Genomic DNA, 115,343 nt, shown 5'->3' with positions numbered 1-115,343 from the left:
CATCAGGTAGCTTCGAGGTTCCTAAGGATTTCGGATGGGTTAAATTGCGCATTAGAAACTATAATAAACCCCCGTTGATTTTACTGTAGAGCACAACGATTCTGGTAAAACGTATGTTGACGGCCAGACAATCAGAAAAAACAGTGTAACTATTTGGAGAAGTACTGATGCTATGCGTTCAGGGCGATATTCAATTCAATTCCGTGGTGGTTCAAACAAAGTGAATGTGGAAATATGGGGCGTAGCCGGTTCACTTTCTTCCGATGCCAAGTAATATCTAAATAAAACAAAGAAAGCTTCAGACCTTCATCCGGTTTGGGGCTTTCTTTGTTTGCAGCTCCACTTTGAATGTATTTTCGCTTAGCGTATGTTTTTCGCGTTTTGTTGGCGGTACCCCATGCCTATCAACTTAAGAACTTGCTTTATTCAAAAAAATTTTTAGAGTAAGTTGTTTTTGAACCAGAAAGGCATATCTTTAACTATAAAAACTATGACAAAATTTATCCGGTTTTCCTTTTTACCTACTTGCTAAATTCAGCAAGTAAAATATTTTTAAATGGATCAGGAATATCAGCTTTAAGGCTGTTCAAATTGACGGCCAATGTATGCTTGCCTCCAAGTGTGCCACCAGCAAAAGTGGTAAACCCTAGAACTTTACCCTGGTGTCCCCATATCGAGACACCGTTTGGAAGCTTAGTTTCATAGATCCCAAGACCATATCCGGTTCCTTCTCTATCTGTAGGAACTGTAGTAAGCATTTGTTTTAGTTGCTGTTCCTTCAGTAATTTGCCACTGAGTAAGTAAGAGAAGAATTTGTTTAAATCGTCAGCAGTAGAAATCATATCTCCATCCGAGCTACCTGGGTTAATATAAGTAACGTCTTTTAGCTCACTTGCTCCGTCTAGTTGGAAATAGCCACGGGCATGCTTGGTGCCTGGAATCACGCTTGAATTGCCAGGTAGGAATGTATTTGACAAATCAAGCGGTTCAATAATCCGATTTTCAACCTCTTCCGCATAGCTGTTTCCAGTTACTTTTTCAATAAGGATCCCCAGTACTACGTATCCTGTGTTTGAATAAGACCAGCCCTTTCCTGGGGCAAAGTCTGGGGGAAGAGAAACCCCCATCTTTACGAATTCTTCAGCCGTATACGATTTTTTTGTATCCATCATATCAAAGTCTTTTGACCTTGTGTAGTCAGCGATACCACTTGTATGATTCAATATCTGCCGGATAGTAATCTGGTTACCATCATATCCGTTTCCTTGAATGACACCAGGCAACCATTTTTCAATGGAGTCGTCTAGATTCAAACGGTTCTCTCCAGATAATTGAAGTAGAACTGTTGCAATGAACGTCTTCGTTACACTACCAATGCGAAAGCGAAAATCTGTTTTCATTGGTTTCTTGGTGCTCAGGTCCGCTAACCCAGCGGCATAACTCCATGTTTTTCCACCCTGAGAAGTTTTAGCAAGTATCCCAGGATATCCAAGTTGCAATGTATCCCGCATTTCCTCTTTGACGGAATTACGTTCTCTTTGAGTGCTTGTTTGTAACGGACTAGATACATTTTGAATGGACTCCGCTTTTACAGTTGAGGTTGGTGTTGTGTATAACAGAGAACTTCCAGTCATTAAAAGGATTAAACCTGTAGATGTAATTTGACAATGCTTTTTCATAAAGATATTCCTCTCCTCTATTCATATTGTATCGGTAGTTATTTGCTGTTTTATACTAGTCACACAGCTTTCATCTTAACCAAAGACAAATGGACAAGAGTGGATTTGCAATCATCTGTGCACCAATTATTTCTACAAACAACTTTCTGACCTAATAAATGATTAATCCCTCTTTTTCAGATGCATGTTAACCTCTGTAATTTCTTCTTTTCTTCCATAGAGTTTTGTTAATTAATTTGTTTTTATATAAATATATAGTATCTATTCCCCCTCTCGTTCTTCTCTACATTTTGATCATACACAATGAAAATCTCTTTTTTCTTACTCCTTCCTTACAAATTCCTTACGTTCAAAACCACTTCTATAATTCGGTGGTTTTTATTTTAAGAAAACTCAGTTCTATTAACTTGATACGCATAATCAAGGTAATTTTGTGTAAGGCGACTTCTTGTTAAATTATATTGCGCTTCTAGAATATATAACTTGAACTATTTAAAAATTGGCATGCCAAATAAACCCTGCGGGTGAAGCTTTTTTTGCTTAAGCCGCTGGGCTGTCAGACATGGTATACTGATATACGACACCCAATATATCAAAGACTGTTTTTTTCTCATATCTGTGAGATTTTCGCCCGTTACGCTGTAGGAGGTTGAACAGGCGAAGTAGAATCCTTGATATTTCTGTGGTGTCTTTTTCCATGGCTTTATGTAAAAGAGGGAAATAATCCATAATCATATACATTGATTTATATTCACTTAGCTCCCGTTTTTTCTTCACAAGAAGTAACTGCCGCATTTGAAACATCGTAGAGGAACAAAGTAAGATAGCAATTAATTGACCATACAAATGACACTCTAATCGCTCGTGCTTCACCTTTTTACAATGATGAATCTGAAAGAACGATTTCCATGTCTTGAACAAAATTTCTATTTGCCAGCGCAAGGAATACAAATCATGGACATGTCCCGTCGGGACAATATCAGTAGAGGTGTTCGTCATATATACATTTATCCCACTCAACCGTTTACTACGAGGAGAATACGTCATCCCTTTCTTTTTCTCACGAACTGCTTGATCTTGTAGGCGTTTTTGCTGTTGTTCTTCTGTAAGACGATGAACAATGACACGAGCCGGTAATTTTTCAACCATTCCAATATAGGCGTCTGGTATTTCATAGGTTTGTCCCGGTTGCAGAGTGTTCATCAGGTCCTCCATATCCAGTTGGATATACTGAGATCCCTTTTTGATTCTTCCATCTTGGAAATACTCCGGCTTCGGATTTTTCTGATACACGCGTGTATTGGATTTGATACGAGAGATATAGTATGCCTGCTTCTCTTGTATGTGTTGAAGATCTTTGAGATGAAAATAGCCTAAATCCCATATGCACAAGTCATTTGCTTCCACAGAGGGTACACAGAGAGAACCATAGGTACGATCGTGTTGTTTACCTGGTCCTGTATGAATATGAAGGAATTGTCCTGAGGTGAAAATATTTTTGATGCAGACAGCTTTTGGGTGAGAAGCTGAGTTAATATGTGCCGTAAAAACTCTACAGCAGTAGTATTAAAACGTTGATTGAGTCCTTCGGGACTCATAAGTATGCCTGTTGCTGCTTCTAAACCACTACATAACTGGGTCAAGGAAGTTTGAGCCACACTCTGACTTATCCATACACATAAAGCTGTTATATCTTGTGCTCGATATTTACTGGTTCGTTTTACAAATCCGATTTCTTTGGCTACATGCTGTAAGTGAACAGGCGATATATAGCGCTGAAGCTCTTCTGCAAACAGCTGTAATACTTGAGATACAGAACACGTCATACAAAAATGCGCCATCCTTTCCTATGATTCTACAGAAAGAATAGCGTATTTTTTCATTTTAGGGAGAATTTTATTTTGTTAACTTGATGATAATGTGCTTCTATCCCACATCGTCTCTAATTTGAAAACATTTATTCCATCTAATGATCTTTTAATAGAATAACCTAGCTGACATTTTTAAACAACTCTATTGACACTTAACACTATCATCAGTACTACACTTCGTTAAGCCACATTATTACAAATTATTGATGTAGTTGAGATGGACTGACTTTTTGAATTTGAACAAGTATATCAAACGTTTTACCTAATGATATATCAACAGTTTTTGGTATAGCAGGGCCTTCTTTAGTTATTCCAGCGAAAATTTGATGTTGTTCGTTTAACCAAGTTTTTGTCACGCCGTTCGCCTTACGTAAATCAATAAAAAATTGATCTTTTTTGACCTGTCCAAAAATGTAATTATAACTGTTTGGATCATCTGATTTTAATATTCCATATGGGCCAAATTCACCATCATTATTATAGACATTATATTGTCCTTTATAAACAGATGTTCCAATAGATACATACCGTTTTCCATAATATTCTGCTAAATGCTGCCCAGCTACTTTAGGGTATATAAATGGAATCATATTTGTTTTCGAAACGTGTCCATTATGTCCCCAAACTATGGTTTTCCCTAAATGTTCTTCAGTCCACTTCGCATTTTCATACATTGCAATATCATGTTTCAAATAAAAATCCGATGGTTTATCAGGGGATGTTCCTCCTAACATTGTAGTAAACTGTTCAATAATACGAGCATTTTGTTTTATCCATGCGAACTCTTTGGATTTTCCGTTTAGATAACTTTTATTTTGTTCTAATAAAGCACTGATTTGTTTAGCATCTGAAATATACTTTTCTTTTTCTTCTTTCGTAAGGCTCTCAAAAGTATTCATATCCTTTGTTACAGGTATAAGACCTTTTATCTTCTCTTCTACTCTAGGCACAAGATCTGATTTGTTTCTTTTTATATATTCTATTATATTATTATAAACATTCTCGTTTACTGATTGAATGTCCATCCCAATGATACGCACTTTAGATTTATGTTTTGGATTAGCATTATATTGTCGAATCCAACTAAGTAGATCTAACATTTCTTTTGTGTTAAATACTGGTGATAGATGTTGGCTTGGGTTTCCCTTACCAGTAAGAACATATCGATCAAGCTCCAAAGCTCTGTCCCATCCCTCTTCTAAAACTAAGTTGATGAATCCCTTTTCAGATACTAAATAATTAACAATGCGTTGTTTCATTGTAAAAATTTCATGAGCCCCATGCGTAGCTTCACCTAAACCTACAATTGAAGCTGAACCTACCATATTCTTAAGTGGTTTTAAATCATTAAAAGATGCAGTTGGATTAGTTGTTTTTAAAGGCTTTGCATGCATTTCTAACCATTCCGCTATTTGATTTGTATTGTAGGGAGCTGTAACAGAAACTCCTGTTTTCGAGTCTGCATAAGTACTTCCAACAAAATTAGTCAGTATTATAGCAGAAACACCAAGTGCAATAATCATTTTCTTTTTCATAAAACCCTCCTGAAATACTTACTTGTTAGTTTTTTGACATGCTCTAAGGACCCCAGTTTAAACTATTAATTCTCTTATTACTGTTAAGATAAATTTATTCTAGTTCCTAAAACCAACTTATTTCTTAATAGGTTCTTAAGAAATTCTTAATTCATTCATACCAATATAAAACCAAATAACCTTCAATCCAAAAATAAAGGGAGCAGGTTATTTGGTTATTCATTCCGTAAGCTTAATGCTCAAGTTAGTCATTTTTCACACGGTTAAACTAGATTAGATGGGGTACCGCTCAACATTTTAACGAAAATATACACTAAGCAAATTTCAGCATAAAGTAAGCCACTTTTTCTTAAAATTGTTTCTTCCCTTTCTCGGCGAAAACCAGCAATAATCCAAACAAATAATAAATGATACTTACCGTAATAACACCATAAACAACCTTATCTTCAGGAAACTTATGTATGTTTAGAAAAGTTTTCTATTTTTTTCATAATAAAAAATATAGAGTTTGAAAAGAAACCTTGTAAAATCAACTGATTATAGATATCGCTAATATAATTTTGATTATTTAGACAATGATAATCACTAGATCTGGGTGTGTTAAGCCAGTAAAAAGGAACACTTAGCCCATTGTCCCTACAATAATGAGACTTTTATAGTCAGTTGGATTTAATACTGTACTCAAAGCGGGTTGTAGCTTATCCAGTATTGTGATAATAATGATGTAATGATTGGCATAAAGCTCCTCCTAAATTATTACTATATGATAATTATACCAAAATACCCATTTTTTTGTATAATAAAATAAGTATCGGAGCACTGGTTCTGTTGCTAAATTTTCTACATGAAGCTACACTCTAGAAAACAGGATCTAGGAGAATCAGACATGAGATATTTTAAAGGAAAACAATTCAAGAAAGATATTATTTTAGTAGCTGTCGGCTACTACTGCCGTTTTTCTTTAGGTTATCGTGATGTATCTGAAATCCTGAAAGAACGTGGTATTTCAGTGCACCCAACAACCATCATGCGATGGATTCATGAATATGGCAATCCCATCTATCAAATTTGGAAAGTAGAAAATAAATCTGCACGCTTATGAAACCATTCATGCCCTATATAAACAAAGGCGAAGTCTTCAAAGAGACTCCGCCTTTTCAACGTACAATGAACTTCAACAATTACTAGCTACTTCCTAAACATTGTTCTTCATTTACCAACCTGTTTATGCTTTTTTCAAACTTTGCAACAGAACCAGTTTAACCATCATCGTGTTCATGGAACTTTAGGTTATTTAAGTCCAGTTGAGTTCAGAAAACGAGCCCTTAAAAAAGCAGTCTGAAAAAGAACCTTTATACTGTTACAGCTTGAGAAATCCATTGAGCAGTTAGTTCAGGAGATTCAACAGGAAACTGATGACCGTACTGAATACGTGTAATATCCAAGTGTTCAAACTGCTTTGGGACATGATGATCTTTGTCCAAAGCTCCCCATAGTATCTTAATTTTCCTCTTATCCCATGTCTCGGGATTTAACTGAATGGATTTTGATATAGTTAAGCAAGACATGACCGTAGCGTTAGTTTTGCGTATACGGGGGGATTTTAAATCACGGACCACAGAATGAGCGTAATTACTCAATAACTGACTGGATGTTCTGAAGCTATTGGTTTGAAGTAGCTCTTTTTCCAAACGGGCGGGCTCCATATATTTTAGAACGAAACTTGTAATACGTCGAAATCTATATTTAGGTTGGATAGGATGCAGTACTGGCTGCAATAAAATGAGTTGTTTGATCAGTGAGGGCAGCCGTTCCATCACTTGAGCCGCAATCAATCCGCCAAATGAATGCCCCACTAATATAACGGGTCTGTTCAACTCAGTGATCATAGTGGAAATGCTCTCTACATAGCCTTCTAGCACAGAAGGATTATGGTGATAAGGGGTACGCCCAAATCCAGGTAAATCTACGAACCAAGTATTTAAACTGCTTAAAAATTGTGAGAGGGGCAAAAGGGCATCGGCATTGCTGAACGTCCCATGAAGAAAAATAATAGGCGTTTCATTCCTATCTTTCTCTAGCGAAACTAAGTTAGCCCTTCTTCGTTGACTAAAATCTTTCTGCTCATTTTGATTCAGGCCTAAATGATTTAACCGATAATCCAAATCACTAATGACAAAAGGGAGCGTGGACGGAACTACGAATGAATTTCTGCCGTACCTTTGTTCTATTTCTAATTTACTGTCAACAGGGAATTCCGACTTAACAAGAAAAGTCAAGGATTCTTTAGGAATACCAAGCATCTTACCAGCACCCATTCTAAGCACAGTTTTCAATAACGGAAGCGGTATAGTTCCTAACGGCTTTGTTGTCTGCAATTCGTGTGCCATGAGTTTGATGAAAGTTCGGATCGACGGACTCTCTTGCTTAGAATCTAAAAGATGGTAGGTATTGCTTGATAACCCTTCTGTATTAGCAAGTTTTGAAATAAACGAAGCCACATGATCAATATGAACCATTGGTAACCAATAATCGTCGCCGCCTGGAACAAGCGGCATAAGATTTCGCCTTACGGCATCGACTAAGATACTAAGGCCTCCAATCTGTTCTGTTTTCCCTGAGAAGGAGTCTCCGACGACTGTACTAGGATTAACAGTAGATAAGGGAATGCTCATTTTATGAAGAGATTTTCGTATATAAGAGTCTGCTAAAAACTTCATTTTTTCATAAGGCGGTTGATTGTCCAGCAAATGATCTAGATCCAACAATGCATTTTGTTCATGATAGGGACTCATAAAGCCTGAGACATGGATAAAATGCTTTAATTCTTTTGCAGCGTGGATATCCTGTGCTAGCCGAACAAGGGATTTTGCAGGGGTGAGGAAAGACTGCTCAGCTTCACTGAGGTTCAACTCAATATTCATTGGACCTCCTGCATGAATAATTAGATCAGTTGCAAGTAATTGCTTGTAGCTGTCATCACTTAAACCTAATCGAGGCTGCGTTAGATCACCGATAACAGGAACAATGTTGTTCTGTTGATCGGGTGCCAGTTGATTGATGATGGTAAGAAGACGATTTTTTTGACGTACAAGTGCATAAATCTGATGCTGAGAAGCTAACTCAGCGATTAAATGACGTCCAATATAACCAGTTCCGCCGGTCATGAAGATATTCATAATAAAAACACTCCTTTATTATTTTATAGTACTAACTAGTACTAATATATCTAAAAATATTACTTTAGCATGGAAGCTAAAGCAGGAAATAAATTTTTGATCATATCTTGGTTGTTAGAAGCTTGAGCCAAGAAGAGAGCACCCTCAATAGAGGAGACAATCAACATAGCTGTTTGTTTAACGGGCAGCTCTTCCTTTAGTTCTTGTCGTGCAATCCCTTGGGCTAAAATCAATTCAACACCATGCAGCTGTTTTTCAAAAAAACTCTTGATTCTATCTCTAATTTCAACCGCGTCAATAGGCGTCTGTGTATACAGAGTCAGGAAAGGACAACCGCCAAGGTAGTTATTTTGTTCAATAGAATCGCTTAAAATGTGGAGTACCGCTTCTAATTTCTCCTGAACGGTGAGCTCAGTTTGAGACACAATATAATTAATTCGCTGCTCGTAATGTGCTATCAACTGATTAACAATAGCGAGCAGCAGCTCCTCCTTGCTCTTAAAATAATAATAAATGTTCGTTTTTGAAACTTTGCTACGTGCGACTATGTCGTCCATGCTTGTTGCCAGAAAACCATTAGTAAGAAACAATGTAAAAGCCGATTGCAGAGCAATATCTTTATTACTAAGTGTATTTCTTTTCATATTAGTACTATACAGTACTACAAATGGAGAGTCAAGGGAATGATTGATAAAATGCATACAAATATAAAAATCACTATGGAGGTATCAATACTTGCAAACCCTTCTCTTTATTTAGAAAGGGACTTACATCATTACTTATGTACAGCAATATGTAGCATCACTTACTGCATCTTTAGGAATATACAATTTACCGTCTTTTATTTCATATGGAATGTTATTTCTTTTTAGTTTAGTTGTGTCAATACTATTAGCAGTATCACCCCACTGTACTAACTTACCGCTATATTCTTTTTGACAAGCTACTAACATTAGGAGAATAACAAAACAGAAAAATAGATTTCTAAAACGATGTTTCTCCATAATAACCCTCCTCCCCTACGTATTTTACCATTGAGAATAAACAATTTCTGCAAAAAATGGATGTATATCGTATTCATGCTTGGTTAACATAACGTATCATTATCAGTAGTAAAACAAAAAGCTCATTCCTCCTAGGGATAGCATCAATGTCCATCAAACTAATATTTTGAAGTCCCCAAAACGAAAACTTTATCTTGCCACAATTATTTATAACAATTCAGCTCATTTTTTTCGTTTAAGAAAACAATGAATTTCTTAAGTTGATGGGCATGTGGCGGTACCCTATAATAATTTTTTTATCTGAGATATTCGGCCTTGTGACACGCCAAGCCATTCGGCATATTCGCTCTGTTTGGCTTTTGGATGTTCACGCATGAGTTCCCGTAGAATTTTAAGCAATTGTAACGTAGATCGATGGACTTTGGGTTCTTTATACTTCTTAACAGCAGGAACAGGAATGGAAGTAACACTTACGTTCCCCTTCAGGTTAAGTATACATTGCTTACATAAAAGAGAGCTTTTAAAATAGCTTAAATCCTGGATCGAGTTGCACAGCTTACAGGAAATTCCGCTATTGTATTTTCCTAAGCCCATAAAACCTGTTTCAACGTCCACATAGAATTCTAAAGGTTTGTTAGAAGATGATATATTGTAAATATACAAATATTTCATTATATAATATAAATTCGCACAATACGTGAAGGGTGGTTTTATTCATGGAAAAAATCACACCTATGATTCGCACAGAAATTGAAAAATACCTAAAACAGAACAGCATAACTCTGACCGAGTTTGCTCACATCATTGATTTAAATGTAGGTACACTTAGCAGTATCGTCACAGGCAATCGTTCTTTATCTGTTAACCAGTTAGATCGCATTACTGCCGGGATGGAATTACCACCAGACTATTTTTATGAACGTTACATTGAAGAGTGCATCATAGAATCACCATCTCTGCATTGGCGAAAAATAAGCCCATTTTTATTTCGTTGTGCGGAGCTCAGCCGGTTGGATTGCATACAGCTCGTTATGAGTCTGTTGTTAGATACTTCAATGTACATCCAGCTACTTTTTGAAATGGCTGAGGATCTGCTTCAAAAAGGGTACCGAGACGCGGCGGCCTGCCTCTATGAAAACGTGGCCGACAGTGAAAGAAAGCAGCATTCAGAACGGCTTGCTTTATGTCAGTATCGGTTGTTCAGCCTCCGGATCGGGAAAGATCAGGCTCAAAATCTTCAAACGGCTGCCAGGTTCGAACCTTTTGTTGATCGTTTAGATGAAATTGACCAACTGGATGCCTTAAAAGACTTGCAAACGTGTATAGATCATTGAGTGTGTGGGATAAGGTCTATAAATTTTCATGTCAGATGTATAAATTAGGACAAATTCAATATGACTTGGCTCATAATGCTAAGAGAGAAATGAAACCGGAAAAGAAACTTAGCAGACCTCTTTTTGTATACATAGCCTACGCTGAATTGATGTGTGCAAATGCTTGTCATGCAACTGGAGATTACGAACGGGCTTTAGAGCATATACATGGCTATACTGATCTAAGCTGGGTGAGGGAGCAAGATCCGGATACACTTCATTGGCTCGGTTTGTTCCAGCGTTGGGCCAAAATTAATGCTTACTTAAATAGGCTTATGACTGGAGATGTTAGTGTCCTATCGGATTACGTAGAACAGATATCTGGTGAAAAACATGTATTTAATGAACTTTTGAATATCATTGAGGCAGCCAACAAATACAATATTGATGTAGACCACATACTTCATCGCTTCGAGCCTAAAATTGCGTCGTATCAAGAGCCCTCTCCTATGGAGCCGTTTTTACAGCAACAGCAAGCGCGTTTTTGGTACAAACTGGCGAAATACAGCTTTAATAAGGTAGATATCCATATGGGTTCAATTGTTTAATAAACGCTTATGAAAAAGCTGTTACAATTAACCATGGACTACTTATTGCCAATTGTGTTGGCTTGTTTGAGCGTTTCAAGGCCTGTGCCACTTTTGAAATATTGACTGGGTATGACATGTGGGAAAGAACTGACCAAAAAGATGGCTTTAATTTTAGTGACAGCTAGTTGCTTACTGGTATTCGGAGTACCAGTTCAGCATCCGACTTCTGGAACATTCCAGCCGCAAGACGATGTCGGTTCAGCTTAATCAAATTATTACCCCTATAATGGCCAGCCCTTCGGCTGGTCTTTTTTATTCTTTTTTGATAAAAAACGTTCATAATATAATTGGTCATTTACTCCTAAAATGATAATAAATAGGTGGTTGGGGTAGTGAAGGTATGGACATTGATGAATTCTTAACTAAACAGATGGAAAGTGCCAGACAACGATTGCATGATCTTTACGAACAGTATGGCTTCGGACATGCATGCGTACTTGAGCAATCTATGATTTTGGACGAACTCATTAATCAGTACAATCGCATGTATCAAACCTAAGAAGTTACATCATTATGTTCAGTCAGCCCCCCAATCCCTTTTATGCAAAACTACTACTCTCCCCACATAACAATCATAATTATGCTATAAAATGCCTTAGATGATATTTACATACACTTTACTAAGTAAAAAATTGTAAATAATCTGGCATGGAATCATCAAGCCCCATACTTATTTTTCAATAGCTGGCACTCAATGAAAAACCGTTTAATAACAAGGTCCCCGGTCTACAACTTTATTTTCTTTGAACAGTTTGTCTATTTGACCAGAGCAAATTTAGAAAAAAGGCTGCCTGGATGCGACCGTCTTTATATATGTATCTTCAAAAAATACCCTCATTCATAGGACTGGCGCTGTCCTATAGCGAGGGTATTTCTTAGTGTCTTCCTGTGAGATAATCACATTTTGCAAAAGTGGAGAGTAAACTTGCAAATGGATCTCACTATACCTTGGCCGGGGAAAACCAGTTATTTCCATTATAACCAACGAACTATAATTCGCCAACTATAAATCGTGATTTTTAGACCGTGATATATTTTTAATGATTTCGGTAAGATAAAGGAAAGGAAAATAAGGAGTTCATCAGGTTTGAAATTAAAAGATGCCAGAGAAGCAGCAGGCTACACCCAGGAATCCCTTGTCTTAAAAATCAATGAACACTTGAAATGCACATTACGACATTACCAGAATGTAGAATACGGTTTGAAAACGCCGAATATAACATTAGGCTTATTGATCTGCCAGTTGTGCGGCGTGGAACCGCGCGAAGTCGAAGAGTGGAAAATAAAACCTGGCCATAATTGGTGATCATCCGTGTAAATACAGCCTGTTTGTGGTATACTTTTAAGTAAGAAGTCATAAAATAGAAAAGCCGCGATGCTGGACACATCACGGCTCGTAACAAAGGCCGGTGGGTGACCACGGCGAGAATTTCATAACACGTATGAAAAACCACCGGATAACTAGGCTCCCTAACCTATCGCCGGTGGTTTTCCTTGTCTCGGCGCGCTTGCTTCCAGGCGTTGAGTAAAGTATTTAAGCCGGTAAAAATACCGACTAACTTCAACATCACGTCTAAAAGCTTCAGGCACAATTCAAGTATGGACACGGCGACACCCCCTTTCGGGTAACTTCGCCGTATCCTTCCCACCGGTTTATTTTGTCACTGTCTATTATAGCATGGGAAAAGAAGCAAGCCTATGTCAACGTTCCAGATCAGGACCGGATTTAGTCTTCGTCTCGTTCATCTGTTTAGGTCGTCCTTCAGATGCAGCCGCTACTTCTTGGATCGGATCGGCCTATAACTTCCCATGAGAATCAGACTTATCCATAGGCGCTTGCTTTGTAACTTCCTGAAAGCGTTCTTTATTCAAATGGTCAATTTCACGAATAATATTGTTGGCCGTCTTCTGAATTTCTCCAAGGGCTTGCTTGGCCAGATTTATATCCTTGGCCCAAGTTGCTATGTACCCGGCGCTGTAAGCTTCCGTATCAATACCATAGTATTTTGTCACCATAAAGGCCGTAGCTTGAGCTTGGGCCTCCTTATGCTCTCTTGGTAGGTCTTTCAAAGGACTGTCCATTCGATGGAGCTGAGCATGCGCGTATTCATGGATTAGTGTTTTAAGCTTCATCGTCGTATTTTCTGCATCAGGGTTGAAACGGATCGCATTATTCACGCGGTCATAATATCCACGAACTTTAGGCTGATCCTTAAAGTCGTCCGCACTTTCTCTAATATCCATTTTTTGCCTATATGATTAGAAAGCGAACTGTACAATTCTGCGGCTCTATGGTTATCTTTTATATCATCGCGGATAATAGCACGGAGATTGGCCAGCTCCTTACCTTTGGTTTGGCTCACATCAAACACATTGACCGGTTTGAACCCCGTTAGCATTTCCACTTTCTCGGTCACTTCTTTCCCTTGAGCATCAAGTTGGGGCCGCTGCGTAACAGGGTCTATTTTTTGCATATCCACTTTTTTGATGATAGGTGCAAAAATTTTGATAGCTGTTTCACCTTTTTGTAAAAGTTTTCAATCAAGAAAATAAATGCAAATCAAATAAAAAGCCGCCACCCTGAAGACAGGCAGCGACTACGTAATTAGCACATGCAGGAAACACATATACATTAACCTAATATGTTTGTATATCAACACCGAGCGCTATACGCTGAAATACATACTAAACATTAAAACGGAAATGCATAACGTCTCCGTCTTGCACCACATAGTCCTTACCTTCCAAACGAAGCTGACCGCGTTCCTTCGCCCCGTTCATGGAACCGGCAGCAACCAAATCATCATAGGAAACAACCTCAGCACGAATAAATCCGCGTTCAAAATCCGAGTGGATTACACCCGCAGCGCCCGGCGCTTTGGTTCCTTTGTGAATGGTCCATGCGCGTACTTCCTGTACTCCTGCTGTAAAATAGGTGTAGAGACCCAGCAAGCGGTAAGCTGCCTTGATCAGACGATTCAGGCCGGATTCAGCCAGTCCCAGTTCCTCAAGAAACATCGCTTTGTCTTCGCCTTCCAGCTCGGCAATTTCGGCTTCTACTTTGGCGCTGATCGGCACCACTTCTGCATTTTCCGCTATCGCAAACTCACGTACCTTTTGTACGTATGGATTGCTGTCGGCTTCAGTTACACCGTCTTCACTGACATTAGCGGCATACAGCACAGGTTTCATCGTAAGCAGATGAAGGTCGCGGATAATCAGCTTTTCATCATCCGACAATTCTACGCTGCGCGCAGGTTTGTCAGCATACAGCGATTCCTTGATCCGTTCCAGCACTTCAACCTCTTGAGCGTACTGCTTGTTACCGCCCTTCATGTTTTTGCGGGAACGCTCGATACGCTTGTCCACGCTTTCGATATCCGCCAGAATCAGCTCCAGATTAATGGTCTGAATGTCGCTGATCGGGTCAATTTTGCCGTCCACATGGGTAATGTTCTCATCCTCGAAGCAACGTACGACATGTACAATCGCATCCACTTCACGAATGTGGGCCAAGAATTTATTGCCAAGCCCCTCTCCCTTGCTCGCGCCACGTACAAGCCCTGCAATATCCACAAATTCAAAAGCCGTAGGCACCGTCTTGTTCGGTACAACTAGCTCGGTAAGCTTATCCAGCCGCTCGTCCGGTACTTCAACGACCCCTACATTAGGGTCAATGGTACAAAATGGATAGTTTGCGGATTCTGCGCCCGCCTGCGTTATCGCATTAAACAGTGTCGATTTGCCCACGTTCGGCAAACCCACAATCCCCGCTTTTAAAGCCATAGTCAGAACAACTCCCGTTTATATAAAATATGCGTTATACCTTATGCCAATATACCAACCCACATTATATAGGAGAACCTATACATGCGGCAAGCGTACGGTTATGAAATTCATGTTTTTGCCGTCTCTCTATCTAGAGTTCTTTACTCATTTGGATATCCGTGATCCGATAACCCGTCTTGCGATATACATGCAGAGCCCGCTCATTATGCCCGAATACGTGCAAACCGATGCGAACCGCTCCCAGCTTGCGAGCTTCCTGTTCCAATGCCTTCATCGTCAACGTCCCCAGACCCTTTCCCTGAAATGAATCGTAGACGAGAATATCCAGCAAAAACGCCTCTTTGCCTTGCGTCTTTTCTGTAATGTTGAACCAGATATATCCCGCTTCCTCCGGATTCTGGCCAGCACTGCCTGAATATTCAATCATGTATAGGTGAGCATGGGGTGTATCCAGTCTTTGCGGCAACAAGTGAGCAAAGCTTTCCTTGGCCCGTTGCGGTGCTTCTTCCTCCGTCCAAGTGCCTGCACGAATTTTATCTTCCGCGAAATCCGCAAGCGAGCGCTGCTCAAAACGTTCGTACTGCTCCGCATTCATCGGGGTCAATCTGATAAGTCCACTCATTCGTTCGCCTTCTTTCTTAGCCTGGTTGTATTTTTAAGACTTTCAATGTCACCTGCTCCGATGCCAAACATAACCGTACGCAATTCCAGCTCCACCTGCTCCAATCGGGCTTCCAGCGCCTCGCTGGAGGCGACCGCAGAGCCGAGCAAGGAACGCCCGAAGCCTGCCATGTCAGCCCCCAAAGCGAGCGTTTTACCAGCATCAACACCGTTCCTCAATCCTCCGCTGCCGATCAGGGCTCCATGGGGCTGGGCAGCTCTGACTTCTATGATACAGTCTGCGGTGGAGTTCCCCCAATCTGCAAATGCCTCCGCCGCCGCGCGGCGTACAGGATCGGGGTTGCGGAATTTTTCGACCTGACTCCAGCTCGTCCCGCCCGCGCCAGCAACATCAATAAAAGCCGCACCCGCATTATACAGTCTCGAAGCCGTCTCGCCATCTATGCCCCAGCCTACTTCCTTGACCCCTACAGGCACTGAAAGCTGACGGCACAGTTCCTCGATACGGCCAAGCAGGCCGCTAAAATCCAGATTTCCCTCAGGCTGGAAAATTTCCTGCAATCCGTTCAAATGCAGCACCAGCATGTCCGCTCCGGCAATTTCCACAGCACGGCGGCAATCGTCCACGCCAAATCCGTAGTTCAGCTGCACCGCCCCGAGATTGGCAAAGATCGGTATGCTGGGTGCCAGACGCCGAACTGCAAAGGTGGATGCCAACTCTTCCCTTTCCACCGCAGCCCGTACCGAGCCAACGCCGAGCGCCCAGCCGCGCTTCTCGGCCGCCTCTGCCAATCGCTCATTGATTGCCCCCGTCTTGGTGCTGCCGCCTGTCATCGAGCTTATGAGCAGCGGTGTGCGCACAGGACGTGCCAAAAAAACAGTGCTCAGACGCACCTCGTCAAAATGCAGCTCAGGCAGTGCGCAATGCTTAAAGGCATACCGCTCCAGCCCGCTGGTGATGCCTTGCCCGGCCACATCCTCTTGCAAACAAAGGCGGACGTGCTCAATCTTCCGCTCACCTGTCCGCGCAGCAGGCAATAAGGAGCCGGATCTCCCGGAACCATCAGGTGACCCTTTTTGATGTTCTTCATGACTCATCCATATTCCACCTCGTCCAAGTCGCTCGTTTGTTCATTTCAGGTTTGGGAAACACAAATAAGACCGTTCCCAAACACGGTAACCGATCTGTATTACGTCTCTATATCAGCTATCAGCCTTGAAAAACCGACAAAATCAAGATATCTTCATTGTATCATGGATGGAAAAAGATATACATCACAAAAACCGATCCTATTAAAGGGGCGGCATTTCTACTCCTCTATTTGGATATGCCCCCTGTCAAAATGAAGGCCACCAGCCTTAATCAGCTCTGCATGGAGTCAGGTACAGGCTTCATGCTTTCTTGCCTGTGCCTTTGTACGTCCCTGGCCAAGCTTGAATACGAGAATACCGCCGATAATGACCAGTACTCCAATCAGCTTGCTGAAGGTGAACGGAATCTTCTCCAATCCCAGCCACCCTAACGAATCCCACAGCAAAGCGGTACCTAATTGTGCCGTCAACACAATCGAGATCGCATAGGTTGCGCCAAGCCGCTTCATGCCTTGTACCAGACAAAACACAACGCCGACACCAATCATCCCACTGAACCAGTACCACAGCTGCATATGCCGAAAAGTAAATGTATTTTTCCCTTCAAAAACAAGACTGCCGAGCAAAGAAGCCAGAAAACCTGTACCTAGCACCAAGGTTGTAGTGGCCCATGAACCTGTCCGTTCATTTACTTTGTTATTGAATATCGTTTGCAAACTGACCAAAGCACCTGCAATAACCGCCAGTACAATTCCTAACAACATAACATTCAACTCTCCCCTGATGTTCCATTGATTTATAATGATTCGTAAATATTATGGCCTGCCAGCTCGCTTAAACCCTGCCTGTCCTGAATGACAATGTATCCTTTTGACCGCTCCACCAATCCGGCCTCCATCATCTTGCGAATGACACGGTTCAGATGTCTGTAGCTGGTTCCGATCAGGTTCGCTACATCTATTAGATTGGATACCCGTAGTTCTTCATGGAAGAGGAAAGCCGATTCGTCAAAGGAAACGGACAGCAAGTAACTGGCCAATCTGACTTCCACGGGATACATGAGATTGAAGCTGGAAAAGTCCGAATCCAGACAAAACTTTCTCGTGACCACATCCAGAAGAAATTGCAGTAAAGGAGCATAGTCTCTTCCGTATTTATGCATCCATTGATGGTGAATCCCAATTACATAAATTGGAGTCACCGCCTCAACCGTGTTAATGACGTGACTACCGCGGATATATTCAACATCTCCAATAACTTCGATCGGTGTTTTGAAGCAGAGAATGAGTGTTTTACCTTCGGTCGAGCTGGTATAAATCTTGATCTTGCCCTGAACCAGGATGTACAGATGTTCAATAGCGTCCCCCTGTGCACAGAGCTTTTCCCCTTGTTCCAAGCGATGCAGTGACAAATAAGGGCGCAATGGCTCATAGAGTATCGTCTCTAGCTGATGCAGCTGCAAAAAATGATGCAATTGTTCTTGATCCTGAATTTCTCCCATTCCCAATATCACCCTCAATCCCTATGTTCTGGGTCTCCAAGGTGAATGAAGCTCCGGTCAGAGCTTCAAAATAATGACACCCGCAATCATCATACCAATCCCTATAAATTGCGGCAGCTTCATCTTTTGCTTCACCAGGCCGAACCATCCCTTGATATCTACCAGAAAGGTTAAACATAACTGCGAAATCAATAGCGCTGAAATCGTAAATGTCACTCCAATATGCTGGATCGCCGTAACTTCACTGAAAATGATAATAGCTGCAAATGCACCGCCCCAAAGATACATCGGCTTAACCTGTTTCATTTCAGCCACACGACCGTCCCGTGTCAACATCCAAACCAAGGCGGCCAAAATAAAGCCTGTGAATTGAGTAATCGCAGCCGCCTCCCATGTACCGATATCATGACTAATGCGTGTATTCGCCACCCCTTGCAGCGTAATACAGGCGCCTCCTAGAAAAGCAAACAGTATTCCTCTCATCAATCGCTATTCTCCCTGTGTAAATGATGTTTTTATATATTAAAGTATAGGGGAGACTTTCTATAAAGGACATATGTCCTCAAATATTTCATTCCGTGCCAGCATTCATTTTAATACTGTGGACTCGCTTTAATAATTAGTCAGTGCCATCATAATGCCATGTTCCGGACGATGAATAGAATGCAAGATGTAATCGAGGAATATCCGGATGATCTGAATTTGGAAAATAAGGGAGCCGCTCCAGCGGACAGCAAGCTGACCCGGCAGGGGGCGGCCTATTTTGATAAACTGTGGAAAAATTAGGGGGTGGAATACAATCAAGATTTATCGGCCTGCGAGGATCATTCAATGTCTTGGAAAGATATTGGGTGAATTTATCCTACAAAAGTGGTGAAAGCAAACGGGCGAGCGATTCCATCAAGCGTTTGAACAGGCGCTTTTTCATAAATTCCTCGCGCACGATTAGACTGGCAGATTGCAAATCCCGTTCGTAATCCCTCACCATCTGCTGTACACTATGCGTTTGAATCAACAAGGCATTTACTTCAAAATTCAGATGAAAGCTCCGCATGTCCATATTGGCTGTTCCGATGGTAGCAACTTCCCCATCAATGATGAGCAGCTTGGAGTGAAGGAAACCTTTTTCATATTCATATACCTTGGCCCCCATCTCCAGCAACGATTGGAAGTAAGAGTGGGACGCGAAAAACGGCAGCCACTTGTCCGGTTTCGCTGGAAACAGAATTCGCACATCCAGACCGGAAAGAGCAGCCATCCGCAGAGCAGTCAGGATATCTTCGTCCGGTATAAAATAAGGTGTGGCAAGCCAGACCGACTTACGGGCAGACGTAATCATGGAGAAAAACAAATTTTTGAGCACTCTCCGCTCATTATCAGGGCCGCTGGCAATGATCTGCACAGCCCCGTCTGTAATTGGCTCGATATCGGGTGACAGATATTCCTTATCCAGCACGGATTCGCCTGTCATATGAAGCCAATCCTGTAAAAAAATGAGTTGCAGCGTTCGCACAGCCTCACCCTTCACAATCATGTGCGTATCACGCCAGAAGCCGTAGGCTTTATTGCGGCTAAGGTACTCGTCCCCTACGTTCAGACCGCCAATCAATCCGATATTGCCGTCAATGACTACGATTTTACGGTGATTACGGTAGTTTACCCGGCTCGAGAAGAACAAGATCCGCGCCCCGCCGTATGCAACAACTTCTACTCCCGCATCTCTCATCTCCTTCAAAAACGTCTTCGACAACTGAATGCTGCCCACCGCATCATACATAAATCGAACCTTGATGCCTGCTTTCGCCTTTTCGATCAAAATTTTCTGAATACTTGTACCAATATCATCCGACCGGAAAATGTAATATTCCATATGGATATGATGCTGCGCCTTACGCAGTTCCTCCAGCAGCGTGGAGAAGGTTTCATCCCCATTGTTCAGAATTTTAGTTTCCGTCGCAAAATAAATCGGAGAACGAGCCAGTCTGCGAGCCAGACGCATCAACTGCTGCTGCTCATCGGTAAAGCAGATCAAATCACGTTTGACGTGCATCGCATCCTTTTCAATCCGCTCGTAAGCCTGTTGATCACGCAATGCCTTTTTGTCATACTTACGACGTTTGAATACATTTTGCCCAAACAAAAAATAAAGAGGAAGTCCAACAACCGGCAGCAAAGCCAGCAGCAAGATCCAGGACACCGTAGTGGAAGGATTGCGATTCTCCGTGAAAATAATCAGACTGATAGAGATAACCGTCAGGGTAGAAAAGATACTGATGACAGTCCCTTCATTTCTCCCGATGAAATTAAACAAACCAAAATAATAAAAAATAAACACCAAAACCGCGATCAACACGGCCAGCAAACTTCGCCTCATAGCCAACCTCACTTCCGATGGACTGCCTTTGACAGGTATTCTTCATTATATTGTACATGAGCCCCTTATTTCTTCCCACTTTTTTATAAAAGATTAATGATAAAAATGAATCTGGAAAAAACAATTGCCAAACTGGAAATATGAGGTTGATACTTATTTTTTTCCGTGCAAGAATAGACTAACAAACGTTAGGTAGGTGAAAAAAAGTGGGAATGGAAGATTTTTTTAAATCTGCTTTGAATCAATCCGCCACTCATGGATATAAAGGAGCTTCCTTGGGCAGCATTGCCGCTGGAGAATACCCTGTACGGCTTTCTGATTTGGATGGAACAGGAATATGAGAGCAGCAGCACAGCCAAGTTTATGCTGCACGTCGTTTTTTTCGCCCGTATCCTTATTTCACAAGATTGTGGAAATTGCCAATCCGTTTCTGGAAAGTATGGACCAACAATTAATCCGCCAACTGCAAAATGCACGGCATAGAGAACCCTTTGGGCACATGGAACCTATAGATGTGGCCTTATCCTTCAAGACACTATTGAACGGAGTATTGGTGGAGCTGCTTCACAGTGGAAGGAGGGGACATTTTACAATCATCATATTCAAAGGAGAACGTTCATCATGAACCGCAGTTGGATTTATGTTTTTGTAGGCGGCCTGATTGAGGTCGTATGGGTATCGGGTCTGAAGCATGCTGATTCTGTACTCACCTGGATCATAACTGTGCTGGCGATCTCAGCCAGCTTTTATTTGATTATCAAGGCTGCCAACCGTTTGCCTGTAGGCACGGTATATGCCGTATTCACCGGACTGGGCACAGGCGGGACCGTCGTTGGTGAAATGCTGATATTCGGGGAACCGTTTCAGTGGTCCAAAACGCTGTTAATCGCACTTTTGCTAGCAGGCGTCATTGGTCTGAAATTAGTAACCGACCGCGATGCTCAGGAAGGAAGTGACGCATAATGGCCTGGATTGCCTTGGTTTTGGCGGGAGGTTCGGAAGTATTCGGAGTCATCGGCATGAAGGGATTTACGGTTGGTAAGGGTTGGAAGGCCTTAATGCTGATGATCCTATCCTTTGTCCTCAGCTTCTCGCTGCTCAGCTACGCGATGAACAGCTTGCCTATGGGAACTTCCTACGCCGTATGGACAGGCATCGGAACGGTGGGCAGCACGATTACAGGCATGCTCCTGTACGGTGAGCAAAAAAGCGTATTGCGCATCCTGTTTATCGCCATGATTCTTGTCGCAGCTTTGGGACTGAAGCTGATTTCCTAAAGGAGTGACGCCTTGTGATCACCACTGTAACACTGAACGCGGCTGTAGATAAAATCTACACAGTTGCAGGCTTTGGCTTGAATGCCGTCCACCGCATCGAAGGCGGCCTGACAGTGCCGGGCGGCAAGGGAGTAAATGCCGCCCGCGTCATTCGCACGCTGGGCGCGCCTGTCCGGGCGACGGGGTTCATCGCCGGACACACCGGGCGGCTGCTCACCGACGGTTTGAGCGCGGAAGGCGTAAGCGCCGATTTCATCAAAGCCGCTCACGGGGAAACCCGTCTCGCCATCACCGTGCTCGATCCGTCTGCACACACGCAGACCGAGCTGATTGAGAGCGGCCCGACCATCGGGCCGCTGGAGCTGGATGCGCTGCGACGCAAAATTACGACCCTCGCCACAGACTCGGACTGGGTCGTATTCTCGGGCAGCCTGCCCCCCGGCTGCCCGCCAGATCTGTACGCCGAGCTGTGCATGCTGGCAAAGGCGAGCGGCGCACGGGTGGCGCTGGACGCGAGCGGCGAAGCACTGCGCTTGGGGCTGCGCGGAAAGCCCGACCTCGTGAAACCTAACGAGGTCGAGGCCGCCAGCTTTGCAGGCATCGACGCTACGCGTCCGGATGCCGCTGAAGTGGCGGCAGCGCAGCTGCTTGAGGCCGGCGCTCAGCTGGCCGTCATTTCGCTCGGCGCACGCGGGGCGCTGGCGGTAACGCGCGATGCCCGCTATCGCGTGCGCCTGCCGAACGCGGACATTGTCAGCGCGCTCGGCAGCGGTGACGCCATGGTCGCCGGGCTGGTCACCGGCGCGGCGGCGGGGCTGGAGCTCCCTGCTCTGCTACGGCAGGGAGCGGCCTGCGGTACGGCGGCGGCTTTGCACGCCATGGCCGGCAAGATTGATCTCCAGGACGTGAAACGTCTGGAGCAAGACATTACGGTGACGCTGTTGTAAGCAGCGTCACTTTATTTATGGACTAATCTAAGCTTCAACCGGGTGGGTGGCAAGATTAGTGTACTTTAATCCGGCAAACCCTCAGGATGCCATAATTGCTGATTTAGGCTGTCTTGCCTTTTCGCTATTTTTAATCGGTATTCCCTTCAACTTTAAGCGGTGTACTCGTAATCCTGGGATTTTTCCTCTAAGACTCGGATCACATACTGGTGATAAAATTGATTGCCATATAAATAGCCAGGCCTAAAATAATCAATGCCGATATTTTATTCAGCATCGTACCGAACCTTCCTTCTGAATCCATACGTCCAACGAGACGCCCAGCCATGGCCAGGCCGATAAACCATACCCACGATACTGATACGGCTGCCAAACCGAACGCCCAGCGTTCCCCGCCATCATATTGGAGCGAACTGGTTCCTATTACGCCGACGGTATCCAGTATGGCATGCGGATTCAGCAAGGATACTGAAGCGGCAAAAATCACCTGCCGTTTTGGAGGCATGGGCTGTCCTTCTCCCGCGGAGGCTGCTTTCGATCTCCAGAGGGTCCAGGCCATATACAGCAAAAACAAACAGCCCGCGGCATAAAGCACATTCGTAAGCCATAGAAACTGCTGTAAAACAAGGGATACACCCCCAACCGCAAGCGCGATCAGAATGGTGTCACAGACACCTGCGGTCATAACAGCAGGCAGTGCATTGCGAAACCGTGACTGGGACGCCCCCTGATTAAACACGAATACATTTTGTACCCCCAAAGGCAAAATCAATCCCAGTGCCAATAAAACGGCATGGATAATCGCTCCGAACATATTATGTACTCCCCCAAAATGATTATATATTTTCTCTCTTATCTTCTGATCTCTTATTTCTGTCCTTGATGTATTACCGTTCTGTGTTTTCCTGCGTGTCCGTTACGTTTTGCGTATGCTCCAATTGCTTTACGATCAGCTGATAATCCTGCGGATAGTTCATGTTGAATACGGCTTTCTTCCACATATCCAGACTCGCACCCGGCCATTCGCCCGCTATCTCGTAGCGAACGTTCAAGGAATTCAGCCAGTCAATCAGACGAAGACGGCCACTTTGCAGACATTTTTCGGCAGACGACAGGACACTTTGATGATATAGGCCCAGCAACGGATGCATACGCCCGTTCACAGAGGCGATTACCGCCTGTAATGTTGATTCCGTTAAGTGCGGTGACAAGCAATCTCCGACCCATGATGCTTGCTCCCCTTGCACTTGTTGCTTTCCTGGCTCATGGGCTGTCTCTTGCACTGCTGCCTCATTCGTTACGTGAGACAGCAAAGCACGCAATATCTCTGGCTGCACGAGAGGCATATCACAGGCCACGACAATCCCCCACTCCGTGTTGGAAGCAGAAAGCCCCGCATGGATTCCGCTCAAAGGACCTAAGCCAGGATACAGATCGGTTGTCGTTTCCAGACCAAGCCCCCTGTATTGCTCTGGATCTCGGGTCACTGCGATAACCCGTTTCGTTACCTGTCCCAGCACAGCGGCTATTCTCTCCAATACCGTAACTCCTCCAAGCCGAAGCAATGCTTTGTCCTGTCCCATTCTGCTGGAGCGTCCGCCTGCCACGATAATTCCAGTCACCTCCACCATCACCAGTCACCTCCTTTTTTCTAGGTACGTTCTATTATTAAATAGTGATAGCTCTAATAATAGCATTGTTTTATAATTTTTGAATTTAATCAGCTGCAAAAGTCTATTAATATCCAGACCCAAGTTCTACTCCAAAAAAGATCACATGCGCTTGGGGTTTAACTTCTTTAAAATCATCAACAAATAACCCTATAAGAAAATAATCCTAAATAACCCTGATTATGGATTATGTATCGGTCATTCTAAGCCTAAACTTTAGGTCCTAAGAACCTATTCATAAATGAATATTTTGTAAACTACAAAGCATTGGCTCGAATCAACAATATATAGATTAAAATTCTTTAATTCGTCTATATATTGTCCTTGAAGCATCGTAAAAACAAGCTGAAAAAATAATGAGAAATTATTGAGTACGTTTATACTATCAATGGAGCAAGATACTGCAAATAAATGTTACATAATTGTTAATTTTATTGGTTTGTTAACCCTTTCAACACATGATACATTGGAATAAAGAACCTCCCTACAGATCGGCATCGAGGCGTATTTTTCTTCGGGCTAAGAAAGGAATGGCTTGTCTTGCAAAAGAGAGAAATTCAAGAGAGTTCCCTATATTCCCTAAAGCTATATAACTTTTTTCTATATGGGGCTATGGTCATTTTCTCTAGCTTCTTCCCGTTGTATCTGCAAGATATCGGCATGGACAAGCTTGAGATCGGAAGCCTGATGGCCATTGGGCCTTTTGTATCTGTATTCGCAAACCCTTTCTGGGGATATACAAGCGACAGAAGCCGTAACCTTCGTCGTATTCTACTATGGATGATTATAGGTACATTACTGTTGCTGCAAGCTTTATTTCATGTCCATACGTATGTCATGATTTATGTGTCGATGATTGGTTTTTATTTTTTTCAAAGCCCTTTATTTGCCCAAAGCAACAGCCTCATTCTCAGCTACATTGAAGGCACGAATCGAAAATTCGGTTCATTTCGCATCTGGGGCTCCTTCGGCTGGGCTGTGACTGCGGCAGTTGCTGGCATGCTCGTTGACCAGACGGGAATATCCAGTATATCCACCATCTTTACGGTACTGCTTCTGGCTGCACTGATCTGCACCTTGGCGATCCCGCCACTGAGAAGCACTGTGGATACAGCGACTATTCATTTGCGTGGCTTTGGCAGTATTTTAATGAATGGCTACTTCATATCCTTTATTTTATTGGGTATCCTTGTATCCATCCCGAATTCGATCAACAGCGCCTTTATGTCCCTGTATATCACCGAGCTGGGCGGGTCTAAGCTGATGCTTGGCTTTGCCGTCTTCATGTCTTCGATATTCGAAATTATTGTCTTTTTGCTATTTGATCGCTTCTTGAAGAAAAAGATGACGGTAATGGTAGGCTGTCTGGCCCTCGTAAGCTTGCTGTTTGCCTTACGTTGGGAACTGATGGCTTTGGCCACAGACCCGATTCAGATCGTTTTCATTCAGGCACTTCACTGCATCACCTTCGGTGGATATTTTTATGTAGGGACCCAGTTGACTGTCCTGTTCACACCTGCAGCTTACCGTTCATCCGGGCAGGCTGTATATACATTGACCTGGAGCGGCATTTCGGGCATCGCAGCGGGCTTCGCCGGAGGCTGGCTGTACCAGAACCTCGGTGGTGAAATGATGTACAATGTAGGTGTATTCCTCGCCCTGCTTGGCACTGCGGGATTCGCCATCATGTGGTATATGCTGTACAAGAACGGCTACCAGCCTAGTCATGCGAATGAGCCTAAACAAATACAAGAAGCGCCTTAGCAACCACAACAAGCAATGCTCAAAAACAAATGAGCGTAAAATAAAGGAGTCTGCCCACGGCAGACTCCTTTATTAACTTGCTCGCACAAAGCCACCCTTATCCTACTTTCTCCAGTCCCCTATTGCTTCGGCAGCTGGAAAGAGCTTTTCAGTGATACGACACGGTTAAATACTGGCTCGCCAGGCTTGGAAAGCTTCGGATCCACACTAAAATAACCATGACGGAAAAATTGGAATTTGTCCTGTGCTTGGGCCTCTTTCATGTTCGGCTCCACGTAGCCATGAGCAATCTCCAAAGAGTTCGGATTCAATTGGTCAAGGAATGTTTTTTCCGACGCTTCCTCTTCAATAGCTTCCGGCTCCTCTGCGTTAATCAAAGGCTCATACAGACGGAACTCGGCTGGAACGGCCTGAGTAGCTTCCACCCAATGGATCGTCCCTTTTACTTTACGTCCGGTAAAGCCTGAACCACTCTTGGTTTCTACATCATAGGTGCAGTGGATTTCGGTCACACGGCCGTCCGCATCCTTAATCACATCGTTGCATTTAATAAAGTATGCATGTTTCAGACGTACTTCATTACCAGGAAACAGACGGAAGTACTTGCTCGGCGGATTCTCCATGAAATCCTCACGCTCAATGTAAATTTCACGCGAGAACGGAATTTGACGTGTGCCCAGCTCCGGATTTTCTGTGTTGTTTTCCGCCTCCAGCATTTCCACCTGTCCTTCAGGATAGTTGGTGATAATCACCTTTAAGGGATCAATGACTGCCATAGTGCGGGGTGCCTTGAGCTTCAAATCCTCACGTACAAAATGCTCCAGCACCTGTAAGTCGATTACTCCGTAGGCTTTGGAAATACCTGTCTCGTATACAAAATCGCGGATAGCCTCCGGTGTATAGCCACGACGGCGCAAACCGGAAATCGTCGGCATACGCGGGTCATCCCAGCCGTCTACATGCTTCTCATCGACCAGAAGCTTCAGCTTGCGTTTGCTGGTTACCGTTTGAGCCAGATTCAGCCGTCCGAATTCGTATTGATGCGGCACCTTCTCCATCTCACATTCAGCAACAACCCAGTCATACAGTGGCCGTTGGTCCTCAAACTCCAGCGAACAGAGCGAATGCGTTACGCCTTCAATAGCATCCTCCAGCGGATGCGCATACGAATACATCGGGTAGATACACCAAGTATCGCCAGTATTGTGATGTGGTGTGTGCGAAATGCGGTAAATAACCGGATCACGCAAATTGATGTTCGGGGAAGCCATATCGATCTTGGCGCGAAGCACCTTTTCACCGTTCTGATATTTACCTGCACACATCTCTTCAAACAGCTTGAGATTCTCTTCCACATTGCGATCACGGTAAGGGCTATTTTGTCCCGGCTCAGTCAGTGTGCCGCGAGTTTCACGGATTTGGTCCGCACTTTGATCATCTACATAGGCTTTACCCTTTTGGATCAACAGGATGGCACGTTTGTACATCTCTTCAAAATAATTAGAAGCAAAATGCTTTTCTTCCCATTCATAGCCGAGCCACTTCACGTCCTCCTGAATAGAGTTCACGTATTCCGTATCTTCCTTCGCCGGATTGGTATCATCGAAGCGCAGGTTCGTGCGTCCTCCGAATTCATCTCCCAGTGAAAAATTAATCCAGATGGCTTTGGCATGTCCAATATGCAAATATCCATTAGGTTCGGGCGGGAAGCGTGTAACAACCTCCTTCACCTTACCCGTTCTTAGGTCTTCTTCAATGACACTTTTAATAAAATTGGGGGGAGTGATCGGCTTCTCCACGCTAATCAACCTTTCTTCCGTATAATCTATGCATAACCCGTTCCCTTAAATATACCTTTTCACAACGCATAACTCAATAAAATGAAGCTCTATATGCTCTATATAGCAAAAAAAGAGGCAATTTATGAAAAAGAGTTAACATTTTCGGTAGATAAATTCGTTATAGTGTATATATCTTTTATTTTGCCCGGAAAAAGGAGACCCATCCTGTGTTCAAGTTGCTCATCGCCATCCTGCTGTCTATGCTGTTGACCTCTTCCGTCATGATGCCCGCTCATCCTTCTTCAAGCCAGCTGACCGGACCTGTGCGATCTCGTTTGTTAGCCGTCGCTCCTGAAGACTCATCCGTCCATTTTTACGCGGTGAGCCCATCGCAAGGACTATTCCATTCAGCTGTGCTGGAAATCGGTCCGCAGCGCCGCACATTCGAATGGTCGGGCTCAGCGGATATCTCCACCGTACCGCAGTTATATTACAAGGACGTAAACGGAGATGGCATCCGTGAAGCCGTCGTAATCATTACACGTGCCTCGGGAACGGGGGTCGAATTGCAGGAACTGCACATTGTGAATGCACAGACAATGGAGGAGTATGCCGTCGAGTCGGCGGCAGATGCCGTGTCCAGACGCGTACAGAGCGTCGTGGAGCTGCGTGACCGCAACCGGCAGGTGCATATTGCTATCGCGATTGACGGCGCCAACACATATACAATGGACCCCAAGACGTCAGCGTTTTACGATGATCCCGCCCATTTTACAAAGCAGCTCGATTTCCGCTCTGTCGTGATGTATGCTGCTGACCAGCCTTCTTTAGGAGCCACCGTATCCGGCAGTGTATCACCAACCGAATTTGTGGGCGATTTGAAGCTGAATTATGTATATGATCATGAGCGGTTCCGGGTGGGAGCTATAACATTTGAAGCTTCCTCCCCGTTTTGACGACTCTCGCAGAATAAGGTAGCATGGGATTACATGCTAGACTGGCTGGTTTAGCGATTTTCCGAGTGAAAGAGGGGATCAATCATGTTTACATATGCGTTGGACGAACGCACAGTCCTTCGGCCGCTCACCAAGGAGCATGTGCAGCCTTTGTTTGAGCTGGTCGAAATGTCCCGTGACCGCTTGCGTCAATGGCTTCCCTGGGTAGACTCCACCACGGAAATCAGCCATACAGAGCAGTTCGTGCAGAGCGCTCTGAAACAAGCCGCAGAGAATGGCAGCCTGACCGCCGGCATCTGGATGGATAACGAGCTTGCCGGTATTATCAGCTACCATGAGATCAATTGGACCCACCGTTCAGTCAGCATCGGATACTGGCTGGGGCACGGTTACGAAGGACAAGGGCTCATGACCAGCGCCTGTCGCGTATTTGTCGAATATGCATTGGTGGAGCTGGATTTGCACCGGGTCGAAATCCGCTCTGCAACGACGAATCGTCGCAGCCGCGGTATTCCGGAACGTCTGGGCTTTGTACTCGAAGGCATCGTACGTGAAGCGGAGTTACTGCCTGACGGCTACGTGAACCACGCCGTGTACGGTATGCTCCAAAATGAATGGAAGCAACTTCGATAACATTGCAAACAGCGCCGCCGACCTTATCAGTCAGCGGCGCTGTTTGGTTATGAGCGGACATAAAACGAATGTTGCTGTTTGCAGCCTCCAGCCTATTATATGAAATAGGCCATTAACACCTCATCCACAAATTGGCCTGCGATGTAGAACTCTTCATGCAAACGTCCTTCGATTGCGAAATCGCATTTCTCATAAAACATCAGAGCTTCCGTATTACATGATAGTACCCGCAAACTTAATTTGCGTATCCCCTCAGCGGCTGCAATGTCCTTTATGGAGTTCATAAGCGCCGTCCCAATACCTTTACGATGATAATCTGGATGTACGGCCATATTGATTTCTAGTACATGGCGATTACTAGCCAACAGTGTTGGAGGACGAAATCCAACATACCCGCAGAGTACTCCCTGTGCGATGGCAACCAGTTGGGAGCCTGGAGGCGAATTGCGCAAAAACTCCCCGCGCGACTTCCATGACAGTGAAGCGGGGGCCGTTCGTTCATTCCATACCAATTCATCCAGTGCAATCAGATCAGGAGCATCCTTCATCTCCGAATGACGTATCGTCAGGGGTTGACTTGTACTCAATTCCTTTCAATCCTTCCTGTGAAGGCTTTCCTGAAACAATATCCGTCATTTATTGTACCATAATCATGGCTCATAACTGAACTTTTATTGGGACTTAAGAACTGAAGTATCCACCTTGGGCGCCGCGGCTTCGAAAGCATCCAAATCACGCCGGGATCGGTTCAACCAACTATGCAGAATAAAAAACAAGATCGACAGCACCGCTACGTCAAATGCCAGCCAGAGCACAGGAGGTAAACCGCCGAGGTCATACAGTTTTCCCATGATATAAGGTCCCAGCACCCGTCCGGCTGCGCCAATCACCCACACAAAGTCCGATGTAAAAGGGTGCTCCAAGGCCGCCATGATCAGACAGAAATGCCGGAACAGCAGGTGCAATCAGCATTTCTCCCAGCGTCGCCAGCACCATAGCAAATATCATCCCCGTATAGTTCTGTGTACCCAGTATGACGATATAGGCCGCCATGTAAAATCCTTCGGCCCATGCCATTTGGGATGAAGCGTGCCGGGCCCACAGACGTTTTATCCAGAAAATAATCGGCTGTACAGCAAAAATAAGAATACCAGGGAGCCCAAACCAACAAAGAGATACAGCCGGGTATCACAAGAAAGCAACCGAGCCGATGCCACCCCAATGTTATTGGCGACATCAATAACATTAAACAGCTCGCCACGGCGTCAGCAAAACGAAAACCGACAAAGGCCTGAATAGCAGGCACAGATACTACATTAAAAAAGCCAATAAAGCCCATCATAATGACAAACGCAGCCCAATGACCGCTGGTAAACGCCGTAAAAGGCATACTTTATTGGCGCTTCACATTCACCACCGTTGAAAAGAAAGTAGCCCCTTGTCCCATGTCCGACAGCCGATCAGAGGTTAAAGCATTGGCACGTTGTCTGCGCTCTTTGCCTCCCCACCACAATCCTTGGCTGATCACTGTTCCGGGCAGCATCAGATCGGTAACTTTGGCCTTCAGCTCGTACATTCCCCGATCATTCCATACGGTAACCGCATCCCCGTCCGTGATATCTCTGTTCCGGGCATCCTCCGGGTGAATCTGCAGCAAAGGCTCGCGCTCCAATCGCTGGTGCTTAGGCAAATTGGCGAAGGTGGAATTGAGAAAGTTATGGTTTGGCGGCGAAATAAACATCAGTGGAAACCGCTCGCCCGCTTGCGGCCGCTGCTCTCCATCATAGCCTTCGATCAGCGGCACATACGTAGGCATCGCAGGCAGACCCATTTGCTTCATCCGTTCCGAATACAGCTCAATTTTGCCTGAAGGCGTGGTTAGCCGATCCAGATAGTTCGCTTTGGGGGTCATATCCAGCTTTACAAAAGCTGATTCTTTCAAAGCTTCCAAGGTTACACCTTTAAGATAGGGATTCGTTGGATTATCCAGCGCGCCCGCAATCATGTCCTCTTCACTTTCCATGAATGCAGCTTCATCAAAACCCATGGCCTGTCCAAGCAGGCGGAACAGCTCATAGTTGCTTTTGCTTTCACCGCGCGGAGCAATGACCGGCCTCTGTAGCTGGATATAGTGATGCCAGTAGGATTTGTACAGGTCTGTACCTTCAAAAGAAGACGCTGCAGGCAGCACGATATCCGCGTAGCGGGCCGTATCGGTAAGGAACAGGTCATGCACGACAGTGAACAGGTCCTCCCGTTCGAACCCCTGTACCACCCGTGACGAATCAGGTGCTACGACTATCGGATTGCTGCAGTATACGAACAGCGCCTTGATTGGATTTTCCTTTTGCAGCAGCACTTCTCCGATCCGGTTCATGTTAATCACCCGGGCATCCGGGTTCTGGCGCAGATCAGGACGTGCAAGATTGGCGCCATTCAATTTGGCGTAAGCACCGTTGGAGCGCGACGCGCCTCCTCCATGCTTCAGCCATTGCCCGGTGAGCGCGGGCAAGCATGTTACCGCGCGTACATTCATGCCGCCATTATCATGATGCTGCAGTCCGTTGCCAATATTGATATACGCCGCTCGCGCCTGTCCGTACATCTCGGCCAGACGAATAATATCCGCTGCAGGTACTCCAGTAATACGTGCGACCCGCTCTGGTGTGTACAGCTTCACATGCTCGCGCAATTCCTCATGACCTACCGTATAGCGTCGTAGAAATTCATCGTCCGTCAGACCTTGCTCGAACAGCACGTGCATGACTCCTAGCGCAAGCGCTGTGTCCGTCCCCGGATATAATGGAATGAACCAGTCTGCCCATTGCGCCGTCCGGTTGCGATGGACATCGATAACAATCACCTTGGCCCCTTTTTTACGCGCCTTTTCTGCCAATACGACCTGATGCATGTTGGTGCTGATGACATTTCCGCCCCATATAATAATGAGGTCCGCATCCTCCGTATCCTCCGGGCTGGTCCCCCCTTTAAAGCCCATGACAGATGCCCAGCCTTCATTCCCGGCCACACTGCAAATCGTCTGGTCCAGTTGGCTCGAGCCTAATGCATTGAAAAAACGGCGATCCATCCCATCCACACTCAAAACGCCCATATTGCCATAAAAGCTGTAGGGAAGAATGGATTCCGGGCCGTCCGTACGAATCAGCTCCTTGAAGCGGCCAGTAATGGTATCGACTGCTTCCTCCCAGCTAATTCGCTCAAACCTTCCTTCCCCTTTGGGGCCTACACGCTTCAGCGGATAGAGTACCCGTTCAGGATCATAGACTCGCTCTGTCATATTACGAACCTTGTTGCAAATGGCCCCTTTGGTAATGGGATGCTCGGGGTTGCCGGTCACCTTGACGATTTTCCCCTTCTCCTTGTGAAGCAGGAGCCCACATGTATCTGGGCAATCTAGTGGACACACAGCCGGAAAAATACCATCGGCCTGATCCGTCATCTGCTGCCCTCTTTGTAAGTCTGGTTGAAGCGTAGCCTCAGAAGGCGCGCTATTGCGATGTTGATGTTTCATCATGCAGATGCTCCTTTCCGTTACCGTTTCCAAAAATTACACCGCTCTTATCATATCTACAGCCTTGGTCCATGGCAAGAGAAGGATTTTGCTAAAACAAGCTTTCGGTCGAGAGAGTAAAAAATCTATCTTCTTTATAAGCGAAACGAATTTCGGGACAATCAACATTATTTTTTGCAGCCTGTTTTATGATGACTTGCCCTGGGTAAAAGAGAACAAGACGTTATGGAAGAGAGCACACTCATCCTCCATGCCCAATCATGGACCACTCCCAAAAAAATCCGCCATGACAGGTTTCGTTCCCTCGGACCTGTCATGGCGGATTGGCTTTGCTCGATTCTGTTAACAGTGAACGAATCAGACACGATCACTCAACGGATTGGGGGCAACCGAAGAAGCAGCTTGAGCTCCGCTCACTGAATGCGCATTGGTATGTGTCTTTTTCAAATAGGCTAACCAGTAAACACCGGCCACAAACAGGCTTCCTCCTACCAGATTTCCCAGCCATACCGGAATGAAGTTCATGATATAATCTGCCCATGAAAAATGACCTGCAAAGATAGCCGCCGGGATAAGAAACATATTAGCCACAACGTGCTGAAAGCCGATCGCAACAAAGGCCATAGTAGGGAACCAAATCCCCATGATTTTTCCACCGATGGAATCCGTGCTATACGACAACCATACTGCCAAAGCTACCAGCCAGTTACATCCAATACCAGATATAAAAGATTGCAAAAAGCTATCATGCAGCTTGTGGCCTGCCATATCTACCACCTTGTCCAGATAAGGGCCCGTTTCGGTCAGACCCAGCACATGGCCAAAGAAAAACGCTACAAACATTGCACCCGCCAAATTACTGAGCGTAATGATCGCTAAATTACGGAGCATAGCGCCGGTCTTAATCCGCCCTGCCCATCTTGCCAAAGGGACCGCCATCATGTTACCAGTCAGCAGTTCTCCGCCAGCGATCAGTACTAATACCAGTCCTACAGGGAACACAGCGGCTCCAATAAAATTAACAATGCTTCCCCATTCTTTAGGCGCACTTGCAATCACACGTATATCTAGCAAAAAACCAAGCGCAATAAATGCACCTGCCAAAAATCCCAATACCACCGCTACAGTCCACGGGTTGTTCGCTTTGGCCACTCCTGTTTCCACCGTCTTTTCGGCAATTTGCCCCGGTTTATAGCTTGCCATATGTTCCCGCTCCTTTAACTTCTTTTACTTGACTATTCTCTTTCATATTTTATTTAAAATCAGAAATTTAGTTTGTGAAAAAAATCACCTTGAAAATAATAAAAAAACAACCCTTGAATCAAGGGCTGTTTTTCGTGTATTCATAGTCACCGCGCCGCTAAGCGCTTATACTTAATTATATTCTTCCTTTTCGATGGCTCCCAAGAACCAGAGAACGCCTCCAAGACCAGTCATCGCCACAACTACAAGAAAAAGGATATAAAACAAACCCATGGTCACTTCTCCCCCTAATCCTTATGCTCTCTATATTGTACTATAAGGATTCGCTCATACGTCTCAGATTGTTGACAAACTTATGAACAATGTCACAGACAAACCGAATTATACAGTAACCAATTTTCGTTCAGATGGTGAAGGCAATGCTTGCAGCCCTGCTGCATTCAGGAAATTCCAGGGCTTGTTATAATGCGGCTGGAAGAAGAAATCAACAAAGGCCAACTGGTCAATGGTCATATGATTTTGAATGGCTACAGAGAGCGTATTAATAGATTGTGTCAAATCTACCTTCGACATAATTTGTGCGCCAACAATTCTTCTAGTCTCCCGTTCATATACAACTTTCAGCAGCACCTTTTCAGAGGTTGGCATGAATTCCGGGCGATAGCTGTCTTCTATAGTTACGACCTCTACATTCATACCTTCATCTGCTGCGGCTGCTTCGGTCAAGCCTGTTCCCGCAATATTATCTTCATAAATTTTAATGCCTGAAGTTCCTTGTGTTCCCATGTAGGCAATGGTCGGCTGCACCAGATTGCGTGCTACCAGCGTACCCATGCGGACCGCGTTTGTCGCCAGCGGGATATAAGCCGTTTTGCCTGTCGGGTTATAGTGGATTGCACAGCTGTCACCTGCTGCAAACACGTCCGGGCAACTGCTTTGCATATAATTGTCTACGATGATCGCACCATTTGGCAGCATATCCACCTGACCCTTAAGCAAATCGGTTTGAGGACGGAAGCCGATGCAGAGAATTACCAGCTCTGTTTCATATTCCCCTTTGGTGGTTACGACTTTACTCACCTTGCCATTTGTCCCCTCAAAACGGCTCACCGTTTCCCCCAGCGCCAGCCTGATGCCATGATCTCTTAGAGAATTTTCAATCCGGTCGGTAAACTCATGATCCAAATATTTATTCAATATACGATCAGCACTGTCGATCAGGGTTACATTTTTACCGTTCATTTGGAAAGCTTCGACCAGTTCGACACCAATGTATCCGGCTCCGACAACAGTGATGTTCTGTACATGCTTGGCTTTTTCAATAATTTCGTTCGAATGATTATAGTTTTTACAGAGCAAAATAGGATCAAGCTCAATGCCTTCCAGCTTCGGAATAATAGGCCAGGAGCCTGTTGTTACAATCAGTTTATCAAATGTGTCGGTAAATTCTTCACCGGTTTGGAGATTGCGTGCACGCAGCGTTTTGCCTGCTGTATCCACACTCGTTACCTCATGAAGCATTTTGGTCACTACTCCCATATCAGCCAGCTGCTGCGGGGATGAGTAGAACAATCCGTGCGGGTCCTTGACAACACCACCTACGTACAGTGCAATACCACAAGATAAAAATGAAATATTATCATTACGCTCATAAACGGTAATTTCCGCATCTGGATAACATTTTGCCGTGTTGACGATCGCTGCTGTGCCTGCGTGTGTACATCCGATAACTGCTACTTTCATGTGAAGTTCCTCCTTGGTGTGTGGGCATAATGAATAATAATTGTGAATTGTTTCACTTGGGTTGGTTGTTGTTTGTGATTTTTTTCACTTTATACACTTATTATAGTGTGATATTTTTCACATTACAATCTTTTTCTATGGTATTCACAATTCGTCCACAATTTAAAAACAAGGATATATAGAGAGCCTGTCATTAGATGAAGCACCTCTCTGCTCGATGTAGTTTGCCCTATATGACCCTGATTATACCCCTTCAAACCAGGCTTTCAAAGGAAGCTTGACCATAAGCGAGCGGAATATGAAAAGAGCAAAAAGGTCCGTTTTTCGGAGAAAAACCCCAAAAAACGGACCTTTAAACCTATATTATGGAGCTGGCAAAGCCACTATAACCACTCTTCAATGGCTGTCTTCATGGCTTCCGGTGATTCCCTAGGCTCAAATCGAGCCACAGGCACGCCCTGACGGTTCACGATGAATTTTGTGAAATTCCATTGGATCGCACCCTCTTCCTGTTCTCCGGGCTGCTGCTTTTTCAAATATTCAAACAGAGGCGCTGTATCCGGTCCATTGACATCCACTTTGGCGAATACGGGAAAATCAACTCCGTAATTCAGTTGGCAAAACTCAGCCGCTTGCTCGCTGCTGCCTGGCTCCTGACCGCCAAATTGATTACAAGGAAAGCCTAATACGACCAATCCCCGATCTTTATACTCATCATAAAGCTTTTGCAAGTCCCCGTATTGCGGGGTAAGTCCACATTTGCTGGCGGTATTCGCAATAACCAGCACCTTGCCATTGTAGGTGTCCAGAGGGACCTCCTGATTGGCTGGTGTTACGGCATGATATGAATAGACAGACATACAGCTTCCTCCTTCGTACCGTGTAGTTTAGGATTCATAACCTATTTTACCCAAAACGATACGGTCATGCCAGCATCCCTATAGGACTTGCTGTGAAGCCAAACGCTTGCTGCGCTTGGCTTCATTCCGCGCCCCCTTTAGCCTCTTGCCGCAACTTGTAATCTGGCTTCACGCCGCTCCGCAGCAGAATCGGCCGATAACTTGCCTTCTATATTCAATGCCTTCACAGTATGGTTTACTGTAGGCTGTTCTGCCAGCGCATACGGAAGACAGAGCGGCACACCTGTACGTGGATCGGTGACAATATCTGCTTCAATCCCAAACACCTCACGCAGCACATCGGTGGTCATCACTTCGGTTGGAGCTCCTACTGCCTTGGCCTTCCCTTTCTTGATCGCAATCATATGCTGAGCGTACCGGGCCGCATGATTCAAATCGTGAACAACCATAACAATCGTGCGTTCTGCCGAAGTATTCAAATACTCGAGCAAATGCAGCACTTCCAACTGATGGGCCATGTCTAAAAATGTAGTCGGCTCATCCAGAAACAGAATATCGGTATCCTGCGCAAGCGCCATTGCAATCCATGCACGCTGACGCTGACCGCCGGAAAGCTGATCAATCGGGCGGTCGTGGAACTCGCTCATTCCTGTTACCTGGATCGCCCACTCTACCATTTTGCGGTCATCAGCTTTCATGGAGCCAAAACCTTTTTGATAAGGAAAACGTCCATAGGATACCAGTTCCGTCACAGTCAATCCTTCCGGTGCAGTCGGATTTTGCGGCAAAATAGCCAACTGCTTGGCTACTTCCCGGGTGGATTGCTTATGAATGGATTTACCGTCAAGCAGAACACTACCGCCTTTAGGATTCATGATGCGAGCCATCGTCTTCAAAATAGTGGACTTGCCGGAGCCGTTTGCGCCCACCAATGCGGTAATTTTCCCTTGCGGTATTTCAACATTCAGATCTTCTACAATCAACCGATCCTCATAAGCAATATCCAGACTTGACGTTTTCAGACGAAACATTTGGAATCATCCCTTCCCTTATCCAATATATAGTCACGGGCTTAACGCACGATATTCATCAAAAATTCATCCTATTTTATATAATAAAGATATTGATAATCATTATCAAGTCTTAAATGGCACGTTCCCTTTGGCATACGATTTATATCATCAGATATGTCCTTAAAAATACAATTTTAGGGTTACATCTTTTAGCCATAGCTCAATTTACGCACAGTTTAACCTAAATACACATATCCTTTCCCCAATATGCTTACGTTTAAAGCCCGACCCATGAAAAATTTTTTTATACGGTCTGACGGATTTCAGTACCGTTCCTTAGTTGTTCTTTTTGAAAATTCTCATCATAAATCAGGAGCCGTGCTGAGATCGCAGCGGCTCATCTTTTATTCTGTCTTCCTCTGTATAGTATCAAGTGTTCTATCTAGTTTCCGGCCAACCGCATCAAGACTGTGGAGCAGACAGTCCAAATGCTTTAGCCATAAGACGTATCGATTTCATTTTGGCGCCAAAGTCGTGAATGATGCTCGCAACCATGACCTCCTGTGTATTATAGCCCTTGCATAATTGCTCAATCTGACGCTTTACTTGCTCAGGAGAACCAACGACCATCCGCTTACGATTCTCGCGGATACGCATCCGGTCATACGGCGTGTAAGGGTAGGCCAGTGCCTTTTCTACAGAAGGTGTCCCGGCGGAACGCATTCCCTGCTCTAGCAGCACCAGCGACAAATCCATGCTGGAAGCCAAGCGATTCGCCTCTTCTTCGGTATCTGCACAAATCGCAAATACGGCGACCAGTGAACGCGGCTGGTCACTATGCTGAGAAGGCTGAAAGCTCTTCTGGTACCCCTTCATGGCTCCAGTACCGCCTTCACCATTAATAAATTGCGCAAATGCAAAGCCCACGCCACGCTCGGCGGCCAGACTTGCACTATCACCGCTGGAGCCAAGCAGCCACATTTCAGGCACTGTCTCTACGAGCGGCATTGCTTGCAGCGAGCCGAAGCGATGCTCACTGCCTGTGCTGTCATGCAAATAGGCTAGCAGGTCATCCAGCTGCTCAGGGTACAGATCAACACCTCCCCGCATTTTGCCTTCCTGCAGGGCTTTGGTAGCAACCGGCATGCCTCCCGGCGCCCGCCCCAGACCCATATCAATGCGTCCCGGATACAAGCCTTCCAGTACACGGAAGTTTTCCGCTACTTTATATGCGCTGTAATGCGGCAGCATTACACCACCCGAACCCACTCGAATGGTAGAGGTACGGGCGGCCAGATGTGCAATCAGCACCTCCGGGCTGGAGCCGGCAAGATTAGAGGCAAAATGATGCTCAGATACCCAAAAGCGATGATAACCCAAGCGTTCCGCCTCAATAGCAAGCGCAGCCGTCTGTTGTAATGCTTGCGCATGTGTCATGCCTTCTGATACCGGAGATTGGTCAAGAATGCTGAGTTTTATCATAAAAGTCTGACCTTCCTGTTTTGGAATATGGGGTAGGCATAATTATAGCATGCAAAGCCACAGTTCCCCAAGAGCGAGCAAAACAGATTGTATAGCAGGAAATTCGAAGTGCTTATTTTTCGTGCAGACTTGCCTTTGCTTGATCTAATTCATAAAGATGTGAGCGTCTCTGAAAGAAGCTAAACAGATGTGTAACGATTACTTTCAAGACCGCATAGCCCGGAACCGCCAGAATGATTCCTACCACGCCAAACAAATTGCCCGCCGTCAAAATAACAAAGATGATTGTGATCGGATGCACCCGAAGCGATTTGCCCATAATTTGCGGGGAAATCAGCTTGCCTTCAATAAGCTGAACGATCGTCCATACGATAACCATCTTAAGCAGCATAACCGGAGAAGTGACTATAGCTACGATTAATGCAGGTGTAATGGCAATCACAGGCCCCAAGTAAGGAACAATACTCGTAAAGGACGCAATGACTGCAAGCGTCAAAGAGTAGTCCAGCCCAATAATTAAATAACCAATATACAGCAAAGCTCCAATACAGAAGCTGACAATAATCTGTCCGCGAATGTACGAGCTGACCTGATGGTTCATTTCGGTCATAATCCGATCTGTCTCTCTACGAAACATAGGCGGGAGCATCTTCAGGATTGTCTGTGGCAGCTTGCGTCCATCTTTTAGCAAATAGAACAAAATAAATGGAACCGTAGCAATCGCAAGCACGGTTTCCGTGACTACTCCTACAAAGCTCCCCACACCTGTCCAGGCATTATTAATAAAGGCAGATAACTTTTCAGAAGCTTTGGAGGCCAGTTCAGACGGGTTTATCTGAACCGTGTTCAGGAACTGGTTCACAAAGTCACTGCCTATTAATTTCTCAAACTGCACCTGCACTTGCTGGCTGTATACAGGCACATTCTCGATAAGGCCCTGTATTTGATCACGGATCACGGGGATTACCGATGTAATCACAACAGCAATAATTCCTATGATGAGCAAAAACAACACGATAATGGAGTAAACCCGTTTTACCTTATTGCGTTCCAATATATCAATCAGTGGATTGAACAAGTAGTACAGCACACCTGACAAAATAACAGGGAGAATAATCGTTTTGAGCAGCACGATAACGGGAGTAAATATATATGAAATTTTGGTGAGCACCAGGATATTCAAGCCGATAAGCAGCAGTACCAGCAGGAATAACACAAACTTGTTGTTCAAAAAGAACTTCTTGAATCGGTCTTTCCATGCCGGAGTTGTTTCCACATGACATTCTCCTTCTCTTTAGGTAAATAGTTGTTCTTTTCTTAATAGCTAAGATATAGCTTTGCAACAAAATATACAAGCTTATACCCGAATAACGCACAAAAGCAAACAAAGCTGTACGCCATACGTACGAACTTCATTTGCTTTGCATGGTTATGGAGTATCATTTATCGTGCTAACCGAATCTGTAGCCGCAGTTGCAGGCTTGTTTTCTTGTTCAAAAAGATTTTGGATGAATCGCTTGAGCTTGCTTTCGTCCACACTAAGCACCTGCGCTCCCCTGACCGTTTCCCCACGCACCAGCTCAATTGGCGGGATTTACTGTTTGGCTATCGTTTTTGCGTCGAAATGCCAAGCCATTTTAAAAATTTTCACATATTTTTTCTCATGGTCTGGCGGAATGTCCGAAAAGCTTATTTTTTGAATCTTTCTATGTCCATTGATCAGCGGGGGTGGTCATCCGGATACCATGGATTCAAATGGACAAGCACCTCGTACACCCTCGGTTCCTGTTTCATGACAGCCCTTTTGATCAGCCGAATAATATCGTGTCCCTGCTGAATCGTCAAGGAAGCATCCACTGAAGCACGGATATCCACGATAATATAATGGCCGTGCTCGCGGGCACGAATACGGTCAATACGCTGAACCTCGGCTACACCAAGTGCGGCCGCAGTGTAGCTTTCGATTTTCTCAGGTGCAATGGCCTTCTCCATAAGTACATCTATGGACTCACGCCCCATTTCCCATGCCAGTTTCAAAACCAGCAATGCTACCACAAAGCCTGCAATCGGGTCGCCGTAGGATAAAATCGAAATACCCCAGTGCTCCCCGATCAGCCCCAAACCGATTCCCAGCACAGCAGCCCCGGAAGCATATACATCTGCCAGGTGATCCTTGGCCGTCGCAATAAGCCCCTGACTGTTCGCCGCTCTCCCGATACGAATGGTGTAAATATACAGCCATTGCTTCCAGAGCAGGGAGATGACCGCCGCCACCAGTGCCAATATATGCTCCTGCGGTGTCGGCTTGAACAGTGCCGCAATAGAATGAAAGCCGATGAATATGCCAGCTCCGAACAAAATAACTGCCACCACGCTCGCACCAATTACCTCAGCCTTGCCGTGACCATATGGATGATCCTCATCCGGCGGCTGACTGGATATACGCATCGCTCCCAGTGCGGTAGCAGAAGCAATCACATCCCCGGCGTTATGAACACCATCAGCCACTAGCACCTTACTGTTGAACAAAAGTCCTGCAATAATTTTAATGCCGGTTAATAGGATGTTGCTAATCAGGCTGATCCATGCTGAGACCATGGCACGCTTGCCCATATCCTGCTCCTGCATCATGTATAACCCCTCCATCATTTTCTTTGACAAGATGCTCCACACGCCAAACGATAATTTTCAATGCAGCTCTGCTGCTTGCTCTATCTTATGATGCACACCCTTCAGCGGCATGAAAAAGATCATAATAGCCCCGGAAGATGAGCCTCTCCGGGGCTATTATGATAACCATAGTTGAGCATTCTAGGAGAACTGCTCCTGTTTGATCTATCTGGACCGCCCACGACGGCCGCCTTGTCCTTGGCTGCCACGCGGGCTGCTTTTGGCTTGTCCGCCGCGCCCTCCCTGGCCACTGCGTCCAGAGCCGCCACCGCTGCGGTCGTAACCACCACGGCCGCTGCTGCTTTGCCCTGCCGAGCGCCCCTGGCCTCGGCGGGCGGTACCGCCGCTGCTGCGGTCATATCCACCGCGCTCGCTGTTGCCGCGGCCGGAGCGACGCTCGCCGCCTGCACCGTCACGACGGCCCGCCTGCTCGCGGCCATGGCCGCGGCGCCCGCCGCCGGAATCGCCGCCACCAAAGGAACGGCGGTCGTTTCTGCCCGAGCGGCGTTCTCCACTTTGCCGCTCCGTCATATCGGGAGCAGGTCTGCGCTGCTCCCCAACCTCACGGCTGGTGAATGTGACACCAGCGACTTTCTGGATGTTCCGCAGTTCCTGAACATCCCTGGGCGTAGCGAGCGTCACCGCCACACCTTTTCCACCGGCACGACCGGTTCGGCCGATACGGTGGATATAGCTTTCGGCATCCTGCGGCATGTCGTAGTTAAAGACATGGGTGACGCCTTCTACATCCAGGCCGCGGGCGGCCACGTCGGTCGCTACAAGCAATTGCAGCTTCGCCTCACGGAATGCCTTCATCACCTGCTCACGTTTGTTCTGGGACAAATCTCCGTGCAGCTCGCCGCTTTCGAAGCCCATCTCCTGCAGCTCTTCGTTCAGCTTGGCCGCCCGGCGCTTTGTACGGCAGAAAATAACGGCCAAATACGGACGATCTGTATTCAGTATTTCCACCAATGCCCGTTGTTTCCCACGATCTGTTGTTTGCACAATGACCTGGCGGATTTGGCTTACTGGAACGGAAGAAGCGGATTGTACTTTGACATCTGCCGGTTCGTTCATATAGACACGAGCCAGCTTGCGAATACCGGCTGGCATCGTGGCGGAGAACAGCATCGTTTGTCTCCGGTAGGGAACCTCCTGGAGAATTGTCTCAACATCGTTCAAAAAGCCCATATGCAGCATCTGATCAGCTTCATCCAGTACCAGCATTTTGACACCGCCCAAATCCAGCGTGCCACGTCTCAGATGATCCAGCAGCCGTCCGGGTGTACCGATAATCAGCTGCGCGCCGCCTTTCAGTTTACGAAGCTGACGCTCTACATCCTGTCCTCCATATACAGCCAGCAATGACAGATTCGGCTCTATAGCAGCCAATCGTTTCGCTTCCGCTGTAATCTGAAGCGCCAGTTCACGCGTAGGTGCAATCACGAGTGCCTGCGGGTAACGCTTGTCCAAATCCAGTTTCTGCAAAATCGGCAGTAAAAACGCAAGCGTTTTACCTGTTCCCGTATGCGCCTCGGCAATCACATCCTGATCCTTCATTAACAGCGGAATGGATTCCTGCTGTACCGGGGTGGGCACTGCAATCCCTTGCTCTTTCAAGACGTCTACCCAATGCTGCTCTACGCCTAATGCTGCGAAATTTTTCAAGTGGTATTCACTTCCCTTATCTTATTCAATATGTGTCACATAAAATAGGTTCATATGCCATATGACATCTATCGTTCCATAGTTCAGAATTCCCATTTTTGTATCAGTTCCCATTCTACCCTTTTCAGGAGGGGAGCTTATCCGTTATCGTTGAATCTGTTCCTGTAACTAACATACGGTCGCAAGGTGGCTCAGCCCGTTCCATTTATGACTTTCCTAGTATACGCGAAGTTGAACAGGTTTCCAAACGATTTTAATGAACATTGTAAAAGATGAATTCCATCTCCATGTCATATATTATGGTAAGAGAGTGGGTAATCCATGACCTATGCGCCAATCTTCCAATAATTGCGGTTGGCTCGTTTCAATACGTCAGGACGTTTTATGAAAACATCGACCGGGCAAGCGTTGGTTACACCAATACACCCTCAGGAGGTTGCAGCATATGCGTATTCAAGTTCAAAGCGTTGAAAAAACAAATAACGATTATCTGATTCAATATCAAGCCGGAGGAGCACTGCCGTTCGTTCCCCATGATATTGTTCTGATTCATAGCAAACAGTATTTTATTGGCACGATTTTGAAGGTGGAATCGGAACAGGCCCTTCTACGTATCAATCCACAATATGAAAACCAACTGGCAGGCTCCATCAGGCTGGAGCTGGCTTTCTCTCCAACGGTTTCTATTCAAGGAGCGGACAGGATTGTAGAAAAACTGGGCTACTTCCCTCCCTTTCATTATGACCGAATTACGGCTGCCAATATGACGAAAGACCAGATTACACTGACGATTGAGCTATCCCCCGCTACCGTGCTAGTACCCAAATCTCCGGATCTGGAACCTTCTTCCGAGGCACCTGTCACCCCGGAAATTCCATCCAAGGATGCTCCCCGTTACACAGTAACTTTTACATTTCTGGAAACCAAAGAGCATGTATTGACTCCGGTAGAAGCAGAAAATATCATTTTACAGCTTGATTTCCGCTATGAAGAAGCAGATATGGTCGTCGATATTGATGCATTATCAGGACTATCAGGCAGCTTTCTGTGCAGAGGCATTCGTACGGAGATTACGGAACTCGATAAATAAACAGAAGCAAATGATCTACACCTACAACCCTGAAGCCAAACTCGACAAGGCATACGTTCGTTCGATCATCACCGCAGGGATGACTCGCACCACCAGTAGATCGAGCAGTGCAGTGAGGGATGACTATATCAATATCAGCAAGCTGTTCAAGGACAAGCTGGGAGTCACGGTAGAGGTAAATGTCGATGAGGACAACAAAATTGTCACCTTATCCATGACATGATCTCACAGACTTACGTTTTATGAAGCAGTTCGATAGGCTAAGAGAGTTCTAAAAAAGGCAGAGAGGAAGGGCTTAATGATGCCAGAAATACATAATTCTAAATGGGGGCCCGCTTACTTGGAAGGATGGGTGGTACCTGAAAACCCGGAGGCATGGATCGAGCAGGAATGGACAGGCAAGCTGTGTTCACAGGCCGGCCATACGAAGTTTCACATTTTTTATTATGGAGAGCTGATGGATGATCTGATCGCCGTGACTGAATTTGCACCCCAGCTCGTGATTGCGGAGAATGCAGCTACCGGCGAACGGATCGTGATTTTTGATGGAACCCGGCATGGTTACGATGCATTGTTATGTGAAACATATACAGAGGAACAGCAGAACAATCGCACTCCCTTACTGCCTTATCTGGACGAAGATGGTGAGGATACCTTCGAGGTAAGCGTGACCGCTTTTTATAATGTTGATTGGGATGACGAGTTTTCAGACGATGTGGATGAGAATGGACAACTGGAGCTGATCAGCGGCGAACGATGCGATTTTGAAGAGGCGAAGCGAAACGGCTTTGATGCGATCAGCATTACGATTACCAGTGCTAAAGGTTTAAAAACAGAGATCATTCAGGAAGAACTGGCCTGACGAAAAAAAGCTACGGCTACCAATTCTACAGTAGCCGCAGCTTTTTTATTCGGATTTGACATACAGGGCAGTTCAAAAGAAATCTCAATCTCTACACTCTTTCTCCCTTACTTCATAATAGATGATAATCATTTATTCAATTGGGCTTTATAGGTATCAGGACTATTTTTCTTCCTTAGCATAATAAAAATGTAGCCTCCTATTCCCCCTAAAATAGACGGAATTAACCACCCTAACCCAACATCATATAACGGAAGAAATTTGGCAAAAATACTATTAATTACTTTAATTTTTATTCCGGCAGCATTCAAGCCATCAAATAGACTAATGATAAAGGTTAATATCAAACTACCTTGATATACTTCTGACTTTCCTTTAAATACGGGATGTAAAAACGTTAAAAATATTAGAGAAATAGCAATAGGATATATTGCAATTAATACTGGCGTTGAAACCTTAATGAGCTGTGTTAAACCTATGTTGGCTACAAGAGTACTAAATACAGATAACATGACAGCTATTTTTTTATAAGAGATATTTGGAAACAATCCATGGAAAAAGGAAGAGCAGGAAGTAATAAGCCCCACACTTGTCGTTAAACACGCTACTGTGATCATAAAACCCAATAAAATAGAACCATAAGATCCAAAATAGTAGAATGAGACCTTAGCTAACACCTCAGCCCCATTTCCTAAAATACCCAATTTTTCAACACTAGAAGCTCCCATATAGGAAAGAGACGTGTAGATAAAAGCTAAGAGTATAACTGCAATAGTTATCGCCTTGGCACAAATGGTCATCAACTCTTTTTTTGTAGTAACTCCTCTTTCCTTAATTGCATTCACAATAATAATTCCAAAAATAAAGGCTCCAAGAGCATCCAATGTTAAATAACCCTCTTGGAAGCCTTTGAAAAAAACATGCGATGTATAACCCTCAGCAGGTTCCTGAAATTTTCCAATTGGGTGAATAAGAGCTACAACCACAAGTATTCCAATGAATGTCAATTTAATGGGCGTTAAAAACTTTCCAATTACATCAATAATTCTTGTGGGGTTAAGTGATAACAAACATGCAACTGTAAAAAAAAGGACGGTAAATACAAAAAGTGCCACAGGTTCTGCATCGTTTGAAAAAAAAGGTTTTACTCCAACTTCAAATGACACGCTGCCAGTTCTGGGGATGGCAAAAAAAGGGCCTATGGCTAGATAAAGGATCGTTGTAAAAACAATACCGAATATGGGGTGTACACGACTCGCCAAAGATTGCAAATTGCTTTTGCCCGAAAAAACAAAGGCTGTGACGGCTAGTAACGGTAAGCCAACCCCGGTAACCAAGAAACCCGCATTGGCTATCCATACATTCTTTCCGGCCATTTGACCAAGCATAGGTGGAAAGATTAGATTCCCTGCACCAAAAAATAAGGCAAATAGCATTGATCCTATAATGATAATAAAGGACGAAGAAACACTTTTCGACATAATAAATCCTCCAACCATGAAATCACATGGTTTTATTTTTATTTGTTTTTAAATCCTACTCATTATATTTCTTCTCTCTTTAATATTCAATATATTACATAACTGCGGGCCATGTAAAAATCCCCCATCTTCGTCCTCTCCTTTTGCACAACCTATTCACCTTTCTACCCTTCAGCGCATAGAAAAAGCCATTTTCAAGTGTTAAAATAGGAGTAAGATGTAAATTCTAAAAAAGAGTGAAGATGCGTCAACATCCTCACTCTTTGGCAGCAGCCGCTTTTAAGGGCGGTGGCTGCAAGTTCACGGTATATGAAATAGACCGGTTCCTACCACGGGGCGGTCTATTTCTTGGGTGTCTGAAGTAAGCTTCACCAAAAAATTGCAGCCGAGGCGCTGGATGTCATGGTGAAAAAGGATGGCCCCTTCCCTAAAAGCGGATACCTTGACGACAATCTCTAACTTGCTACAAGCTTCTTCGTAGCGTGTCATGCTCAAAAAGGATAAGCGCCACATTGAAGCCGTGCTTGAACAGCTCTCCGATTTGGAATTGGATTAGCTTTGTAGCCCCCGGAAGAAGGTATCTATAGTGAATGAAATCAATTCATCCTTCGAACTTGTCATAGGAAGCTCAAAATTCAAAAGCAGGGAAGTCAATCCATGCAGCATGCTCCATACAGAGCTGGCGATCAGACTTTCATTCCCCTGAATGATGCCGCCTTCTTCCATAGCAGCCAGGAGTCCAGCTTCAAGCAGCTCAAAGCCTTTAAAGCGTCCGCTGTCAATAAGACTGACCAAGCTTACAGATTCCAGGTTGCTGATAAACAGGATGCTGTAATATTCCGGATTGGCCATTCCAAAACGGACATAAGCATCAGACACCGTTTTCAGCTTATCCAAGGCATTCAATCCCGCTGCCTCTGCTTCCTCCTGGCTCTGCTGAAGTGCCTGCAGAAACAAGGCATTTCCTTCTAGCAGCAGTTCACGGACAACAGCTTCCTTATTGGCAAAATAATGATAAATAGTCGTTGGTGAATATTCGATTTGATCCGCAATCTTGCGCATAGAGACTTCGGCATACCCTTGGTTCAGGAACAGCGACCGGGCGGCCTCGATGATTTTTCGGCGGATCTCATTGCTTTCACGTTCTCGGCGTTTGATATGTTTCATGAGTAAATGTATTGGCCCTTTCTGCCTGTCCCAATTTGGCGGCGATACGATCAGCTTCCATTATACCCGAGTTCATAGCCCCTAGAAACCCGCCCCCGGGCTGTGTCCAGGCCCCTACCAATGACAGACGATCTACAACGGATTTATGTTTCAGTCTCTTCAGACCGGACTGCCGCACCGTTTGCGCAAAGCCGTATACAGCCCCGTTCGGATTAGCCGTATAACGCTGCATTGTCCGCGGTGTGCCCAGCTCGGCCACCACTACTTTGCTGCCAAAATCAGGATACAGCTGTTCAAGACGCTCCAGTATCTGCCGTGTTACGGCTTCCTTTTTGGCTTTATATTCAGAGCGTGTCGCAGGCCAGTTCTCCAACCGGTCCAAAAACGTAACTGCGATCACGCCTTTCCCCGGCTCATTAAGCGTGGGGTCCATGGCGTTATAATTGGTAAGCATCCAGTTGCCTTTGGTATACTGGCCGCTCATCATGAATTCATAATCGCTCTCCGAATCCGATACATCATACAAAATCAGGTCTTCTTCGAAAATACCAAGCTCATGAGGCTCGCATGATAACCCGAGATACAGCTGGGTAAGAGACGTCCCGGTTTCCAGCCTGCTAACGACCTCCAGCTCACGCCGGGCAGCACTATGGTTCTCCAGCAGACGGCCATAGGTGTGATGAGGACTAATCCCAGACACAATCCAATCGGCTTTATATACATCCCCTTTTTTCAGACGGACACCGGCTGCTTTACCGCCTTCGAGCACAATTTCAGATACCTGGCTGCGCAGGTGCACTTCTCCATCAGCTGATTGAATCGCGGCGACCAGTGCATTGGATAACGCCTGCGCGCCCCCCTGAATGTAATACGTTCCCTCCAGGTGATAGCCGATCCAGGGAATAAAAAAGTATAAAGCCGCCAGCCGCTTCGGAGGCAGTCCGTAATAGGGCCAGAGTGCGGTGAAAAACTCCGTGAATGAGTCAGACAGCCCAAACTGACTTACAACTTCCCATGTGGTCATCTGCGTCCAGCGGAAGAAGGTGCCTGCTTTGAGCAAACCGGCTGCCTTGCGCCAGGAATTGGAGGAAGAGGAGGTGATAGCAGTGAAACCTGCCTTAAAACGGCGAATACCTGCAAACAGGTTGTCGATGCCTGCCTGCTCAGCAGGGAACATGCCTTTGAGGAGTTGCACATATTCCTGCACATCGGACGGGACATCAATAACCTGCCCTTTCCAGCGAACAGAATAAGGATGCTTTTTGCGGAGCGGTACGATTCGCTGGTCTACGTTACAGCTCTTGAGCAGCTGTCCGAAGCTGCCTCCTTCCAGTCCGCCGACACCATGCAGGGATACATCAAAGGTATACCCCTTTCTTGTAAATTCAGTTGCATAGCCGCCAGCCAGCGAATGACTTTCGAAAACAGCAGTCCGGTAACCGAGCGCAGACAATCGTGCTGCACAGGACAAGCCACCCAATCCAGCGCCGATGACAATAACATCATATTTATCCATAATTTCATCCCCTTTTGTTAACATCGTTATTTTAGTTAACGGTGTTAAGTTAAGAGAATTATATATCACAACATTCCTTTTGGGAAGTCCTGTTGCAAAATTTTGTGTTCCTGCTTACGATCTTTTATCCACCCTCCAGGTCTGCCGCTGCAGCCGATGTTCCGAATCACAGGCTACCCTGTCTACATCCAGCTTTCAGATTCAATCTGTACTTAAAGATGTGTACACTGACAGAAACGTGCATCACGCAAAACGGGGATAAAATAAAGCGCCAGAACGGTTCGAAACCCGCCTGGCGCTTTTTTATAGCATCCAAAAAAAGACACTTGCCTTCCTGTGTTCACCATCAGGAGAGCAAGTGCAAAAACAAAACGAGGAGACTAAAAATTTGATAATGGTATTGCATTTGCAGTTAACTTGGAGCTTTAAACCTGTTCATTTAGGCTCATATTGGGAGTCTGTGCCTAAAGGCTTAAATGATCATGATTCTCATTATTATTAAAGATTATATAGTTAAATCTGCTAGGATGCAAGAGCTTTTGAGGAAATATGTACCTTTATTCCGAACTAAATCAGAGTCTATATCTCTTCCCATATGTGTTCCATAACAATTTATCTGTAAGAAAACTGTATACCCAAAACAAAAAGACCCAATTTTCGGACAGTCTGGGTCTTTTTGTTTTAAAGGAATTCATAATGCAAATATATACTATTCGGGAGCACCCGAGTGTTGCCCTAAGACATTGGATGATACTCTTGCCGACTCTTGCATCATTTGTCCACTTTGCCGCCCTCTACGACCAACTGATCCGTAAAGCCTTCTCCGTATACGGAGGTCAGTGTATTCTTGTAGGCTTGATGGACGAAATTCTCCTTGCCCAGTGTAGCCAGCTCATTGTTAATCCAGTCCAACAGCTCTTTGTTCCCCTTCGCTACTGCAGGTGCAATCGTATCTTGACCACCAAAGGCCGGGATGCTTACTGTAAAGCCGGGATTAGCCTTTGCCCAAGCGATCAGCTCTGTATTATCGTTGGCAATGGCAGCGCCGCGTTTGTCTTTGAGGGCTGAGAAGATTTCTGTGTATTGATCGAATTTGAGCAGCTTGATGTCGGGATAATGTTTCGTAAAATAGGTTTCAGCCGTCGTCCCCTTGGCGACAATCAGCTTTTGATCCGAATTTCTCAATTGATCAATCGTGGTGATTGGAGCGCTGTCAGGTGACACAATACCAAAGGATAATTTCATATAAGGGTTGGCAAAATCGACCTTTTCTTTACGCTCATCTGTCACCGTAAAGTTAGCCATGATGATATCTACTTTGTTGGATTCCAAATAAGCGACCCGGCTGGCAGCATCGACCAGTACAAATTCTACCTTCGACTCGTCACCCAGCAGATCTTTGGCAAACCGCTTCGCAATATACACATCAAAGCCTTGATTCTTCCCTTCCGAATCCACGTAGCCAAAAGGCGGTTTATCCGCGAATACACCGATTCGAATCTTGCCATTCTTTTTAATATCCTCAATCGAGGCAAATTTAGCCAGACCAGAACTGCCGTTGGCATTGCCACCTCCTGTACAACCCGTTAAACCCACCAGCAGCAAGCTCAAAGCCAGTAATAACGTCGTAAGTCTCATACCTTTTCTCATCTGTATTTATCCCCTTGTTTTATCAATATTTTGTATAATCTATAATTCGATGTCTTTCAGCATAGGATTTATGCAATATGCTCATGTCGTTTCGTACTGAAATATATCCAGAAAGTGCTGAGCACGCTCAGTTTGCGGTTGGGTAAAAAATTGCTGTGGCGTAGTCATTTCGCATATTTGCCCTTGATCCATAAAAACGATACGATCTCCTACAGACTTGGCAAATCCCATTTCATGCGTCACGATAATCATGGTCATGCCCTGTTGTGCCAGCTCTCGCATAACATCCAGGACTTCTCTGACCATTTCGGGGTCCAAAGATGCGGTGACCTCGTCAAAGAGCATAATTTCAGGATTCATACACAGGGCGCGCACAATCGCAATCCGCTGCTTTTGCCCGCCTGATAATTGTCTCGGATATGCATCTTTGCGATCCAGCAGACCTACTCGCTCCAATAGCTGCTTCGCTTGCTCAAGTACCTCCTGTTTGTTTCTCCGCTGAACTTTGAGCGGACCGAGCAATATATTTTCCAAGACCGTCATATGCGGAAACAGCTCATAGTTCTGAAACACCATGCCGATATGTTGCCGAACCTCACGCCAATCCACTTTGTTATCGGTCAGGTCCTGACCTCTATAACGGATTCTGCCGCCCTGAACTGGCTCCAGACCGTTAAGACATCGGAGAAGTGTGCTTTTTCCACAACCCGAAGGACCGAGAATAACTACGACCTCCCCTTTCGTTACGTCCAGATCAATCTGCTGCAGCACTTTTCGGTCCCCGAAGCTTTTGTGCAGCCCTTGGATTTCCAGTAAAACTTCCACAGCCTCTCCCATGACACCCACTCCATTCTGCTAATTTTGCCATCTGCGTTCGAATCTTTTGGAAAGTCTGGATAACGGATAGCATACGAGAAAGTACAATATGAAAATAAAGCCGTACACCCAAAAGGATGCCGAAGGTGCTTTGATTACACCAAGCTCAATAATTTGCTGCCCAACCTTGACCACTTCTACTACGCCAATCAGCACCACTAACGACGTTGTTTTAATCATCCGTGTCGCCAGATTAATAGAACCCGGAAGCATTCGGCGCACCGCCTGAGGAATAAGGACATGACGATATAACTGTCCATAAGTAAGTCCCAGTGCCTGCCCGGATTCGAGCTGATACTTGGGCAGTGATTCCAGCGCACCGCGAACGATGTCGCCAATTTCCGCCGCCCCCCATAGGCTGAATACGATAATGGCTGTCAATTCCCCGCTGATATTCACATCCAGCAAAGGAGTGAATCCGAAATACACCACATACAACCACACCAGAATCGGGATAATGCGAAATGTTTCCAAGTAGAATCTCAGTACAAACCGGATCGGCCTTGATTTCAAGGTGCGCAGCAGCCCCATGAAGATGCCTAATATCGTTCCGATCATAATTGAAATTAACGCTATCTCCAGCGTAACAAGCAATCCCCCTAATAGACGCTCTAAGTTGGAACCTTCAAAAAGTACATTAATCCCCGAACTCAGCATATCGCACCTTCCTTTCTACCCAGGTCAGCAGCATGGACAAAGGTAAAAGCAGAACGAGATACGCCAATACGAGCAAAATCAGTGATTCTGCCGTTTTGTAGTACATGCCGATCAGGTCTTTTGCCACATTCATCAGATCTAATAAAGCAATAGCGCCGACAATGGAAGTCTCCTTGAGCAGGAAAATCGCGTTCGCTCCCAAGGACGGAATGCTGATGGCAAATGCCTGTGGCAAAATAACATATCTCGCCAGTTGTATCTTGGACAGCCCGAGACTCAGTCCGGATTCCGTCTGCGTCTTGCTCACTGCTTCAATTCCGCCACGGAACGCCTCAGCCATATAACCCCCGCCCAAAAAGGTCATACCCACAATGGCGCACGTCATTTCGCTCATATGCAGGCCTATTTTCGTAAACCCATAATACAGAAAATATAACTGTACAAGCAGAGGTGTATTTCGGGAAAGCTCAATATAGGCAACAATGGTGGCGCTCATTCCCCTCACCTTGTAATACAGCACTATACTGCACAGCAAACCGACAACTAGGGAAAACAGGATGGCAAAAAAGGCGATCTTTAACGTCAGCCACATGGCTTCCCCATATAACGGTAAGCTCTCTACAATAAATTCCCAGTCTAAATTCATATGTACATACCTTTCGATTTTCAATTATTCCGATGTATTTGGTGAGCTTAGTAACAATGATTGTATTACCACTCAATTTATACGTCAATACTCTGGTGGAAATTTGCCATATTTATAATTTAGACATGAAATTTTCATATATTTCAGAAAAAATAAAAAAGCCTGAATGGATACATTCCATTCCAGGCTTTGATGTATGCTATATGGCATCCGTCAGTACGGCAGCAAAATCCACAACGTGTGCCATGACCACTCAATTTGCGGCAAATTCGTTCCCCTGCCATAGCAAGTAGTCAGACGGTGCCACGGCACATCTTCGATTTGGAGATGATAAACGGAGATGGAATGGTTCTTGTCCGTATTCATGGCTCATCCTTTCTAGCAGGTATCTAGAATCTCCCCGATTTAAAAATAGAGTACAGCAAAAAGGCAACCATCAAGAGCGCAACGACAAAACCGACTTCAATGGCAGGCACATTCCACAGCATCGTCGCTTGATGGTTCAGCGATGAACCGATAATCAGCCCGACCATAATAATGCTGAAGGCTAACAGCACGATGCTGAATGACAGGCGGTTGCTGATCTGATCCAGCTTGCGCAGAAGCTGTTCCAGCTCCGGCACGGTGATTTCCAGCTTGAGCTTGCCCTTACTGATAATCGAGGACAAATGCCTCGCCTGTCTCGGCAGCTCGATAAGCGTCTCCACCAGCTCGGTCGCACCGCCCAGCAGCTTGTCCCGGATACGCCGACTGCTGAAGCGTTCCTTCAGCAGCTTGTTGCCGAAGGGCTCCGCCAACGCGATGATACTCAGGTCGGGGTCGAGCAGTTCTACGACTCCCTCCAGTGTCAGCAGCGCCTTGCCAAGCAGCAGGACATCTGATGGCAGGCCGATTCGATGACGCTGCGCCGCACCGAACAGATCGTTCAAAGCATCGCCAATACTGACCTGTGAGAACGGAACGTCCGAATATTCCTCGCGTATCTTGTCCAGATCAGTACGCAGCGCATTCAAGTCGGTATCCGGTTTAACCAGGCCCAGCCGTTCGATGGCCCGCACCATGGCATCGGTATTTTTACGCATCAGCGCAATAATGAGGGAGGCGAGATGATCCTTCATCCCTTCATTTAATCGTCCGGTCATGCCAAAGTCGAGATAAGCGAGACTGCCATTTTTCAGGACAAGCAAATTCCCGGGATGAGGATCGGCATGAAAAAAGCCTTCTATAAAAATCTGATGCAGCATGCTGTTGACCAACCGCTGCGCCAGCTCCTTCAGGTTGTATCCATGGTGTAATAGCACTTCGCGATTCCCCACATGTATTCCGTCCAGAAACTCCATCGTCAGTATACGGGAGGAAGTATGATCCCAATATATTTTTGGAATATAAATATGCGGGTCCTGCTCAAATTGGAGCGCAATCTTTTCTGTATTACGGGCTTCATGGTTGTAGTCCAGTTCCTGAATGAGCGATTTTCCCAGCTCCTCCACCATTTCGCGGAGCTGATAGCGCTTAACCCATTCCCAACGCTTGGCTGCCATTGCAGTCAATTCCCGCAAAATGTCCAGATCCCGCCGGATGATGCGGTTAACGCCGGGCCGCTGGATTTTAATGGCGACCATTTCCCCGCTGTGCAGCTTGCCCAGATGCACCTGTCCGATAGAAGCGGCAGCCAGCGGGACATCGTCAAAACGAGTCAGTATGCTCTCTAATGACGTGTCCAGCTCCTGCTCCAGAATGCCGCGCGCCATTTCAGGTGAAAAAGACGACACCTGATCCTGAAGCTTGATCAGTTCACGGATAATGGGCTCCGGCAGCAGGTCAGCACGCGTGCTTGCCAGCTGTCCAAGCTTAATGAACGCAGGTCCCAGATCCTCCAATACCAGCCGAATCCGCTCACCCAGCGTTTTGGACTCAGGCGTTTCTCTCGCCAGCCACTTTCGAGGCAATGATAGCAGTTGGAACAGGCCCATTTCCTCCACCATATAGCCAAAGCCATGACGCGCCAGCGCCATGGCAATTTCCCGGTAACGACCGGCGTGTTTCATGCGAACCGCCATTTTAATCGAGCCGGTTCGCTTCTTCGGCGTCGCTCGAACCCGTAAGCGCCGCCTTTTCTTTTTCCAGCTCTGCTACCTGTTTTTCCAACAATGCCACACGCTGCTCCAAACTTGCGACATCATTCTTGGCAGGTACCTCCAGATCCTGCAAAATGCGGCTAATCTGCTCGCGGATCATCGTTTTGAATTGGCTCTGTTCCTCTGCGCCCCGTTCGATTAAACGATCGATCAGCGCTTTGGATTCCGAAGGCGCAAGTTCTCCCCGGTTGACAAGATCCTCGACGGCTTTCTCCACCTTTTCTTTACTGACAATAGTGAGGCCCCATCCCAATGAGATGGCTTTTTTGAACAAATCGCTCATGATATATCCTCCCCTACCTATGTTTACCCATAGTATAACCTGAAAAGGGGAACCGCATAAAGTTTGCAGTCCCCCTTTTCCTATGAATGGTACCTGTTATGTTCAGCCCGGAAATCGTCCGGCCCACTTGGCAGCCTGAAGCAGCAGTTTGCGGTAGCCCTCATGCTGAAAGCTTGGCTGATTATGTCCAGGCATCAAGTAGACGACCCGACCCAGGCCATAGGACGATGACCATGCCGCCGGCCACCGCTGGCCCTCATGCTCGTATTCCATTAACAATGTTTTTTCAGTAAATGGATCAAAATCAAAACGATAGGGCTCCTCTTGCATCTCGAACGGCTCGATTCCTTCCATAATCGGATGGTCCGGCTCCGTTACCTTGAAGGAAAGGGGTGCCGCAGCCGGATGCCGCAGGAAACGTGCCCCCATCAGCTGTGCTATTTCATACCGCCCTTGCAATGTGATCCCGTTATGCAGCACCAGCAACCCGCCTCCGCCGCTGACGTAGGACAGCAATCCTGCCGTTTGTTGAGGGGACAAAACCTCTCTGCGACTATCACAGTACGAAATACACAGATCGAATGAGGCCAGATTTTCCTTGAGCAGCATTTTACGATTTTCACTACACTGTACCGCCATCCAATTCTGTAAAATATGGCTAATCTCTTCGTCCACCCCTTGCAGCGGGTGAAACTCCGGATACGAATAGTCCCCTAACAGCAATGCTTTTCTTCTATCCATGTTATTCCTCCTTGCCTGACTTGTATATAAGGACTTTAACAGCGTTGCCCGTGTCACATAACAGCGCCATCATTGTCCGGGGCTACAGCAATTATTAATAATTCTACAGGCAGCCCTTGAAATCCTTTAGCAGAGGATTATAGCATATTTGTCCACTTGGAATAAACTTATTTAAAAAATTATAGACGTCAACGCTGGCGATTCGGTCCGTTTATGGTATACTCGTAAGAAAAAAAGTGCTCCCATGCATTCTTGTCAAAAAAAGGACGCTTTATGTAACATGTTTGCTGGCGGTTGTAGAATTGATAAGCCTTGCTTCAAACTTATAGCAATCTATAAATCTTAAAAACCGGGGAGGTTGCATGAATGAAAAGGACTGGAATGACCCGGCCCTTGGACAGCTTGGGACGAATTGTGCTTCCGAAAGAGTTGCGCATGACGATGGAGATTGACATCGGCGATCCATTAGAATTTTTTATTGAAGGCCAGACACTCATGCTCCGTAAGTACAAATCAACCAATTGCATTTTCTGTGGTGCGGTTGATACCAACACCTATTTTAAAGACCAGTTTATTTGCGATGAATGTGCAGCCTCGATGAAAACGGAAGACCTGCCTCCAGTCATGACGGCTGAAACCAATTCGCCTCCACTGAAGCAAAATTTGCATATGAAAAAAATTTATCAGCGTACAGACGTTATATTGGAGAAAATGAGAGAGCTCATGGAGGAGCATCCCACTTCTTCACAAAAGCAACTTGCTTCCATGCTTGGCGTGAGCCAAGGAAGAGTTTCCCAATTGAAGAAGCTTATGTGACAAGGATGTTCAATTGCAATGAATGCGCTTCCACGTGATGTAAGGTATATCGTATGTCCCGTTGAGAAAAGCCGGGCCCTTTAAGGGACCCGGCTTTTGTGGTTCACATGAAGCGGCTTGTTCCCATTTCCACTATACAGGATTGCACTGCAGATGAGCTCAATGCCGGCTGCAAACTACTCAGCGTATGCCCTGCATTTCTCCACCCAACGTGCTGCCGCCTCGGGAAAAGAAGCGAGATGGATATGCGTGTAGGCTGCCAAAAGGTTTCCCTTGGCATAGCCCTCGTTCTGGAGGCCGCGCATCCCCTTGGTCTGATAGGCATACGGGTAGGGAGCAGACGATTCATCATAGGTCATCACAGAATAATGAAACTCATGACCACGAATCGTCTCTCCAGCCTCCAGCAACAGGCAATCCCGCAATGCGGTTGCTTCCCGGTATCCCAGCGCGGCACGCTTTGCCTGCATTCGGACATCGGACGGAATGACTCCCGCCATACGATGAACGCTGCCGTCCCGATCGGTAAGTGTCCGCGCCAGCACCATATAGCCGCCACACTCGGCGAACACCGGCATATCCCGGCGTACTGCATCGCGGATATTCTCCAGGAAGCCCGTGTTGGCAGCGATAGCCGCGGCAAACTCCTCCGGAAAGCCGCCGCCCAGATATAGGCCGCTGGCGTGCTCAGGGATGCATTCCCCCGCCAGTGGGCTGAAAAAGGCTATTTCCGCTCCCGACTGGCGCAGCAGGTCCAGATTCTCCGGGTAATAAAAGTTGAAGGCCGCATCGCTGGCGACGGCAATGACGGGCCGCTTCCCTGCATCGGCTTGCGCCACTGACGTAAGCCGATGCGGGACAAATAATGGCAGTGCGGGCAAAGACAACGGCGGAGCCGAATCCGCCAATGCCCGCAGCGCCTCCAGATCGGTGCCTGCGCGGATCTGCTCTGCCGCCCGTTGGAAAAGCGGCTCCAATTCGCCGCGCTCCACAGCAGGCACCAAACCCAGATGGCGCTCGGGGATATCCAGCCCATCATCGCGCTTCAGCCAGCCAAGTACAGGAATACCGCACTCCTGTTCAATGGCTTTTTGAACGATGCTGTAATGCCCTTGGCTTCCGCAGCGGTTCACGATCACGCCCGCAATGCGCAGCCTCGGCTCCAGATGCTGAAAGCCGAGCACAATCGCGGCCGCGCTGCGTGCCATGCTGCGCACGTCGACGACCAGTAATACGGGGCTGTCCGTCAGCATGGCGATTTCGGCAGTCGACCCGGTGTTGCTGAGGGGGTCCTTGCCGTCATACAAGCCCATGACGCCCTCAATCACGGAGATATCTGCACCTTCGGAGGCGCGGATAAAGGTTTCGCGCACTGTATCCGGTGAAGTCATCCACGAATCGAGATTACGGGAGGGGGTTCCGGTCACGGCGGTGTGATAGGTCGGGTCAATATAATCCGGGCCGCATTTAAAACCCTGCACACGCAGGCCGCTGTCAGCGAGCGCCTTCATCAGCCCAAGGGTGACGGTCGTTTTGCCCGCGCCGCTGCCCGTGCCTGCAACAACAATCCGGCTTCTGCGTGCTGCAGTAGCTGGATCAGACTGAACGGCGTGCTTCATGGCATCAGTCATAGGCAACCCGCGCTATGGACAGCGTCATATTACCGCTTTTTTTCTTTTCCAGCAGCCAATGGCCCGCACCGGAAGACAACAGCGCTGAAGGCTCGCTAACCCCATATGCGCCAGTGTACTTGAAGACTGTGTCCGATGGATTGGGAAGCCGCACCGTGTTTAGCTCTGACGGGGTATACGTCACCAGTTCCCAGCCGTATTTGGCGCAGAGGGCAAGCAGGCCCTCTTCATCCTTTTTCAGGTCAATGGTCGCAATATTCCGCACGCTTTTTACAGACAGACGCAGCTCCTGCAAGGTGCTCAGCACACCAGCCTCCAGCTCCTCCAAAGCAGTGCCCCGGTTGCAGCCCATGCCAAGCACCAGGCTTTTGGGGCGGTACAGTACGCCGTTAGAAAGAAAACGCTCTTCTTCCTCCGGCTCTAGCAGACGATCGCTAATGATCAGCGCGGCGTTAAAAGGCTCTTGCGAAGCTTCTGCCATCGAATCGTATACCTTGATGTGCGCAGGCACAGGCTTGTCGTAACGCCACCAGTTCCGTTCCCCTGTCTCTTGTATAAGCGCGACAGGCTCCTCGTTCACAACGGCTGCGCTCACCGGAGTGGCCTTGTCGAAGCTATCGACCACCCAACCCAGCTCCCGGCCGAACATGTCCACTGGAATGGTGCCTTGCACGTCCGATGCCGTTGTAATCACCGCACGCGCATCCAGCACAGCGGCGATATGGCGGGTTAATTCGTTTGCACCACCCAAATGTCCAGACAGCACGCTAATGACATGCTCCCCGCGATCATCAATGACGACCACGGCCGGGTCTACCTTTTTATCCACCAATATGGGCGCTATCATCCGAACCACAGCACCGAGGGAAATAAATAAAATAATACCGTTATATTGTTTAAATAAATCCGGCAAAATCAGCTTGACCGAGCCTTCGAACAATTGGATGCCGTGCTCCTGCTCATCACCCCGTTCAAACTTGGTCATGTAATACACATCCGTGCCCGGAAAGCTGGCTCCCAGGTGACGAGCCATCTCCACACCATGCTTTGTAATCGCCACAGCGGCAAATGGATTACTCACCGGGCTTCACTCCCTTCCGGTAACCGTGGGTGAACGATTTATCATACAGCTTGGAACGATGCGCATCCTTGTCCACCAGCCCCGGATCGAGCGCCCAGCCTGCCAAGATCATGGCATGCATCGTGATGCCCGCTGCCCGAAGATCGGCTGGCAATTGAGCGAGCGTCGTGCGTACGATTCTTTGGTCCGGCCAGGTTGCGCGCTGCACAACCGCTACAGGTGTATCCTCGCTCCAGCCTGCCGCCAAAAACTCAGCAACGACCTTCTTCGCCAGCGTCGCACTGAGAAAGAGGGCGACTGTACAGTGATGGGATGCCAGACCACGCAGCTTTTCCCGGTCTGGTACAGGCGTACGGCCTTCGGCACGCGTCAGAATAACCGTCTGCGTCAAGTCAGGCACGGTAAGCTCTGCGCCCAGTACAGCGGCAGAAGCGAAGACGGAACTAACGCCCGGTATGATTTCGTAGGCCACGCCGCGCTGCTTCAGCAGCACCATTTGCTCCAAAATCGCGCCGTACACAGCCGGATCACCTGTATGTACACGAGCTACACTGCGTCCGGCCTCCACCGCCTTGCTCATAATCTCGACCTGACGCTCCAGATCCATGCCCGAGCTTTGCATTACCTGCGCCTCCGGCTTGGCTGTGGCAATCAGCTCGTCGTTCACGAGTGAATCCGTGTACAATACGACATCGGCTGTGCGCAGAATCCGTGAACCTTTCACAGTAATCAGCTCCGGATCGCCGGGGCCTGCTCCTACGATGTATACTTTGGGCTCCAACGTCATTTGCTCACCACCATCAAACTCAAATATTCAAGCTCCTGCCCGCGCAGCTCTTGGGCATTGCGCCATATCATTTCATAAGGGGAAGTGACCTTGGTGATCACAGATGCGCGATCCCCAAGCTTCAATTCATCCAGCACATCCAAAATCAAATCCAACACCTTGGCAACCTTGATAAATACGACCGTATCGTGATTCTCAATCGCCCGCTTCATTGCTTCCTTATCCTCCGTAGCCGGGATAATGCCGACCTGCTGGTCTCCGTCCGCCAAAGGCAGTTCCAGTGCCGCCGCCGCTCCCAACACGGAGGAAATCCCCGGAATTGATACAACCGGCACCTCAGGATGAAGATCTCTCATGAGACGTGCCAGATGAATAAAGGTACTGTACAGGTTGGGGTCTCCTTCTGTAACAAAAGCTACATCCTTGCCTTCACGCAGCGCTTCCCAGCAGGCAGCCACCGTTTTGTTCCACTCCCGCTCCAGCACAACCGGGTCCTTGGTCATAGGGAAAATGAGTCCCAGCATCTCTTTTTCCTCCGGGTTTACGTACAATTCCACGATCTCATGAGCATACGACTTCCCGCCCCGGCGCTTTTTCGGATAAGCCACAACTGCACACTCCTGAATCATGCGGTACGCTTTGACCGTAATCAGCTCGGGATCACCCGGCCCCACGCCCACGCCGTAAAGTGTTCCTGTTGCCGCTGTATTCATGCTGTCTCTCTCCCCCTCTTGATTTACCAGATTATTCCCATGCTGTTCGTCAGCTATATTTCTTTTCCTGACAATTGACCCGTTATGACGTATATCGGATTTAGCCCGTCAAAACGCGTCATATTCAAAATCGGCTTGCTGCGCGCCGTTTGCAGCAGGGTCACCGAAGTCTCCAGCCCCGCTGCTTGCATGGCCTTCATGCCATCATGCAGCGTCTCAATGGTGGCGGCGTTGACCACAATTCGTCCATCCGTTCGCAGACGGGAAGCACACAGCCGAATCAACTCCGCCAGTTCTCCTCCGCTCCCGCCGATAAACACCGCATCCGGGTCTGGCAGCTCGTCCAGTCCAGCAGGCGCTTTGGCATGAATAACCGGAAAATCGGTGCGGAATTTGATTTTGTTCGCCTCCACATTCACCAGATCGCCTTCATTTTTCTCAATCGCAAATACTTGCCCGTACTTGGCCAGCCGGGCACACTCAACAGCTACAGAGCCGGAGCCTGCCCCGATGTCCCATACGACGCTTCGCTCGGTCAAGCGCAGCTCGGACAAGCTGAATACGCGCACCTCGCGCTTCGTGATCAGACCTTTTTCCGGCTTGCGTTGGTGAAATTCCGTGTCGTCAAAGCCAAATCCACGACGAGGTGCTGGTACATCCGCATTTTTGCGGCGGCGCAAAATAACCACATTTAACGGCTGGAACTCGCACTGCGCCATTTCCTCCAAGGTATAATGCCGATACGTCTCATTCGGTCCGCCCAAATGCTCGCCAACAAAGGCATCGTATTCTGTCATGCCAAAATGCAGCAGATACGCGGCCACGACCGCTGGGTGATTTCGGTCATCTGTCAATAAAGCGACCTTATTCTGTCCGTCGATCCGCTGTGCCAATCCGGTCATCGGACGGCCGTGTACGCTTTCCAGCACTGCATCCTGCCAGCTTTCTCCCAGACGGGCAAACGCAAGCTGAACCGAGCTGAGATGCGGCAAAATATCCAGATGCTCGGCCCCCAGCTTGGCAGACAAATACCCTGCGATGCCAAAAAAAAGCGGATCGCCTGACGCGAGCACGACAATATCCTTCTCCTCGCGCAAACGCCCCAGTTCTTCCACCACGGCGGATAAGCCGCTCTTTAATGCTCGCTTTTCCCCTGTGGCTGTCTTGAAAAAGGCTAGCTGGCGCTCTCCGCCAACCAGCAGGTCCGCACGCTCGATTCGCTCCAGCGTCTCCTGTGACAGACCTGCCGCTCCATTTTCACCGATGCCAATAACACGGATCACTCTACTCACTGACTCTCGCCCTCCCAAGCACGTTCCCTTTCAATGTTACCAGTACCATTTCTACGACAATTCCGCCACCTGCATGCTCCAGACAATGCTGACATCCATAAGTGCACAGCTTTTCAAAAAAGCCCAGCTCACCCGCCTCGGTCATCATATCGGCCACCTGTGTCGCGGTGTTGGCCTCTGCCACTGCCGTGGCAAGCGATTCGTCCACCCCTGCTTCACGCGCGACCCTGGCCAAAAAGTCAAAGTCCACCGGGGCACTCTTGGAGTGAACCATCATGACGCCTTGAGCGACCTTGGAGAGCTTGCCGGGCATGCCCACGATCATAATCTTCTTCATTCCCAGTCGTTTGCCATGCTTGACCGCAAAGCCGACAAAGTCGCCCATCTGAATAAAGGCTTCTTCCCTCAATTGGTTATACATTTGCATGGCGTATTTTTCACTGCTGCCACCTGTGGTCAGGACCATTTCCTGGCAGTTCATCGCTTTCGCAACCGATATAGCCTGTACGACACTCGCTTTATAAGCCGACGTGGAAAATGGAACCACCACACCGCGTGTACCCAATATGGAAATACCGCCCAGAATGCCGAGCCGCCCATTCAGCGTTTTCTTGGCAATTTCCTCGCCGTCCGGTACGCTGATGACGACACGAACACCTTTGGCCGATCCGTGCTCTTCAAGCACGCCTGTGACAGCCTCCGTAATCATTCGGCGCGGCACAGGATTGATCGCTGCTTCCCCGACCGGTACAGGCAGACCGGGCTTTGTTACGCGCCCCACGCCGATGCCGCCATCCAGCTCAATGCCCGGCTCCTTGCGCCAGCTAACCGATGCGGTAATCCGCGCCTGATGCGTGGCATCCGGGTCATCTCCACCGTCCTTGATCGTCGTGCAGGAAGCTTCGTCCGCGTTCAGCACAGGATCGATCAGCTCAAACGCATGATCGAAACCCGCTGGCAGCGATATCACCGCTTCTTTCGACGGAATGCCCGTGATGAGCATTTGCACCGCTCCTTTGGCCACTGCGGCTGCACAGGCTCCGGTCGTAAAGCCGGACCGCATCGGCTTGTCCGGCGCGGGAGCTTCTCCGCTTTTCATTCGTTTGGGTCTGTCAGCGGACGCCGCTTCCTTTTCCATATCTATTCCTCTCCTTACCTCTTTTGCTGATCATGCTCCAATTCATTTCATGATACAGCAAACAGACAACCGCAGCTAGCGGACAGCCATTAAGGAGATTGCATTCAATGCCGCTACAACAATCGTACTGCCGCCCTTGCGCCCTATATTCGTAATGAACGGAATATCAAGTTTGCGCAGCTCATCCTTTGACTCTGCCGCAGACACAAAGCCCACAGGCATCCCGATGACCAGTCCGGGCTTGGCCGCTCCTTCCTTCACCAATCGAATCAGTTCCAGCAGTGCTGTCGGTGCATTACCAATCGCATAGATACCGCCTTCCCCGGCCTGAATCGCTTTGCGCATTGAAATAATGGCGCGTGTCGTATTCAGCCTTTTGGCTTCTTCTATGACATCCGGATCGGAAATATACACATGCACATCTCCGCCGAACTGACGAATACGATCCTTGCTAACCCCCGCCTGGATCATTTGCACATCGGCAACGACCTGCTGGCCTGCACGAATGGCTGCAATCCCCGCTTCAATCGCTTTTGGATGAAACACCATGCTGCGGCCCAGCTCAAAATCAGCGGATGCGTGGATAACGCGCTGTACAACCGGATATTGCTCTGCTGTAAAAGGATGCTCTCCCAGCTCTTCCGTGATCATCTGAAAACTTTTGCCCTCAATTTCCTGCGGTTGTACCGTTAACGGTTTAAAATCAGTTTTAAAATCCATCTTCATGAACGCTCCCTTACGGAAAATTAGAGAAATTAGTGTATATGAATCAAGCTCAAGCGTTTTCTATAGCGCCGCTACACAGTCAAATGACGTTATGGAAAGTGCGTATTTCAAGATGACTATATTTTAAATACACGCTAGAAATAGCCCCGGGTTCATTGGATTGACCGGGATCGACCAGCTTCTCATAGAGCCGTAACCTCATGGTTCAGAGCGCCAGCTCCTGCTGGACTGTACGCAGAGCGTCGATTACTCCGTCGAAATGATCAAATACCGTCCCAAAATCCACTTCCGGTCTGGAGATCAAAATAACATGAATGCCCAGTTCCAGTGCAGACTGAACCTTTTCATCCACAGCTCCTGTACGGCCGCTTTCTTTGGTCACCATCACTGTCGTAGCAAAATGCTTGTACAAGGCCTCGTTCATCTCGCGGGAAAAAGGTCCCTGCATGGCGATAATGTTTTTTTGCTCCATTCCCAGTTCGCTGCATTTCTCCATGTTATCCATGCGCGGAAGCATACGTGCGACCAGACGAACATCCGGGTCTCCAAGCAGATGACTGGTGAACGTGCCGAGCGTCTTGCCACCTGTTGTAAGCATGACGGAGCCTTTGAGCTGCTTCGCTTTCAATGCAGCTTCCTCATAGGACGGTACGATGTGTAGCAGCGGATGATTGTCGTACACCAGCCCCGCCCGCTCGTAGCGAATATAAGGCACTCCAGTCCCGCGAGCGGCTGCCATAGCGTTCGCATGTGCTTCTTCTGCAAAGGGATGACTGGCATCGACGATGGCTTGTACTCCCAGTTCCCGAACCACTGCTGCCATTTCATCGGCTGTCAACCGGCCTGTACGTACGCCCAGCCCCGCTTCGGACAGGCTCGCCGCTGCGCTTTCTGTTACGACAGAGGTCAATACGTTAAATCCGCCCGCACGGATTTGCAGGGCTAACTCCCGCGCATCGCTCGTTCCGCATAGCATGAAAATCATGAGCCCTTCACCTGCCCGCTGCCAGAAATCCCGTTTCCGTCTACCACGGATAGCGTATGTGATTGATCGTGGTGGTGAGCATGGGCATCCTGACCGTGTGCATGATCATGCTCGTGCACGTGATCATGGGAGTGCATATGATCATGTGAATGCTCCTCATGATGATGATCGTGCCCGTGGTTATGCTCATGATGATCATGATGGTGATGGTGATCATGTCCGTGGTCATGATGGTGATCGTGGTGGTGATCGTGTTCGTGGTGGTGATCGTGGTGGTGATGGTGGTGATGCTCCTGCGCCTCCAAGCGGAACTGACAGTTATCGCAATTGGCTGTCACTTTGCCGAACAAGACTTCATTGGCGCGCTCCAGGACCAGTTCGATCATTTGCGGATGGAAACCAAAATAGCCCCCGATTTCAACCTGCAGTTCAGGGTGGGCTTCTGCGAATTCCTCGGTCATTTCTCCAATACGTTTGATCAGCACGCCTGTGAACAGAAAATATGGAAGTACGATAATTTTTTTGGCTCCCAATCGTACACAACGTTCCAAGCCATCCGGGAAAGAAGGCTGCGTCACACCGATAAAGCAGCTCTCGACCCAAGTATAAGGAAGCTTCTCCCACAGCATGCGGCAGATTTTGAAGAAATCGCTGTTGGCATCGGGATCACTGCTCCCGCGTCCCAATACGAGCACCGCCGTTTCCTGGTCCGTTACCTCACCGGGTACTTCCACAGCGCTATTCATTCCCGCCGGAACTGCAACCGGACGAGCTTCCTTCAAGCGGCTTAGCAGGATGCTAACGATTTTTTCGTGAACACCAATCGGACGTCCATATACAAATTCCACTTGCGGATATTTCGCTTTCGCTCGGTCAATTGCCATCGGAATATCAATTTTGGCGTGCACTGCTGCGAACAAAATAATCGGCACAAGGACGACACGTGTCGCACCTTTCTCCACACACGCCTGTACCCCTTCGGCAATACTCGGACGTGCCAGCTCCAGAAAACAGGTTTCTACACACGTCCCCGGTACGCGAGCTGCTACCGCCTGCGCAAATTCCAACAGCTCCTCGTTCCCCTCCGGGTCCCGGCTTCCATGTCCAACCAATAATATTGCATCCACTGCTGTTTTTTCCTCCTCATGATAGGGATAGCTTACATAACGCCCTATTTTATATATATGCTTGCTTCCGATTCATCAGGCTTCCGGTCCATTAATCACCACAAACCGCATTCACTTCTACCCCTGCAGGTGCATCCTCATGCCGATAACCGGCAACAACACCTACACGTTTGAAAAATTTATGAAAACGCTCGTTCGGATGCCCTTTTTCCTTGTACTCAGCGATGATATTCTCGACAATGTCTGTAATCTGTTCCCCCGGAATCCCTTCCGCTACAGGCTGAGCAGCATGAGCATTGCGCCCGAATTTTTTGCCGCCAAGGAAGAGATCGTATCCTCCCTTGCGGTAGACGATACCGATATCCTCCAGCACCGCTCCATAGCAGGCCATACCGCAGCCGTTCAAAGCAATGCTCGTTTCTTTAGGCGCCTGCAACCCGCCAAGAACGACCTGCAAATGCTCAGCTACAGGTACGGCGTCATCCTTTTCCATGTTGCAAAAGTCGCACGCCTTCACCTTAAACACATCGCCAATGGGCATGACAATCAATCGCTCATCCCGCAGCCGTCCGACCAGCTCCTCGGGGTCTGCGCACGGTACGCGCAGCACGATCTGATGATCCGGCGTATACTCCAGCTCGCCATCATCACCCGCGATTTCCGCGAGCAGCGCCATCTGGCGAGCGGTGAACTTCTTGTTTCCCACGCCAGGGGAAACACCCACCTCGAACAGCGCGGGCTTGCCAAAGCTGCCCGTCGCTGTCCCGGCCGCAGCCCCCGCTCCGGCCACGGCTGTCGCCCCATGGGCGCCCACGGCGGGTGCTTGCCCGCTCCAGCGGACGTTGGCTTCGCCCGGCAGTCTGCCACCCGCAGCGAGGCGGCCCAAGGCCTCGGCTGCCAGCGATGCCGGAGACGACCCGGCTTGCGCCGCAGACGGCGCGGTCGGCACGGCAGCTCCCGCTTGCAGACATGCCTGCGTGGCAACCGTAGCCGCGGCTCCGCTCGCGGAAGGCGCGGGCATGCTTGGCGCTGCGCCTGCCTGCGGTGCAGCAGCGAGCGGGCGGTCCCCCTGCGCGCTGAGCGACCATGGCTCCGCTTCCGTACGGAGCCGCTGATGCGGCTTGAGCGCCTGTTCAGATGCATCCAGCGTATACTTGCGCTGATATCCGCGCGGCGTTACAATCAGGCCGTCATACACCATCGTCGAGGAATTGCCGATGATTACGGTCGTCAGCATCCCGATGTCATGGTTCAGCATATCTTCCAGCGTCGTCACGATAACTTGCTGACGCTCACGATATGCACTTTTAACCAGCCCAACCGGGGTGTGAGGATCACGGTGGCGCAGCAAAATGGACTGCGTTTCTACGATTTGGCGTGTACGCCGACCACTGCGCGGATTGTATAATGCGATGACAAAATCCGCTGCTGCTGCGGCTTCTACACGCTTCACAATCGTTTCCCACGGGGTCAGATGATCACTCAGGCTGATCGTGCAGGCATCATGCATAACCGGCGCACCGAGCAGCGAGGCGCAGGATTGAATAGCCGAGATTCCCGGCACGATTTCTACCTCAACCCCGTCCTCACGGCGCCAGCCCTTTTGCATCAGCACTTCATACACCAGCCCGGCCATACCGTATACACCTGCGTCTCCACTGGAAATAACGGCTACCTTTTTTCCCATCTCTGCCTGTCGAACCGCCTCCTGTGCGCGACTCACTTCCTCTGTCATTCCAGTGCGTACAATCTCCTGGCCGTTCAACAACGGACGGATCAGATCCACATACGTGTTATAGCCGATGATGACCTCGCTCTCGGCCAACGCGTCCAGCGCCCGTTTGGTGATATGCTCCATATCCCCCGGTCCAAATCCGATCACCAGCAATTTTCCTAATGGGCTCATCGTGTTCCTCCTATCTATTTTTCAAGGCATCTGAGCTATTGTATTTCTGTTACGTTAACTATCAGATCAGCGCAACCCCAAAAAAACCCCATCCTGCCCGGATGGGGTTCTTATGTACGTATCTTCTCATCAGACGGACTAGCCAGGCGCAAGAAGACATTTTGGTCCCCTTCCATCCTGCCACTGCTTTCCATCCGTCCATTTTGCACTGCCAACGAATCTGAACGTTCATACCTGCGCAAAACGGTAACCAACATGGAAAAAGCAACGTGTGCCTGATCTCTGATCTCGTACACCCATCCTCTCCGCGAAGGTTAGCGGTGCATACAGATCAAGGTAGGTCTCCTGGCTTGGCATCGATGGATTTTTTCGCCTTCCCCGTTCTTAACGAGTGACGATTTGAAAAAATCCTCCGCCTTACAGTGGCGGGACCGCTCGGGATTTGCACCCGATTCCCTGTTACCCTTTACCTAATCGCAAAGGCACCTTGTCTGTCCGCTATTTGATTATGGGTCTTATCATAACCTTGTCTTAATCAGTGTGCAAGCACGAAAAAACGCTTTATTTCAAGTCCTCCGCCTTATTTTTCAGCATATGCAGCAATTCATCCGGGTCTGCAGAGATGCTCAGCAGCGCTGGATGCTCAGCCCCGGCAAAGCCTTCTTTCACACTGTGACGCACCATTTCCACCAACGGGTCAAAATATCCGCTCACATTCAGCAGACCGATGGGCTTGCGGTGAATGCCAATCTGCGCCCAGCACAGCACCTCGAACAGCTCCTCAAAGGTCCCCAAACCGCCCGGAAGGGCAATAAACGCATCGGCCATATCGCTCATCACTGCTTTGCGTTCATGCATATTGGCGACCTCAACGAATTCGTTAATCCCGCGGTGAATAATTTCCGCATCAAATAACAGAGTCGGCATAATGCCGGTGACCTGACCGCCGCCCGCCAGCATTCCATTTGCCACCTCACCCATCAGCCCTCTGCTGGAGCCTCCATAGATCAGGCGGACATGATGCCGGGCCATAGCCTCTCCTAGCTTGCCCGCTGCCTCAAGGTATATCGATGAATGCCCAGGCCTGGACCCGGCAAATACACAAATAGAATTCATAAACGCTCAGCTCCTGTCCTTAGTATCATGCATCGAAAACGTATTCATTATATGAAATAAATATTTTCGCTATAACAAAAAATACTATCGATACATCTTCAACAAAAAAAGATAAAGGCCTCAGGGACCCTTATCTTTATTTTACGCTTGATCACATATCATGACCATTCACACTCAGTGACCATTCACAACTTCCAGACCGAAGCCATGCGCCAAACTGCTATGCTCAAAATATTTCCCCAGTTCCACCATCATTGCACCCATACGCTCTTCTACCGGAAAAACGATTCGTTCGATTCCTTCCTCCAGCATGGATTGCGCGGTCACTTTGCCCACTGACACGGCAATAACATCCTGGCGGAATGCCTCTAGCAAATCGTTCATACGGTTCTGTGCTCTGGCATATTGACACAAAAAGCGGATTTGCGGGCCACTGGTAAACGTAACTGCGTCAACATGGCGATTCAAAATATCCGCCAGCAATGCTTGCAAATTCGCTTCCTCAGGTGGAATATGCTTATAAGGAAGCACCTGCCGAATCACTGCCCCTTGCTCATCCAGCCACTCTACCAACCGCGGGGCCGGATCACCGTGCAGCTGCAGCAGCACTTCCTTCCCCTTCAGATCATACGGGGCAAAAGCTCTCATCAACCCGGTCAAGCTTCCATCCTCGTCTCGTACATCCGGCGTAAAGCCCCGCTTTTTAAGTCCATTGACTGTCTTGTAGCCACGGGCCGCAATTTTCGAGGAATGCAGCAGTTCCATAATCTGCTCTACCACGCCCATATCCTCTGCCATATCAAACAAAGCGTCCAGTCCCACACCTGTCGTAAAAATGTTCCAGTCCGGCGGTTGCTTCACCCACGATACCACCGCGTTGCGCAGCTCAATATCATCGAGAAAAACCGTGCCCTGGGCCGGACGCAGCACGGGCTCGCCCCCCATTTTCGCAACCAGCAATGCCATTTCATCTGCTTTACGGGGACCGGCAAGGGCGATTCTCTTACCTGCCATGCGCTGTGCCATCCTGTTCCCTCCCTTGTAGAAGTCATGCTCCTTTCTACCAAGTATACAATTAGAGGGCGGAAAGACAAATAAGAATTACTTTTCCAATGAATATAGTAAACTTATAAGCTAGCTTGTCCTGCTTGCCTCCCGGCTTTCTTGCTGATCTTCCTGCCGGCCTGAAACCTCTCCGGATGGCTTGTAATCATCGTTAACCTCTTCAGGCTTGGGCCGGAGCAGCAGCCATAGCACAAAGGGCATGACAACAAAGAAAACAATCATCACCACGGTCCATTCCCGGCTGAAATTATAAATTTGGACGATATTAGAGAACAGCATAAAGGAGCAGACGTAACCCAACAGGCCTACGGGCCAAACCATCAGGCCTCCCCGTGTATGGGCAAACATGCGCTTTACCGCCAAACTGGCAACGTACAGATCAACCCCGATTTTCGTAAGCAGGGTTGGTACGGTCAGTGCACCCACAAACAAGTCGAACCGATCCAGAAAGTCAGTTAACTGCAACTGACGCCCCAGTTCATACGTTGGATAAAACAGCCGCGACATGATTGGAACACCAATAACCAGCTCCTCCAGCAGCACGACTATAATCATAAAAACGGTTCCGACTAAATGTCCAAGCCACGCACTGCGGGCATTGTAGCTCCGTCCAGAAATAATAAAGGGCAATATCATGAGGTCTGCCATATAACCAAGCATCCGCCAGCTGCCTTTGACTACTCCGCCTATATCCGGGTGTAAATACGGCCTCATTGCTGAAAAATCTATATTGCCTCCGAAAAAAAGCGGCATAGTCAATAGTGTCATAATCAACGCAGGTACGGTAAATTCCGCCATACTCACAATAGTGCTTATACCGCCCTTAGCCATGAAAGTTAAGGTCAGCAGCAAAATAAGGGATATCACAACAATCGGAGTCAGCGGCAAAAGGGTCACCTCCACCAGATCCGTCATAATCCGCAAATCCCTGGCGAAAAGGATCAGAAATAAAATAAGATACATCGCAAGCAGCATGCGCCCCAGCACAGGGTGAGAGCTAACGATGGCCTCTAGCAGATCCTGATCCGGAAAACGCCGCTTAAGCCTCAGCATGGCCCAGATCGGCAAGCATATTACGATGGCGGCCATTGCGCAGGTCCAATAGGCATGCTGCTGCGCGTAATCTGCTGCCTGCGTCGGAGCATGCATACCGCTAATACCGGCCTCCATCAACATACTAAGCAGCACGATTTGTCTGGTTGTGAACTGTTTCATACAGGAGATCCTCCTTTTTCCACAGGCATTCTGATTCGTTACAACGCAGGAGGGAGCCACATATTAATGAAATGGCTCAGCCATGTGGCCACATAAACGGAACTTTTCGTCGAGGTTCCGTAAAGCCAGATGCCGATGCTAATGACATACAATACACGTGAGATCCAGCGATTGACGGCAGGTGCGGAATTCAGACTTTTGCGGTCATTCAGATACATAAGCAGCATAACCAGCACTAAGGGGAACAGAAATACTTTATTCATTTTGGATTTGCTCCTTTTTGATCCCGAATGGTTTGGTGACCGCACCGATATTCTCAATATGCACGATCGGTTTTATGACGACCTCCACCTTGGGGTACAGTTGCTCCCATTGAGATTTAATCCGTTTCCATTCATCCGGACGACTCATAATGATCGCCCTTCCCAATCCAAGTACGTCTGAATGATACTTTTGTTGAATAAGCCGAACAACCTCACCCAGTTCCTTCTTGATCTCCTGGGCAGCCTGCTGCTCCAGCCACTTCACATTTTCTCCATTAGATATATCGAAGGTTGTCTCATCCTCCCTTACATTCCCGTTGCAGTTCAATTGAACGGTCATTCGAATATCATTTCCTCGAATATAAGGCTTGATTTGCACATTATTTTCGATAAGGCGCACAGACAGATAACCAGAGCCTTTAGGAGGGGGGATGAATATCTCCGTGTCCTTGACCTGCCCCATGCCCAATAGCAGAAACCGGCTCAGATGGTTATCAATCATTCCGGTTAGTTTGTCTTTGTGAAACACAGCCAACCCATCCACCTGGATATTCGTCTTCTTGTCTTTTATAGTGGCAGGACCATTTTTCACCAGGGACATCACTGGCACAGCCGGGTCCATGCCGTCCATCAGGATTGAATTCATCAGCAGCTTGATGGAGCGGGGGTTTTTCATATATGAAAAGTTGAGCTCACGCACCATCTCTGCCGGAAATAACTCGATCGGGGCATCCGCCTGAAGCATATCCAAGGCTGGTCCCTTCGTTATGACAACCAGAGAAGATAGACGGTTCTGCGGAATACGCGCCAATACGTCCATCATTTTGCTGATCCCTTCCCGTGCCAGTGCCTCACCAAACAACAGCACCCGGCGATGGGAGAAATTCAGCGTTCGTGAAACTTCCCGCTGTTCCTCAGCGCTTGCTCCCCGAAAGCTCGGGCCTACCTTGGACACCAGGTAATAGGATTTGCTTCCTCTTGTACCTCCTCCGCCTCCTGTGCTTCCCGAAGATCCGAGCTGTCCGGGAAGAGCAATTTGCATCGTCACACGGTATTGATCCCCTTCTTTATCCAGCCCGGTACCCATTACAAAGGCCACATCGTTCACTTCACGCCGATCCCAGCATCCACCCAAAAGAACAGAACAAAGCAGCAGACAGCTCAGCAAAGCCGTTTTACGTATCTTCCCTGCATTAGAGCCTTTGGGCTTCATCACCATCCCTCCTCGGTTCCGGGTGATCCATTCATCTTTTCTTTTTCTCGTTTATTATTATCACTGCCAATCCATGAAGGACGTTTGATCATTTTCCACCACGGTGCACGCACAACAATATCCTTTTGGTCGTTATGGTTATATGGACTGTATCCACTCATGTAAGACACGCCAAACGACGTTAGCTTGGTTAAATGTGTAGCAATCAGCGTGGCCGCGATGATGATTCCAAACAGCCCGAACACACCTGCCATTAGCATAATCGGGAACCGTAACAGACGGATCGTAATGGCAAAGTTAAAACGCGGAATTGTAAACGAAGCAATCCCCGTGAGAGACACAACAATCACGATGGGAGCCGATACGATTCCTGCTTGTACAGCTGCCTGCCCGATCACGAGCGCGCCAAGGATACTGACCGCCTGACCTACCGTCTTGGGGAGACGAATCCCTGCTTCCCGTAACGCCTCAAAGGAAATCTCCATCATCAACGCTTCCACCAGGGCAGGGAAAGGGATGGATTCACGTGCCGCGGCAATACTCAAGATGAGTGTCGTCGGCAGCATATCCTGATGGTAGGTCGTGATCGCTACATATAATGCAGGCAAAAAGAGAGCCAGGATGAGAAAAAGGAAGCGAATCCAGCGAATCATATTACTGATGAAAAAACGCTCGTAATAGTCTTCGCTCGCCTGCATCATCATCCACATCGTGGCTGGACCAATTAGGGCAAAGGGCGTACCGTCTACAAGAATGGCAAAGCGGCCTTCCAGTAATTCCGCGGTGACCGTATCGGGGCGTTCTGTGTATTCCATTTGCGGAAACGGGGAATACGGGTGGTCCTCAATCAGCTCCTCAATATATCCCGTATCCAGCACACCATCAATTTTGATATCGCTGAGCCTTTTTTTTACATCATCCACCAGCTTCGGATCGATGATCCCCTCGATGTAGCTAAGGACGATGCTTGTTTGGGTTTCTTTCCCGATGGTCATGCTTTGCATCTTGAGCTTGGAGGTTTTCAGCTTGAAACGCAGCAAAGCCGTATTAACGCGGATGGTCTCGGTGAAGCCTTCACGCGGTCCGCGAATAACCGCTTCGGTCTGCGGTTCCTCCACGCCACGGCGGACACCTCCCTTGGCGCTGAAAATATATGCACGAGGCGTACCATCTACGATCAAGGCGGCATTGCCGTCCAGTATCGCCGCCGAGACCATTTTCCATTGGTCCATCGTTTTGGTCTGTGACATGGAAATCCGGGTTTCATCCAGCGGGTCCAATGTACCGTTGACTTCGGGGTCCTTGAGCATCATGCCCAAAATGAAAGGCCGCAGGATATGATCCTGCAAATCCTCCGATTTCACCGTGCCTTCAACATAAGCCAACATCCCTTTGCGTTCAGGGGAAATCATCAGCTCTCGATATGTGATGTCAGAGCAATCCTTGAAAATATCACGCAAAGCAGTCAGATTGTCTTCCAGACTGCTCCGCAGCGGTTGTTCCAGCCAGGGTGGTTCAGGTAGTCCTTTAAGAGCATTGGTATTTTGTGTCTTACGATCCGCTGCCCGAATCGTCCGCCGGCTCCACGGTAATCTCGGCAACTTGGGAAAATGTCCTTTCTTCATTGTGATCCCCCTCTACGAATGAACCGAACAGGCAATATGAAATGTAGGATGCGCCAGCCTGCAAAGGATTATGTATCCAACAAGCTCAATATATTGAACCAATAACAAAAAGACCCTGCATTCACGCAGAGTCTTTAACATTTATTAAATTATGATCAATCTCCCCAATACTCCTCAGGGTGGTATTTAATCTCCGAACCGGCTTCGAGCGTAAGCTCACCTGTCTGATCATTATATTTTACACTTTCCGGGGTGACGTAATACCAATGCTTCACAATGGATTGTTCTTCCGGCGTTACAAAACGAAATACGTTCAGCTCCCCGCTATAACGTACAATCGCCTCCGCCGTCTCACGCGGCAGCTCTTGAAGTGAGAAGCGAAAGAGGCCATCCGTCGTTTCCAGACGACAATCGAATACCTGCTTGCGACTGTCAGCAAAGCTGCGACCCGTGACAGCATGCTTGATTAGCCAAGTTTCCTGCTGTGCCATGGCGCGCACCTCCTCTTAAGGTAAATCAATTAGCATATAAAACACAGGCTCCTGTGCCTGCAGCGACAGCTTCGGCTCCTGCTCAATCCGGGCCGAATCGCGGCCTTGCAGGATATGTTCACCGTTCACACCCAATGAGCCTTCAATGATGAACAAGAACACGCGCCGTCCCTCGGCCTGTGTGAATTCTACACGCTCTCCAGGCTGAAGCTTGCTTAAATAAATCGTCAAATCCTGATGAATTGCAGCGATTTCACCTTCCGTCCCCGGAACACGCTTCCCGGCAACAACAGGCAGAAGCTGACCGTGCAAGCGCTCGGGATCGAACGCTGTAGCCTCATAGGACGGCTCCAGCCCTCTTGTGTACGGGCTAAACCACAATTGCAGCAGACTGACATCCTCTGTTTGCGAAGCGTTGTGCTCCGTATGGACGATCCCGCTGCCCGCTGACATTCGCTGAATACCTCCAAAACGGGTCACCGCCACATGTCCGCGGTTGTCCTCATGACGCAGCTCCCCGTAGAGCACAATGGAGACAATCTCCATATCACTGTGCGGATGAGCCCCAAAGCCCCGTCCAGGTGTGATGACATCGTCATTACAGACGCGCATAGGGCCAAACGCTGTGTTGCTCTCATCCTGATATTCCCCGAATGAGAAGCTGTGGCTCCCTCGCAGCCAGCCCTTGTCGAAGCTGAATCGAGATGCAGCCGGATATATTGTGAACATAATACCCCTCCTTCAGGAAGAAAACATGGGATCAAATCCCTTTCATTGTACCCGAGCCCAGGCGATAAAGCTATGTCCCTGTCTGAGCGATAATTTCATCCATAAAGGACTGCAAGGTGTTGGTCACATAGGCTTCCTTGCGGCGGATAAACACCGTTGTTACTTCATTATACGGCTCCGGCAGCGCATGACAGTACACATGTCCTTGAGCCTTCAGCCCGCTAACCGAAGACTCGGGGAAAACGGTCATTCCGATACCGGCCGCTACGCTGCCGATGATCGTCTCAAACGTCCCAAACTCCATAATCTGTTTGGGGATCATCCCCTCCATCTTCAGCCAGGTTTCCAGCCGTTCCCGGTACCCGCACCCTTTTTTGTATAGAAGAAGCGGGCGTGTTGTAATATCCTCTACAGAAAAGTTAGCCCCTTGGGAAACGAGAACCAGCTTTTCATGAAAGACATCAAACTGTTCAATGAGAGGATGCTTCACCGGTCCGGTCACGAAGGCTCCATCGAGCTTCATTTCTGCAACCTCCTGCACAAGGTGCTCGGTCACTCCGGCCTTGAGGGACAACTCCACATCCGGATAGTGACTGTAGTAAGCATGTAAAATGGACGGCAGCGCAACCACCGTCTCCACAATGCCAATCTCCAGTACCCCCGAAGGTGCGGAGGTGCTTTGAAACGCATGCTTCATCTCCTCAAATTGCGACAAAATGCTTTTCGTATATTGCAGCAGACGCTTTCCCTCTGCATTGAGGATCATGCCCCGCTTATGTCTATAAAATAAAGGCGTTTGCAGCTCCTTTTCCAGCAGCTTGATTCTGGCCGTCACATTGGACTGCACATAACTAAGCTCGGCTGCCGCCTTGCTGACACTGCCATGAGCAGCTACAGTCTGGAAAATATTCAAATCGTTCAAGTCCACTACCGCTCCTCCTTATTGTAAAGGCAAGACCGTCAAGATTGACGCTTCTTGTCACTTATGATCATTTTAAATGATCATAATGTTTATTTTCAATCATTTTACCCTCGGCTTTCCATCCTTTATGATGTGTCCATAAGATATGTCTGCTGAGGCCGGCAAGGAGGAGCTTTTGTTCACTATGAATAGACAAATCATGACCGGATCGTTATTGTGCCTGATCGCCAGCATGTCCTGGGGGGCCATGTTCCCGGTGTCGCACATCGCCTTACAACAAATCGATCCGCTATACTTTTCATTTTTACGTTATTTTGTCGTTGCGCTCATTCTGATCGTGCTGCTGTGGCTCAAAGAGGGACAGGCTGCTTTTCGCTTTGAAGGGAAGGGTAAAACATTGCTGTTCTTCGGTACGATGGGATTTACCATCTACAATATGGCTGTTTTTCAGGGACAACACCTGATGGGGGCAGCCGGTACGATTGTCGCTTCTATTATGGAAGTTCTGATGCCGATGATTTCGATTGCGATGATCTGGGTCCTGACCCGCAAAATGCCTCCCAAATATACCCTGGTTAGCATGGTGATTGCGTTGGCCGGGGCTATACTTGTGATCACGAACGGAAAATGGGCCTTCTTCACACTTGCCGGACAGCATGTGCTGCCGCTGCTGCTCATATTGGCAGGGGTCATCGGCTGGGTCGTGTATTCCATGGGGGGTAGCCACTTTGCAGGCTGGTCCACTCTTCGCTATTCGACCTTAACCTGTCTGCTTGGAACCCTAGTTTCCTTTGCAGTCGTCACCATTTCCTCTGCCTTCCATTGGATCGCAGTGCCGGATTGGCAGGACGTATGGTCCGTCAAATATGAAATGAGCTTTATGATTCTGCTTCCGGGGCTCGCGGCCCTGCTGAGCTGGAACGCCGGAATCCGCAACCTGTCCCCGCTCAACGGGATTCTGTTCATTAACTTTGTACCGATTACGACACTGGTGCTTATGTATTTTCAAGGATATACGATCAGCCCATTCGAGCTGTGCGGGACATTGCTGGTTATTTTCGCACTGGTGCTGAACAATGTGGCTCAGAGAGGCTCATTGCGCGCCCTCACCAGCCTGCGCCGCATCCGTACGAATCGTTACAAATCATTCCAACGGTAAACCGAAATACGAACACATATAATTCATATACTGTAGCAAAAGACATAAAAGCGCACGGAACGGAGATTAGACCCTGTATCCATGCGCTTTTATTCGTTTATTATTTTCCTTCTATCCGGAAGCGTCCAACCAGCTCACGCAGTTCCTCAGCCATTTGGCTCAGATCTGCCGAGGAAGAAGCAATTTCCTCGATAGAAGCAAGCTGCTGTTCGGCTGCGGCCGAAATCGACTCGGTATTGCCTGCTGCCTCATTCGAAATCTGGGAAATGTCGCTCATAATACCCACGACATCTGCCGCGCCCCGAGCCATTTCCTGTGTCACTCCGGTAATGTCATTCATATGCCCTGTCGCCCGTTCTACAGCTTGGCTAATTTCCGCAAAAGATTGCTCCGATGTGCTTACCGAATCAATGCCTTCGGTAACCCGTGTTTTGGCTTGTTGCATAGCCACCAAAGCGCGGTCCATATCAGCCTGCATCGCCTCAATACGCTCTGAAATCAAGGACGCCGATTTTGCAGATTCCTCGGCCAGCTTGCGTACCTCCGTCGCGACCACGGCAAAGCCTTTGCCATGATCGCCAGCGCGTGCCGCCTCAATGGATGCATTCAGCGCCAGCAGGTTCGTTTGCCTGGCAATGCCGGATATGACGCTGATGATATTTACAATTTCACTGGAGCGTTCGCTCAGGGAGTCCATCGCATGTCCAAGATCGTTAACGGTCTCATCGATATCATGCATCTTTTCTACTGCTCGCGTAGCCGCCTTGCTGCCTGCTTGTGCGGACTCGGCGTTTCCCCTTACTTGCTCGGACACGCCCACCATACGCTCGGATACGTTCACTGCCTGCTGAGCAAGCTCCTCCATGCTTGCAGAGCCATGTTTGATGCTTCGAACCTGATGCTCGCTGCCCACCGCTACTTCCTGAATAGCTATGGTCACATGCTCAATAGCCTTGGTCGTCTGATCTGCGCCCGAAGCCAACTCCTCGGCTGAAGAGCTTACCCGGTCTGTTGTTTCGTGTACGCTGCGAATCATCGTGCGCAAGCTATCCACCATCGTTTGGAAGTGGGTAGACAGTTGGCCGATCTCATCGGTTTTTCCTGTTTCCAAATCACCTGTCAAATCGCCTTCACTGATCTGCTCAGCCGATTTTTGCAGTTTGCGGATCGGCACCAGAATGGAACGGGTAATCAGGAAAATCGCAATAAGTGCTAGCACCAACGAGGCTGCCAGTACGTAAATGGTTTCGTAACGCATGGCAGTAGTAGCATCATTAATTTCGGATTGGTAGAAAGTTCCTGCAATTTTCCAACCGGTTTCCTTATTCGTTACATAGGTCAAATATTTCTCTTGGCCATCGTGCATATAATTAAAGCTCCCGCTCGATGCAGCATACAACTGATTGATATAATCTTCCTGAGAAGACGAACCCGGTTTAGCCGTAGGGTGAACCACAAATTTTTTCGTATGGTCCAAAATGATGATGTATCCTTCCTGTCCCACTTTGATGGAGGCCAGCTTGCGTACACTTTCCAGGTTCAGTGAAATCCCGATAACCCCGGACTGATCTGAAAGCGTTTGAGAGACTACCACAACAGGAACGCCCGATGAATTGGTTACGACAGGCGTAATAGCCACCTTGCCAGGCTGCTTCATCGCTTCGATATACCAGGCCCGCTTGCGCGGATCATATGTCCCCTCGTCCTTTTTAGGTACCCCTCGAATCATCAAGCCATCTGGAGTACCGACAAAAGTATCGGTCGCATCCTCGTGCAGACCTATGTATTGAATCAACTTGGGCTGAATCAACGGGCTATTTCGACCATCGATCATGGAGCTGTCGAGTCTCTTAGCCAAATAACCCACATCTTTGATTTTACTCGCAAGTGCATATTCAATTACCGAATTAGCCGTCACTACTCCCTGATTTGCACTACTATAAAGCTGCTTCTCCATAGCATTAAATGATGATTTATAAGTTGCGATCGAAATGCTTAAGCTTGGAATCAACAAAACAAGCAAAAAACCTAGACCCAGCTTATTCCTGAGTGTCCAAATGGTTTTTCTCTTATGCATTTTGTCCATGTGTTTTTCCCCTTTGCTTAAAAAGGCTATGTTTTGGATTTACCCCAATGGAAGTTATATCGGCTAAATCAAGCAAATAATTTACAACTAATTTTCATAAATGAGCAAAACAAAAAACCGCGCCCTAAGACTAAGGACGCAGTTTTATAATAATTTAGCCCTGTATGTTGTTGCCTTCAGGCTTTTTACGGCCAAAGAACTGATCTACTGCCAGAAAACGCCCACCGACAAGTGCTTGCTGAAGGTTGGTGAACAGAAGCAGCAGATCAAATTCAATCTCGCCGAAAGGTTGCCCCTTTTTGGCCGTCAGCAACACACCGATCATAACGATGGTCAAAGCTGCTCCGGCAATTCGTGTTCCGATCCCCAGAACAAGTGCAATACCGCCGACCAGTTCAACCGCAGCGACGACTGGAGCCAACCAGCCAGGAAGCCCGATACTTTGGAAGAAGCCGGAGGTCCCGTCCAGTCCCTGGAATTTTTGTGAACCGTGAACAATAAAAATAACCCCCGTAAAGATTCGTACCAACAGTAATCCAATATTCGCAAGTGTTTGATTCATATGCTCATCTCCTTATAAGTAATATACAGATTAGATAATTCTCACTACACAACGTAGTGTTCGGCACATCAATAATTCGGTAGCGCACAAGGCGCTACCCTTTAAGACCATCTTTGACAAGCTACATTAACGCAAGTGCAAACATAAGCGTCAGCATCACCAGCACATAGCCAGAAAACATAATCGAACGCCACGGCATTGGAATGATCTGCTCCTGCTGAGGGTCCAGAATACGCGAGATACGATAGTTAATGGACGTTTCTGCAAAAGAGGAACGAGCGGCAGAATGGACCAGGCAGGCATTGGCAGGCGTCATGCTCAGAAGCTTGAGCAACGCGCTTCCAATCCCAACCGGCGAGCCAGTTCGAAGAATCGCTTCGTTGTCAGCCAGAATTTCACGGGCCGTTTTATACAGACTGGTAATATGACGCAGCACCGGCAAGTAGAATAGCAGAATGGCACACATTTGCAGCAGCCATGTCTTCAATGGATCATAATGTTTCATATGATACGCTTCATGGTATATGACCGCCTCTTCCTCTTGCTTGTCCAGTACAGATAACAATGCGGAGGATAAAACAATGCGCCGCTTCCATAATCCCATGGTGAAGGCGGCAGGCCTGGCATACTCAATGACCCATATCCGATCAGCCCCGAGTTCACGATATCGTTCACCCAGTGCTTCCGTAAGCGGCAGGTCACGCATTCGGTGCAACTTCCGGAAAGCCGCCCTCGTGGCCATACACTGTCGGACCGCCTCGCACACGGCGATGCCGAAGGTAAGCAAGACGAGCCCGCTAAGCGCATCTACCATGTAGCCGATTCCGTAATTCTCCAGCAGACTTCTGCAAATTTGAAACACGTTAAAATTCAATTTCCAGCCGAAAAGATGCTGACCGGCGTACATACCCATCTGCGTAAGGGCGAAACCCGAAATCAGGGCGCCTGCTGTAAACAGTAATTTAGAACGTGTTCTCCACATCGTTTATATATCCTTTTTCCATTGTTTAATTTTTTGCTCCAATCGTTCGATCAGTATAGGATCGGCCACCTCCAGAGCATCAATCATATGATTGACAGCAAGTGGACCAAATTCATCCACCAATTCGTGGCTAAGCTCCTTGGACTGCTCATCCATGAACTCTTCCCTGCTTAGTACCGGGCGATATAAAGACGTTCTTCCGCGGATACTCTTACTCAGGATTCCCTTCTCCACCAAACGGTTCATAACGGTCATTACCGTATTAAAATTAAAGTCCCGGTCCCCCTCCAGCGCGGTCTGCACTTCTTTGATGCTCCGATCCGAAGTGGACCATAAAATATCCATGATTTTGGCTTCCAGAGGTCCGAAAAAACGGTTAAGTCCAGTTTCGCCAGCTTTAAAATTCAGTCGTTTCATAAGATGCACCTCACACTACCGATTGTAGTGCATATCTTCTAATAAAGTCAACTGTCACACCTAATGTCGGTTTCTTCAAACTATGCATAGGTATCCGCCGAATGTCCATCCGACGGAAAATCATGGGCTTCAGCTCAATCTGCCAATCTGTAGCCTACACCTCTCACAGTCGCAATATATTCAGGCTGCCCAGCCCGGTCGTCCAGCTTCTTGCGCAAGCTTTTAACATGGACATCCACAACGTTGCTGCCGCCTACAAAATCGGTCTCCCAGATATCGTGCATCATTTGCTCACGGGAAATCACTTTGCCCTGAGCATCCATCAGCTTTAACAGCAAATCATATTCTGTTTTGGTTAAACTTAATTGCTTTTCTTCCTTGTACACGAGCATTTTATCACGGTCAATCCAGATATCCTTGAACACTGCGCGTCGGCTCTCTTGCGCTGCCTGACGGGAAGCTGCCGGATGACGTACAATCATCCGTTCGATATCATGCACGATGTGATTTGAAGCCAGCGGCCATACCAGGACCTCTTCGGAAGGAAGCAGCTCATGCGCACGTACAGCCGACCGATCCTGAACTACATACATGACGGGAGTGTCTTTCATATGCTCTGCTGCAAGCCAGTTACGGACATCCAGCATCTCGCTACGTGCATCGACAGCAGTCAAATTGTAAATCAACAGATCGCTTCCCAGATGGCGTTGGACTTCCGGCTCCCAGCGATGGAACACCATCACATCAAAGCACGCGTCTGACAATGTGCGCACCAGATCATGAACTACACCCGGAACCGAGCTGATCAGAACGAGGCGGCGTGTAGTCGGACAGTACAGCGGCTCATTGGAAGGAGTCGTCTGTAGTGCGGGAGCAGCAGGCGCTGACAGCATTGTTGTCCAGCCTCTCTTCACCTGTCTCGGCATATCGGTTGCTTTGAAACGATGCGTTATTTGATTCGCTTGTTCTGACATTCCTTACACACTCCTCCGAATACGACATGGGCATGGGCAATGGCATATCCCGTTTCATGCGCAACCGTCTCGGTCCAATCGTCTGGAACCTCGGTCATCACTTCATCTACCCGTCCGCATACCTGACAAATAATATGCTGATGATCGTCCATCCGTCCGTCATAGCGACTGGCAGCTTCCCCCAGCTTCAGCTCGCGGATCAATTCCTTATCGGTCAAATAACGCAGCGAATTATATACCGTTCCGTAGGCCAGATTATACCCGCGCTCCATCAATCGGTTCATAACGTCGGCCGCAGTAGGATGATCGTGAGCCTCACGGACCACATCGTACACTGCTTGACGCTGTGAAGTTAAATTTAAAGTTCTCATACCGCATCTCCCTTAATTGTTGCAGATTATATTTATTTTCAACTAGTAATTACAACAATAAATCAATTTAGAATAAGTATAAATCTCATTTCATTTCAAGTCAATGGGATCGGATAAATTAAGCCACTTTGCAACACAATGTATACAGGATATACGTTCAACTCATACACACGGGGGGATTTTATGAAAACACTCTGGATATTCACATTCTTTATGGCACTCATGCTCGGAACCATTCTGCTGGTGAACTTGTTATTTGGTGTTCATCATCCTTGGGAGTCTATTTCATTGGCTTTTCACACGATGCGACCATCGGAATATATCGTCTTGGCGGGAATGCTACTGTTGCTCTTTGTAACCCTGGGCAAAAAGCAAATTGGACACGCATGTCAATTCATTTTCTCACGATGGTCACGTTTTCTGAGAGTTCCCTCTTCTAACTCTGCTTCTACGCACAAAAGCAATCAGAAAGAACAGAAAGAACAGAACATATAACCCATCAGAAAGGCAACGTATTACCGAACAATTTACGGGCATCGCTGGTCAATGTTTGGCCGGGAAATATTTCTGCCGTATAGGTATAACTAATGTATGTTTTGTCGGCAGGCGATGACTCACGAGGCATCCTCTTTTCCTTTTTTATTCCGGGTCTTTTTCAGCCATGAAACGATAAGCAGTAAGGAAGGAAAAAACACGGCAAATATCGGAAACAGCCATTTCAACATAAACTCGCCTGTTGCAAGATGATGTTGATAGTTCAGAGCCATCAATACGCAAGAAACCAGCATGATCAGCCCAAAAGGCAGGATCAGCTTATGGTAAGATATTCTTAATACATCCTCCGCAGCCTTAACTGCCGCATAATAGAAGATGAAAATTTTAAAAAAATCAAAGATAATAACGCTCATAACTCCAATAACATCGATCCTGTCGATAAAATCGGATATTTGGACCTTGCTGATCATCGAGAGCAGCGGGTAAGTCGCCCGTTTGAACACGTTCTCTCCCAGTGCAAGCACATTGGACAATGTAACAACAGACAGGAGCAGCCCCCCCAGCAATATAGCGGAGAGCCCTACCCCATTGGCACGGCAGCCTTTTTTTAATGTAGGAAGGATCATCGCAAACGTAACCATCTCGCCGTACGGGAGCATCACGGCTTGTGAATAGACAACTTGCCATATCGGCTGCCAGCCATGCTCAGCTATGGGCAATATATTGCCTACATCCACAATGCCTGCCAACAAAATCAATATATTCGTAGCCAGGCCCAGCAGCAGCAACAGAATCAACATGATGATGCCCGTCCGACCTGCAACCTCGATTCCCAGATGCATCACATACATCACAAGTCCAATCATCAAGGCACAGATGACTGTCAACGGCGTATGCTGAAGTGTCCGGTCGGCAATCAGGATCCCCGTGTCCCGAAGATCCCGTGCTCCGCCGTAAAGAAAAAATATGATATATAAAAAAGCAAGGGCACTCCCCGCTTTCTTGCCCAAAAGGGTTCTGCAGTACTGTGTCATGAGCAAGTCGGGAAAGCGTCGGTGAAGACTGCCATAGCATACAAAAAGGATTGCCCCAAAAACCGTGGAAATAAGGATGGCGATCCATGCATCCTTACCCGCATTCCTTCCGGGAATAGACATCATGGATGTGCCCATCTCAAACAGCACCATAAGAGAGATCATCTCTTTTGCATCTATCCGTATCTTTTTATTCACGGCCCTTCCCTCCTTGTTCTATTTTCACTAGTCTGATTCTCCCTTCGAATATGGGTTAGTCCGCGTCTGGGTGTGTTTCAGTACGGAAGTCACTTGAATACGAACGGTGCTTTCCGCAAAGTGACGGCTCCATTCGGAAGAGAGCCTTTTCCATTGTTTAGGATGGCTCCTCTCCAGCGCAAGACCGAAGCCTATTACATCGCTGCGGGTACGCTGAACTTCCCTGACTGTTGAGGTGATCATTTTCTTCGTCTCCTCTGTCCATTGCTCTTGCAACCTTTTCATCACCTCCGGACTTTTCAGGTTAATCGGACACTCGGCTTCCTGTACCGCCCCGGTCTGCTTTAAGTTAATCACAAAAACAGGCTCCCCTTGCTCCATCCGAGTATGTATATTGGTTGCAGAGAACAAGGTTTCGATGCCAATAGTATCCCTATCCTTACCGCAGCTTAGCGTTGTTTCAGCACTTTTCACCTTGTTGTTGATCATTGATAATCCAATCGCCTGGTCATCGTCCAACCAGCGGACAAGCCGGTCCTTTTGGAACACCCCCATTCCGTTAATATGAACAACGGCTTTCGGTAAAATATTGTCCACATTGTTCTTGCCTGGGGCCTGCTCCAAATCCCCATCAACCTGTATGCCCGTCAGCACAGGACCGCCACCCTTATTGATCATGCTGCGAATGACATCGTCGATAGTCACCGCGTAATCCCCGGCATACAAACGCTCCGATGTTTCCAGCTTTCCTGAAATATCATTGGCGGGAATACGGCCGATCGCGGTCATGACTGCCAGCACATCCTTCCCGGTATTACCGCGTGCCACCATCATTTTCACCGGCAGCCGGATTTCCCCAGATCTTTCAAGAAAATCCATCGTATCGCCAATTCCAGCCCGTGCCAGCTTTTCTCCAATAACGACCAGTCTGATATGCGCCAGAGAAATGATCCGCGAAACCCTTTGTGAAGCTCTACGGATCGCTTGAAACAGATTCTTGCCCTTTTCCTGGAACAAGACGACAGGGGTAGTTCCTCTCGCTTTAGCTCCGGCTATTTCATCTGCCACGATGACCTGCAGGGAAACCACATAGCCCGACTCCCCATCCTCATCAATACCTATAGCCGCTATTACTGCTCTCTGGTTCAGCTCTACGGAATCCCAGCAGCCTGATAAAAATGGAAACAACAGTAGCAGGACCAAGCACAGTATCCCTATTCTCCCCTTACAGGTTACTGTGCTTTGTTCATTCCCCTTCCCCTGATACACCCTGATTGCCCCCCTCCTGCATCGGTGTGGTTTTATCGGAAGAGGAATTCCCGCTTCCATCCTTCATTTGTTTCTGGTTCGTAGATGTAATGCTTATAGGACGCTTCCTCATCATCCAGAATGGGAGACGCAATACGGCATCCTTTTGACTCTGCAGTACGAAGGGACTGAAAGGGGCCATGTAGGGGGTCCCAAAAGAGCGCAGGCTGTTCATGTGTGCGATCAGCGCAATCAACCCCAATGTAATGCCATACAGCCCCATAAACGCCGACAATATCATAAAAACAAACCTGAACAGTCTCCCGGCCACCGCCATGTTATAGGCTGGAATGGCAAAGCTGGCTATCCCCGTCAAAGCTACTACAATTGTAAGCAGCGGGGTGACAATCCCGGCCTCCACGGCCGCCTGTCCCAATACAAGCGCACCAATCACGGATACCGTCTGACCACCCGCACGCGGCATTCGAATCCCCGCCTCACGTAAAATCTCAAACGTGATTTCCAAAATAAGCGCCTCCATAAATGCCGGAAAAGGAACGGATTCCCGCTGGGCCAGTATGCTGATCAGCAGTGGGGTGGGTATCATTTCATAATGATATGTTGTTAAGGCAATGTAGAGAGAAGGCCCCAGGATGAGAATAATGAAGCTGATATATCGAATAAGCCGAATGACAGTCCCCATATGGTAACGCTCTGAATAATCCGAAGAACTCTGAAAGAATTGGGCAAATACGGTAGGCATCACGAGTACAAACGGAGTTCCGTCTATGATAAGCGCCACTCGGCCCTCCATAATATTACTGCTGATCGTATCGGGTCTTTCCGAGTTAAAGATCGTTGGGAATGGTGTGGAGGAATTTTCCTGTATCATCTCCTCAACCGTCCCGGATTCGAATACCGCATCAATATTAATGTTTTGTATCCGTTGACGAACCTCATCCACAACGCTCGGGTCTGCAATATTCTTCATATACAGCATGGCTACATTCGTGAGGGACGTACTTCCCACTTTGAACATCTCCAGCGTAAGATCAGCGCTTTTAATCCGTCGCCGAACCAGGGAAATATTTGTGGACATGGATTCTACAAATCCCTCTTTCGGTCCTCTGACAACGGTCTGTGTAGTTGGCTCGCTGACCGCCCGTGCCTCTCCTCCGTGTGTGCCGCAGGCGAGGGCTTTTTCACAACCTTCCAGTAAAATGATCGTATCTCCCATCAGGAGTTGTCCCATCATGGAATTCCAATCATCGCATTCATTTACTTCACCCAGTTCAATCGCATGAGTCTGAATCCGGCTGTAGAGCCCTTCAGCACTTTCAGCCTCGGCAGATGGGCGGCTAAGCAATGATTTCATGACAAGCTCGTTCACTGCGTCTGTTTTGACCATACTATCCAGAAATACAATCGCGGCAGGTACGTCCGCCTTCAGTCCAAGACTAAAGCGGCGGATCATAAAGTCCGGACTACTAGATGTCAATTCCTTTATTTGCTGCAAATTGGTTTCCAGATCGGCTTCGATCCTTAAAGAATGCGAAGAGCTTCCATTTTTCCTGTCCGTACCCGGCTTTTTGTTATATTTGCGATAGGGATAGCGAATCATGAGCAAACCTCATCTCCAAAGCGGCAAAATGGACGCCACCTCTTTTTCCTAATTCTTGTATATTTGGAGTATGCTCAATCTATTCCCAGTTATGCACTAAACGTTGGAGCGAAACGTATAAGAGAAGCCAACGTAATAATTTTCTATAAATTCTTCATTTTCAAGCCTGACGTCAGTTTTTTTGATAAAATGAAGGAATATGCCTCTCGGGAGTGGTCAGCGTCTTGTTCAGTACGTTCTTTGTAAATACCTGTATCCTTGTTACCTTTCTGTATATAACCGGCCTCATATCACAAAGATATAAAATCCGTCTGCATACCTTAAATCGTAAGGTTCATTGGATCGGGGGTACTCTTTTTGGGTGCTATGGCATCGTCCTGATGTACTATTCGATCCCTGTTGGTTTTAATACAATTGCCGATCTTCGCCATCTGGCCATCGTGGCTCCCGCGACTTACATTGGCGGCCCGGCAGCGCTCATGGCTACCCTTTTGATGTGTCTGGGCAGATTGTTGCTGTTTGGTGTTACCGAACAGGCCATTGTAGGCGCCTTTTTTACAATGATCGTGGGTCTGGGGTGCGCTTGGCTGGCACATCTGTCCTGGTCCCGTTTATCCAAGCTGGTCATTATGAATATTTTCGCTTTGGGCGTGATTTTCTGTTCTCTTACCATTAATTTGAACAATAATATGTACGTTGTCCTGCACGTTTATCCGCTCTATTTCGCAATTTCCATGGCAGGCGGATTTCTTCTATATGTTATTGCTGAGTCTATCAATACTTCCAATGAGCTGCTGCTTCGCCTGGAGTACACCTCCTATACAGACCATCTCACCAATTTAAGCAACAGAAGGCAGCTTGAATTCTCATTGGAAGAGCAGCTTCCCCGGGCTCGTCAACGTCACGAGCACCTATCTGTTTTGGTGCTGGATATTGATCGCTTCAAGGAAGTGAACGATACCTATGGTCATGCTGCGGGGGATGCCGTGCTGCGCCAGCTTGGACAGATTTTGATTGAGAAATGCCGCTCTAATGATATCGTCACCCGCAGCGGGGGAGAAGAATTCACCGTGCTTTTGCCAAACTGTGCTTTTCGGCAAGCCCTGCGCATAGCGAATCAGGTTCTTAGTGGTGTGAATCAGCATGAGTTTGTTTTAGCGGACGGGCTTATTCTTAAAGTTACCGTGTCCATCGGCATGACGACCTTTCCTGGTACCGGGGGAGATATATCGGGGGCAGCTCTGCTGGAGCAGGCGGATAAAGCATTATACGAAGCTAAAAATGCAGGGCGTAACCGGATTTGCTCGTATGAAGTATAGGTTGGGGCATCCGCATCCAACACCAATAGCCGATACAATCCGCTCACGGGGAATGGGTATCGGCTATTGTCATTTTGAATAAAAAAATAGGCTACTCCCTTTTGAAGGGGGCCTCTGCAGCCTTAGCTTCATTAAGACTGCAACCACCCGCTGCGAGTGTTGTACGCTTGGCGAGTGAAGCTAGTGTATGAGACTCCCATACTTCCAGCATACGCCGTTCGCTCTCGGCTAATATTTCACATACAGCGATCGCGAGCTCCCCACAAAAAGGGTTCGTCTCCGGTTCATGCATCATCCCCGGAAAAATCGGATCACATATTTCAATGGCGTGGTATATATCCGCAAGTGTAATATTATCTGCCGAACGGGTAAGTACGTAGCCTCCCTCACGGCCCTCGCGTGCTGCGATTAATTCTGCCTGTACAAGTCGTGTCAGCACCCTGCGGACCAGGGTGACTTCACAGTCAATGGAGCGGGCTATCGATCCGCTGGCACAGAGCTCTCCATGCTTTTCCAAATAGACAAGCGCCTTTACCGCCACCCCAAGCCATCTGGGCGTTGCAGTGCGTAGTCTTTTTTCACTATTCAAATGAAATGACACCCCTAAGCTGTAAAAACTTCATTGAATGCATTGTACGTGAAGTCAGAAGTAAGTTCAAGCCTGCGTGCCCGAATCTCCTGCAAGGATATTGGAGCAATCATCAAAGTTTTCAGCGCAAATGCGCTGGTCAGCTTGCCGGGGCGGAATAACCTCGCCTTGAACGCTCACAGGGTGCTCCAGCCGGATATCCGCTGAAGAAGCACCTGCCAGCAGGGTGTACTCGCCAGCTTCTACGCAATAGCGATCCCGTGTGACATCCCAGATTGCCCAATCCTTCACCTGAATCGTGAAAGCAATCGTTCGCGTCTCCCCCGGTTCCAAGCGAATACGCTCAAATCTGCACAAGGTCTTCAGCGGCTGCTTGATTCGCGAAGCTCCAGGCCGTACATAAAACTGCACAACCTCCTCGACGGCAGCTGCGCCCCGATTGGTCACATCCACCCGCACATGGAGGGTATCCGTGGCAAATCTTATATATTTTAGAAGCTATCATGAAAACGTTTTAATCTATCATAGCGAAAAGGGAGGTAACCGGCAACAATACTGAAATTATCCTATATTGGATGCAGTAGAGAATCATAATACCCCTGCATCATGAAGCGCACAAATGACGTTATGTTCATCGCAGCAAAATAGTAGTATTTTTCCTTCAATGTTCAAAGCTAAAAAAAATAATTTTTGGTATAATCAGGATATACCACGGAAGGAGGAAGCGATTGATGAAAAATACCGGAATGACACGGCCGCTGGATCAATTGGGGCGAATTGTGCTCCCTAAGGAAATGCGCACCACGATGGACATCAACATTGGTGACTCCCTTGAATTTTTCGTAAATGAAGAAGGGTTTGTGCTAAGAAAGTATACCGGCGTTTCCTGCAAATTTTGCGGCGCAGTTGATCATTTGACTTATTTTCGCGACAATTTTATTTGTTCCGACTGCATCCAGATCTTAAAGACAGAGGAGCATGAAGATGTCGCCAGTACCGATGCCATCCAGTCTCAAAAGCATGCCAAGCCGACCCACAACACCACCACCTGGAAGCCTAAGCAGTCCAGAGTACAGCAGGATGAAATGGTAAGAAAGCTTCGCAAGCTGATTCAGGAGCACCCGAACCTGCCACAAAAGGTTTATGCCGAAATGCTCGGTATTTCCCAAGGCCGGGTGTCCCAGTTAAAAAAGTTGCTCTGAACCTTCGAATAAAAGAAATCACAAGTATAATTATATACAGCAGGTCCCAAAATTCTGTTAATTTCGTCGCCTATCCGAATAGTCAGGTGTAGAGTAAAGGGCGTATCTCCAGATGTGCACCTTATTCTATGCCTGACTTCTTTGTGTTCCCCGCTCGGATCTCGATGTGACAATAGTCACATACTCTTGTCGTCATCCATATATACAATATGTAGACTGAAACAATTTCTTAACGTACGATATCGTCAATATATTGTTTTTATGAAAATAATATATATTTTACTATATGGAGGGTTTTACGATGAAAGTGTTGGAGAAACAGCAATTATACGACATCGGCGAGCGGGTCATTGGAGCACAAGATTTGGACATGCTGCGCGAAAATGCGAATCTGAATGGAGAATCATTCAGCGGCAAAATGAGCAAGCTCGGCTCCGAGTATGCCAAATGGTATGCACGCTTACGCGTGCTTCCACCTGAACTGACGGATGCGATCGATCACGGCTATATATATGTTCACGATTTGGACCAATATGCGCTCGGAACTACGAATTGCATTTTTATCCCGTTTAATCGTTTGCTGCGCGAGGGCTTTAATACAGGCAATGGGTCTGTTCGTACACCGCAAACGATCATGTCCGCTATGGCACTGGTCGCCATTATATTCCAGTCCCAGCAAAACAGCCAATTTGGTGGTGTCTCCGCCAATAAAATAGATTGGGATCTTGCCCCATACGTTGCCCGTTCCTTCCGCAAGCATTTGCGCAAGGGTCTCCGGCTGTTCGGGGAAGAGATCGAGCCTGCGCTGTCCGAAGACGAGCTGCATATGGCCAATACCCAACTGCAAGAAATTTGCCCTCGTTCATATGCATTTGCATGCGAAGAAACGGAAATAGAGACCCGGCAGGCTGCCGAATCGCTCATTCACAACCTGAACACCATGAGCAGCCGGGCGGGGGGACAGATTCCATTCACTTCACTGAATTACGGGATGTGTACTTCCGCTGAAGGACGGCTTGTCTCGCAATCACTGCTGGAAGCCACGATTCGCGGCTTGGGCAACGGAGAAACTCCTATTTTTCCACAACATATTTTCCAATGCAAAAAAGGGATTAACCAGGCAGAGGGCGACATCAACTACGATTTGTTCTTGAAAGCAGTAGAATGCTCCAGCAAACGGATGTATCCGAATTTCGTGAATGTGGATGCCACCTTCAACCTGCCCTTTTACCGTGCAGATGACCCGGACACCATCATTGCAACGATGGGCTGCCGTACCCGTACCCTTGCTGACCGTTTCGGCCGAAACCGTCAGAGCGGTAAGGGAAACCTCTCATTTAATACCATTAATCTGGTGCGGCTTGGTATTGAATATGGCATTTGTACAGGCAACCGCAAGGTGCCTGATCGGGAAGGCTTTGATGCCAAACTTGAGGAGGCTATGCGCATTGCTGTGGACGGACTCATTCATCGCTATCAAATCCAGACCAGCCAGCCTGCCAAAGCTTCAGACTTTATGATGCGCGAAGGGGTATGGGAAGGCGGAGACAAGCTGGCGCCGGATGAAAAGGTAGGAAGCGTACTAAAACATGGTACGCTATCAGTCGGATTTATCGGGTTAGCCGAATGCATGAAGGCACTCTACGGCAAGCACCACGGAGAGGACGACGCTGTATACCGCGAAGCACAGCGAATCATCACTTCCATGCGCATGTATTGCGACCGGATGAGCGAACATTACGACCTCAACATTACGTTGTTCGCTACACCTGCTGAAGGCCTGTCCGGCAAGTTTACCTTACTGGATCAACGTGATTTTGGAATTATTCCTGAGGTAAACGATCGGGAATACTACACGAATTCATTCCATATTCCTGTGTATTACACGCTCCCGGCAGCCCGCAAAATTAATCTGGAGGCTCCGTTCCATAACCTGTGCAACGCCGGTGCAATTTCGTACATTGAGCTGGACGGCAATGCGCGGAATAACCCGGAAGCGTTTCTTAAAATTGTACAGTACGCACTCCATCAGAACATCGGCTACTTCTCTATCAACCACCCGGTGGATCGCTGTACGGAATGCGGTTATGAGGGAATTATCGGGACAAGCTGTCCTCAATGCGGCACAGACGAGGAACATACGCACTTTCAGCGCTTACGTCGGGTAACCGGATATCTGACAGGTGATTATACCGTTCGCTTCAATGCAGCCAAGCAAGCCGAAGTTCGCGACCGGGTGAAGCATAAGTGAATTGGTGTGGCTACATTCCGGAATCTCTGAATGAAGGGTACGGCTTGCGCACCGTCGTGTTCATCAGCGGCTGCCGCCATGCCTGTCCCGGTTGCTTCAACCCGGCGTCGTGGAGCTTTCACGCAGGTGAGCCATTCACGCCGGAACGACAACGGAAGGTCATCCGTGACATCGCAGACAATCCGTTGCTGGACGGGCTAACCCTCTGTGGGGGGGACCCGTTTTTCTCAGCGGCGGAATGCTCCCAATTTGTGCGTGACTTCCGCGCAACCTGTCCTGACCGGACCGTGTGGGCCTACACAGGTTTCGTCTATCAAGATTTACTAGCTGACCAGGAACGACGCGAGCTGGCGATGCTGTGCGACGTGATTGTAGACGGACCCTTTGTGGAGCAGCAAAAGGACCTGACTCTCCCCTTTCGGGGCAGCCGCAATCAGCGTCTGGTAGATGTAAAGGCCAGCATTCAGGCAGGTCATGCCATTTCATTAGCTTGAGACCATTTTGTACTCTGCCAAATGTTATTCCTATTATATAGACTATACTAAGAGGTAATTATTAACGTTGTTTACGTTAATAATTACCTCTTATTTTGTAACTATATTAAATTATTATTTATATCATAAACACCAATCAAGTCTACGATACAAGAAGGCTACCTACTTTACTGTTGTGGGACTGGTTGGGTAGCGCTGAACAATCGGTCAAAGCGGTGCATCGTCACGTATAGTCCAATATATCCTTCAGATGTCGCTAAAATTTGATCAAGTTGTAAACAAAATGTCACAGAGGACTAATAATACTTATCACAAAAACAACCTTACCCACGGCTGAACACCGGAATAGGGTTGTTTGCAAAATCACTCAGGGTTTGCTGGGAACGGCATTGAAAATCGAGTTGGCCAATAGATGATCTTTCCTCTTGCAGCATCGTGTCCTGGCCACCAGCAACGCTTAGAAGAAGTTTTCTTTATTACTAATAGTTGCAAGAACTTTTGCGGCTCTAGGAAGTTTAGTAATATAAGAACCTGTAACGGTGTAGAAATATTCGCCTGGCCTAAATATTATACCGCAAACCTGCTTTGGCAGCCTGGAACATCACAAACGCCTATCCACTCTTCCAGTACACCTCCGATACCTTCCAAGTCTCTTCATCCTGCTCCAGTTCCCTGTACCAGCATTTCCAATCTATCCTTTGCTCACCTTTTTTCAAATAATCCCCCCTGCTAATTACCGAAAAATCTATCATTTTAATGAATGAAATTAAAGCAGCGCTAGATTTGCACTTTCAACCAGCATTCGAGGGATTTCCAGACAGGTTTACTTTTTTCTACACTGTTCGCTATGAAATCTGTCATTTTACCCGATTGATTTATTTTTAAAAATTTAACACCTTGCATTAATCAGTACATTATGTTAAATTATACCTGACTAATGAATTATATTAGTACTCTGGTTATTGGATAATCTATTTACAGAAATCGGTTGAGGAACCTCCCCACCATTATTATCGGTACTGATACAGATAACCATTATACGAGAATACTTATACAAGAATGGAATGATTTTGTCCGCCAGGTCGCAAGTCTGCTATAAGGAAGAAAATCCAGAGGAATAGTAAACTGTTTCTTACTGGAAAAGCAACGTATCTCTCCTCTCCCCGCAGAGGTACGCAATGATCTGCTTATTGATTTGATCCAGCATGAGGTTCAGACACAAGCAGTCGATTGATCTAACATTACCTCTGAGGGAAACCAACAGACCTGCGGGTAAATGAACATTCGGGGAACGAAGAACTTCAAGATGCCTCCACACACAATACATCCATCATCGCCAGTTCCAGGCAACGTCGAAATCGCTAACTTTTATGTTCTCCCTTGATTCAATGTTAACGTTAACACCCGGCTATTTTACCCATAAAAAATACACAAAACCACTACTTATGATCTCAATTACTTTGATGATGCCAGTCTGACTTTTCAATAGAGTTCTCATTGGAGTCGGAGTTTGGTTTCAGGGAACGTAAACTTGTATAATGTAACCATGTGCCCAGTTGCACAATAAAAGATGTAATTATAAGGAGGAGACTGGATGGAACTGAAGAATAAAACAGCTATTATCACAGGAGCCAGCAAAGGAATTGGCAGAGCGATTGCCGAAACCTTGGCCAGGGAAGGCGTTAATTTGGGTTTGATATCACGCACATTGGCTGATCTGCAAAAGCTGCAGGCTTCGCTGGAAAGTACATACGGCGTGAAGGTGGTGAGCGCTGTTGCAGATATATCAGATCGCGCACAGGCCGCTGCCGCTGTAGCCTCACTGGAGGACGAACTGGGCACTGTCGATATTTTGATCAACAACGCAGGAATCGCTACCTTTGGCACCGTCGCAGATATGGACCCTGAAGAGTGGGAACGTATTATTCGTGTAAATTTGTTGGGAACCTATTATGTCACACATGCAGTGCTTCCGGGCATGCTGGCACAACAGAGCGGAAACATCATTAACATTTCTTCTACAGCAGGAGAACGCGGCTTTGCCACAGGTTCGGCGTATTGCGCATCCAAGTTTGCTATGATGGGCTTCACAGAAGCATTGATGCAGGAAGTTCGCAAGTCCAACATTCGCGTCACCGCACTGACCCCAAGCACCGTCAATACAGAACTGGCGGCCAACGCAGGTTTACCTATTGGTGACGAAGACCGCATGCTTCAACCACAGGATCTGGCCGATCTGACATTGGCCGCCTTGAAGCTGCCTTCGCGGGTTCAATTAAAAGTTGCCGGTATTTGGACAACCAACCCACAATAATTCGACACGACATCTTAGATTCATTGGCTGTATCAAGCTCCGGCGAACGTCACTTTACGTTATGCCGGAGCTTTTTTAGCATTACACCAAATTAGATTACAATATACGCGCTTTGTACTTCGAGCATACATAACATACAATTTTTGCAACCATAAGCGCATTTCATGGAAGGGGAAAAAATGATGAAAAACACTGGCATGACAAGACCATTAGACCATTTGGGTCGTATTGTGCTGCCTAAGGAGCTGCGCAATTCTATGAATATTAATATTGGGGATGCCCTCGACTTTTTTATTACTCCAGAGGGCTTGATGATTCGCAAGTATACGGGAGTTTCCTGTTATTTTTGCGGGGCTGTGGATCACTTGAGTTATTTCAGAGATCATCTGATATGTAAAAACTGCGTTGAATCCCTGAAAAGCGGTAATCCTTCCAGTTATTCGAATGAAGCCCAACCTGCACAGCCTAAGAAAAGAAGGAGCTATAGAAACCAAAATGAGCTACTGAATAAATTAAAACAGCTCATGCAGGAGCATCCTAATGCGTCTCAAAAAGAACTAGCTGAAATGCTCGAACTGTCTCAGGGACGTGTGTCACAGCTTAAAAAGCTTCTCCTTTGAGTCTATCGGATCACCCCGCTAGGATCTTATTGCACAAAAAAAGAGCCTCTCGGCCCTCGGGGTGATCCATTCTCATGCAATATCAGATTGCTCCATAATCGTGACCCGATAAGCCAGCAAAGACTCGTGGATACTACACCTTTTTTCGAAGGAGAATGCCCTGATACAAGATTATTACGTAGGCTGGGGAACACTTGCCCTCATTAATGCTGGCCTGGCACAGTCCAAAAATCGGAGCAGGCTAAATTGGTTCCTGCTCTCGCTGTTAATCGGCCCGCTAGCAACTCTCTTTATCGTTGTATGGGATAAGCTGGAGCTCTAGTCCAGGTTTCTTTGCAGCCACTCCGTTATTCGGAATGAAAAGGGCAGCTTCGTGGCTTCTGATGCAGCGTTGTATCTGCACTAGCTTGTCTCGCCAGATAAGGCTTCTCTTGCACTCCAAAATTCGGCTTTACAAGCCGATTATCGTAAGAGCTATGAAAAATATGCGTTGCCGCCGGGGATAACGGCGGAATTAGCCATGTCCAATTGCCTGTCAGCACCCGCCCTGCCTCGGCTTCTCGCTCCTCAAACAGTCGGAATTGTGCTGCCGCGGTATGGTGGTCTACAATACTGACTCCTGCTTTTTTAAAAGAATACAGCACGGCAATGTTCAACTCCACCAGCGCCCGATCACGCCACAGCGTTGTTTCGCTGGTAGTATCGAGTCCCATCCATTCAGCCACCTGTGGCAGCATATTATAGCGGAAGGTATCGGCAAAATTACGGGCACCGATCTCTGTTTCCATATACCAGCCGTTAAAGGGAGCCGCCGTATAAATGATGCCGCCAATCTCCAGCGTCATGTCCGAAATCATGGGTACCGCATACCAACGCAGTCCGAGTGAGGCCAAACCCGGCAGCTCCGGATGCTCAATAGGCACCTCCAGCACCAGATGCTTGGGAATCTCAAATAGCTTGGGAGGCTCCCCGCCCGCTTCCACCACCAGCGGTAAGATATCAAAAGGGGTCATGGCTCCCTGCCACCCCATATCTCTGCATGCATTGGTAAAATCCACCGAGATCGGGTCACCGATCACCCCTTTATTCGTTTCATAGCCGGCATAACGGATAAGCTGATGATTCCAGATGCGAATATTCGGTAATCCTGGCTTGGAAGCGCGAAATACCGTCAGCGTAGGCTTGATTTTACCGCCATTCGTCCCTATGCGTATATGCTCCAGCAGCTCATGTACCACTTCTGCTGCATCTGAGGCCTCGCGAGCATCCCTTACCAATAGCTTGTCCCAAAATAAACGACCGATACAACGATTGCTGTTGCGCCAGGCCATGAGTGCCCCATGCTTCAGCTCTTCGTAAGTATGATCATATGTTCCAGTAGCCTCTATGTCATGACAAATATCAAGAAGCCGGGCTTCCGCTTCATCACAGCTTCGGCCCAGCTCCTTATAACATGTATATATAAACTGCTCTGCTTCATGCAGAAGCTGATGGTTCATTTCCATAACATACACCCCATCCCGCTAGCTCAATTACTAGCCCGTGCTCTTCCACGCCTATTCGTTATTATACTCCAATAGCAGATTAGAACCAACGGGATGTGTGCCTTGTTCACCTGATCTCCATATCCATGGAAATGAAATCACTCCCAAAACTTACCCAAGATATGCGCTGAGCATCCAGATATGCTTATCCACCGCTTCTCTCAAACCATTCAGAAGATCCTCTGTGGCCTTATCCTGTGCCGCTTCTGCGGCCTCCATACCGTTAGCCAACTCACCAGCGACAGTTTGGAAATCAGCGACAACGGACTTCACCATATCTTCGGCTGTTTGCTCACCTGCGGACTCCTGAATGGCTGACAGTTGCAAATGTTCCTTTAGGGTAGCAGATGGACGGCCGCCAACAGCCAGCAGTCTTTCGGCAATCATGTCCAGATTCTCTGTAGCTTCATTATAAAGCTCTTCAAATTTAGCATGCAGTGTAAAGAAATGAGGCCCTTTTACGTACCAGTGGAAATAATGCAGCTTCGTGTACAATACAGACCAGGTAGCCACCTGACGATTCAAAGCCTTATGCAATTCTTGAACCGCCTCTTGTGCAGGTTGTGCATTCGTATGATTTAATGTACTCATGTGTAAAATCCCCTCTCATTTGATTGAGCATATCGTTGTGTGAAGCTTGACTGCTTGCTAGCAGTAGTGTCTGACTTTCTTCCAAATCCCATGCTTGAATCAATAAAAATTCAATAAATTAATTTAGACTTAATCTAAATCCTGTTTTAATTATAACACTATATCAGCGTTTTTCAAGGCTATAATCCGTTTTAATCATGAAGATTATGTGAAGTTGACAGAACCATTGCCCAGATAACCAGATAAACCCAGAGAGGCCCGGAGAAATAAAAAAAGAGAAACCTGTTCTTCACAAAAAACCGTTTCTCGACAAGCTGAAGAGCCGCCCTACATGGGGCCAGCTTTACTACTATTCTTGTATTTCGGAAGATTCCACGATTAACGGTACAACCTTGCCCGCATTAACATCAATCAGGCCATGATCGGTAATTTTCAGAGCCGGGCTGACCGGCAAAGAATGAGTGCTCAGTGACATGATTGGATTGTAATGGCGGTAGCCCAGCGACAGCAAGGCTGACCGCAACTCTTTCACGTGAGCCGCAACCATTTCCAGCGGACCTTCTGTCAAAATTCCGCCTACGGTTAACGGCAAATGGGAAATCACCTTGCCATTTTCAACTACACAAAAACCGCCTTGGCTCGAAAGAACCGTATTTGCCGCCAATACCATATCCTGCTTGTTATGCCCTACGACCAGCAGGTTATGGTTATCGTGCGAATAGGTGGTTGCCACCGCGCCCCTCTTGATCGTATCTCCCCCGATCAAACCGTAGGCACGGTTGCCGTTCTTCCCATACCGCTCAAACGTAGCGATGAGTCCGTGCTCACCGTGTTCCCACTTCAATTCCCCTTGCTCCACTTGCACAGGTGCAATCCGCTCGCTCGTGAAGGTCGACCCATCTTTGACCATCATAATACGGCATGGATGTGAACCATCGGCTACATCGACTTCCACGGTAAAATCCCGCTCGGCAAGCGGCTCCAGCTTCACACTTTGATAAAAATGGTCAGGGAAGCGAGATTTCATCGATTCCTGATGGTATTTCTCAAATTTATCAAATACCTTGCGACCGCCCTTATAGACTTGCTCCACATCAAACTGACCAAGATCAGACAGCAGCACAAAATCAGCTTTTTTCCCCGGTGCGATCGTCCCGCGGTCATGCAAACGCATCCTTGCCGCCGGAGTGAACGTCGCCGCATAAATGGCATCCTCAGGTTTCATCCCCATCCGGATCGCTTTACTTACAATATGATTCAGGTGTCCTCGTTCTACGAAAGAGTCTGGCATCACATCATCCGTTACAAAGCAGAAATGCTGTGACACATCTTCCTGAATCAAATAATCCATCACTTCAGGAATCATGGATTTTTCCTGAATCTCAATGAACATCCCGGCAGCTATTCGAGCCTTCATGCCTTCAATGCTTTGGTGCGTATGATCCGAACCAATCCCCGCATAGATCAGCTGATGCAGGTCAAGATCCAGCAGCTGTGGAGTATGCCCTTCAATAATTAGTTCAGGATAATGTTCACGAACATGGCGTAAAATCCGATTCGTCTTGCTCTCCGGGTCACGAATCACATCCACATAGTTCATAATTTCACCCAGACAAATCATCTCTCCGGTCTGCAACAACGCATCAATCTCAGGGATATCTATTGCACCTCCTGAGGTTTCGAGCGGAGTGGCCGGGACAGAGCTCGGGATACCATAGAACATATCAACCACGCAATCCCTGCTGGCTTCCATCATGGCCTGAACCCCTTCCAGCCCGAAGACATTGGCCATTTCATGCGGTTCGGGTACAATCGTCGTCACACCGTTGCGGATGAGTCCATAGGAAAAAGTGGCTGGCGTCACCATGGTGCTTTCAATGTGCAAATGAATGTCGATTAAACCGGGAATCATGCATTTCCCGTGCCCCTCTACAATTTCAGCAACCTCAAAGGATTCCAGCCCACGCTGACCAATATACATAAACTTGCCGTCCAGTATAGCAACATTGCCTAACTCGAACGTCTTGTAGTAGCTGTTATACACCTTTACATGTAAAACCATTTTGTCTGCACGCATGATGTCTCCTTCATTGAACCCACTGGTTATTGGACCAGCACCATTTTATCTGCCGGAAAATGCAGGGTAACCCGTTGGCCGCTCAGGTAAGGCGTGTCCATTTCCTGATTAGCAGTAAAACTTCCTTTCGGCGTTTCTACCACATACTGATAGCTTCGTCCCAGGTACGTACTCACCTTAATAATGCCTGGAAGCTCATTTTCTCCCGTCTCATTGCCTTCTGTACGAATGACCAATTCATCCGGACGAATAGCCCCCTGACAAGCACCCGGCTGAGCTGTACCCTGATTGCGGGTCACACTAAACGATAGATCGCCGGTATGGAGCCGAATGAGATCCCCCTCTTCAGCACGTTTATCAAAGGCCAGAAAATTATTAAACCCGATAAAGCGAGCGACAAATTCCGTAGTTGGATATTTAAAGATGGTTGATGGAGCATCCAATTGTTCAATGTTCCCTTTATTCATGATCGCAACCTGATCAGAAATCGAAAAACATTCCTCCTGATCGTGCGATACATACACTGTCGTAATCCCCAATTCCTGTTGAATACGGCGGATTTCTACCCGCATATTCACACGCAGATTTGCATCCAGGTTGCTCAGCGGCTCATCAAACAGCAGCAGGTCGGGCTCAATGACAAGTGCCCGGGCAATCGCAACACGCTGCCGTTGTCCACCTGACAATTCACCAGGGAATCGCTTTTCAAAGCCCGCCAGACTGACCGTATCCAGCATATTCATCACACGGCGTTGTATATCAGCTTTCTTTACCTTGCGCAAGCGCAAGCCGAAGGCAACATTATCAAAAACAGATAAATGCGGAAAAAGCGCATAGCTTTGAAAAACAAAACCAAAATTCCGTTTGTTGACCGGAACCCGGGTGTAATCTTTATTGTCAAACAAAAAAGTTCCTTGTTTAGCTTCGAGAAATCCTGCAATAAGGCGAAGCGTGGTCGTTTTGCCGCAACCACTCGGTCCAAGCAATGACAGCAGTTGTCCCCGTTCAAGCTGCAAATCGAAATCCTCCAGGATGAGCTGGTTGTCATAAGCGACCGATACGCGTTCCAGTGTAAGCAATGCCATTAGGTTGAAGCCTCCATTACCTTTTAGTGAAGTAAGACAATCCCATCAGTCGTTCGATCAAGAACATAAGGATACCGGTCAAAATCATCAGCATAACCGAAATCGCTGCAATCGTCGGGTCAAAATAATTTTCGACGTAGGTCAGCATTTGAATAGGCAAGGTACTGAAGCCCGGTCCTGTCATGAAAACGGAAATGTCGACATTGTTGAATGATTCCAGAAAGGCAATCAGGATAGCCGCAATAATACCTGAACGAATATTGGGCAGAACCACCTTGAAAAAGGTTTTCAGTCGTCCTGCTCCCAAACTGAGTGCTGCTTCCTCAATCGCAAAATCAAAATTAGACATGCTGGATGCAATGACCCGTATAATGAACGGCAGCATAATCACCGTATGCCCGATTAAAAGTCCAGCGTATACTGGCAAATGGTACACAATGATCAGATAACGCAGCAGCGTAAAGCCAAGGACGATCCCTGGGATCAGCAACGGAGAGAGAAATAAAGCATTCAGCGCATCCTTCCCGCGAAACGAAGACCGGCTAAGCGCATAAGCAGCAGGCATACCGAGCAATAGTGCCAGGATGTTCCCCAGTAAAGAAACAACAATCGATGTTTTGAACGTAGACATAAACAAGTCCACCTCAAAAATATTCTCATACCATCGAAGGGAAAAGCCCTGCGGCGGGAATTTTAATACCGTGCCCGGCTCGAAAGAAGTGACCGATATGATCAACAGCGGACCGAGCAGAAAGATGAAGACCAGCAGGCTAAAGAAGCCTAGTCCATAATGTTTCTCCCGCATATCCACCTACCCCTTCGGATTGAGTTTATGGGCCGCCTTATTTAAGAGACCGACCACGATAAATGTAATGGCAATCATAATTGTTGCAATAACAGAGGCTAAAAACCAATCGTTCAGTGTCCTCGCGTTCTGATATAAAAATGTAGCGATTACCCGCTGCTTGCCACCAAGCAATGCCGGTGTCGTATAAGCTGTCAGGCTGCCTACGAAAACAAGAATGCTTCCGATGATCAGACCCGGCACAGACAGCGGAAATACAATTTTACGAAATGCGCTGAACCTTGAAGCCCCGAGGCTCTGGGCAGCATGAACAAGATCACCATCCATATTTTCAAGTACACCGATCAGTGAAATGATCATTAGCGGTAAAAACAAATGAACTAGACCAATAATCATCGCCGCAGGGGTGTACAAAATATTCAAGGGCTCATCCACGATTCCCAAATCGACAAGTACGTTATTTAACAGACCTTTGCGCCCCAAAATAACCATCCAGCTAAATGACCGTACCACTGGACTCGTCAGCAAGGGGAAAATAGCCAATGCCAGCAAAATTCCTTTACGACGTGGTGCCTTTTGCGAGATATAATAAGCCGTCGGGAAGCCGAGCAATATGCACACAAGTGTCGTAACGACACTAACTTCCAGCGTAGTCAGCAATATTTTCAGAAAGTAAGGGTCCTTGAAGAAATGGAGATAGCCTTCTAAGGTGAATGAGCTGTTCTGCACAAAGGTCGAACCGATCGTCAACACAATCGGAATGACCATGGACACCGCCAGAAAGAGCAAACCTGGCAGCAGCAGCCAAAACAAGTATGTTTTCTTCATGGGTAGCTCCTTGCGGTTATCAAAATGTTATTCCTTGTTCAGCACCTGGATGAACAATTCCAGAAAAGCTTCGCTGTTGACCTGTTCGCACACGTCCATGTTGGAACTATGGTTGAGGCGGTTCTGTACATCGCCGACTGTTTGTCCATCACATAGACGGCTGGAGGTTTCCACATCTACATACAACAGTGTGGTTTCTACCAGCCCCGAATCCAGCGCCACACCCACAGCCAGCGGATCATGAAGCGCACAGGCTTTTACCCCGTTGCGCTCCTCATAACGCTTGGTATAGGCAGCTGTGCTTTCAGCTACGTAGTCACGAATGGCCGGATCGGTCAGGCGGGCAATATGCTCCGCTGTCAGCAGCGCTTTCCGTGTTACATCCAGTCCAACCTGTACCAACTGTTTAAATCCGGCATGAAATACGATCCGCGCCGCTTCAGGGTCGGCATACATGTTGTATTCGGCCACAGGCGTAATATTGCCGCAACCGTGAATAACACCGCCCATAAATATGACCTGATCAAGGCGGTCCGTCATCTCGGGGCACTTCAACAGCGCCAGCGCCAGATTAGTGAGCGGGCCCGTGCAAATCAGCGTCACTTCCCCCGGATGAGTCATGATCGTATCAATGATGATATCCGGTGCAAAGCCTTCGGTTGCAGACACTGGCGGGATCACTTTACTCAATGCGCCCCCGATACCATCTTCTCCATGTATATGGTGCTCATGCAGTCCTTTGCGTATCAATGGTGCCTCGGCCCCTTGATAAACCGGAATATCCGGTCTATCCAGCAGATCGAGGATTTTGCATGTGTTCAATGTTGCTTGTTCAAGCGACACATTCCCACATACCGTAGTAATGGCCTGGATATCCAACTGACCGCTTTTAACCGCCAGCAAAATCCCGAGCGCATCATCAATGCCTGTATCTACATCTAATATTACTTTTTTCATTATTGTGTAACTTCCCGGTTCCAGCGATCTGTCCAAGCCTTAATATGGTCGTTAACAAATTTCATATCCAGCTTAGTCAGCTTGTTCACTACATCTTTACTATACGTAATACCTTCTGTATCAGCGCCGGACAGTACAACTTGCGTATTCACCGGGGAGTCAACCTTCGCCTTGGCAGATTTCTCCTGGACTTCCTTACTCAGCTGCCAGTTGATAAATTCCTCAGCCAACTCCTTTTGGTCAGAGCCTTTCACTACATTAATTGTGTTCATTACTGCATAGGCCCCTTCACTTGGAGATACAAATTTCGCTCCTGGCACAGCCGCCTGCAAATCTTTGAAATACATTTCCATGATCGGTCCGCCCGCAATTTCCTGCTGGCTAAACATGTTGACGAATTCAGATGTTTTACTATAGAACTTAACGATATTCGGGCTCAGCTCCTTCAGCTTCCCGAAAGCCTGGTCTTCATTAAACTCCTTATTCCCCGCCACCTTCGAGGCCACGTCTACAATCATCGGTCCAGCTGTAGCGGTGATGTTCGGCAGAGCCACGTTTCCTTTGAACTCACGGCCCCACAGGTCAGCCCAGGAGGTCACATTTTTTTTCACCATTGCCGGGTTGTAGGCAATACCGAGGCGACCCACAGTATAAGCAGGGCCGTATTCCTCGCCTAGTGGTGCTTTTGCAATATCATAGATTTGATTTAGGTTGGGGATCTTGCTGCGGTCCAGCTTCTCAAACAACCCTTGTTGAATTCCCTGTTGCGCGTAATAATCAGACAGATAAATCAGGTCGACATCTGTGCTGCCTTGACTGATTTTGTTCAAGCGCTCTGCGTTATTTCCAATTTCCACAACAATATCCACGTTATGTTCCTTTTCAAAGGGCTCGTATACTTCTTTCTTGAAAAAGTCCTCGGAAAAGCCCCAAGTGGAAATGACCAGCTTCTTTTTACCATCAGCTGAGCTACTTTTTCCATCTGTCTGAGTGCCAGCAGCATTGCTGCCGCAACCTGCCAGTACCAAAGATGCCAAGGTCACAGCCATGAATCCTTTAAACCATTTCTTCATAAGAAACTCCTCCTATTTTTTTACTCTACACTCTTTATAACACAAAAAAGAAAAGTACCCTTGTAGAACAAGAATACTTTTCTTCGTAAACAAAGAATAAGCTGATCCCGCTGTGCGTTATAACAGGTTCTCTCCTCAGATAGATCCGAAGCGAAAAGCCGAATATCGAATTGTATTAGGATTCTTTCAGTATGATGTTCGTAATTGCCCACTGCGTTGCTGAATCATAATCACGCAGTAAGGCCTCAATGTCGAGCCCTATATCTTCAATCAGCTTTTCGCGAAGTCTTTTCTTATACAGCATGGACATTCGGAAATCCACTTCCAGCTTCAAGCCGGGGGCTTCCACTTCCAATGCCGCCGAGCGTGGAGAACGCCGGTGCTTCGCCATAAAGGTAACTATGTTGTTCTCAACGGTGGCCCGCAGCAGTGTGGTCCCGAAGCCGAACAGTTCCTTTGAAACCTCATTATAAATCTTGCACATCCGCTTCTTGTTTTCATTAATGTCGAGCAGCGTCAATGAAACCACCCTTATCAGCATATTACGTACAATCTATCTCTCAACACGATAGATTATACATAAATATTGGATGAATAGCAATCACAATCCCTAATCTAATAATATCTGGCTCGAAAAAGCGAACAATATGTCGAACTTTGTAGAGCTTTAGAATATTTTCGTTCTTTTTATCTGAGATATGAAAGCAGCAGACTACAAAGGCATCATCGTTGCCATTCAGGGAGAATATTTTTTTCTTCTACTATATATGGTAATTTCACAACACATTTAACCGTACTCCCCTGGTATTCCCAACGGTGTACGGTTTATTTTATAATACGTATCTAACTTCGCTAGCTAAAGACTCCTTATGAAAAAACTGATTGAATCCACGAGGATACTACAAGAGCAGCCGGCCACAGCAGCATAAAGTTCGTTATAATATACGCCTTCTTAAAAGCATAACGATGATAAAAATACCAACAGCTCCATGAAATGAATACTCCTAACGGGTAGCTCATCATGATATAGACAAAAATATAACTGATCAGGTGATCACCGGCTGTTGGTGCATCAAAGGAAAATACAGCCAGCATCAGCATGAGTGGATAGGCTAGTAACGTCAAGCCATAAACAATATTCAATATAAGTAAAATAACGAATGCTTTTTGATTTTTCATGATGCTCTCCTAACTATTGCATTTACCTTTCACCATTGAGCAGCACGTTTACGTTTCTCTTCCCGTCGATCAGCTTCTTCCATTTTGCGAATATAACGTTTCAACTGCTCTTTATGCTCGTCCAGTTCTTGTATTCGTGCAGTTGTTCCCTGGAGAAACGCCTCCATTTTACGTGTTAATTCAGCAGCTGATTCGCCCCGCCAGTCTTGCAGACGATCATATATATTTCTCATCTGCTGCTCCTGATGCTGAAGTCTTTGCTCTAGCTGCTCGCACTGCTGTACAGCCCTCCGCAGATCCCCCAGGCTCAAAGATATTCTGCTCATTCCTTTTGCCTCCTGTTGTGTTCTTCCAGCTGATGATGTATTACTGATCCACCATCGTAAATTCCTGGCCCTTGCGGTCTATATACTCCGCGATCTCCGTAATTGATTCCTGATACCAGCGATTAATCCGATCCAACGTCGCCGTTGCACTATGCGCAATCGGGGTCAAAGACTGACTTTCACTGGTACCGATATGAGCCTGAAATAACTGGATGGATGCTCGGGTATCGCTGGAAAACCCATGCAAGCTGGAACGCATCTGATTAGCCGCACGCTTTAGCTCCTCGGGTGTTAATTGAATTGTGCCTCCATTTTTGTTGCCTACAAAATATGCCCCGCGTTGCCCTGCTCCCATGATATTCACTCCCAGTGCAGTAGCAGCAAACTGCCCGAAGGCACCCATTTGACCTCCGTAGCGTTCAACCAAATCGCCCATAACTTCCTTGAATTTCGCCTCCGCCGCAAGCCTTTCCTCGTATGCCTGTAACCGCGGGTTGCCCTCTACCAGTTGTCCGTCCATTGTGTACAAGGGATTGCTGATATTTCCGTTTTCATCAAACGTAAAGTGTTCCATTGCATGGGTGTGCTCTCCACCTATTACTGAATTATAGAATTTGGTGAATGCATCTTGTTGCATCATAGGCAATGTAACCGGAACAAAAACAATGGGGGACCATTGAGGGCCAAAAATAAGATCTCTCAATTCATTATTTTTTCTTAGTGGAACAGAAACAGGAATAGTAATCTTGGCTGCATTCGCAGTCTTATAATCACTCCCAATATGATACGTCTCTCCTACATGTTGATTGGCACTTGTGGCCCCTCCACCAACTGAATCTCCCGGATGAGCATAAGCTGTGTTGGTTTTCTTGAACTCTCCGGCCTTTGCCCTCTTTTGAAGCTCCTCAGGCAGTAGGTGTACAATATCTGGCGCATTAAAACTTACCGATGGCAAACCATTCATTACTGCAACATATTCTGCTTCTGCACCGCCCAAAGAATGACCCGTTGTAGATATTTCCGCAGTAGGGAACTTTTCCTTCACTTCATCGTACAGATTTTGGGCTTTCGTAAACTGATTATTCTGATACTGGGCCTCATACTGGTAAAATGAGCTTTGTACCTGTAGTGGGAGTTTCTTGATCTCTTCCTGGTTGTTAACATAGTAATCATGAACCTGATTTAAAGTTTTGGTTCGTCCACCCACGACATCGTTGATATCCGTTCCTATGTCCATCACTCTACTCCATAATGGTCTTCCGTCTGGTTCTGTACCCCTGTACCCTATAATCACCTGGTTGGTTTCGGCGTTATGAAAAACAGTCGCATCAAATCCAGAACCGTTCGTGTCATGTAATAGTTTCTCATCCAACTTAGCAACTTCCCAACCAGGAATGTTATCATTCTTATAAGTCTTTGGATCAATATTCAAATCGTAAGCTTCATTCGATATGATCCAGTAGGTTTCGTCATTAACGTATTTCAATTTTTTCCCACCTTGTCTAAATAGCTGAGATATTATAAAGTTATAAAAAGTCATTATTTCCATTAAAGGAGAAAAGAAAAATGAAAAAGAAAATTTGGATTTCTGCTCTTACCTTGGTTTCAATCCTTGTAGGAATCTTTTATCACATGCAATATACGGCGAATGTACAAAAAGAAGAATACGTCCAATCTGGCATACCCATTGGAAAAGAATACATAATGAAATATTATAATGCCGAGTTTATATACAAAAATTACGACTTTATTGGCGGATATGTTAACTCTACCGTTTATCTTCGTGGCTATATAAAAGGGCATGAAGGCCAGTTAATCTCAATAAATTATGACTATAAGAAGAAAAAGGTGCTCTACGTGACTGGACCTGATTGGTTCATCGACAGTCGGAATCCCAAGAAGGACGTATCTGTTCCATAAAATAAGATTCGCTTTATTCAGCAATAAACTCACCTTTCCATTCTCAGGAAGCAGTATCATTATAATGTATTATTTTTATTTCGAATATCAATAGGAATATAAATGAGAACAAAGTCGGAGAGGATTGTATTTTTGGCGTGGTTCATACCTATAATGTTTAGGACTTTGTAACTGTATGTTAGGAGAAATTTGCATGTATGAACACAATTTTAAGGAGAATAACACAACTTGAAAAAGAAGAAACTATGGTTAATTGTTGTTATTTTACTTTTCGTTCTAATAGGAATCTTTTATTACATGCAGTACGCATCGAATGTGAAAAAGGAGGAGAATGTTCGCACGGGTATACCTATTGGAAAAGAGTACATCAAGAAATACTACAGAGCTGATTTCATATTTAAGAGTTACGACTTTATTGGCAGTTACGTTAACTCTACCGTTTATCTTGATGGTTATATAAAAGGGCACGAAGACCAAGTCATATCTATTGCTTATGATTATAAAAAGAAAAAAGTACTTAATGTGAGCGGACCAGATTGGTTCATTGACAGCCGGAATCCTAAAAAGTATTCAGAATATTGAACCATGAATGCAGAAAAGGCTCCTTAGGAGCCTTTTCCAGTCGTTACAAGACACATTTACCGTTTTTCACTTTTGGTATTATGCTGATTTACATGAATAAAAGGATATTCGCCATTGCTTATTTTAAGCTTCCATTCTTGAATCATATCTTCCTGGGTTGGCGATTGCTCGTTCACGATTGCTCCAGTAGTTACTTTAGCCATGATTATTACCTCTCACGATGGATTTAGTTATTGCGTCTTTATCTTTTCTCCAGTCATTTTGATGTTACCATCCATTTCTACCAGACTCGTTTTACATTTTAAACCGATCGCATCTTTCGCTGTGACTTGTATTGTGTTCCCTGCATTGAACACCAGGTTCCCGTCGGCTTTTACACGGATATCTTTCTTGCTCCGCAATTCGATCCCATGATCATCCAGCAGTCGAATTACCACTTCATCGTCGTTCCCGGTGATTAAAATTTCATTTTTCTCAAATATAATGGCTTTGCGGTACTTGGTCATAAATATCTTCGTTGACGGGTCCTTAATAAAGTCGCCGCCTTTGGATCTTTTGCGAATGGAGTGGGTAACAATGGCGTCTTTCTCTTTATTGGTCGGAAAGTAGATATCTACAAAGTCAAACAGCTCCGGCATGCAGTACCATCCCGTATTCCCTTCCGATGTATAGAATGTAGCATGTGGAAAAGCACAGGTTTCCTTGACGTTCGGCTTTACCTTATCCATTTCATAAAAGAATACCTTCACATGGTCCTGCTCAATTCCAATGACCCTGGACTTCAATGAGATGCCGCGAATGTTCTCGTTTAAAATCAATTCCTGCTTCATTCCATCCGATGTAGTCAGCACATATTCATACCACAAGGCACTGTGCCGTATAAATGCAACAGACTGCAAGACATATAAAGCTTTCCCTTTGAATTTAGCCTCATCCCCAATTTGTAGCCGGGCATCTTTTGCCCCTGTCGTTTGCACTTTATAATACAAAAGATTATCGTCCTTGCTTGCCCCTGGCTTGGTTTTTCTGGTCATGGAGTAGTTATACTGTTTGAGTTCTCTTTTCGCTGCACCATCGGGTAATCCAAAATAAAACTGCGGGATTTCTCCTACCGGGTCAGGGATCAATCCCCAGCCAAGCCGAGATGCTATACGTTTCAGAAACGACCAGTCCGTCTCATCGAATTGCATCGTAAACTCCTGTAAAAGCTGATCTTTCAAGCGACTTGTACAATTGGCATTAGGATAGGATTTGAGTACATGCTCCAGTAATGTCTGCAACTTCATGTTTACATTTTGAAAGGATTGTCGGTGAGGCACTTCATCCAACTGGCTTGTATAGGACACAGCTTCAGCGATCAAATGAGCTACATTGGACACCCACTTGATTCGGATCTGCATGGTTAATCCCTTGAACAACACATTCTGTGTATGATCATCATTCACATAATAAATAACTAGCTTGGCACCTGCATCCATATGATCCGTGTACTCTTCCATTTGAGTTTCAGTTAACACCCCCGTCAAAAAGACCTTCACATGCTCATTCATTTTCTGTACAACTTTTACCTTCGGATTTTTAAGAGATAGAACAGCTCCGTTATACTTGATGATTGGATATCCCATGTTTCTGCTCCTTTGGTTGGTTAGTTTACGTGTATCCGTTGTTTACTTACGTATTGAATGACATCCTTGATGGTTTGATTATGCCCCTTATCATTGATGGCCTGATCCAGTGCAGGGAGTGTGGTAAAGGTTTTATTTTTTTTCTGAAAATAGATACCTGCAATGGGGAAAGGGTCAATTCTATCAGGCCCCCCAATCCCGTTATCCACATTGGCGATGATGATAACATCTTTCAAACCATCGTTATTTACATCCTTGAAAGCTACCGCTTTTACGCCTCCATAAAATGCAACCCACTCATTGTTCCCGTAGAACTTAGGAAATGAATATAAAATATACCCTTGTTTATTTAGTAGGAAGAAGAAGTACTTACGAAAACCATCCGTATATCCATAAGTAGATACAAACTGTACTTTCCCAAAGCCTTTGAAAGTAGCTTGAAAAGACTGTGATTCTTCAATTTCATATTGATTGGTATCCAATTTCCCCCCGTTAACAACGGAAGCAGACTGGTCAACAACAGGACTTAGTTCACTCCATAGTTCCTTATTTCGCTTCATGTCATCTGGAATTTGTTGAAGACGAATTTCATACTCTGCGTGGTCCCCTGCTGCATGAGCCACGGGTATGCTAATTCCCAGTGAATCATTTGTGAGATAACTAAACGTATTTGATCCTGATTCCTCGCCTGAACCTTCGAGTACATCTGCGTTTGTTAACGATTGAATTAGATCATCTTGTGTAAAATTACTGATTAATCCTTTTTGCTCCGGCTGTACAGCTGCGATCTTCCCGCTTTTTAAAAGCTCTAAAAATGGTCTTTCAATCTTTATCAGATCACTCAATCTTAATCTTGAAGCCTGCTTTATATCCAGGTTGGTCGTATAAAACATATGATTAGGATAGGCTGCCTTCTTCACATAACGAATACCTGTATATTGTACACTCAACAACCGTTCACTTTGTCGTTTAATCTTATAATCAATTTCCACGTGAACTCCAGTATCAGAATTGCCGTATTCGTGTAATCCTTTTAAAGCCTCGCTCTTAAGAATATGGTTTAAAGACTTTTGTTTTTCAGCATCCTCAAGCTTCGTAATTTGAGGATATTTAATAACGATTCCGTTTTCCGAATATTTCTCTTGAATGAGTTCATAGCTTTGCTGCCCAGTATCAGTATCTGAGTTGATGCTCTGTTCAGAATTAATACGGACCTCTCCACTCTTGGAGAACTCAATGGTAATGCCCTTGTCGGAATTATCCTTGCTTATTAAAAATCCATCGCGGTGATCTTCGATACTCATGCTATCATGTTGTCGATTTTCTAAAATAAACTCATCCACATCCTTGTTCAATTCCCACGAAGCCGGGAGCTTCATCTTATCTATTGCTATTTTTTTCTCCGTCCACTTTTGCCTGGATAATTCCCATAAAGTAACAAACACCGGATCTGGATGATATATTGAAACATATCCCCCTAATAACAACTGTGTTCTCTGGTCTGAATTCCGAACGATAAAATCTGTAGCTAATTCTGGCCCGCCATCCTCAATCATCTGGGCATGCACAAGCTGCTTCGTACTCCACCACTGAATAAATGTGTATTTATCTCCGATCGTACCTGTCACCGTAGTGGGTGCTCTATAATTCATAACCCTAACGTTTAGCTGCCCACTTTTTAACTGAAACGATTTTGTTAAGATAGTGAGATTGTTATCGAACTTTTCTACTAATTCTCCATCCTCCATCTCTACACTTTCTGGTTCGTTTAGCAACAAATGAAGGCCCTGTGTGAACTCATCAATCTTTTTTTGTCTGACTTCAGAATCTATATTCTCATTGTTGATTATACGAAGTGTCCCAACCAACGCATTCAGCCTTTTCGAATCGGAAATCATTTTGGCTTTATTTTGGAGAGGAAGCGCATGATTTGTTTCTACTTTTGAAGAATCATTCCCCTTTGTACATCCGTTCAGTACTACACAGGAAATTAGTAATAACAACATGCAGCAAATACGACCGCCCTTTAAGTAATTCATGCTGAATATCACGCTCTCTACAATTTATCTTTTAACTCTATGCTTATAATCTTCCACTTGCCCGACTGTTTTTCCAACGTAAAAACAAGTCCCTTGTCTGTTTTCTCTTCATCTGAATCACTTCTTACTAAAAAGGTCTGCTGATTACCCTCATAAGCGATCTCTTTTATATCTAGATCTAATCCCGTATAGTCCATAGCGGAGAAATCTATGATATTCTCAAAATCATATTTGGGGTTTGCTGACAAAGCAGTGAGTTCCTCCATCTCAGGCAAGGGTATGAAGAAGCGATTCTTAAGATAATGATCCTCCAAATAATTTAGGATAATATCTTTAGGAATCAGGGGATATACAAATTTTTTGTTTTTATTCTCATAAAGAACTTTTGATTTTTCTTGTCCAGTCTTATCGAATTTCTGATACGTCATTATTGTATGCTGTTGAGTATCCTGAAAACGGTAATAACTCACATCCTCAAAAACACCATCTTTATTAATATCCTCCAGCTTCCTGATTCCTTGCCCTGTTACTTCTGGATAATTGTAATTCAGGTTGTTAATTCGGTTATGGTCTAAAGAAAATATAGAGAATCCTTCGGCCTCATCCACTTCGCTAGTGGAATATACAACGATAAATTTCTTATCTGTTTGATCCAACTTCATGATCTTTACATCTGTATTTAGATGCACAACTATAACCGGGTCCTTTAATTTATCAATGATGTGATAGCCGGCATCCTCCCGGATTACAAATATGTTGTCAATGTCCTCTTTTTCTAACCCAAAAGCAAGCACGTATTCCGGCTTTCCATCACGGTCCAAATCTTCTTTTAATATTTTTTGTAGATGCTCATCCTGAGGTTGGATTTTCTTTATAAACTTATCTAATGTGTTAGAATCTGTAGCGTGAACGCTATTTCTTTTATTTATTGGAGTAACAATATTGCTATTTCCAGGTTTCATAGGTTCAATTGTGTGTTGCTTTTCGTTCGTTTGTTTTTCCACACATCCATTCAATAACA

General features: G+C 46.8%; 112 protein-coding genes, 5 pseudogenes and 1 riboswitch (1 of these 118 running past the window's edge). Of the genes and pseudogenes, 29 read left to right on the top strand and 88 right to left on the bottom strand.

From position 1 onward, the window contains the following. Positions 1-89: the end of a hypothetical protein gene (locus JO375_RS07975; RefSeq protein WP_229523954.1), read on the top strand. It extends 166 nt beyond the left edge of the window; the window shows 89 of its 255 coding nt (coding positions 167-255); its start codon lies beyond the left edge, outside the window; its stop codon occupies positions 87-89. 432 nt (positions 90-521) lie between these two features. Here the strand turns inward: JO375_RS07975 and JO375_RS07970 are convergent, their stop codons facing one another. The 3 genes and pseudogenes from JO375_RS07970 to JO375_RS07960 all read right to left on the bottom strand — a co-directional run bounded on the left by JO375_RS07970 (position 522) and on the right by JO375_RS07960 (position 5,085). Next, on the bottom strand, positions 522-1,679 hold the full coding sequence (locus tag JO375_RS07970) for a serine hydrolase domain-containing protein (RefSeq protein WP_229523953.1): 1,158 nt from the start codon (positions 1,677-1,679) through the stop codon (positions 522-524). A gap of 540 nt (positions 1,680-2,219) precedes the next feature. Next, a pseudogene (locus JO375_RS07965) lies at positions 2,220-3,505 on the bottom strand (IS4 family transposase). Between the two features lie 245 nt (positions 3,506-3,750). Then, positions 3,751-5,085, bottom strand: a complete 1,335-nt coding sequence (locus tag JO375_RS07960) for an erythromycin esterase family protein (protein WP_229523952.1) — start codon at positions 5,083-5,085, stop codon at positions 3,751-3,753. 886 nt (positions 5,086-5,971) lie between these two features. On the opposite strand from JO375_RS07960, the pseudogene JO375_RS07955 reads away from it, so the two are divergent. After that, positions 5,972-6,178 (top strand): annotated as a pseudogene (locus JO375_RS07955) (IS6 family transposase); the annotation flags it as partial. 150 nt (positions 6,179-6,328) lie between these two features. Continuing rightward, positions 6,329-6,427 carry an IS3 family transposase gene (locus JO375_RS24980; RefSeq protein WP_350495082.1) on the top strand — a complete coding sequence of 33 codons (99 nt, stop codon included), beginning with the start codon at positions 6,329-6,331 and terminating at the stop codon, positions 6,425-6,427. A gap of 10 nt (positions 6,428-6,437) precedes the next feature. Here the strand turns inward: JO375_RS24980 and JO375_RS07950 are convergent, their stop codons facing one another. The 3 genes from JO375_RS07950 to JO375_RS07940 all read right to left on the bottom strand — a co-directional run bounded on the left by JO375_RS07950 (position 6,438) and on the right by JO375_RS07940 (position 9,268). Beyond that, entirely contained in the window at positions 6,438-8,264 is a 1,827-nt protein-coding gene (locus JO375_RS07950; RefSeq protein WP_229523951.1) for an alpha/beta fold hydrolase, read from the bottom strand. A gap of 59 nt (positions 8,265-8,323) precedes the next feature. After that, positions 8,324-8,908, bottom strand: a complete 585-nt coding sequence (locus JO375_RS07945) for a TetR/AcrR family transcriptional regulator (RefSeq protein ID WP_229523950.1) — start codon at positions 8,906-8,908, stop codon at positions 8,324-8,326. A gap of 135 nt (positions 8,909-9,043) precedes the next feature. Next, a complete protein-coding gene (locus tag JO375_RS07940; RefSeq protein ID WP_229523949.1) occupies positions 9,044-9,268 on the bottom strand; it encodes a hypothetical protein in 225 nt (74 codons plus the stop codon). Positions 9,269-9,984: 716 nt separating this feature from the next. Here JO375_RS07940 and JO375_RS07935 point away from each other — a divergent pair. The 3 genes and pseudogenes from JO375_RS07935 to JO375_RS07925 all read left to right on the top strand — a co-directional run bounded on the left by JO375_RS07935 (position 9,985) and on the right by JO375_RS07925 (position 12,537). Beyond that, positions 9,985-11,356: pseudogene (locus JO375_RS07935) on the top strand (helix-turn-helix domain-containing protein). A 215-nt stretch (positions 11,357-11,571) separates the two neighbouring features. After that, positions 11,572-11,800: pseudogene (locus JO375_RS24975) on the top strand (Spo0E family sporulation regulatory protein-aspartic acid phosphatase). A 518-nt stretch (positions 11,801-12,318) separates the two neighbouring features. After that, entirely contained in the window at positions 12,319-12,537 is a 219-nt protein-coding gene (locus JO375_RS07925) for a helix-turn-helix transcriptional regulator (RefSeq protein ID WP_229523948.1), read from the top strand. A 491-nt stretch (positions 12,538-13,028) separates the two neighbouring features. On the opposite strand, the gene JO375_RS07920 is transcribed toward JO375_RS07925, so the two are convergent. The 8 genes from JO375_RS07920 to JO375_RS07885 form a co-directional block, all read right to left on the bottom strand. Further along, the gene (locus tag JO375_RS07920) at positions 13,029-13,475 is read right to left on the bottom strand and encodes a hypothetical protein (RefSeq protein WP_229523947.1); all 447 of its coding nucleotides are present in this window, start codon (positions 13,473-13,475) and stop codon (positions 13,029-13,031) included. After that, positions 13,406-13,711 (bottom strand): hypothetical protein, encoded by a 306-nt coding sequence (locus tag JO375_RS07915; RefSeq protein WP_229523946.1) that lies wholly within the window; start codon positions 13,709-13,711, stop codon positions 13,406-13,408. The genes JO375_RS07920 and JO375_RS07915 overlap by 70 nt, the downstream gene beginning before the upstream one ends. 205 nt (positions 13,712-13,916) lie before the next feature. After that, a complete protein-coding gene (gene ychF / locus JO375_RS07910) occupies positions 13,917-15,017 on the bottom strand; it encodes a redox-regulated ATPase YchF (protein ID WP_229523945.1) in 1,101 nt (366 codons plus the stop codon). 133 nt (positions 15,018-15,150) lie between these two features. Beyond that, on the bottom strand, positions 15,151-15,642 hold the full coding sequence (locus JO375_RS07905) for a GNAT family N-acetyltransferase (protein ID WP_229523944.1): 492 nt from the start codon (positions 15,640-15,642) through the stop codon (positions 15,151-15,153). After that, positions 15,639-16,739: a type 2 isopentenyl-diphosphate Delta-isomerase gene (fni, locus tag JO375_RS07900; RefSeq protein ID WP_229523943.1), complete on the bottom strand. Its 1,101-nt coding sequence runs from the start codon at positions 16,737-16,739 to the stop codon at positions 15,639-15,641. Before fni ends, JO375_RS07905 begins: the two co-directional genes overlap by 4 nt. Before the next feature lie 281 nt (positions 16,740-17,020). Then, on the bottom strand, positions 17,021-17,497 hold the full coding sequence (locus JO375_RS07895) for a DMT family transporter (RefSeq protein WP_229523942.1): 477 nt from the start codon (positions 17,495-17,497) through the stop codon (positions 17,021-17,023). 32 nt (positions 17,498-17,529) lie between these two features. Beyond that, a complete protein-coding gene (locus JO375_RS07890; protein ID WP_229523941.1) occupies positions 17,530-18,234 on the bottom strand; it encodes a Crp/Fnr family transcriptional regulator in 705 nt (234 codons plus the stop codon). A 57-nt stretch (positions 18,235-18,291) separates the two neighbouring features. Next, complete coding sequence (locus JO375_RS07885; protein ID WP_229523940.1) at positions 18,292-18,717, bottom strand: DMT family transporter; 426 nt, start codon at positions 18,715-18,717, stop codon at positions 18,292-18,294. 171 nt (positions 18,718-18,888) lie between these two features. Between JO375_RS07885 and JO375_RS24500 the strand changes: the two genes are divergently transcribed. Next, on the top strand, positions 18,889-19,020 hold the full coding sequence (locus JO375_RS24500) for a hypothetical protein (RefSeq protein WP_267497676.1): 132 nt from the start codon (positions 18,889-18,891) through the stop codon (positions 19,018-19,020). Between the two features lie 76 nt (positions 19,021-19,096). On the opposite strand, the gene cls is transcribed toward JO375_RS24500, so the two are convergent. After that, a complete protein-coding gene (gene cls, locus JO375_RS07880) occupies positions 19,097-20,608 on the bottom strand; it encodes a cardiolipin synthase (protein ID WP_229523939.1) in 1,512 nt (503 codons plus the stop codon). Between the two features lie 212 nt (positions 20,609-20,820). Here cls and JO375_RS24495 point away from each other — a divergent pair, with 212 nt between their 5' ends. Genes JO375_RS24495 through JO375_RS07860 form a run of 5 tightly spaced genes read left to right on the top strand, consistent with a single transcriptional unit; the run spans position 20,821 to position 22,832 of the window. Then, positions 20,821-20,949, top strand: coding sequence for a hypothetical protein (locus tag JO375_RS24495; protein ID WP_267497675.1), 129 nt, complete (start codon positions 20,821-20,823; stop codon positions 20,947-20,949). Next, complete coding sequence (locus JO375_RS07875) at positions 20,946-21,233, top strand: hypothetical protein (protein ID WP_229523938.1); 288 nt, start codon at positions 20,946-20,948, stop codon at positions 21,231-21,233. The genes JO375_RS24495 and JO375_RS07875 overlap by 4 nt, the downstream gene beginning before the upstream one ends. Then, a complete protein-coding gene (locus JO375_RS07870; RefSeq protein WP_229523937.1) occupies positions 21,230-21,571 on the top strand; it encodes a DMT family transporter in 342 nt (113 codons plus the stop codon). The genes JO375_RS07875 and JO375_RS07870 overlap by 4 nt, the downstream gene beginning before the upstream one ends. Then, positions 21,571-21,885, top strand: a complete 315-nt coding sequence (locus JO375_RS07865) for a DMT family transporter (protein ID WP_229523936.1) — start codon at positions 21,571-21,573, stop codon at positions 21,883-21,885. The genes JO375_RS07870 and JO375_RS07865 overlap by 1 nt, the downstream gene beginning before the upstream one ends. A 14-nt stretch (positions 21,886-21,899) precedes the next feature. Next, positions 21,900-22,832 (top strand): 1-phosphofructokinase family hexose kinase, encoded by a 933-nt coding sequence (locus JO375_RS07860; RefSeq protein WP_229523935.1) that lies wholly within the window; start codon positions 21,900-21,902, stop codon positions 22,830-22,832. A 199-nt stretch (positions 22,833-23,031) separates the two neighbouring features. Here JO375_RS07860 and JO375_RS07855 read toward each other — a convergent pair whose 3' ends face one another. Together JO375_RS07855 and mobA are read right to left on the bottom strand one after the other, a co-directional pair. Further along, positions 23,032-23,646: a LysE/ArgO family amino acid transporter gene (locus tag JO375_RS07855; RefSeq protein ID WP_229523934.1), complete on the bottom strand. Its 615-nt coding sequence runs from the start codon at positions 23,644-23,646 to the stop codon at positions 23,032-23,034. Positions 23,647-23,719: 73 nt separating this feature from the next. After that, positions 23,720-24,463 (bottom strand): molybdenum cofactor guanylyltransferase, encoded by a 744-nt coding sequence (mobA, locus tag JO375_RS07850; RefSeq protein WP_229523933.1) that lies wholly within the window; start codon positions 24,461-24,463, stop codon positions 23,720-23,722. Between the two features lie 579 nt (positions 24,464-25,042). On the opposite strand from mobA, the gene JO375_RS07845 reads away from it, so the two are divergent. Continuing rightward, complete coding sequence (locus JO375_RS07845; RefSeq protein WP_229523932.1) at positions 25,043-26,266, top strand: MFS transporter; 1,224 nt, start codon at positions 25,043-25,045, stop codon at positions 26,264-26,266. A 119-nt stretch (positions 26,267-26,385) separates the two neighbouring features. Here JO375_RS07845 and JO375_RS07840 read toward each other — a convergent pair whose 3' ends face one another. Continuing rightward, a complete protein-coding gene (locus JO375_RS07840; protein WP_229523931.1) occupies positions 26,386-28,065 on the bottom strand; it encodes a glutamine--tRNA ligase/YqeY domain fusion protein in 1,680 nt (559 codons plus the stop codon). A gap of 209 nt (positions 28,066-28,274) precedes the next feature. On the opposite strand from JO375_RS07840, the gene JO375_RS07835 reads away from it, so the two are divergent. Beyond that, positions 28,275-29,003 (top strand): copper amine oxidase, encoded by a 729-nt coding sequence (locus JO375_RS07835; protein WP_229523930.1) that lies wholly within the window; start codon positions 28,275-28,277, stop codon positions 29,001-29,003. An 84-nt stretch (positions 29,004-29,087) separates the two neighbouring features. Beyond that, positions 29,088-29,636 carry a GNAT family N-acetyltransferase gene (locus JO375_RS07830; RefSeq protein ID WP_229523929.1) on the top strand — a complete coding sequence of 183 codons (549 nt, stop codon included), beginning with the start codon at positions 29,088-29,090 and terminating at the stop codon, positions 29,634-29,636. 95 nt (positions 29,637-29,731) lie between these two features. Here JO375_RS07830 and JO375_RS07825 read toward each other — a convergent pair whose 3' ends face one another. The 12 genes and pseudogenes from JO375_RS07825 to JO375_RS07770 form a co-directional block, all read right to left on the bottom strand. Beyond that, a complete protein-coding gene (locus JO375_RS07825) occupies positions 29,732-30,223 on the bottom strand; it encodes a GNAT family N-acetyltransferase (RefSeq protein ID WP_229523928.1) in 492 nt (163 codons plus the stop codon). A gap of 84 nt (positions 30,224-30,307) precedes the next feature. After that, positions 30,308-31,011: pseudogene (locus JO375_RS07820) on the bottom strand (MFS transporter); the annotation flags it as partial. A gap of 18 nt (positions 31,012-31,029) precedes the next feature. After that, complete coding sequence (locus JO375_RS07815; RefSeq protein ID WP_229524074.1) at positions 31,030-33,096, bottom strand: molybdopterin-containing oxidoreductase family protein; 2,067 nt, start codon at positions 33,094-33,096, stop codon at positions 31,030-31,032. A 429-nt stretch (positions 33,097-33,525) separates the two neighbouring features. Next, positions 33,526-34,371 carry a formate/nitrite transporter family protein gene (locus tag JO375_RS07810; RefSeq protein WP_229523927.1) on the bottom strand — a complete coding sequence of 282 codons (846 nt, stop codon included), beginning with the start codon at positions 34,369-34,371 and terminating at the stop codon, positions 33,526-33,528. A gap of 381 nt (positions 34,372-34,752) precedes the next feature. After that, on the bottom strand, positions 34,753-36,114 hold the full coding sequence (locus tag JO375_RS07805; protein WP_229523926.1) for an FAD-dependent oxidoreductase: 1,362 nt from the start codon (positions 36,112-36,114) through the stop codon (positions 34,753-34,755). Between the two features lie 383 nt (positions 36,115-36,497). Continuing rightward, positions 36,498-36,974: a glutathione peroxidase gene (locus JO375_RS07800; RefSeq protein WP_229523925.1), complete on the bottom strand. Its 477-nt coding sequence runs from the start codon at positions 36,972-36,974 to the stop codon at positions 36,498-36,500. Positions 36,975-37,111: 137 nt separating this feature from the next. Next, positions 37,112-38,005: an ABC transporter ATP-binding protein gene (locus JO375_RS07795; RefSeq protein ID WP_229523924.1), complete on the bottom strand. Its 894-nt coding sequence runs from the start codon at positions 38,003-38,005 to the stop codon at positions 37,112-37,114. Positions 38,006-38,449: 444 nt separating this feature from the next. Beyond that, complete coding sequence (locus tag JO375_RS07790; protein WP_229523923.1) at positions 38,450-39,469, bottom strand: LLM class flavin-dependent oxidoreductase; 1,020 nt, start codon at positions 39,467-39,469, stop codon at positions 38,450-38,452. A 112-nt stretch (positions 39,470-39,581) separates the two neighbouring features. Then, the gene (locus JO375_RS07785; protein WP_229523922.1) at positions 39,582-40,745 is read right to left on the bottom strand and encodes an AI-2E family transporter; all 1,164 of its coding nucleotides are present in this window, start codon (positions 40,743-40,745) and stop codon (positions 39,582-39,584) included. A gap of 153 nt (positions 40,746-40,898) precedes the next feature. Then, positions 40,899-41,045, bottom strand: a complete 147-nt coding sequence (locus tag JO375_RS07780) for a hypothetical protein (protein ID WP_229523921.1) — start codon at positions 41,043-41,045, stop codon at positions 40,899-40,901. Between the two features lie 143 nt (positions 41,046-41,188). Continuing rightward, complete coding sequence (locus tag JO375_RS07775; RefSeq protein ID WP_229524073.1) at positions 41,189-42,097, bottom strand: cation diffusion facilitator family transporter; 909 nt, start codon at positions 42,095-42,097, stop codon at positions 41,189-41,191. 207 nt (positions 42,098-42,304) lie between these two features. Further along, positions 42,305-43,807 carry a DEAD/DEAH box helicase gene (locus JO375_RS07770; protein ID WP_229523920.1) on the bottom strand — a complete coding sequence of 501 codons (1,503 nt, stop codon included), beginning with the start codon at positions 43,805-43,807 and terminating at the stop codon, positions 42,305-42,307. A gap of 445 nt (positions 43,808-44,252) precedes the next feature. On the opposite strand from JO375_RS07770, the gene JO375_RS07765 reads away from it, so the two are divergent. The 3 genes from JO375_RS07765 (at position 44,253) to JO375_RS07755 (ending at position 45,759) form a co-directional block, all read left to right on the top strand. Further along, positions 44,253-44,897, top strand: a complete 645-nt coding sequence (locus JO375_RS07765; protein WP_229523919.1) for an immunity 50 family protein — start codon at positions 44,253-44,255, stop codon at positions 44,895-44,897. 10 nt (positions 44,898-44,907) lie between these two features. Beyond that, complete coding sequence (locus JO375_RS07760) at positions 44,908-45,120, top strand: hypothetical protein (protein WP_229523918.1); 213 nt, start codon at positions 44,908-44,910, stop codon at positions 45,118-45,120. Between the two features lie 78 nt (positions 45,121-45,198). Next, positions 45,199-45,759 carry a hypothetical protein gene (locus JO375_RS07755; RefSeq protein ID WP_229523917.1) on the top strand — a complete coding sequence of 187 codons (561 nt, stop codon included), beginning with the start codon at positions 45,199-45,201 and terminating at the stop codon, positions 45,757-45,759. A 128-nt stretch (positions 45,760-45,887) separates the two neighbouring features. On the opposite strand, the gene brnQ is transcribed toward JO375_RS07755, so the two are convergent. From brnQ to JO375_RS07700, 11 genes are all read right to left on the bottom strand, one after another. Further along, positions 45,888-47,240 (bottom strand): branched-chain amino acid transport system II carrier protein, encoded by a 1,353-nt coding sequence (gene brnQ, locus JO375_RS07750; RefSeq protein ID WP_229523916.1) that lies wholly within the window; start codon positions 47,238-47,240, stop codon positions 45,888-45,890. A gap of 552 nt (positions 47,241-47,792) precedes the next feature. Next, positions 47,793-48,407 (bottom strand): TetR/AcrR family transcriptional regulator, encoded by a 615-nt coding sequence (locus JO375_RS07745; RefSeq protein WP_229523915.1) that lies wholly within the window; start codon positions 48,405-48,407, stop codon positions 47,793-47,795. Next, positions 48,379-49,923 (bottom strand): phytoene desaturase family protein, encoded by a 1,545-nt coding sequence (locus tag JO375_RS07740; protein WP_229523914.1) that lies wholly within the window; start codon positions 49,921-49,923, stop codon positions 48,379-48,381. The genes JO375_RS07745 and JO375_RS07740 overlap by 29 nt, the downstream gene beginning before the upstream one ends. Before the next feature lie 771 nt (positions 49,924-50,694). Next, positions 50,695-51,573: a cysteine ABC transporter substrate-binding protein gene (locus JO375_RS07735; protein WP_229523913.1), complete on the bottom strand. Its 879-nt coding sequence runs from the start codon at positions 51,571-51,573 to the stop codon at positions 50,695-50,697. A gap of 81 nt (positions 51,574-51,654) precedes the next feature. After that, positions 51,655-52,410, bottom strand: a complete 756-nt coding sequence (locus JO375_RS07730; protein ID WP_229523912.1) for an amino acid ABC transporter ATP-binding protein — start codon at positions 52,408-52,410, stop codon at positions 51,655-51,657. Between the two features lie 18 nt (positions 52,411-52,428). Next, positions 52,429-53,106, bottom strand: coding sequence for an amino acid ABC transporter permease (locus tag JO375_RS07725; protein ID WP_229523911.1), 678 nt, complete (start codon positions 53,104-53,106; stop codon positions 52,429-52,431). Further along, entirely contained in the window at positions 53,087-53,752 is a 666-nt protein-coding gene (locus JO375_RS07720) for an amino acid ABC transporter permease (protein WP_229523910.1), read from the bottom strand. Before JO375_RS07720 ends, JO375_RS07725 begins: the two co-directional genes overlap by 20 nt. A 213-nt stretch (positions 53,753-53,965) precedes the next feature. Next, positions 53,966-54,118 (bottom strand): hypothetical protein, encoded by a 153-nt coding sequence (locus JO375_RS07715; protein WP_229523909.1) that lies wholly within the window; start codon positions 54,116-54,118, stop codon positions 53,966-53,968. A 23-nt stretch (positions 54,119-54,141) separates the two neighbouring features. Continuing rightward, positions 54,142-55,812, bottom strand: coding sequence for an ABC1 kinase family protein (locus JO375_RS07710; RefSeq protein ID WP_229523908.1), 1,671 nt, complete (start codon positions 55,810-55,812; stop codon positions 54,142-54,144). 1 nt (position 55,813) lies between these two features. Beyond that, a complete protein-coding gene (locus JO375_RS07705) occupies positions 55,814-56,173 on the bottom strand; it encodes a phasin family protein (protein WP_229523907.1) in 360 nt (119 codons plus the stop codon). 102 nt (positions 56,174-56,275) lie between these two features. Continuing rightward, positions 56,276-56,914, bottom strand: coding sequence for a ThuA domain-containing protein (locus JO375_RS07700; RefSeq protein ID WP_229523906.1), 639 nt, complete (start codon positions 56,912-56,914; stop codon positions 56,276-56,278). A gap of 366 nt (positions 56,915-57,280) precedes the next feature. On the opposite strand from JO375_RS07700, the gene JO375_RS07695 reads away from it, so the two are divergent. Further along, on the top strand, positions 57,281-57,730 hold the full coding sequence (locus JO375_RS07695; protein ID WP_229523905.1) for an AbrB/MazE/SpoVT family DNA-binding domain-containing protein: 450 nt from the start codon (positions 57,281-57,283) through the stop codon (positions 57,728-57,730). A gap of 176 nt (positions 57,731-57,906) precedes the next feature. On the opposite strand, the gene JO375_RS07690 is transcribed toward JO375_RS07695, so the two are convergent. From JO375_RS07690 to JO375_RS07595, 20 genes are all read right to left on the bottom strand, one after another. Next, positions 57,907-59,361 (bottom strand): cobyrinate a,c-diamide synthase, encoded by a 1,455-nt coding sequence (locus tag JO375_RS07690; protein ID WP_229523904.1) that lies wholly within the window; start codon positions 59,359-59,361, stop codon positions 57,907-57,909. Beyond that, positions 59,354-60,442, bottom strand: coding sequence for a cobalt-precorrin 5A hydrolase (locus JO375_RS07685; RefSeq protein WP_229523903.1), 1,089 nt, complete (start codon positions 60,440-60,442; stop codon positions 59,354-59,356). Before JO375_RS07685 ends, JO375_RS07690 begins: the two co-directional genes overlap by 8 nt. After that, positions 60,435-61,229 carry a precorrin-4 C(11)-methyltransferase gene (cobM, locus tag JO375_RS07680; RefSeq protein ID WP_229523902.1) on the bottom strand — a complete coding sequence of 265 codons (795 nt, stop codon included), beginning with the start codon at positions 61,227-61,229 and terminating at the stop codon, positions 60,435-60,437. The genes JO375_RS07685 and cobM overlap by 8 nt, the downstream gene beginning before the upstream one ends. Beyond that, positions 61,226-61,942: a precorrin-2 C(20)-methyltransferase gene (gene cobI / locus JO375_RS07675; protein ID WP_229523901.1), complete on the bottom strand. Its 717-nt coding sequence runs from the start codon at positions 61,940-61,942 to the stop codon at positions 61,226-61,228. Before cobI ends, cobM begins: the two co-directional genes overlap by 4 nt. Before the next feature lie 53 nt (positions 61,943-61,995). Further along, complete coding sequence (gene cbiE / locus JO375_RS07670; RefSeq protein ID WP_229523900.1) at positions 61,996-63,234, bottom strand: precorrin-6y C5,15-methyltransferase (decarboxylating) subunit CbiE; 1,239 nt, start codon at positions 63,232-63,234, stop codon at positions 61,996-61,998. Further along, positions 63,227-64,372: a cobalt-precorrin-5B (C(1))-methyltransferase gene (locus JO375_RS07665; RefSeq protein ID WP_229523899.1), complete on the bottom strand. Its 1,146-nt coding sequence runs from the start codon at positions 64,370-64,372 to the stop codon at positions 63,227-63,229. Before JO375_RS07665 ends, cbiE begins: the two co-directional genes overlap by 8 nt. Before the next feature lie 75 nt (positions 64,373-64,447). After that, positions 64,448-65,092, bottom strand: a complete 645-nt coding sequence (locus JO375_RS07660; protein WP_229523898.1) for a precorrin-8X methylmutase — start codon at positions 65,090-65,092, stop codon at positions 64,448-64,450. 211 nt (positions 65,093-65,303) lie between these two features. After that, positions 65,304-66,083: a precorrin-6A reductase gene (gene cobK / locus JO375_RS07655; protein WP_229523897.1), complete on the bottom strand. Its 780-nt coding sequence runs from the start codon at positions 66,081-66,083 to the stop codon at positions 65,304-65,306. Continuing rightward, positions 66,080-67,210, bottom strand: a complete 1,131-nt coding sequence (locus JO375_RS07650; RefSeq protein ID WP_229523896.1) for a sirohydrochlorin chelatase — start codon at positions 67,208-67,210, stop codon at positions 66,080-66,082. Before JO375_RS07650 ends, cobK begins: the two co-directional genes overlap by 4 nt. A gap of 91 nt (positions 67,211-67,301) precedes the next feature. After that, positions 67,302-69,116, bottom strand: a complete 1,815-nt coding sequence (cobJ, locus tag JO375_RS07645) for a precorrin-3B C(17)-methyltransferase (RefSeq protein WP_229523895.1) — start codon at positions 69,114-69,116, stop codon at positions 67,302-67,304. A gap of 110 nt (positions 69,117-69,226) precedes the next feature. Continuing rightward, the gene (locus JO375_RS07640) at positions 69,227-69,412 is read right to left on the bottom strand and encodes a hypothetical protein (protein ID WP_229523894.1); all 186 of its coding nucleotides are present in this window, start codon (positions 69,410-69,412) and stop codon (positions 69,227-69,229) included. Between the two features lie 22 nt (positions 69,413-69,434). Continuing rightward, positions 69,435-69,620, bottom strand: a riboswitch (cobalamin riboswitch). Between the two features lie 57 nt (positions 69,621-69,677). Continuing rightward, the gene (locus JO375_RS07635; RefSeq protein WP_229523893.1) at positions 69,678-70,232 is read right to left on the bottom strand and encodes an LOG family protein; all 555 of its coding nucleotides are present in this window, start codon (positions 70,230-70,232) and stop codon (positions 69,678-69,680) included. A 174-nt stretch (positions 70,233-70,406) separates the two neighbouring features. Then, a complete protein-coding gene (locus JO375_RS07630) occupies positions 70,407-71,258 on the bottom strand; it encodes a uroporphyrinogen-III synthase (protein ID WP_229523892.1) in 852 nt (283 codons plus the stop codon). A gap of 108 nt (positions 71,259-71,366) precedes the next feature. Next, the gene (locus JO375_RS07625; RefSeq protein WP_229523891.1) at positions 71,367-72,512 is read right to left on the bottom strand and encodes a GerAB/ArcD/ProY family transporter; all 1,146 of its coding nucleotides are present in this window, start codon (positions 72,510-72,512) and stop codon (positions 71,367-71,369) included. A gap of 38 nt (positions 72,513-72,550) precedes the next feature. Then, positions 72,551-72,775 carry a hypothetical protein gene (locus JO375_RS07620; RefSeq protein WP_229523890.1) on the bottom strand — a complete coding sequence of 75 codons (225 nt, stop codon included), beginning with the start codon at positions 72,773-72,775 and terminating at the stop codon, positions 72,551-72,553. Next, a complete protein-coding gene (locus JO375_RS07615) occupies positions 72,768-73,988 on the bottom strand; it encodes a Ger(x)C family spore germination protein (RefSeq protein WP_229523889.1) in 1,221 nt (406 codons plus the stop codon). The genes JO375_RS07620 and JO375_RS07615 overlap by 8 nt, the downstream gene beginning before the upstream one ends. Then, positions 73,988-75,613 carry a spore germination protein gene (locus JO375_RS07610; protein WP_229523888.1) on the bottom strand — a complete coding sequence of 542 codons (1,626 nt, stop codon included), beginning with the start codon at positions 75,611-75,613 and terminating at the stop codon, positions 73,988-73,990. The genes JO375_RS07615 and JO375_RS07610 overlap by 1 nt, the downstream gene beginning before the upstream one ends. A gap of 155 nt (positions 75,614-75,768) precedes the next feature. Beyond that, positions 75,769-76,104, bottom strand: a complete 336-nt coding sequence (locus JO375_RS07605; RefSeq protein WP_229523887.1) for a hypothetical protein — start codon at positions 76,102-76,104, stop codon at positions 75,769-75,771. Positions 76,105-76,119: 15 nt separating this feature from the next. Beyond that, complete coding sequence (locus JO375_RS07600; RefSeq protein ID WP_229523886.1) at positions 76,120-76,833, bottom strand: pirin family protein; 714 nt, start codon at positions 76,831-76,833, stop codon at positions 76,120-76,122. Between the two features lie 70 nt (positions 76,834-76,903). After that, entirely contained in the window at positions 76,904-77,761 is an 858-nt protein-coding gene (locus JO375_RS07595; protein WP_229523885.1) for a LysR family transcriptional regulator, read from the bottom strand. Positions 77,762-77,939: 178 nt separating this feature from the next. Between JO375_RS07595 and JO375_RS07590 the strand changes: the two genes are divergently transcribed. After that, a complete protein-coding gene (locus JO375_RS07590) occupies positions 77,940-78,914 on the top strand; it encodes a DMT family transporter (RefSeq protein WP_229523884.1) in 975 nt (324 codons plus the stop codon). A 100-nt stretch (positions 78,915-79,014) separates the two neighbouring features. Here JO375_RS07590 and JO375_RS07585 read toward each other — a convergent pair whose 3' ends face one another. The 6 genes from JO375_RS07585 to JO375_RS07560 form a co-directional block, all read right to left on the bottom strand. Next, on the bottom strand, positions 79,015-81,000 hold the full coding sequence (locus JO375_RS07585; RefSeq protein ID WP_229523883.1) for a methyl-accepting chemotaxis protein: 1,986 nt from the start codon (positions 80,998-81,000) through the stop codon (positions 79,015-79,017). Positions 81,001-81,154: 154 nt separating this feature from the next. Further along, the gene (locus JO375_RS07580; protein ID WP_229523882.1) at positions 81,155-81,562 is read right to left on the bottom strand and encodes a DoxX family protein; all 408 of its coding nucleotides are present in this window, start codon (positions 81,560-81,562) and stop codon (positions 81,155-81,157) included. Between the two features lie 121 nt (positions 81,563-81,683). Next, entirely contained in the window at positions 81,684-82,544 is an 861-nt protein-coding gene (locus JO375_RS07575; RefSeq protein ID WP_229523881.1) for a M56 family metallopeptidase, read from the bottom strand. 3 nt (positions 82,545-82,547) lie between these two features. Continuing rightward, positions 82,548-82,961 (bottom strand): BlaI/MecI/CopY family transcriptional regulator, encoded by a 414-nt coding sequence (locus tag JO375_RS07570; protein WP_229523880.1) that lies wholly within the window; start codon positions 82,959-82,961, stop codon positions 82,548-82,550. Positions 82,962-83,095: 134 nt separating this feature from the next. Continuing rightward, positions 83,096-83,935 carry a winged helix-turn-helix domain-containing protein gene (locus JO375_RS07565; protein ID WP_229523879.1) on the bottom strand — a complete coding sequence of 280 codons (840 nt, stop codon included), beginning with the start codon at positions 83,933-83,935 and terminating at the stop codon, positions 83,096-83,098. Beyond that, positions 83,911-84,306, bottom strand: a complete 396-nt coding sequence (locus tag JO375_RS07560) for a Fur family transcriptional regulator (RefSeq protein WP_229523878.1) — start codon at positions 84,304-84,306, stop codon at positions 83,911-83,913. Before JO375_RS07560 ends, JO375_RS07565 begins: the two co-directional genes overlap by 25 nt. Positions 84,307-84,489: 183 nt before the next feature. On the opposite strand from JO375_RS07560, the gene JO375_RS07555 reads away from it, so the two are divergent. After that, positions 84,490-84,801 (top strand): hypothetical protein, encoded by a 312-nt coding sequence (locus JO375_RS07555; protein ID WP_229523877.1) that lies wholly within the window; start codon positions 84,490-84,492, stop codon positions 84,799-84,801. Positions 84,802-84,920: 119 nt separating this feature from the next. Here the strand turns inward: JO375_RS07555 and JO375_RS07550 are convergent, their stop codons facing one another. From JO375_RS07550 to JO375_RS07540, 3 genes are read right to left on the bottom strand one after another with little or no spacing between them, the layout of a single operon-like run. Beyond that, the gene (locus JO375_RS07550; RefSeq protein ID WP_229523876.1) at positions 84,921-86,033 is read right to left on the bottom strand and encodes a GerAB/ArcD/ProY family transporter; all 1,113 of its coding nucleotides are present in this window, start codon (positions 86,031-86,033) and stop codon (positions 84,921-84,923) included. A gap of 27 nt (positions 86,034-86,060) precedes the next feature. Continuing rightward, positions 86,061-87,362 (bottom strand): Ger(x)C family spore germination protein, encoded by a 1,302-nt coding sequence (locus tag JO375_RS07545; RefSeq protein WP_267497674.1) that lies wholly within the window; start codon positions 87,360-87,362, stop codon positions 86,061-86,063. Continuing rightward, positions 87,280-88,902, bottom strand: a complete 1,623-nt coding sequence (locus tag JO375_RS07540) for a spore germination protein (protein ID WP_229523874.1) — start codon at positions 88,900-88,902, stop codon at positions 87,280-87,282. The genes JO375_RS07545 and JO375_RS07540 overlap by 83 nt, the downstream gene beginning before the upstream one ends. A gap of 224 nt (positions 88,903-89,126) precedes the next feature. On the opposite strand from JO375_RS07540, the gene JO375_RS07535 reads away from it, so the two are divergent. Next, a complete protein-coding gene (locus JO375_RS07535; RefSeq protein ID WP_322098710.1) occupies positions 89,127-90,221 on the top strand; it encodes a diguanylate cyclase in 1,095 nt (364 codons plus the stop codon). 91 nt (positions 90,222-90,312) lie between these two features. On the opposite strand, the gene JO375_RS07530 is transcribed toward JO375_RS07535, so the two are convergent. Next, a complete protein-coding gene (locus tag JO375_RS07530; protein ID WP_229523872.1) occupies positions 90,313-90,810 on the bottom strand; it encodes an RrF2 family transcriptional regulator in 498 nt (165 codons plus the stop codon). Positions 90,811-90,876: 66 nt separating this feature from the next. Next, a complete protein-coding gene (locus JO375_RS07525) occupies positions 90,877-91,269 on the bottom strand; it encodes a fibronectin type III-like domain-contianing protein (RefSeq protein ID WP_229523871.1) in 393 nt (130 codons plus the stop codon). A gap of 272 nt (positions 91,270-91,541) precedes the next feature. On the opposite strand from JO375_RS07525, the gene JO375_RS07520 reads away from it, so the two are divergent. The 5 genes from JO375_RS07520 to JO375_RS07500 all read left to right on the top strand — a co-directional run bounded on the left by JO375_RS07520 (position 91,542) and on the right by JO375_RS07500 (position 97,691). Further along, a complete protein-coding gene (locus JO375_RS07520) occupies positions 91,542-92,012 on the top strand; it encodes an AbrB/MazE/SpoVT family DNA-binding domain-containing protein (protein WP_229523870.1) in 471 nt (156 codons plus the stop codon). 301 nt (positions 92,013-92,313) lie between these two features. After that, complete coding sequence (locus JO375_RS07515; RefSeq protein ID WP_229523869.1) at positions 92,314-94,263, top strand: anaerobic ribonucleoside triphosphate reductase; 1,950 nt, start codon at positions 92,314-92,316, stop codon at positions 94,261-94,263. Further along, positions 94,260-94,757: an anaerobic ribonucleoside-triphosphate reductase activating protein gene (gene nrdG, locus JO375_RS07510; RefSeq protein ID WP_229523868.1), complete on the top strand. Its 498-nt coding sequence runs from the start codon at positions 94,260-94,262 to the stop codon at positions 94,755-94,757. Before JO375_RS07515 ends, nrdG begins: the two co-directional genes overlap by 4 nt. Before the next feature lie 1,594 nt (positions 94,758-96,351). Next, positions 96,352-97,071 (top strand): 3-ketoacyl-ACP reductase, encoded by a 720-nt coding sequence (locus JO375_RS07505; protein ID WP_229523867.1) that lies wholly within the window; start codon positions 96,352-96,354, stop codon positions 97,069-97,071. Positions 97,072-97,253: 182 nt separating this feature from the next. Further along, positions 97,254-97,691: an AbrB/MazE/SpoVT family DNA-binding domain-containing protein gene (locus JO375_RS07500; protein ID WP_229523866.1), complete on the top strand. Its 438-nt coding sequence runs from the start codon at positions 97,254-97,256 to the stop codon at positions 97,689-97,691. A gap of 347 nt (positions 97,692-98,038) precedes the next feature. Here JO375_RS07500 and JO375_RS07495 read toward each other — a convergent pair whose 3' ends face one another. From JO375_RS07495 to JO375_RS07440, 12 genes are all read right to left on the bottom strand, one after another. Further along, the gene (locus tag JO375_RS07495; protein ID WP_229523865.1) at positions 98,039-99,196 is read right to left on the bottom strand and encodes a nitric oxide synthase oxygenase; all 1,158 of its coding nucleotides are present in this window, start codon (positions 99,194-99,196) and stop codon (positions 98,039-98,041) included. A gap of 150 nt (positions 99,197-99,346) precedes the next feature. Next, on the bottom strand, positions 99,347-99,826 hold the full coding sequence (locus JO375_RS07490; RefSeq protein ID WP_229523864.1) for a Dps family protein: 480 nt from the start codon (positions 99,824-99,826) through the stop codon (positions 99,347-99,349). Between the two features lie 349 nt (positions 99,827-100,175). Then, on the bottom strand, positions 100,176-101,903 hold the full coding sequence (locus JO375_RS07485; protein ID WP_229523863.1) for an adenine deaminase C-terminal domain-containing protein: 1,728 nt from the start codon (positions 101,901-101,903) through the stop codon (positions 100,176-100,178). A gap of 26 nt (positions 101,904-101,929) precedes the next feature. Beyond that, positions 101,930-102,988, bottom strand: a complete 1,059-nt coding sequence (locus tag JO375_RS07480; protein WP_229523862.1) for an ABC transporter ATP-binding protein — start codon at positions 102,986-102,988, stop codon at positions 101,930-101,932. 16 nt (positions 102,989-103,004) lie between these two features. Then, entirely contained in the window at positions 103,005-103,793 is a 789-nt protein-coding gene (locus JO375_RS07475) for an ABC transporter permease (RefSeq protein ID WP_229523861.1), read from the bottom strand. A 6-nt stretch (positions 103,794-103,799) separates the two neighbouring features. Next, positions 103,800-104,621, bottom strand: coding sequence for an ABC transporter permease (locus JO375_RS07470; RefSeq protein WP_229523860.1), 822 nt, complete (start codon positions 104,619-104,621; stop codon positions 103,800-103,802). A 27-nt stretch (positions 104,622-104,648) separates the two neighbouring features. Then, entirely contained in the window at positions 104,649-105,578 is a 930-nt protein-coding gene (locus JO375_RS07465) for a nucleoside hydrolase (RefSeq protein WP_229523859.1), read from the bottom strand. Further along, positions 105,578-106,651, bottom strand: a complete 1,074-nt coding sequence (locus JO375_RS07460) for an ABC transporter substrate-binding protein (protein WP_229523858.1) — start codon at positions 106,649-106,651, stop codon at positions 105,578-105,580. The genes JO375_RS07465 and JO375_RS07460 overlap by 1 nt, the downstream gene beginning before the upstream one ends. Before the next feature lie 175 nt (positions 106,652-106,826). Further along, positions 106,827-107,171, bottom strand: a complete 345-nt coding sequence (locus JO375_RS07455; RefSeq protein WP_229524072.1) for a DUF2294 domain-containing protein — start codon at positions 107,169-107,171, stop codon at positions 106,827-106,829. 347 nt (positions 107,172-107,518) lie between these two features. Beyond that, positions 107,519-107,830 (bottom strand): hypothetical protein, encoded by a 312-nt coding sequence (locus JO375_RS07450; protein ID WP_229523857.1) that lies wholly within the window; start codon positions 107,828-107,830, stop codon positions 107,519-107,521. A gap of 29 nt (positions 107,831-107,859) precedes the next feature. Then, entirely contained in the window at positions 107,860-108,156 is a 297-nt protein-coding gene (locus JO375_RS07445) for a WXG100 family type VII secretion target (RefSeq protein WP_229523856.1), read from the bottom strand. A 40-nt stretch (positions 108,157-108,196) separates the two neighbouring features. Further along, positions 108,197-109,642 carry a lipase family protein gene (locus JO375_RS07440; RefSeq protein WP_229523855.1) on the bottom strand — a complete coding sequence of 482 codons (1,446 nt, stop codon included), beginning with the start codon at positions 109,640-109,642 and terminating at the stop codon, positions 108,197-108,199. 80 nt (positions 109,643-109,722) lie between these two features. Here JO375_RS07440 and JO375_RS07435 point away from each other — a divergent pair, with 80 nt between their 5' ends. Both JO375_RS07435 and JO375_RS07430 read left to right on the top strand, forming a co-directional pair. Then, on the top strand, positions 109,723-110,076 hold the full coding sequence (locus tag JO375_RS07435) for a hypothetical protein (protein WP_229523854.1): 354 nt from the start codon (positions 109,723-109,725) through the stop codon (positions 110,074-110,076). A gap of 228 nt (positions 110,077-110,304) precedes the next feature. Then, positions 110,305-110,658, top strand: a complete 354-nt coding sequence (locus JO375_RS07430) for a hypothetical protein (RefSeq protein WP_229523853.1) — start codon at positions 110,305-110,307, stop codon at positions 110,656-110,658. Between the two features lie 56 nt (positions 110,659-110,714). Here the strand turns inward: JO375_RS07430 and JO375_RS07425 are convergent, their stop codons facing one another. The 4 genes from JO375_RS07425 to JO375_RS07410 all read right to left on the bottom strand — a co-directional run. Then, complete coding sequence (locus JO375_RS07425; protein ID WP_229523852.1) at positions 110,715-110,861, bottom strand: hypothetical protein; 147 nt, start codon at positions 110,859-110,861, stop codon at positions 110,715-110,717. Between the two features lie 27 nt (positions 110,862-110,888). Next, positions 110,889-112,283: a hypothetical protein gene (locus JO375_RS07420; protein WP_229523851.1), complete on the bottom strand. Its 1,395-nt coding sequence runs from the start codon at positions 112,281-112,283 to the stop codon at positions 110,889-110,891. Positions 112,284-112,303: 20 nt separating this feature from the next. Further along, positions 112,304-114,322, bottom strand: coding sequence for a DUF4163 domain-containing protein (locus JO375_RS07415; RefSeq protein ID WP_229523850.1), 2,019 nt, complete (start codon positions 114,320-114,322; stop codon positions 112,304-112,306). A gap of 17 nt (positions 114,323-114,339) precedes the next feature. Beyond that, positions 114,340-115,343, bottom strand: a 1,004-nt coding sequence (locus JO375_RS07410) for a hypothetical protein (protein ID WP_322098709.1), incomplete at its 5' end; no start/stop codon positions are given.

The organism is Paenibacillus farraposensis (assembly GCF_020736845.1).
In the GTDB taxonomy this organism is placed as follows: Bacteria; Bacillota; Bacilli; order Paenibacillales; family Paenibacillaceae; genus Paenibacillus; species Paenibacillus farraposensis.
The sequence above is the reverse complement of the archived record's forward strand: the minus strand, read 5'-3'. Positions and strand labels throughout refer to the sequence as shown.

What these genes read in the sequence shown, in the direction of transcription:
- JO375_RS07700 (WP_229523906.1), bottom strand. Translation starts at nt 56,914, where the DNA reads ATGGATAGAAGAAAAGCATTGCTGTTAGGGGACTATTCGTATCCGGAG.
- JO375_RS07460 (WP_229523858.1), bottom strand. Translation starts at nt 106,651, where the DNA reads ATGAAGAAATGGTTTAAAGGATTCATGGCTGTGACCTTGGCATCTTTG.
- JO375_RS07495 (WP_229523865.1), bottom strand. Translation starts at nt 99,196, where the DNA reads ATGGAAATGAACCATCAGCTTCTGCATGAAGCAGAGCAGTTTATATAT.
- JO375_RS24495 (WP_267497675.1), top strand. Translation starts at nt 20,821, where the DNA reads ATGGAAGATTTTTTTAAATCTGCTTTGAATCAATCCGCCACTCATGGA.
- JO375_RS07740 (WP_229523914.1), bottom strand. Translation starts at nt 49,923, where the DNA reads ATGGATAAATATGATGTTATTGTCATCGGCGCTGGATTGGGTGGCTTG.
- JO375_RS07520 (WP_229523870.1), top strand. Translation starts at nt 91,542, where the DNA reads ATGAAAAATACCGGAATGACACGGCCGCTGGATCAATTGGGGCGAATT.
- JO375_RS07790 (WP_229523923.1), bottom strand. Translation starts at nt 39,469, where the DNA reads ATGATAAAACTCAGCATTCTTGACCAATCTCCGGTATCAGAAGGCATG.
- JO375_RS07585 (WP_229523883.1), bottom strand. Translation starts at nt 81,000, where the DNA reads ATGGACAAAATGCATAAGAGAAAAACCATTTGGACACTCAGGAATAAG.
- JO375_RS07815 (WP_229524074.1), bottom strand. Translation starts at nt 33,096, where the DNA reads ATGACGGATCAGGCCGATGGTATTTTTCCGGCTGTGTGTCCACTAGAT.
- JO375_RS07940 (WP_229523949.1), bottom strand. Translation starts at nt 9,268, where the DNA reads ATGGAGAAACATCGTTTTAGAAATCTATTTTTCTGTTTTGTTATTCTC.
- JO375_RS07600 (WP_229523886.1), bottom strand. Translation starts at nt 76,833, where the DNA reads ATGTTCACAATATATCCGGCTGCATCTCGATTCAGCTTCGACAAGGGC.
- JO375_RS07505 (WP_229523867.1), top strand. Translation starts at nt 96,352, where the DNA reads ATGGAACTGAAGAATAAAACAGCTATTATCACAGGAGCCAGCAAAGGA.
- JO375_RS07760 (WP_229523918.1), top strand. Translation starts at nt 44,908, where the DNA reads ATGATCTACACCTACAACCCTGAAGCCAAACTCGACAAGGCATACGTT.
- JO375_RS07580 (WP_229523882.1), bottom strand. Translation starts at nt 81,562, where the DNA reads ATGAATCAAACACTTGCGAATATTGGATTACTGTTGGTACGAATCTTT.
- JO375_RS07705 (WP_229523907.1), bottom strand. Translation starts at nt 56,173, where the DNA reads ATGAGCGATTTGTTCAAAAAAGCCATCTCATTGGGATGGGGCCTCACT.
- JO375_RS07805 (WP_229523926.1), bottom strand. Translation starts at nt 36,114, where the DNA reads ATGAAAGTAGCAGTTATCGGATGTACACACGCAGGCACAGCAGCGATC.
- JO375_RS07445 (WP_229523856.1), bottom strand. Translation starts at nt 108,156, where the DNA reads ATGAGCAGAATATCTTTGAGCCTGGGGGATCTGCGGAGGGCTGTACAG.
- ychF (WP_229523945.1), bottom strand. Translation starts at nt 15,017, where the DNA reads ATGGCTTTAAAAGCGGGGATTGTGGGTTTGCCGAACGTGGGCAAATCG.
- JO375_RS07665 (WP_229523899.1), bottom strand. Translation starts at nt 64,372, where the DNA reads ATGGAAAAGGAAGCGGCGTCCGCTGACAGACCCAAACGAATGAAAAGC.
- cobM (WP_229523902.1), bottom strand. Translation starts at nt 61,229, where the DNA reads ATGACGTTGGAGCCCAAAGTATACATCGTAGGAGCAGGCCCCGGCGAT.
- JO375_RS07415 (WP_229523850.1), bottom strand. Translation starts at nt 114,322, where the DNA reads ATGAATTACTTAAAGGGCGGTCGTATTTGCTGCATGTTGTTATTACTA.
- JO375_RS07425 (WP_229523852.1), bottom strand. Translation starts at nt 110,861, where the DNA reads ATGGCTAAAGTAACTACTGGAGCAATCGTGAACGAGCAATCGCCAACC.
- mobA (WP_229523933.1), bottom strand. Translation starts at nt 24,463, where the DNA reads ATGGTGGAGGTGACTGGAATTATCGTGGCAGGCGGACGCTCCAGCAGA.
- JO375_RS07485 (WP_229523863.1), bottom strand. Translation starts at nt 101,903, where the DNA reads ATGCGTGCAGACAAAATGGTTTTACATGTAAAGGTGTATAACAGCTAC.
- JO375_RS07625 (WP_229523891.1), bottom strand. Translation starts at nt 72,512, where the DNA reads ATGAAACAGTTCACAACCAGACAAATCGTGCTGCTTAGTATGTTGATG.
- fni (WP_229523943.1), bottom strand. Translation starts at nt 16,739, where the DNA reads ATGAGTCATGAAGAACATCAAAAAGGGTCACCTGATGGTTCCGGGAGA.
- JO375_RS07490 (WP_229523864.1), bottom strand. Translation starts at nt 99,826, where the DNA reads ATGAGTACATTAAATCATACGAATGCACAACCTGCACAAGAGGCGGTT.
- cobI (WP_229523901.1), bottom strand. Translation starts at nt 61,942, where the DNA reads ATGAATACAGCGGCAACAGGAACACTTTACGGCGTGGGCGTGGGGCCG.
- JO375_RS07610 (WP_229523888.1), bottom strand. Translation starts at nt 75,613, where the DNA reads ATGAAGAAAGGACATTTTCCCAAGTTGCCGAGATTACCGTGGAGCCGG.
- cobK (WP_229523897.1), bottom strand. Translation starts at nt 66,083, where the DNA reads ATGATTTTCATGCTATGCGGAACGAGCGATGCGCGGGAGTTAGCCCTG.
- cobJ (WP_229523895.1), bottom strand. Translation starts at nt 69,116, where the DNA reads ATGAGCCCATTAGGAAAATTGCTGGTGATCGGATTTGGACCGGGGGAT.
- JO375_RS07575 (WP_229523881.1), bottom strand. Translation starts at nt 82,544, where the DNA reads ATGTGGAGAACACGTTCTAAATTACTGTTTACAGCAGGCGCCCTGATT.
- JO375_RS07475 (WP_229523861.1), bottom strand. Translation starts at nt 103,793, where the DNA reads ATGCGGGAGAAACATTATGGACTAGGCTTCTTTAGCCTGCTGGTCTTC.
- JO375_RS07690 (WP_229523904.1), bottom strand. Translation starts at nt 59,361, where the DNA reads ATGACTGATGCCATGAAGCACGCCGTTCAGTCTGATCCAGCTACTGCA.
- JO375_RS07620 (WP_229523890.1), bottom strand. Translation starts at nt 72,775, where the DNA reads ATGAATAAAGTATTTCTGTTCCCCTTAGTGCTGGTTATGCTGCTTATG.
- JO375_RS07745 (WP_229523915.1), bottom strand. Translation starts at nt 48,407, where the DNA reads ATGAAACATATCAAACGCCGAGAACGTGAAAGCAATGAGATCCGCCGA.
- JO375_RS07735 (WP_229523913.1), bottom strand. Translation starts at nt 51,573, where the DNA reads ATGAGAAAAGGTATGAGACTTACGACGTTATTACTGGCTTTGAGCTTG.
- JO375_RS07855 (WP_229523934.1), bottom strand. Translation starts at nt 23,646, where the DNA reads ATGTTCGGAGCGATTATCCATGCCGTTTTATTGGCACTGGGATTGATT.
- JO375_RS07950 (WP_229523951.1), bottom strand. Translation starts at nt 8,264, where the DNA reads ATGAATATCTTCATGACCGGCGGAACTGGTTATATTGGACGTCATTTA.
- JO375_RS07590 (WP_229523884.1), top strand. Translation starts at nt 77,940, where the DNA reads ATGAATAGACAAATCATGACCGGATCGTTATTGTGCCTGATCGCCAGC.
- JO375_RS07660 (WP_229523898.1), bottom strand. Translation starts at nt 65,092, where the DNA reads ATGGATTTTAAAACTGATTTTAAACCGTTAACGGTACAACCGCAGGAA.
- cls (WP_229523939.1), bottom strand. Translation starts at nt 20,608, where the DNA reads ATGAGGCGAAGTTTGCTGGCCGTGTTGATCGCGGTTTTGGTGTTTATT.
- JO375_RS07765 (WP_229523919.1), top strand. Translation starts at nt 44,253, where the DNA reads ATGCGTATTCAAGTTCAAAGCGTTGAAAAAACAAATAACGATTATCTG.
- JO375_RS07570 (WP_229523880.1), bottom strand. Translation starts at nt 82,961, where the DNA reads ATGAAACGACTGAATTTTAAAGCTGGCGAAACTGGACTTAACCGTTTT.
- JO375_RS07795 (WP_229523924.1), bottom strand. Translation starts at nt 38,005, where the DNA reads ATGTTTCGTCTGAAAACGTCAAGTCTGGATATTGCTTATGAGGATCGG.
- JO375_RS07970 (WP_229523953.1), bottom strand. Translation starts at nt 1,679, where the DNA reads ATGAAAAAGCATTGTCAAATTACATCTACAGGTTTAATCCTTTTAATG.
- brnQ (WP_229523916.1), bottom strand. Translation starts at nt 47,240, where the DNA reads ATGTCGAAAAGTGTTTCTTCGTCCTTTATTATCATTATAGGATCAATG.
- JO375_RS07605 (WP_229523887.1), bottom strand. Translation starts at nt 76,104, where the DNA reads ATGGCACAGCAGGAAACTTGGCTAATCAAGCATGCTGTCACGGGTCGC.
- JO375_RS07420 (WP_229523851.1), bottom strand. Translation starts at nt 112,283, where the DNA reads ATGGGATATCCAATCATCAAGTATAACGGAGCTGTTCTATCTCTTAAA.
- JO375_RS07775 (WP_229524073.1), bottom strand. Translation starts at nt 42,097, where the DNA reads ATGCAGGAGCAGGATATGGGCAAGCGTGCCATGGTCTCAGCATGGATC.
- JO375_RS07890 (WP_229523941.1), bottom strand. Translation starts at nt 18,234, where the DNA reads ATGGGAGAAATTCAGGATCAAGAACAATTGCATCATTTTTTGCAGCTG.
- JO375_RS07695 (WP_229523905.1), top strand. Translation starts at nt 57,281, where the DNA reads ATGAAAAGGACTGGAATGACCCGGCCCTTGGACAGCTTGGGACGAATT.
- JO375_RS07945 (WP_229523950.1), bottom strand. Translation starts at nt 8,908, where the DNA reads ATGAAAAGAAATACACTTAGTAATAAAGATATTGCTCTGCAATCGGCT.
- JO375_RS07480 (WP_229523862.1), bottom strand. Translation starts at nt 102,988, where the DNA reads ATGGCATTGCTTACACTGGAACGCGTATCGGTCGCTTATGACAACCAG.
- JO375_RS07905 (WP_229523944.1), bottom strand. Translation starts at nt 15,642, where the DNA reads ATGAGTGGACTTATCAGATTGACCCCGATGAATGCGGAGCAGTACGAA.
- JO375_RS07875 (WP_229523938.1), top strand. Translation starts at nt 20,946, where the DNA reads ATGAGAGCAGCAGCACAGCCAAGTTTATGCTGCACGTCGTTTTTTTCG.
- JO375_RS07865 (WP_229523936.1), top strand. Translation starts at nt 21,571, where the DNA reads ATGGCCTGGATTGCCTTGGTTTTGGCGGGAGGTTCGGAAGTATTCGGA.
- JO375_RS07635 (WP_229523893.1), bottom strand. Translation starts at nt 70,232, where the DNA reads ATGAATTCTATTTGTGTATTTGCCGGGTCCAGGCCTGGGCATTCATCG.
- JO375_RS07895 (WP_229523942.1), bottom strand. Translation starts at nt 17,497, where the DNA reads ATGTTGTTAGGAATTGTACTGGCGGTTATTGCAGGTGCTTTGGTCAGT.
- JO375_RS07725 (WP_229523911.1), bottom strand. Translation starts at nt 53,106, where the DNA reads ATGCTGAGTTCGGGGATTAATGTACTTTTTGAAGGTTCCAACTTAGAG.
- JO375_RS07810 (WP_229523927.1), bottom strand. Translation starts at nt 34,371, where the DNA reads ATGGCAAGCTATAAACCGGGGCAAATTGCCGAAAAGACGGTGGAAACA.
- JO375_RS07885 (WP_229523940.1), bottom strand. Translation starts at nt 18,717, where the DNA reads ATGAGAGGAATACTGTTTGCTTTTCTAGGAGGCGCCTGTATTACGCTG.
- JO375_RS07715 (WP_229523909.1), bottom strand. Translation starts at nt 54,118, where the DNA reads ATGAATACGGACAAGAACCATTCCATCTCCGTTTATCATCTCCAAATC.
- JO375_RS07710 (WP_229523908.1), bottom strand. Translation starts at nt 55,812, where the DNA reads ATGGCGGTTCGCATGAAACACGCCGGTCGTTACCGGGAAATTGCCATG.
- JO375_RS07560 (WP_229523878.1), bottom strand. Translation starts at nt 84,306, where the DNA reads ATGAGAACTTTAAATTTAACTTCACAGCGTCAAGCAGTGTACGATGTG.
- JO375_RS07435 (WP_229523854.1), top strand. Translation starts at nt 109,723, where the DNA reads ATGAAAAAGAAAATTTGGATTTCTGCTCTTACCTTGGTTTCAATCCTT.
- JO375_RS07920 (WP_229523947.1), bottom strand. Translation starts at nt 13,475, where the DNA reads ATGGATATTAGAGAAAGTGCGGACGACTTTAAGGATCAGCCTAAAGTT.
- JO375_RS07515 (WP_229523869.1), top strand. Translation starts at nt 92,314, where the DNA reads ATGAAAGTGTTGGAGAAACAGCAATTATACGACATCGGCGAGCGGGTC.
- JO375_RS07470 (WP_229523860.1), bottom strand. Translation starts at nt 104,621, where the DNA reads ATGAAGAAAACATACTTGTTTTGGCTGCTGCTGCCAGGTTTGCTCTTT.
- JO375_RS07720 (WP_229523910.1), bottom strand. Translation starts at nt 53,752, where the DNA reads ATGAATTTAGACTGGGAATTTATTGTAGAGAGCTTACCGTTATATGGG.
- JO375_RS07800 (WP_229523925.1), bottom strand. Translation starts at nt 36,974, where the DNA reads ATGTCTGTCTATTCATATCATGCCGTAACACCAGCCAATCAGGAGGTC.
- JO375_RS07450 (WP_229523857.1), bottom strand. Translation starts at nt 107,830, where the DNA reads ATGAAAAATCAAAAAGCATTCGTTATTTTACTTATATTGAATATTGTT.
- JO375_RS07565 (WP_229523879.1), bottom strand. Translation starts at nt 83,935, where the DNA reads ATGTCAGAACAAGCGAATCAAATAACGCATCGTTTCAAAGCAACCGAT.
- JO375_RS07960 (WP_229523952.1), bottom strand. Translation starts at nt 5,085, where the DNA reads ATGAAAAAGAAAATGATTATTGCACTTGGTGTTTCTGCTATAATACTG.
- JO375_RS07615 (WP_229523889.1), bottom strand. Translation starts at nt 73,988, where the DNA reads ATGAAGCCCAAAGGCTCTAATGCAGGGAAGATACGTAAAACGGCTTTG.
- JO375_RS07465 (WP_229523859.1), bottom strand. Translation starts at nt 105,578, where the DNA reads ATGAAAAAAGTAATATTAGATGTAGATACAGGCATTGATGATGCGCTC.
- JO375_RS07830 (WP_229523929.1), top strand. Translation starts at nt 29,088, where the DNA reads ATGTTTACATATGCGTTGGACGAACGCACAGTCCTTCGGCCGCTCACC.
- JO375_RS24500 (WP_267497676.1), top strand. Translation starts at nt 18,889, where the DNA reads ATGAATAGAATGCAAGATGTAATCGAGGAATATCCGGATGATCTGAAT.
- JO375_RS07500 (WP_229523866.1), top strand. Translation starts at nt 97,254, where the DNA reads ATGAAAAACACTGGCATGACAAGACCATTAGACCATTTGGGTCGTATT.
- JO375_RS07555 (WP_229523877.1), top strand. Translation starts at nt 84,490, where the DNA reads ATGAAAACACTCTGGATATTCACATTCTTTATGGCACTCATGCTCGGA.
- JO375_RS07870 (WP_229523937.1), top strand. Translation starts at nt 21,230, where the DNA reads ATGAACCGCAGTTGGATTTATGTTTTTGTAGGCGGCCTGATTGAGGTC.
- JO375_RS07755 (WP_229523917.1), top strand. Translation starts at nt 45,199, where the DNA reads ATGCCAGAAATACATAATTCTAAATGGGGGCCCGCTTACTTGGAAGGA.
- JO375_RS07730 (WP_229523912.1), bottom strand. Translation starts at nt 52,410, where the DNA reads ATGGGAGAGGCTGTGGAAGTTTTACTGGAAATCCAAGGGCTGCACAAA.
- JO375_RS07545 (WP_267497674.1), bottom strand. Translation starts at nt 87,362, where the DNA reads ATGGAAGCGGGAATTCCTCTTCCGATAAAACCACACCGATGCAGGAGG.
- JO375_RS07540 (WP_229523874.1), bottom strand. Translation starts at nt 88,902, where the DNA reads ATGATTCGCTATCCCTATCGCAAATATAACAAAAAGCCGGGTACGGAC.
- JO375_RS07630 (WP_229523892.1), bottom strand. Translation starts at nt 71,258, where the DNA reads ATGGCACAGCGCATGGCAGGTAAGAGAATCGCCCTTGCCGGTCCCCGT.